Origin of the sequence: Janthinobacterium sp. SUN026 (assembly GCF_030397625.1) — a bacterium.
GTDB lineage: Bacteria > Pseudomonadota > Gammaproteobacteria > Burkholderiales > Burkholderiaceae_D > Janthinobacterium > Janthinobacterium kumbetense.
In genome coordinates this window covers 970978-1083705 of the sequence record NZ_JAPQNU010000002.1, presented here as the reverse complement: position 1 = coordinate 1083705, position 112728 = coordinate 970978, and the positions used below count along the sequence as shown (strand labels likewise).

The following is a 112728-nucleotide window of genomic DNA, read 5'->3' as shown; positions in this document are numbered from 1 at the left end:
GTGGCCGAAACCTATGCGGCCGCCATGCGCGCGGCCGACCTGGTGCAAGTGAAGTGGCGGGCCGGCGCGGCCGCCCACGTGGCGGAGCAGGATATCCTCAACTACGCAACCAAGCAGCTGGCCGATGCCAGCCTGGGCGCCCGCGTGGTCGATGATGATGGCGTGGAGCAAGCGTTCAAGGATGCCAGCCTGCAATTGGAGCGCCGCTACACGACCAGCACCGTGCTGCATTTCCAGCTGGAACCCGTGAATGCCCTGGCGCAGGAAATCGACGGCGTCTGGCACATTCATGCGGGCAACCAGTGGCAATCGTTGATCCTGCCCGTGCTGGCGCAAGCGCTGAAGGTGCCGGAGAGCAAGGTCATGCTGCACACCTATCTGCTGGGCGGCGGTTTCGGGCGGCGTCTGAATGGCGACTATTGCGTGCCGGCCGCCTTGGCGGCGCAAGCCGTGGGGCGCCCCGTCAAGATGATCTGCACGCGGGCCGACGATGCGCGCTTCGATTCGCCCCGTTCGCCGTCCGTGCAGCATGTGCGCATGGCGTTCGACGACGCGGGCAAGGTGTCGGCGATGGTGCACGAGGCCAGCGCGGGCTGGCCCACGCAAGCCATGATTCCCGCCTTCCTGGCCAAGGATAAGCAGGGCCATCCGTATGACCCGTTCGCCATCGCCGGCGCCGACCACTGGTATGCGGTGGGCGCGCAGCGCGTGCGGGCCGTGTCGAACGACCTGGCCAACAGCAGTTTCCGCCCCGGCTGGCTGCGCTCCGTGGGTCCCGGCTGGACGAATTGGGCTGTGGAAAGTTTCATGGACGAGGCGGCGCAGGCGGCCAAGGTCGATCCGCTGGCGTTCCGCCTGTCCTTGCTGCAGGCGTCGGGCCGCAATGCGGGCAGCGCGCCGAACGCCGTCGGCGGCGCCGCGCGCCTGGCCCACGTGCTGCAGCGCGTGGCGGACAAGGCGGGCTGGGGCAAGGCCATGCCGCCCGACACGGGCCTGGGCATCGCCGCCACGTTCGGCCAGGAACGCGACATGCCCACCTGGACGGCGTGCGTCGCCCGGGTCAAGGTGGACCGCAGCACTTGCATGGTGAAAGTCGAAAAATTGTTCATGGTGATCGATGCGGGCAGCATCGTCGACCCCGATGGCGCGCTGGCGCAGGCGGAAGGGGGCGCCCTGTGGGGCGTGAGCATGGCCTTGCATGAAGGCACGGCTTTCCTGAACGGCGAAGTGAAGGATACCAACCTGAATACCTACACGCCCCTGCGCATGGCCGACGTGCCCGAGCTCGACATCGAATTCGTTGCCAGCACGCATACGGCGACGGGCATGGGCGAACCGCCCACGACGGCCGTGGCGCCGGCCATCGGCAACGCCATCTTCGCCGCCGTGGCGTCGCGCGTGCGGCATTTGCCGATCCGTCCGGAAGCCGTGCTGAAAGGGCTGGACCGGCACGGCGCCGTATAGTCCTGCCTTGCCGGTGACGATGCGCGAACGGCTGCGCAGGAATGGCCGCGGGCTGCTACACTGAAGTTGGCCGCCCGGGGCACGCAGGCTGTCCCCGGCCCGGCAAGATCAGCGTAAAATCAGCGTACAGCTTGACTTCAGCTTTAGCTTGATCCCAGCTCGATTGCGGAGGCAACCATGCAAGAACAATTTGTCAGCATTACGGCCGATGAACTTCAAATGGATGGCGTGCTTGAAATGCCCGAACGGCCGGTGGGCATCGTCCTGTTTGCCCACGGCGCAGGCGCCGACAGCGACTATCTGGGCGCTTCCAGCCACGCCACTTCCCAGGATTTTTTGCGAGCGGGCATCGCCACCCTGCGCTTCGACCAGGGCGGTGTCGAGCCTGGCGGCGGCAGCAATGGCCACGCGTATTTCGTGCGCAGCGATATCGTGCTGCTGGCGCGCCAGCTGGAAAAAGCCCTGGGCTGGCTGCAGCTCGACCCGTCCACGCGGCGCTTGCCCTGCGGCCTGTATGGCTATGGCACCAGCGCGGCCGTCGTGATGCAGCTGGCGGCCTGGCGCAGCGCGGAAATCGCCGCGCTGGCCGTGTGCGATGGCCAGGTGGAAATGGCCGGCAAGGCGGCGCTGGAAAATGTGCGCGTGCCGTCCCTGCTGATCGTGGGCGGGCGCGACCCCGACGTGGCTGGCCTGAACCGCATGGCGTTCGCCACCTTGCGCTGCGACAAACAACTGGAACAGATCGCCGCCCCTGGCGGCCCCGACACGCGCCACCAGGCCGCCTTGCTGGCCACGGACTGGTACACGCGCCATTTCAACGGGCATACCAGCACGGCGCAGTAGCGCAGCAGCTCAGGCGGCGCGCAAGTTCTTCGCATGGAAGCGCACGTGCTCTTCCATGAAGCTGGCGATGAAGTAATAGCCGTGGTCGTAGCCGACATGGCGGCGCAGCTGCAGGGGCTGGCCAGCGTCGCGGCATGCCGCTTCGAAGACGTCGGGGAACAGTTGCTCGGGCAGGAACTTGTCGGCCAGGCCCTGGTCGATCAAGATGCCTTCGGGGAACAGCGGCGGCTGGCCCTGCAGGCCGCGCATCAGCGCGCTGGCGTCGTATTGCTGCCAGCTGGCCTCGTCGCTGCCCAGGTAGCCCGTGAACGCTTTCTTGCCCCACGGACATTGGCTCGGTGCGGCGATGGGGGCGAAGGCGGAAACGGAGCGGAACAGTGCCGGGTTGCGCAAGGCCAGCACCAGCGCGCCGTGGCCGCCCATCGAGTGGCCGAAAATGCCCGTGCGCTGCGCGTCGATCGCCAGTTCCTGCTCCAGCAGGGCACGCAATTCCAGGATGTAGCTGTACATGCGGTAGTGGCTGCTCCATGGCGCCTCGGTGGCGTCCACGTAAAAGCCGGCGCCCACGCCGAAATCCCAGGAGTCGCTCTCGCCCGCGATGTTCGCACCACGGGGGCTGGTGTCGGGGGCGATCAGGATCAAGCCTTCTTCCGCGGCCACGCGCTGCGCGCCGCCCTTGATCATGAACGTTTCTTCCGTGCAAGTCAGACCAGCCAGGTAAAACAGGGCGGGGCGTTTGGTAGCGGCCACGCTGCCTGGCGCCGTATCGGGAATGAAGGCCGAGAAACGCATGGGCAAGCCGATGGCTTGCGCGTCGTGGCGATAAAAGCGTTGTACTCCGCCAAAACAGGCGTGTTCACTCAACAGTTCCAGCATGAATTCTCCTCGTTAATCTCACAGTATAGCGAGAGTAACGCACCGCAGAGGCGGGATCAGTCCAGCATGGCCGTTAATGCAGGCAAGATGTCCTGTGCCGGCGCTTCCGTCTTGAAGGTCAGCAAATGGTCGGCGCGCGTCTTGCCCAGGTTGATGGCGGCCACGGGCTTGCCCGTTTCGGCCGCCATGCGGCACAGGCGAAAGCTGGAATACACCATGACGGACGAGCCCACCACCAGCAGGGCGCCAGCTTCCATCATTTTGCGCTCGGCTTCGGCCGCGCAGGCGGCGGGTACGCCATCGCCGAAAAACACCACGTCCGGCTGCAGGGTGCCGCCGCAGCGGGGGCAGACGGGCAGGTGGAAGGTGGCCAGCTGCGACGGCTCCAGCAAGGCGTCTCCATCGGGCGCCGGCGTGGCCGTGGCACCCAGCAGCTGCGGATTATCGTGTTCGAGCTGATCCTGGATCAGGCGGCGCGTGTGGCGGGCCCGGCAATCGAGACAGACCACTCCATGTATGCTGCCGTGCAACTCCGTGACAGCGGTACTGCCCGCTTGCTGATGCAGGCCATCCACGTTTTGCGTGACCAAGCCGCCTATTCTCCTGCGCCGGGCCAGTTGCGCGATGGCCAGGTGACCGGGATTCGGCACGGCCCGCGCCAGGGTTGGCCAGCCCACCATGCTGCGCGCCCAGTAGCGGCGGCGCACGGCTTCCTGGCGGCGAAAATCGGGGCCTTGCACGGGCGCATTGCCGCGCCGTACACCTTGCGTGTCGCGGTAATCGGGTATGCCGGACGCCGTGCTGATGCCGGCGCCCGTCAGCAGCAGCACGTCGGGATGGCGCCGCAGGAACTGCGCCAGTTGATCGAGGACAAGATCGTCGCTGGCGGACCGCTGGCTGGCTGAGGGAAAATTTTGCATGATGCGCCATGCTAACCGAAAAGCATGGCGCCGTTGCAGGAGGGAGGTTTATTCCAGCTTCATGCCGAAGCGCTGCAGCCGCGGCTGCCAATGCTCCTGGATATTGGCTGACACGAGGATGCGCTCGGCCTTGCCGATCAGCAACGCGCGCGGCACGAAGCCGAAGTAGCGCGAGTCGGCGCTGTTGTCGCGGTTATCGCCCAGCATGAGGAAATGGTCGGCCGGCACCGTCACGAGGGCAAAGCTGCGCGCCGCGCCGGCCATTTGCGGCAAGACCTGGATGCGGTGCTGCTCGGTCTGGTTGCGTTCGCGGATGCGCTGCGCCGTGAGCTGGCCCACGTGGGCGATGGTTTCAGGGGCCGTGTCGAGCGCCGTGTACTGGGCGGGCTGGCCATTGATGACCAGCTGCTCATTGCGCATTTCCACCGTGTCGCCGGGCAGGGCGACGATGCGCTTGATCAGGCGCGTACCGTCTTTCGGCGAGGAAAAGGTGACGATGTCGCCCCGCTGCGGTTCGCCCAGGCGCTGCAGCACGATATCGGTGAGCGGCACTTTCAGGTTGAAGGCGAGGCGGTTGACGAAGACCACGTCGCCTTCGAGCAGGTTGGGGCGCATCGACGCCGACGGGATGGGATTCCAGTCCGCCACGGCCGTGCGGAACACGCCGAACAGCAGGAGGAACATCAAAAAACCTTTGTTGGCGCGCATCCATGTGCTCATGTCGGCTCTTTCGCTGGGCAGTGCCCGTGAGGGTGAAGGGAAGCGCCATTGCTGCTGGCGCCATATCACGATGCACGGCGAGGCTGAAGCCAGTCTTAAATCAACGCAGGCGCGGCCGATGGCGTGACCATTGTTGCGTGCACGCATCACTACGCCGGTTTCAGGGATGCCGGCACGGCGCATGCGCGTCGTCGTCGCCGTTGCGTCGGCGCTTGCCGTGCATCTCGTCCCACAGCTCGCCGAGCGCCACCAGCAAGCCGCCGGCCACGAAGGGGATCGCCACCAGCCAGGGAATACTGTCGAGCCAGGGACCCAGCAGGATGGCCGAGGCCACGGCGATGACGATGGCGCTGCACCAGAAGCGGCGCGGATGCCGGAGCGTGAACAGGTAGTGAAGGTCGTTCATAAATCCTCCTTGGTGAGCAGGCGGAACAGCCGGGCGGCCAGAATGCTGCTGACGGCGATGACGATGCAGCCGTCCAGGAAAAACAGCACCTTGCCCACCAGATGCATGCCCTGCACGAGGTAGACTGGCAATTCCTGCGCTTCCGCCCACTGCGTCATGCGTGCCAGCACGATGGCGGCGGCAAAGATGACGACGGCCAATGCCAGCACCAGCAGCACATGTTCGAACAGGCGTAGCCGCACTTTCATGTTGGACTTTGCAAGATAGATAAGATTCCCGAACCTTGACGTTATCAGTCCATTATCACGGTGCCTTGCGCTGCCACAAAGTCGCGGACGATAGGAGGAAAACGGCATTGACGTCCGGGAATGCGGCTACTTGAAGGCCTTGATGACGGCGTCCAGCTTGACCTTCAGCGACTTGTCGTGCGCGTGGATGGCCGGCACTTCGCGCTGCACGCCCAGCAGCTGGTAGACGGCCGTTTGCGCCGCGCGCACCGAGTATTCCACGGTGAAGACGACGTCGTCGGCGATTTCCACGAACTGGCTGACGAAGGCCAGGTTGACGGAGTTGGCCGGCACGGGCAGGGGGCGGTCGCTCTTCGCGCGGGGCATGAACATGCTGGTGATGTAGGGCATGCGGCAGGGAATGCAGTTCGCCGTGGCCATGATGTCGAGGTCGAAGTTCAGGTGGCCGCACAGCTCGCGCAGGATGTCCTCTCCGCTGCAGTCGGACATGGGCTTGGCGACGAAGTTGCCGATGCGGTCAGGGTGCAGCGCGTAGCCCCAGAATACTTGCACCCCCGCGGGCTGGCCGGCGAAATGGGGCTGGTGCGCCAGCACGATGGACATGAGCCAGTTGCTGTCCTTGAAGGTGACGAGGCCGCCCGTGCCCGCGCTGTTGCCCGTGAAGCGCTCCATCCTGTCAAAGAAGGCGCCGTCCTTCAAGGTGACCGTGTACGAGGCCCAGTAGGATTCGGGGATGCTGCTGTTGAAGGCGGCGGGACGGCCCAGTTGCGGGCGTCCCTCTGCCAGCTTTTCCCACAGGCGCCAGCCATGGCTGTCGTGCTTCGTGCGCCTGGCGGGCGCGCGGTGCATGCTGCCATAGCTGGACGCATCCGTCATCGAGGCATTCTGGAAAAACACCAGGTCGCCCGCGGCGACGGGGACCACGTCGGCCAGGCCGCGGCGCTGGCAGGCAATGGCAGTGGCGCTCAGGCGGCCATCGGATTCTTGCACCTCGATATCGGTCACCGTGCAATCCATGATGAGGTTCACGCCTTGCGCCTGCAGCCAGGCGACCAGCGGGCGCACCAGCGAATCGTACTGGTTGTAGACGGTGCGCTTGACGCCGGCCAGGGTTTCGATGCGCGAAAACTCCAGCATGAAGCGGTGCAGGTAGCGCTTGAACTCGACGGCGCTGTGCCAGGGCTGGAAGGCGAACGTGGTGGCCCACATATACCAGAATCGGGTGTCGAAGAATGCGGGCGAGAGCCAGTCCGTGATGGCGCTGCTGCCCAGCGTGTCTTCGTCCGCTTCCGTCAGCTTCAGCAGTTCCAGCCTGTCCTGCATGGAAAAGCCCATGCTGCTGACGTCGACCTTGAAACGGTTGCGGTCGACCAGCCGCGCGCGCGAGTGGGGAAGGTGCAGTTCGTTGAAAGCGATGGTTTCGTCGTAGACGCTCTGGCCCGCATGCTCGAGCGAGGGGATGCTCTTGAACAAGTCCCAGGTGCACTCGTAATTGTCGGTGGTCAGCATGCGCCCGCCGCGCAGGGTATAGCCATCGTCGGCATTGCCGCCGCCGTCGAGGCTGCCCCCGGTCACGGGCGACGCTTCGAAAATGGTGATGTTGCTGCCTTGCATGCCGCCGTCGCGTAGCATGAAGGCGGCCGCGGCCAGCGAGCCGATGCCGCCGCCGACGAGGTAGGCTTTTTTGTCTGTATTGCGCATGTTGTTCCCTGAGTGTGAGTGCATCCGCGTGCGCGAAAGGCTGGCAGGCGACATGGCCGACGCCGCGCCATATTTGCCTATTTTACAACATCAGGTAAGGGCTGCCTGCTTTATGGAGCAGTTGCTCGGTTTTTCAGGCGCCCGCGTATTCCTTGCGCCGTTCAAAGTACAGCAAGTCCGACCAGGCATCCTGGAAGCGCATGGCTTTTTCCGAACGGCCATACTGGTGAAAGCCGTTGCGCTGCATGACGGCGACCGAGCCCAGGTTTTGCGGCCGCGCCGTCGCTTCCAGGCGCCACAGTTCCAGTGTGCCGAAGGCCTCTTCCAGCAGCAGGGCCACCACGCGCGTGGCGTAGCCGCGTCCGCCGAACCGTTCGCCGATGCGGTAACCGAGCGTCGCCTTGTTGAAATAGGGGCGCGTGACGGCCGTCAGGTTGACCCTGCCGATGATTTGCCCGTCCAGCTTGGCCAGATACTGGTAAGCGAGGTCCTGCTGGCGTTCGCGCTGCGCCTGCTCGATGGCGGCGGCGATGGTTTCCTGGTGGTAATAGGACGGCGCGCGCGCCGTGACCCAGCTTTCAAAATACGCGCGGTTTTCCAGTTCGAAGGCCAGCAAAGCGGGAAGGTCGGCGCTGGAGGGCGCGAACAACTGAAGGCGGTCGAGGTCTGGCATGGGATCGTGTGGGAGCATGAGCGAGGAAGGCGTCAACGCAGTCCCCAGACGTCGTCTTCCGTCCAGCCCAGTTCCGCAAAATCCTGCGCCCGCTCGCCCGCTTCGCCGGCGCAATAGAATTCGTCGAGCTGGGGCGGCGCGATGCGCGTGCCGGCCAGCATGGCGTGCACTTGCCCCCGGTGGTGGATCTGGTGCTGGAACAAATGCGCGAGCATGCGCTGGCGCGTATCCACTTGCGGCGTGTCGCGCAGGATCGTCACGGGCCGCGCCAGGTCGGCGTCGCACAGGCTGCGGCAGTGGGCGATCAGGCGCGCGTCAGACGCATGCTGGGCCGCCTGCAGCGTGGCGCAGTCGGTAAATGGCTCGTCCTGTTCAAAGAAGGCATAGCAGTCGGCATGCGGCGCCTCGCCGCGCAGCTCGCGCTCCAGCGCGTCGAGATAAAACCAGTCGCATGTGAGGATGTGGTTCAGGGTGAACTGGATGGTGGGGAAAAAACTGACGCGCGTCGCCTGGAATTCGGCCAGATTTAGCTCGCCGCAGGCTTTCAGCAGGCGGTGGTTGCTCCAGGCGTTGTTGTACGCCTGGGTGGTGACGTAGCGGGCCAGCATATTGCTCATGATTTACCTTGCAAGGAAGGAGAACTGCGAGAGCGCCACTGTATCACTTTTCGGCAGGTGGACCAAGGCGACCACGCCCGCCGCACCGGCACGGCTGTCATCAAGTAAAATCGCGCAGCGGATGTCGCGATAGTGATGCATATAGGGCTGGAAAAGCAAAATGGGTTGGATAGGAAAATTACTGAACGGCGGCGAAAAAAGCAAGCTTGCGCCAGTCACGGCAGCGGCGGCGCCCGAGATGACACGGCAGCCAGCGACCATCACTGAAATCGATGCCATCTACTACCGCTGGCTGGCGGCCGCTGGTTCGGCGCAGGCGACAGCGCAGGCCGAACAGCAGATTCTGGACGAATTGACGCGCCTGGCCAGTGAACCGATCGCCGGTGCCGCGCTGGTGCCGCGCATTCCGGCCATCATTCCGCAGTTGATGCGTACCTTGCAAAACGAAAACATGAGCGCGGCCGAGCTGTCGCGCCAGTTGGCGCAGGACGTGCCGCTGGTCGCCGAGGTCTACCGCGAAGCGAACCGGCCCCGCTACCATTCGCGCTACAACGCCAGTCCGTCGATCAACAATATGGAAGGCGCCATCATGCTGCTCGGGCAAAACGGCATGCGCATGCTGCTCGCCCGCGTCGCCTTCCGCCCCATCGTCAGCATGCAAAGCGGCGGGTTGACCATACGCACGGCGCCGCTGATCTGGCGCCAGTCCGAGAAATGCGCGCTGGCGGCCAACCTGGTCGCGCCCGCAATGCAGGCCAACGCCTTCGACGCCTATCTGGCGGGGCTGATGGCCAATGTGGGCCTGGTGGTGGCGTTCCGCCTGATCGACCAGATGCACGCGCCCGATGCCTTTCCGCAATCGGACGCCTTCATTGCCCAGGTGTTTGCGCAAGCGCGCATCTTGTCGGTACGGATCGCCGAGTTATGGGAGTTTCCCGAGTCCGTGACCCGCGCGATCGGGCAGGCCGATGCCGATGCCGATCCGCAGGCGCAAGCGCTGGCGCTGGGCGACCGCTTGAGCAAGCTGCGCATGCTGGTCGATACTGGCCGTTTTCCTGCCGATGATCCCTTCGTGATGACGGGACTGAGCAAGGCCGAGCTGCAGGTGTTTGACAAGCTGGCCGACGATGAGGACGACGAGGACGAGGACGACGAGTGATGGCCGCAGGCCGGTCGAACGGCACCCCGGCCCGGTAGCAGATTCTTGCGGCCAGGGCCGCGATTGCGTGGTAATCTGGCAATTAAATGAGCGGCCCGTCTGCCATTCCATCCTGTCGTATCCCCATGCTGCCGAGGAGGTTCCTTGCTTCCATTTCGCCGTTCCATGCTTGCCGCCGCGTGTTTGGTAACAGCGGCGCAGCCCTGCGCCGCCGCGCCGGACACACTGCCCGTCAAACCGGCCTTCGTACCGTCCGCCTGCGCAGTGCCGGTGCTGCCCGGCGAAAAGATAGAGTGCGGCATGCTGACCGTCCCCGAACATCGGGGCAAGGCCGATAGCCGCGCCATCGCCTTGCCGGTCATGATTTTCCGTAGCGGCGCGGCTACGCCCGCCGCCGATCCCGTCGTGTATCTCCCCGGCGGACCTGGCTTGAGCAGTATCGACGGGCGCAGCAGCGGCAAAGGCAATCCCTTCCTGCTGGAACGCGACCAGATATTGTTGGAAGGACGCGGCAACAAGCATGCGCAGCCTTCGCTCGCCTGTCCTGAGCTCAATGCGCTGCGGGCGGCTGACGCCTCGCCGGCCGCGCAGACCGAGGCCGTTGCGCGCTGCCGCGCCGGGCTGGTGGCGGCCGGCATCGACCTCGATGGCTACACCTCGGCGGAATCGGCGGACGACCTCGACGACCTGCGCCGCCTGCTCGGCATCGCGCAGTGGAACCTGATCGGCTACTCCTACGGCACCCGCCTGGCGCAGACGGTGCTGGCGCGGCATCCCGAGGGCGTGCGCAGCGTGGTGCTCGATTCCGTGCTGCCGGTTGATATCAACTATGACGAAATGGCCGCCGCGCCGCTGCGGCGCGCCATCGACCTGGTCCTCGACGGCTGCGCGACGGAGCCTGCGTGCGACGTGCGCTACCCGGACCTGCGCGGGCGCTTGGACGCGCTGCTTGCGCGCGCGGACCGCGACGGTATCGCGACGCCCGGGCGCGTGCTGCGCCGGCGCGACATCGTCAATGCCCTGGCCGAGGGCTTGCAGCAGCCCGCGCTGATCCCCGCCTTGCCTCGCCTGATCAGCGAAGCGGGGCAGGGCCGTCCGCAAGGCTTGCTGCCATTGCTGCGCAGCGCTCCTTCCAGCTTCAACTGGGGACTGCGCCTGTCGATCTGGTGCGGCGAGGAGATGCCGTTCGAGCAGCGCGACCGCATGGCCGCGCAAGTGGCGCCGGCCCTGGGGCTGGGCGGCGTGGATAACCGCACGGCGACGCCCGGGATGTGCGGCGCCTGGCGCGTTGCAGCGGCTGCGGCGCAGGCAAACGATGCCGTGAAAAGCGACGTGCCGGTGCTGATCCTGGCCGGCGAATTCGATCCCGTCACGCCGCCAGCCTGGGGCCGGCGCCTGCTGCGCAGCATGCCCAACGCGCGCTTCGTGCAGATACCGGGCCAGGCGCATGGCGCCATGTTCAACCGCTGCGGTGGACAGCTGACACTGGCATTCTTACGCGACCCGCGCGCGCCCTTGAACCTCGATTGCGTGGCAAAGATGCCGGGGCTGGTGTTTGCCGCCGATTAGCGCGCAAAGTAGAGCGCATGCAGGTGCTCGAGGTCGACCTCTGAGGCCGCCTGCGACAGCGCCACCTTGCCGCTTTGCATCAAGTAGACGTGATCGGCCACGCCGACGGCGCGCGCCGTGTTCTGCTCGACGAGGATGATGGTGCGCTTGCCGTCGTTCAGGCGCGCGAGGATCTCGAACAGTTCGTTGACCACCAGCGGCGCCAGGCCCAGCGACGGCTCGTCGATGATCAGCAGCGACGGATCCGACATCAAGCCCCGCGCCATGGCCAGCATCTGCGCCTCGCCGCCGGACAGGGACCCTGCCAGCTGCCTGCGGCGCTCGTGCAGGCGCGGGAACATGGCGTAGGCTTCCGCCAGGCGGGAGGGCATGTGGCTACGGTGCTCCTTCGGAAAGGCGCCCATGATCAGGTTTTCTTCCACGCTCATGTCGCGGAACGTCATGCGCCCCTCGGGTATCATCGTGACCCTCGCGTCGCTCATTTTCCATGTCGGCGTGCCGTTGATGGGCGTGCCATCGAGCGCGATGCTGCCCGCGCCCACGGGCAGCAAGCCCATGATGGCGCGCAGCAGGGTCGTCTTGCCGGCGCCGTTCGGGCCGATGATGGTGGTCAGCTTGCCCTTCTGGATGGACAGCGACACATCCCACAGCACATTGATGGCGCCATAGCCGGCGCGCAGATTCTCTATGTTAAGCATGCGCGGCTCCCGTGTAGCTTTCGATGACGGCTGGGTCGCGGAAGACGCAATCGGGCGTGCCGTCGGCGATCAGCTGGCCGAAATTGAGCACGGCCACGCGCTGGCACAGATTGCTGATGGTTTCGATATCGTGCTCGATCATGACGATGCCCACGCCAAAGGCGGCATGCAAGTCCTTCAGCATGCCCATGAAACGGCGCTTGCCATTCGTTTCCAGTCCCGCCAGCACTTCGTCGAGCAGCAGCAGTTTCGGGTTCGTCGCCAGCGCCTTGGCCACTTCCAGCGCCTTCAATTCCGTCAGCGCTAGTTCGCTGGCCGCGTCGCGCTGCGCCTTGTCCGCCAGGCTCGTGAAATCGAGGATTTCATCGATCTTGCGCATGTCCACTTTGCCGGTGCCGAAACGCTGCGCCACGACGAGGTTTTCGCGCACCGTCAATTCATGCATGGGCTGCGGGATCTGGAAGGTGCGGCCCAGCCCCAGGCGCGCGCGCTGGTACATGGGCGTGGCCATGATGTCGCGCCCCTCGAAGCAGATGCCGCCGCTGGTGGGGCGCACCAGGCCGGAAATGGCGTTGAACAGGGTGGTCTTGCCGGCGCCGTTCGCGCCCACCAGGCCGATCACGTCGTGGCTGCCCACCTTTAACGTGACGCTGTCGACGGCTGTCAGGCCGCCGAAGCGCACGGACACATTATCGAGTTCAAGCATGTGCTTTTTCCTTCGCATTGACGAGTTTGCGCAGCAGCGGCAGCAAGCCGTTCGGACTGAAGACGATCATCGCCACCAGCAGCACGCCCAGCACCAGCTGGTGGCCCGTGGGGATCAGCGACTTGAAAATCAGCTGGTCGACCAGGTAGACCACCACGGCGCCCAGCACGGGGCCGAGTATCGTGCGGTAGCCGCCGAAGATGGCCGCCACGATGGGCAAGGTCACCCACAGGCTGTTGAAGGCGTAATCCGGTTCCAGGAAATTGATGTAGTGGGCGTTGAAGGCGCCGAACAGGCCCGCCATGAAGGCCGACACGAGCAGCATGGCGCCTTTCAGCAGGGTGCTGTTGACGCCGACGACGCGCGTGGCGTCTTCGCTGTCGTGCATGGCGCGCAGGGCGATGCCGTAGTGACTGGCGCGGATGCGGCTGTAGGCAAACGCGCAGCATACCACCAAGGTCAGCACCACCAGGTAGGCGCCCGTCTTGCTGGCCAGGTCGAAGCCGAAGACGGTGGGCAGGGCCGGGATATTGTTGATGCCGCCGGCGCCGCCCGTGACGGAACTCCATTCCGTGGCCAGGATGCGGAAGATGTGGGCGTAGGCGAGGATGGCCAGCGCAAAATACGGACCGCGCAGGCGCAGTACGGGCAGCATGATGACGGCGGCGATGGCCGCGCCCGCGCCGCCCAGCAGCATGGCGGCAAACACGGGCAAGCCCAGTTTCACGGTGGCCAGCGCGGAGACATACGCGCCTACGCCGAAGAAGGCAGCGTGACCGAAGCTGACCATGCCGCCCAGGTTGCCCAGCAGGGCCCAGGACATGGCCACGCCGCCGATGATCAGGGCCGCCACCACCATGCTCATCACATACTGGTTGGCGCCCAAGGCCAGCGGCACGACGATATACGCGGCCAGCAGCAGGCCCGCCGTGGAAATCAGTGTCGAGCGCTTCATCCGCGCCTCCGTTGTGCGCCGAACAAGCCGTTCGGCATGATGAACAGCACCAGCAGGAACAGCACCATGCCCGATAATTCCTGCAGTGCGGAGCTGGCGAGGGTGACGGTCAGCGCCTCGGCCACGCCCAGCAGCACAGCGGCCAGCAGCACGCCGGGGATGGAACCGATGCCGGCCAATACCGTGATGATGAAGGCTTTCACCGTCAGCGCGCCGCCGTAGGCCGGCTGGATCACGCCATAGCTGAACAGGGCGACGCCCGCGAAGGCGGCCAGGATGCCGGCGACCAGGAAGGACACCAGTTCCGTGCGGCCCGGGTCGATGCCCATCAGCTTGGCCGCGTCGCGGTTGCTGGAGACGGCGCGCACGGCGCGGCCATACCAGCTGGTGGACAGCCAGCGCCACAGCGCCGCCATCAGCACCAGGCTGACGCCAAAGAAAATCACTTCGCTGCGCATGCTGAAAAACGGGCCGATTTCAAACCCTTCCTGCAGCCAGCTGGACGACGTCGAGCGGATGTCGGCCTTCCACACGAGCAGGATGAAATTGGTGAGGATGACGCCGATGCCGTAGGTGAGGATCAGCGAATTGATTTCGCGGTCCTTTTTGATGCGGCTGACGATCAGATACACGCCCACGGACGTCAGGCTGACGATCACCAGCGCGATGGGAATGGCGAACATGGGACCGAGTCCCAGGCCGGATTCGACGCTGTAGGCGATGTAGGCGGCCAGCAGCACCAGTTCGCCGTGCGCCAGGTTGATCACTTTCATGGTGCCGAAGACCAGCGCCAGTCCCAGTGCGATCAGGGCGTAGGAGCCGCCCTGCAGCAAGCCCGAATACAGGGCTTGCAAGATTAATTCTGTCATGTCGTCATCCCGTCAGGCAGCCGAAGAGCATCGCGAAGATGCGCCAGGGCTGCCGTTCATCGGTGCGCGCCCGGGCGGACGCGCGCGTGCGCAGCGGGAGGCTGCCTACCAGGGCAGGGCTGGATAGGCCAGCTTGCCCGTCGCGTGTTCCTTCGGCCAGACGATCACCACTTTCTTGTCCTGGTGCTGCGCCATGCGGTGCACGAAGTTCTGGTTGTCGCCGTTGGCGGCGAACTGCACCCGGCCGATCAGGGTTTCGCGGTCCGTCTTGCGCATTTCCTCGGCCACGCCGCCTTTCTTGATGGTGCCCTTGTCGGCCGCGCGCGCGATCGCTTCGAACAGCAGCATCGACTGCACATAGCCGAACTGGCCCAGGTAGTCCGGTTCCTTCTTGTACAGCTGCTTGTAGGCGTCGCTGAAGGCCTTGCCGTCGGCCGTCTTGAATTCGGTAGGGAAGGGCAGCAGGGCCGTGCCGAAGACGTTCGGCATCAGGTCGGGGAAGTCGGCCGCCATTTTTGGCGTGGCCAGCGACCACACGCCCACCATGGCCTTGATTTTTGGCTTCAGGACGCGGGCGGCGCGGATGATGCCCACATAGTCGTTTTCATAGCCGACCATGGCCACCACTTCCGATTTGTCCTGCAGCTTGATCTTGTTGATGATGGGTTTGAAGTCCGTAATCGCCGGGTCGAACGAGTGCGTCGTCACTTTCACGCCCTTGGCTGCCAGGGCTTTTTCCACGTCCTTCGCCAGGCCCGTGGTGGCATCCTTGGTCGAGTACACGATGGAGACGGACTTGGCGCCCACGTCCTGCAGCAGTCCCAGCATGGCTTTTTCGTAGCCGGCCGTGTTATTGATGCGGAAAAAATTCTTGCGCCCGCTGGATACCAGGCTATCGTCCACGCCGCCCGAGGTGATGTAGACGAGGCCCAGTTTATTCGCCGTGTCCGAGGCGGGCGAGATATTGTTCGAGCCATAGCCGCCCGTGATGGCCACCACGCCCTGGCTGGCCAGCTTTTCCACGGCGGCGATGGCCTTGGCGGGTGCCGATTCGTCGTCGACGGTGATGATCTTGATGGTGTGCTTGCCGTTGGTCTTGTTGAAGACTTCGGCCGCGACCATGATGCCTTCCTGCATGCCGGCGCCGACACGCGCCAGGTTGCCCGTCAGCGGGATTTCCGCGCCGACCAGGAATTCGTCGGCGCTGGCCTGCGTCATCCAGGCGCTGGCAACCAGTGCTGTCATGGCGATGCGTGTGTAGGTGCGTTTCATCGTGTCTCCTCCGGTGATGTGGCTTGGTTTTATTGTCGGTTCTGGTAATACATGGTCAACTTATCGTGCATTCTGCGCCATTTGCCGCAGCTGCCCCTTTAAAATCTTGCCCGTGGCGGCGGCCGGCAGCGCGTCCATGACGATGATGGCGGACGGGCATTTGTACGGCGACAGGGTCTGCGCCAGCCAGGCCTGTAATTGTGCCACGCTGGCGGGCTGGCGCGGGTCCAGCTCCACGTAGGCGATGACGTCCTCGTTGCCATCGGCCATAGTGCGTCCCACCACGGCCGACTGCACCACGGACGGGTGGGCGTTCAGCGCCGTTTCCACTTCCAGCGGATATACATTGAAGCCGGAGCGGATGATCAATTCTTTGGTGCGGCCGACGATGAAGAGGGCGCCGTCGGGATCCTGGCGCGCCATGTCGCCCGTATTGAGCCAGCCGCCATCGCGCATGGTGGCCGCCGTCATGGCCGGTTCGCGGTAATAGCCGGCCATGACGTTCGGCCCGCGTATCCACAGTTCGCCCGGCTCGCCCGGCGCCACATCAAGGCCGTCAACGCTCACCACGCGCACTTCCACGCCCGGTATCGGCGTGCCGACGGAGTCGTCGCGGCGCGGCGCTTCCAGGCGCGTCTGGCTGATGGTGGGCGCGCTTTCCGTCATGCCGTAGCCATTGTGCAGCGCGGTGCCCAGCAGCTTTTCCACCTCGTGCTTGAGCGACGGCGCCAGCGGCGAGCCGCCTGCATACGCGAAGCGCAGCTTCGTCGGCAGCGGGGTATCGGCGCCGCCCAGGGTTTGCAACAGTTTCGCGTACATGGCGGGCACTCCCTGCACGATGGTCAAGCCGTCGTCCTTCAGGGCCGAGAGCAGGCCATCGACGGAAAAGCGCGGCACCAGGTACAGCGCGGCGCCCGCATACAGGGTGCCCAGCGCCACCGAGGCCAGGCCGTACACATGCGAAATCGGCAGCACGCCGTAGGCGCGGTCGGTGTTGGTCAGGCCCCGCAATGTGCTGGACACGGCGGCGATGAAGAGCAGGTTGCGGTGCGTGAGCATCACGCCTTTCGACTGGCCCGTCGTGCCTGTCGTGTAGATCAGCGCGGCCACCTGTTCATTGCCGGGGACCGTATCTTCGACGATAGTTGTCTCGTTCAAGTCGCCGACCAGCAGCTCGCCCATGCCGTCGACCGTGGCGCTGGCCGCGCCCAGACGTACCGCATGCGCGGCCGCTTCCGGCGAGGCGCCAGCCAGGAACAGCACGCGCCGCGCGGAACTGTGCGTGGCGATGGTATCGATTTCGCGCGCCGACAGCCGCGCGTTGACGTTGACGATCCACGCATCGATGCTGGCGCAAGCGAAGATCAGCGCCACCTGCAGCGCGCCGTTCTCGCCCACCACCATCAGGCGGTCGCCGGCGCGCACGTCCAGCTGGCGCAGCAGCCGAGCGGCATCTTCCACACTGTGCTGCAGCTGCGCATAGGTCCAGCTGCGGCCAGCTTCATGCAGCGCGGGTGCGTCCGGCGCGCGCGTCGCCCAGTGGGCGGGGATGGCCGACAGGCGCGCCGGCAAGCCGGCCAGCAGGGCGGGAATATCCATGGCGGCCTCCTTCACTTTTGCGCTGCCTTGATCATGTTGCGGGCGATGACGATTTGCTGGATCTGCGTCGTGCCTTCATAGATGCGGAACAGGCGAACGTCGCGGTAGAAGCGCTCGGCCGCGTATTCGCTGATATAGCCGGCGCCGCCGTGGATCTGCACGGAGCGGTCGGCCACGCGGCCGCACATTTCGGAGGCGAACAGCTTGCAGCACGATGCTTCCGTCGAAATGTCTTCCTTGTTGTCGCGCCGGCGCGCCGCGTCGAGCACCATGCTGCGCGCCGCGTAGATTTCGGCCTTGCTGTCGGCCAGCATGGCCTGGATCAGCTGGAATTCGGCGATGGGCTGGCCGAACTGCTGGCGTTCCATCGCATACGCCAGGGCGTCGGCCAGCATGCGTTCGGCCGCGCCCACGCAGACGGCGGCGATATGCAGCCGGCCCTTGTCGAGCACTTTCATGGCCGTCTTGAAGCCCACGCCTTCCTTGCCGCCGATGAGGTTTGTCGCCGGGACGCGGCAGTTCTCGAAGATGACGTCGCAGGTATGCGCGCCTTGCTGGCCCATCTTTTTATCGATCTTGCCCAGCGAGAGGCCGGGCGTGTCCTTTTCCACGATGAAGGCGGAAATGGCCGATGCGCCCCGCTTGACGGGATCCGTGCGCGCCATGACGGTAAAAATGCTGGCCTCGGGCGCGTTGGTGATATAGCGCTTGCTGCCGTTGAGGATATAAAAGTCGCCGTCGCGCACGGCCGTCGTGCGCAGGGATGCGGCGTCCGAACCCGATCCTGCTTCCGTCAAAGCGAACGAGCCGATGATGTCGCCGGCCGCCAGTTTGGGCAGATAGTATTGTTTTTGCGCTTCCGTGCCGTCGATAACGATGCCTTGCGAGCCGATGCCGTTGTTCGTGCCGATCAGCGAGCGGAAGGCGGGCGAGGTGCGGGCGATTTCAAACGCGACCCGGACTTCCTCTTCCATGCTCAGTTCCAGGCCGCCGTAGGCTTCCGGGATCGACAGACCGAACAGGCCCAGTTCGCGCATCTGGGCCACGATGGCGGGCGGGATGGTGTCCGTTTCGGCCACCAGCGCCTCGTTCGGCACCAGCACTTCGCGCACGAAACGGGCGATGCTGTCGAGCAGGATGTTCAAGGTTTCTTCGTCGCGTATCATCGGGTTCCTCGGTACTGTAATTAAGAGGGGGCGCGCAGTCTAACCGCGGCCCAGGTTTTTTTCCACTGTCTTGACCAGGGCGACCAGGCGCGGTCCCAGGTCGGACTCGAGTTTTTCGCGCGACAGCAGGAAGGCGGGGCCGCCGCAATTGAAGGCCATCACCTGTTCGCCGTCGGCACCCAGCATGGGCACGCCCACCGCATGCACGTCGTTCTGCCACTCGCCGGCCGAGATGCAAAAGCCCCGGTCCTGGTAATCCTTGAAGCCTTGTTCGATGCCGGCCTTGATGCGCGGCCAGCGTTCCGTCTCGTGCACTCTGGCGTGATCCATCAGGTAGTCGCGTTCGGCCTGCGGCAGGATGCACAGCAGGGCCTTGCCCATGGCGGTCGTCATCAGGGGGATGCGCGAACCGACGTCGAGGCGCAGGGTGACGTTAGCGCTGCTGCGGCACGTTTCCACGTACACCATGCTGAGGCGGTCGCGCGTGCCCAGCGAAACGGATGCTTGCGCATGTTCGGCCAGTTCTTCCATCAGCGGACGCGCCATCTTGCGCACGTCCAGATTCGACAGCATGCGGTAACCGAGGGCCAGCACGCCGGCGCCCAGCTGGTACTTGCCCAGGCTGTCCGAGTAATTCAGGTAGCCCAGTTTGGTGAGGGTATAGGTGAGGCGTGAAATCGTCGGTTTCGGGATGCCCGTGCGCTTGGCCATGTCCGCATTCGACAGGAACACTTCGCCGGGACGGAAGCAGCGCAGCACTTCCAGCCCGCGCGCCAGCGCGTTGACGAACTGGCGGTCCTTGCCTTCCTCGTCATCGCTGAAGACGATGAGTTCCGGATCTGCTGCGGTCTGAATATTTGTCATATTTGCATTCATTTTCAGGCTCCCTGGAAATCAGTTTGCCTAGCCGAATCTGGCATGTCAACCGTTTTGTGAAACATTCGTTCGCACAGCGAAATGCTGCAGTGCATAAAATTTGCCTCGAAAATTGACTTGCGCAGGGGTTTCCCGCCTTGTCGCTTGAGCATCGCTATATACGTCTGTATATTGCGCTGTTGGGTGACGGCCACCGCATGCGTGGCCGCTTTTTTGAGTATCGCTATATAAGACGATATATAACGAGAGTGGAAAGATCTAGACGATGTTGAAACAGGTAATGGCAGGCGCCGTGATGCTGGCGCTGGCGCAAATGGCACAGACGGCGCAGGCGCAGCAAACGGCGGGAAACGATGGCGTGGATGCGGCGGCGCCGTTCGTACTGGGCACGGTGACGGTGATCGGCCAGCGCGAGCAGGCAGGCAAAATGGAACAACAGGTGGGCGCGCAGGTGAGCCGCGCCGAGATGCGCCGCTTTAACCGCGACAATGTGGGCGACGCATTGAATCTGCTGTCCGGCGTGTCGCTGTCGACCAATTCGCGCAATGAAAGAACCGTCGCCATCCGCGGCTTCGATGCGCGCCAGGTGCCGCTGTACATCGACGGCATTCCCGTCTACGTGCCGTACGACGGCTATGTCGATTTCAACCGCTTCACGACCAGCGACCTGGCCGCCATCCAGGTGGCCAAGGGCTACAGCTCCGTGGCGTATGGCGCCAATACCCTGGGCGGCGCCATCAACCTGGTATCGCGCAAGCCGTCCGCGCGGATGGAAGGCGATACGTCCATCGGTTTCGGCTCGGGCAGCGAGCGCCAGGTGTCGGCCAACGTGGGCACCAACCAGGGCCTGTGGTATCTGCAGGCGGGCGTGTCGTATATCGACAGCGACGGTTTTCCCCTGTCGTCGGACTTCCGCCCCACGGCCACGGAAGACGGCGGCATGCGCAACAATTCCTACCGCAAGGATCATAAACTGTCGTTCAAGGTGGGCTACACGCCCGATGGCGCGCAGGCGGGCGACGAGTATGCACTGAGCTACTACAAGCAGCATGGCGAAAAGGGTCAGCCGCCATCGACCAATCCCGTCGGCGCGCGCTACTGGCAATGGCCGTACTGGAACAAGGAAAGCGTGTACTTCGTCTCGCAGACGCGCCTGGGCGACGCCGAGCGCCTGAAACTGCGCTTGTACCACGACAGCTACGATAATGAAATCACCTCCTACACGAACGGCAGCTACGCGACCCTGAAAACCAGCGGCCAGGGCAGCGTCAGCGGCGGGCGCAGCATCTATAACGACCGTACGAATGGCGGCGCGGTGGAACTCGAATCGTTCCGCCTGGCCGCGCACAGCCTGCGTTTTGTGGCCAGCTACAAGGCCGACGAACACCAGGAACTCGACGCAAAAGGCGTGCGCACCACTTGGTACAAGGATGCCTTGTGGACCCTGGGCGCGGAAGACAGCATCGCCCTCGATGCGGCGACGGAACTGTCGCTGGGCGTCTCGCGCAATGAACTGCGCCCGGACACTGTCTACAGCGCCGGCAATGCCTACACCTTGCCAGCCAATCAATCGGCCACGGACCTGCAGGCGGGACTGTTCCGCAAGGTCGGTCTTGATGCGCGCATGTACGCCACCGTGGCGCGCAAGTCGCGCCTGCCGACTCTGAAGGACCGCTACTCGCAGCGCCTGGGCACGTATATCGAAAACCCGGCCCTGCGCGCGGAAGAGGCGATGAATTATGAGCTGGGGTATCAAGGAAACGTGCAGGGCGCCAAGGTGGAAGCGGCGCTGTTCTACAGCGACGTGAAGGACAAGATCCAGAGCGTGGCGAATGTCTCGGGCGTGCGCTCGCAGATGCGCAACGCGGGCAGGGCGCACATCAGCGGCGTGGAACTTGGCTTGCGCGGCAGCGCCGGCGCCTGGCTGGACTTCGGCGGCAATTACACCTACACGGACATGAAGAACGTCAGCGACCGTGCCACGCGCCTGACGGACGTGCCGCGCCACAAGCTGACGGCGCATGCCGTGCTGCACGCGGCGCGCCAGGTCGACGTGGTGGCCATCGCCGAATCGAACAGCGGGCGCTGGGTCTCGAACACCCTGGAACTCGGCGGCTTTACGACCGTGAACCTGAAGGCTGTGTACCGTCCCTTGCCGGCCTTGACCCTGGAAGCGGGCGTGGCGAACCTGGGCGACCGCAATTACGCGCTGGCCGACGGTTTTCCCAGCGCGGGACGCACCTGGCTGGCCAATGCGCAGTACCAGTTCTGATTTTTTGAATGTTTCATGAAAGGACACAGCATGTTGAAGACAATACTGACAAGCCTCGTTTCGGCGGCGCTGCTGGCGGCGGCGCCCGCGTGGGCAGACCCGGCGCCGGCACGCGACAATATGAGCCACGCGCTGACCGTGACGGGCGTGGTGGAAACGCCCTTGACCCTGAAGGTGGCCGACCTGCGCCAGCTGCCGCCGGCCAACGGTGAGAAAATCGCCGTCACGCGCCATAACGGAGACAAGGCCGAAACCATCACCAGTTACAAGGGCGTGCTCCTGCGCGATATCCTGGACAAGGCGGTGCTCGATGCGCCGGGCCATAACGACGTCAAGAAGCTCGCCATCATCGCCACGGCAACCGACGGCTATGCGGTGGTGTTTTCCTGGGGCGAGCTGTATAACTCGCCGGCCGGCGAGGGCGTGATCGTCTACTACGAAAAGAACGGCAAGGCGCTCGACGACAACGATGGCGAAATCGCCCTCATTTCGGCGAAGGACATCCGCACGGGACCGCGCCACGTGAAGTGGTTGAACGGCATCGAGGTGCGCAAGCTGGTGGAGTGACGATAATCTGATGGAAAAAACGCGCCGTGGAGCCATCCCCGGCGCGTTTTTTTTTATGCCGCCAGCGCTTGCCGCATGGCCTGGCCCGCCACGTCGAACAGGCCGCGCGCCGCTGGCGTCAAGCCCAGCATGTGGATCGACGCATGGATCATGCCGTCGAGCTGGACGCATTGCGCCGCCACGCCGTCGTCGCGCAAATACCGCGCATAGGCCTCGCCTTCGTCATGCAGCGGGTCGTACTCGCACACCAGCACGGTCGCCGGCGGCAAGTCCTTCAGCGACGTTGCCCGCAGGGGCGCCGCATAGGACTGCACACCTTCAGCCGGCTCGTTCAGGTAGGCCGACCAGCAAAAGCGCATGGCTTCCCGCGTCAGCGAATGGCCTTCCGCATAGCGCTGGTAGGACGGCGTGTCGAAGGCGAAATCGAGCGCCGGGTACAGCAGCAGCTGGTGCGCCAGCGCGGGACCGGCCTGGTCGCGCGCCATCAGGGCCGCGGCCGCCGCCAGGTTGCCGCCCGCGCTGTCGCCGCCCACGGCCAGCCGCTTCGCATCAATGCCCAGTGCTTCGGCATGGTCCGCCACCCAGCAGACTGCCCGGTAAAAGTCGTCCAGCGGCACGGGGAATTTGTGCTCGGGCGCCAGCCGGTAGTCGACGGAAAAGATCACGCAGCCGGTGGCGTTGGCCAGTGCGCGGCACGGATTGTCGTACAGGTCCAGCGAGCACAGGCACCAGCCGCCCCCATGCGCAAAGACGATGGCCGGCAGGGGCTTGCTTGTGTCCGCGCCGGCGGGCACGTAGGCGCGCACGGTCAGCGCGTGCTCGCCAGGCAGCACGTAGTCCTTGATCGAGGCGGCGTCTTCCAGCGGCCCGTGCAGCTGGCGCAGCCCCGTTTCTGTGGCGGCCCGCAAGTCCGCCAGCGAGGCGGGCGGCGGCGCATTCCTTGTCTGTTCCAGCCAGGCGGCGATCAGCGGATCGAGGCTCATGCGGCTTCTCCCGCCAGGAACGGCAACAGGTGGGCGATGAACGCTTCCGGCTGTTCTTCCATGATGAAGTGGCCGCATTCGGCGACGATGGCGCCTTTCAAGATGTCCGCCTTGCCCTGCATGGTCAGCAATGGCGCGTCGTTCGTCGCATGGTCGGCGCCGATGGCCAGCACGGGCATGGCCAGGCTCTTTTTCGCCCGCTCCAGGTTTTGCCGGATGGTTTCCGGAATGGCGCGGTAGTAGGCGAAACCGGCGCGCAAGGCGCCCGGCGTGGCGTAGGCGTCCGCATATACGTCGACGGCCACCTTGTCGCGGCGGTACGACCAGCGGTCCAGGATGAAGCGGATGTATTCGCGCTCCTTGCCGGCCGTGAGCATCTCCGGCAAGTCCAGCACCTGGTTGAACATGAAGTGCCACAGGAAGATATTGTCGGACGGCGCGACAAAAATCGGCGGCGCGGGCGCCAGACCTGGAATGACGGCTTCCGTCAGCGCCAGTTTCGTCACGGCTTGCGGGAAGTCGCTGGCCAGCGCATAGCCGACCCACATGCCGATGTCGTGGCCGACGACATCGTACTGCGCATGGCCCAGGGCCAGCATGGCGCGGTGCAGGGTGGCTGCAACGGCGCCCGTGTCGTAGCCGCCGGCCGGACGTTCCGAGTGGCCGCTGCCGGGCGGATCGATGGCGATCGCCTGGTAGCCCTGGGCGGCAAGGGCCGCCATCACGTAGCGCCAGGCGTACCAGGTTTGCGGCCAGCCGGGAATCAGCAGCACGGGTTTGCCTTCGCCGGCGATGACGCAATGCAGGCGCTGGCCGTCGATGCGCACATAGTCGTGGGTGTAGCTGTCTTCATTCTGATGCATGGCAAGTCCTTGTATTGATTCAGTTAATTAGTTGATTAGTTGTGCGTGATGCCGAGCAGGGTATTGATCTGCTGCGCGCTGACGGGGGCGCCGGCGAAGTCGTCGAAGATCTTGTCGGTCACGGGAATGATGTGGGCGTTGATGAAGGCCACGCCTTCACGCGCACCCACTTCCTGGTCCTTCAGGCAGCATTCCCATTCCAGCGTGGCCCAGCCCGCGTAGTCGTTTTGCGCCATCTTCGAGAAGATCGCCTTGAAATCGACCTGGCCGTCGCCCAGCGAGCGGAAACGTCCGGCGCGGCTTTCCCACGACTGGTAGCCGCCGTAGATGCCTTGTCGTCCCGTCGGATTGAATTCCGCATCCTTCACATGGAACATGCGGATATGGTCCTTGTAGATGTCGATGAATTCCAGGTAGTTCAATTGCTGCAGCACGAAGTGGCTCGGATCGAACAGCATCTTGCAGCGCGGGTGACGGCCCACGCGCTCGTAGAACATCTCGAAGCTGATGCCGTCATGCAGGTCTTCGCTCGGGTGGATCTCGTAGCACAGGTTGATGCCCTGTTCTTCGCACACGTCGAGGATGGGCAGCCAGCGGCGCGCCAGTTCGTCGAAGGCCGCCTCGATCAGGCCGGGCGGGCGCTGCGGGAACGGGAACAGGTAGGGCCAGGCGAACGAGCCGGAAAACGTGCCCATGTCGGTCAGGCCCAGGCGCTTCGAGGCCATGGCCGCCAGTTTCACTTGCTCGATGGCCCACTCGGTGCGCGCCGCCGGCTGGCCGTGCAGGTGCGCCGGCGCAAAGCTGTCGCACAGCGCGTCGTAGGCCGGGTGCACGGCGACCAGCTGGCCGAGGATGTGCGTCGTCAGTTCGCTGATGACCAGGCCATGGCTGGCCAGCATGGCGACAAGGTCGTCGCAGTATTGCTGGCTGTGGGCCGCTTGCGCCACGTCGAACAGGCGTGCATCCCAGGCGGGAATCTGCAGGGCCTTGAAGCCCATGCCGGCCGCCCACTCGGCGATGGCGGGCAGGGTGTTGAAGGGCGCCGTATCGGCGGCGAATTGTGCCAGGTGCAGGCTTGGTCCTTGGATGGTTTTCATATCGGCTCCTATTGTTTGTCGATCGACAAAGAATAGGCGAAATTTTCTGCGCGGTCAAGGCCGTGATGCAAAATAAATGCGGAATCGGTGTGGCTTGCAAGCGTTATACTGGCCGCCAGTTTGCAAGCAGAGGATGAAAATGGCAGGAAGACCGAGGGAATTTGACCGCGCGCTGGCGCTGGCAAAAGCGCGCGACGCGTTCTGGACGCGCGGCTATGAAGGCGTATCGATGGCCGACCTGGTGGCGGCGCTGGGCATTGCCTCGGCGCGCATCTATGCGGCGTTCGGCTCGAAGGAGCAGCTGTTCCGCGAAGCCGTGGAACTGTATGAAACGGGCGAGGGCGCATTTGCCGTGCATGCGCTGGCGGCCAGCCTGAATGTGCGCGACGCCGTGGCGCGCATGCTGGAAGAAGCCGTGCTGCTATATACGCGCAGCGGCCAGCCGCAAGGCTGCATGGTGGTCACGGCCGCCACGAATACGAGCGCGGACAACGCGGGCATCGCCGACTGGCTGGCGCAGCACCGCCGCGCGCGCACGCAGGCTGTCATCGAGCGCCTGCGCGTGGCGCAGCTGGCGGGAGAATTGAAAGAGGAGGCGGACGTGCAGGCGCTGGGCGACTATTATGCGGCGCTGCTGCATGGCCTGTCGGTGCAGGCGCGCGACGGCATTCCCGCCGAACGGCTGCTGGCGCTGATCACGCCGGCGATGGCGCCCTTGGCGCTGGAAATGAAAAATTAGACTATCTTGCCGATAGTCGCCGTGGATGTCTGCTGCTTCAGGTCTTGACGTCGATCAGGCTGCCCAGGGCCTGGTCGGCCGCCTTGACGACATTCGCCGACAAATTAAAACCGGCCTTGTAGACGAGGTTATCCGTCAGTTCTGACGCCAGGCCCACGCCGTTCGGCCGGCTTTCGGCCGCCTTGGCCGCATTCGCACTGGCGCCGCTGACGCTTTCGCCGGCGGCCAGCTTGCGTCCTTCGACGGAGAGGGTGACGCCCGTGCCGGCCGGGCTGGACTCCTGGAACTCGGCTTGTTGCGGCTGGAAGCCCGGCGTATTCGCATTGGCGATGTTATTGGCGGCCACATCCAGCGCGCGCTGGTTGGCGGTCAGCCCCGAGGTACCGGTGGTGAGGGCGGATATGGACATGGCGGCTCCTTCAGAATGCCTCTAGTTTACTCCCATGCGGGCGCTATGTGGTTGGTGCAAGGCAACATTTTTCCGCGTCGTCGATGACCGCAAAAAAAGTTACCCATCCATAATGTTTTAATATTGTCCTGCGCCCTTTCACTGCCTAGACTGGCTGGGAAATCTCGCATGGAGCCTGCCATTTTCCCCCTCGTACGCCGCCTTTGCCAGGCTTTGCTGCTCAGCTGGCCTTGCCTGACCCTGCAAGCCCAGCCTGCTTCTGCCTCACTGCCGCTCGATGCGCGCTTGAACGAGCAGGTCATCATGGTGCCGGCCGGCGACGGCTTGCGCGACGTGCTGGAAACCACCGTGTTCCGCCCCGCCGGCCCCGGCCCGTTTCCCCTGTTGCTGATGAATCACGGCAAGCAGGCCGGGCCGGCGAAACTGCAGGCGCGCGAGCGCTTCATCTATATGGCCGCCGAATTCGTGCGCCGCGGCTATGCGGTGATGCTGCCCATGCGCGCCGGTTTTGCGCGCTCCACGGGCGCCTACCGCGATGCCGGCTGCGACATGCTGGGCAACGCCCAGGGCCAGGCGCGCGACGTGCTGGCCGCGCTCGCGTATGCGCGGCGCCAGAGCTGGGTCGACCCGGAACGCATCGTCGTCGCGGGCCAGTCGTACGGCGGCATGGCGGCGCTGGCGCTGGCCACCCGGGTGCTGCCCGGCGTGCGGGGCGTGCTCAATTTTTCCGGCGGCCTGCGCGTCGACATGCCCGGCTGCGACTGGCAAGGGGCGCTGGCCAAGTCCTTCGCCACCCTGGGCGCCTACAACCACATCCCCAGCCTGTGGCTGTATGGCGCGAATGACTCGTATTTTTCGCCGGCGCTGGCGCGGCGGCTGTTCAATTCCTTTACCGGTTCCGGCGGCCGGGCGCAATTGCTCGCCTATGGCCCGTTCAAGCGCGACGCGCACCTGACCCTGGGCAGCCGCGATGGCGTGGCCGTGTGGCTGCCCGCCACCGAGCGCTTCCTGCAGAAAATCGGCATGCCGGTGCGACAGGTCTACCGCGTGGCCGATGCGCCGTCGCCGCCCGCCACGCATTTCGCGCCGCAGGACGATATCGCTGCCGTGCCCTACCTGGAAGAGCAGGGGCGCGCCGCCTACCGCGTCTTCCTGGAGAAAACCGCGCCGCGCGCCTTTGCCCTGTCGGCCAGCGGCGCCTGGGGCTGGGCCGAGGAGGGCGAAAGTCCCGATGTGCGCGCGCTGGCCTCGTGCCAGCGGCGCAGCAGCCTGCCCTGCCAGCTGTATTCGGTCGATGAAAGCGTCGTTTGGCCGCTTGCCGGCACCAGCGCAAGCGCCGCCGGCGGCGCGCAATAGGCCGCCGCGCACGATAGTTGTCGCCGAAACGGGGGATGGGCGAATATACTAGGGGAAAAGGGAGGCGTTGCGCTTCCCGTCCGCCCTTATCATCAGCGAGAATTCACCCTTATGGCGTCATCCCCAGAAAACCTCAGCATGGCCGTGTTTTGCGACTTCGAGAACGTCGCGCTCGGCGTGCGAGATGCAAATTACGAAAAATTCGATATCAAGCCCATCCTGGAACGCTTGCTGCTCAAGGGCAGTATTGTTGTCAAGAAGGCATATTGCGATTGGGACCGTTATAAAAGTTTTAAGGGCACCATGCATGAAGCGAACTTCGAACTGATCGAAATTCCCCACGTGCGCCAGTCCGGCAAGAATTCGGCCGACATCCGCCTGGTGGTCGATGCGCTGGACCTGTGCTACACCAAAGCCCATGTGAACACCTTCGTCATCATCAGCGGTGATTCCGATTTTTCGCCGCTCGTGTCGAAACTGCGCGAAAACGCCAAGCAGGTGATCGGCGTGGGCGTCAAGCAGTCGACCTCCGACCTGCTGGTGGCCAACTGCGACGAATTCATTTTCTACGATGACCTGGTGCGCGAAAGCCGCCGCACGGCCGCCAAGCGCGACGCGCGCGATACGCCGGCGGCCAAGCGCTCGCCGGACGAGGAAGTGCGCCGCAAGGAAAAATACGAGTCGCGCAAGACGGAAGCGATCGAAATGGCTGTCGAAACGTTCGACGCGCTGGTGTCCGAGCGCGGCGACAGCGGCAAGATCTGGGCTTCGATGCTGAAGGAAGCGATCAAGCGCCGCAAGCCGGACTTCAGCGAGTCCTATTACGGTTTCCGCACCTTCGGCAACCTGCTGGAAGAGGCGCAGACGCGCGGCTTGCTGGAATTTGGCCGCGATGAAAAATCGGGCGCCTATGTCTACCGCAGCAGCGGTCTGGTGGCCGTGCCGGCCGCCGCGAACGCGGATACAGCCAGCGAGGCCAGCGGCGAGACCGGCGTGACGGCGGAAGAGGGGAATCACCGCGAAGGCGGCAGCCGCCGCGATTCGCGCCGCAATGGCCGTGGCGGCCGCAAGCAGAACGAGCAACGCCGCGGCGAGTCCGCGCCACAGGCCTTCGTGCCGGTGGCCGACGCCGAAGCCGTCGTCATCGAGCAGTATGCGCCGGCGCCGCAGCCGGAAGTGCAGCACGAAGTGGCCGAAGCCGCCGCCGAAGCGGTGGCCGAGGTGGTTGCAGAAGAGGGCAACGCCAAGCGCGGTTCGCGCCGCAATGGCCGCGGTGGCCGCAAGAATGGCGATGGCGCCCGCGAAGCGCGCGCCGAAGTCGTCGCCGTCGAGGTGGCGCCGGTGGTGGAAGCCGTGCCTGCGCCTGAGCCGGTAGCCGAAGTGCCGGTGGAAGCCGCCGCCGAAGCCAAGCCTAAGGCCAAGCCGCGTACGCCGGCTCGCAAGGCGGCTGCGGCGAAGAAACCGGCCAAGAAGGCGGCAGAAGCTGTGGTGGAAGCTGCGCCTGTCGTTGAAGCGGCGCCGGTGGAGGTGGCTGCCGTGGCGGAAGACAAGCCGGCCAAGGCGCCGCGCAAGACGCCGGCGCGCCGTCCCGCGCGCAAGAAGGCCGAAGTTGATTGATTGACGCCCCAAAGCAAGAACTGGGGTCAGACCCGTCGGGTCTGACCCCTGAACGTTGCTGCGTATCAATACGTTCGGTGCATGCGCACCACCGCCATTCCCCCAAGCGTGTACGATGAGCCTGTTTTTAACGCGGCGGGCGGTCAAGCATGTACCACGGTGAACGGTTCAACAGCATTTCCCATACGGTGGGCGCCGCGCTGGCGGCCATCGGCGGCGTCATCCTGATCGTCGCGGCGGCCCGCACGGGCGATCCCTGGAAAATCGTCAGCTGCAGCGTGTATGCGGCCATGCTGCTCACGCTCTACCTCACTTCCACCCTGTACCACAGCGTACGCGGCAAGGCCAAGGCCGTGCTGCAGCGGCTCGACCACTGCGCCATCTACCTGCTCATCGCGGGCACTTACACGCCCTTCATGCTGGTGACCCTGCGCGGGCCGTGGGGCTGGTCGCTGTTCGGCGTCGTCTGGGGCCTGGCCTTGCTGGGCATCGTGCAGGAATACGTGTACGCGAAAGGCGCGCGCATCCTGTCGCTGGTGATTTACGTGGCCATGGGCTGGCTGATCGTCATCGGCATCAAGCCGCTGCTGGCGGCGCTCGAGTGGAACGGCTTCCTGTGGCTGGTGGCAGGCGGGCTGTGCTACACGGGCGGCATCGCTTTCTATGCCACCGACCACAAGCTGCGCCATGGCCACGGCATCTGGCACCTGTTCGTGCTGGGCGGCAGTAGCTGTCATTTTATCGCCATTTTGTTCTACGTTGCCTGACGTTATCCCTTGCCATCACTGTTGCCATGATTCCATTATAATGGCGCGATATGTGAAAATAGCGCAACAATGCGGCAATAATAAGGCAACAATGGATATCAATTCGGACGATCTGAAAATCTTCGTCACCGTCATCGACAGCGGCACCCTGAGCGCGGCCGCCGTGCACCTGGGACAAACCACATCGGGCGTCAGCCGCGCCCTGTCGCGCCTGGAAGACAAGCTGGCCACCTCGCTGCTGACGCGTACCACGCGCCGCATGGAGTTGACGGAAGAGGGACAGCTGTTCCTGGACAAGGCGCGCGCCATCCTCGCGTCGATGGAAGACGTGGAAGAGTCGATCCGCATCCGCCGCCAGAAGCCGGCCGGGCGGCTGTCCGTCGATGCCGCCTCGCCCTTCATGCTCCATTGCGTGGTGCCCCACGTGGCGGAATTTCGCGCCATGTACCCGGACATCCGCCTGGAGCTGACCAGCAACGATCAGATTGCCGACCTGCTCGAACACCGCACCGATATCGCCATCCGCATCGGCGCCCTGGTCGATTCGACCCTGCATGCGCGCCCGCTCAGTGCCAGCCCGCTGCACGTGCTGGCCACGCCCGCCTACCTGGCGCGTCACGGCGAACCCGCCACGCCGGAAGCGCTGTCCGGCCATGCGCTGCTGGGTTTTGCGCAATATGAGCTGGGGAATAACTGGCCGCTGCGCCACGAAGCGGGCAACAGCCTGCAGATCGTGCCGGCGCTGGCCGCGTCCAGCGGCGAAACCCTGCGCCAGCTGGCGTTGCACGATCAGGGCATCGTCTGCCTGTCCGACTTCATGACGAAGGACGACATCGCGGCCGGCCGGCTGGTGCGGGTGCTGCAGCCGTTTTACACGGGCTACCGCCAGCAGATCCACGCTGTCTACTACCGCAACACGCAGCTGGCGCAGCGCATCAGCTGCTTCCTCGAATTCCTGCAACAGAAACTGTAAGGCCCGGACATGAGCGCACATGGCATGCAATGCCCCACCTGCGACGAATATGGCGACCTGGTGCACGCCACGGTCCGCAAGACGGGCCAGCAAGTGATCGTCTGCACGGAATGCGATTTCGTGTGGCCGCATCCGGAGCAGGACATTGATCCCGCGCATGCCACGGATGTTGCTTCCCTGCTGGCGCAATCCGGCCTGGACGACGACTGGGACGAGCTCGAACTCGGGGCAAGGGTGCCTGCCCGATAGCCCGTGATGGCTGCCCAGCGCAGCATCAGCGGTATCTGGCATTCCCGCAGCAATATCTGCAGTGGTCACGTGAGAATGTACGTATTTCTTATCAGATCAGACATGTTAGCATGTTGCAATTCAATACATTGCAAAAAAAGCATGAAAAAACCTCTTTTCCTGATTGTCTTGCTGTGTGCGTCCAGTTCCGGTGCAGCCGAGATCACTTACGCTGGCAAGGCGGATTGCCGCGTTGCAGAGCATGCGCGGGTTGCCGGGCACGTGGCGTACTGGAGTGGTGCCTGCAAGGACGGCTATGCCAGCGGACCTGGTGCATTGCAGTGGAGCAAGGACGGCAAGGCGACGGAACGCTATGAAGGTGTGTTGAGTGAGGGGAGGCCGGAGGGCGAAGGCATCGCGCAGTGGGCGGATGGTAGCTTGCATAAAGGCAACTATCAGAGTGGCATGCTGGAAGGCCCTGGCCTGATCGTATTTGCGGACAAGGCAAAGATGACCGCCACATTCGAGCGCGATACGCCAGCCGGTCCCGTGACGGTGACAGCGCGAAATGGCAACCGCTATGAGGGGGGCTGGCAGAATGGTCCGGAAGGCAGCGGCAGCATGACATTTGCGTTGGGCGGCATCTACCGGGGCGCTTGGCACGAAGGGCATCCTATGGGGGACGGCGAAATACTATACCCGAACGGACAAGTGCTGAAGGGACGCTTCCATGGCAGCTTTCAGCTGATGCAACAGCCTGGGGAGCTTGCGACACCGAGGCTGTATGACATCAAGCAGAAAGACGGATACATCGGCTCGAATATTCCGCCGGTTGTCAGCAGCGGTCATGTCGTACCGCCGGAAAAATCCTATGCCGAGTTGACGGGGGAGCAGCAAATGCTCATCAAGCGCCATTACCCCGTGTTGCAGGATGATGATGTGCCGCCCTATCCGGAAAAGGGCCAGCTGCCCGTGTTTCGCGCCATGCGCCATCTGATTTCGTATGGGGGCATTACCGGTGTTTTGCGTGCCAATGTCAGTATCAACGAAAATGGCGTGCCACAGAGCGTCGCCATGCTGGAAAGTCCCGACAGCGAGGCTACCAGGCTGGCAGCGTCTGTCTTCATGCTCACCAAATATACGCCAGGCCGATGCGCGGGCCAACCCTGCGCGATGGTGGTGCCGTTCAGTTTCTCGCTCAGTTTCATGCAGTAGCGTCGCTGGCGGGCCACAACTGCTGCATGCCTGTCATTTTGCATGAGTGAGATGCATACATTGCATATATTGCTGAAATAGTTTTCATTGTTCACTGCTGCAGGGCTGCCGATAAGCCGGACGCATGATGCTGAAGGGCCTGATTCAGGCGACCACGCTGATGTCGCTGCGCAGCAGCTGTTCCACTTCATGCGCGGGCAGCGGCCGGCTGAAATAATAGCCCTGCGCCTCGTCGCAGCCATGGCGGCGCAGGTAATCGAGCTGCTCCGCCGTTTCCACGCCTTCGGCCACCACGCGCAGCTTCAAATTGTGCGCCAGGGCGATGATGGAGACGACGATGGCCGCGTCGTCCGCGTCGCGCGCCACGTCGCCGACGAAACTGCGGTCGATCTTCAGCACGTCGATGGGGAAGGTGCGCAGGTAGGCGAAGCTGGAATAGCCGGTGCCGAAGTCGTCGATCGACAGCTGCACCCCGAGCGCCTTCATGTCGTGCAGCTGGCTGACGGCCAGCGCCACGTCGTGCATGAACAGGCTTTCCGTCAGTTCCAGTTCCAGGCAGGCGGGCGGCAAGCCCGTTTCCAGCAATACGTCGGCGATCGACGCGACCAGGTTCGGCTCGTTGAACTGGCGCGCCGACAGGTTCACGGCCAGGCGCAAGGTGTCCAGTCCCGCCGCATGCCAGCGCTTCACCTGCGCGCACGCTTCGCGCATGACCCAGGCGCCGATCGGCACGATCAGGCCCGTATCCTCGGCCAGCGCGATGAAGCGCTGCGGCGCCACCATGCCCAGGTCCGGATGCTGCCAGCGCAGCAGCGCTTCCACGCCGACGATGCGCCCGCTGGCAAGGTCCACCTGCGGCTGGTAATGCAGCACGAACTGCTCGCGTTCCAGGGCGTTGCGCAGCGCCGTCTCGATGCGCAGACGCTCCAGGGTGGCCTGGTTCATGGCCGTCGTGTAGAACTTGATGTTGTTGCGGCCCTGTTTCTTGGCGCAGTACATGGCGATGTCGGCCTGCTCGATCAGGTTCTGCGTCTCGCCATTCAGGGTCACGTCGCCGGGCGCGTCGTAGCGCGACATGTCGTAGACGGCCACGCCGATGCTGCAGGTGACGAAAAATTCCTTGCCATCCAATAGCACCGGCTGCGCCACGGCATCCATCACGCGCTGCACGATGGCGCCGCTGAGCACTTCGTCGGCCTGCTCGCACAGGATGGCGACGAATTCATCGCCGGACAGGCGCGCCACCGTGTCGCTTTCGCGCAGGCTGGACTGCAAGCGCGTGGCGATGGTTTTCAGCAGCAGGTCGCCGGCCTTGTGACCGAGGCTGTCGTTGACGAACTTGAACCGGTCCAGGTCGATCAACAGCACCCATAATGCGCGGTTCTTGCGGCGCGACAGGGCCATCGCTTGCGCCAGGCGGTCGCGCAGCAGGGCGCGGTTGGGCAAGCCTGTCAGCACGTCGTGGTGGGCGATGTGCTGGATTTGTTGCTCGGCCAGCTTGCGTTCCGTGATTTCGGACCCCGTGCCCCGGTAGCCGCGAAAGTCGCCCAGCTCGTTGAACAGCGGCTCGCCATTGATGCTGAACCAGCGCAGCTGGCCATCGCGGTCATGCATCGCATATTCGAGGTTGGAAAAGGGCAGGTGGGCTTCCAGGTTGGCGATGTGCTGCTTGCCCCAGCGCGAATTGCGCATTTCCGGGTTGTTGTCCCAGCGCGTCATGCCGATGAAGCGTTCCAGCGGCATGTTCGATTTGTCCGTGAAACCGCTGGTGATGTGGGTGAAGCAGAAGTTGGCGTCCTGTTCCCAGTACCAGTCCGAGGACAGGGCCAGCAGGCGGCGGAAGCGCTTTTCGCTTTCCTGCAAGGCGCGCTCCGTGCGCTGGCGCGCCCGCACGTCGGCGCTGAGCAGTTCATTGCTGCGTTTCAGGTCGGCCGTGCGCTGCTCCACCAGCAATTGCACGCGGCGCGAGCGCTGCGTCAGCGATTGCACGAAGGCGGCCGTCAGTACGCTGAACAGCAAACCCGTGATCAGGGTGAACAGGGAGCCCAGATGGTCGGCCAGGAAGGGGCGCGGATGGGCCACCACGCGCACATGCCAGGGCCGGCCGGCGGAAACGAAGGCCCGGTCGTAATGGCTGTGGTAGGCAAAGTGCAGCCAGCGGGGCAGCGATTCCCAGGCGCCGCCCGGTTCGTCGGCAGGCGCCTGGCCATGCCGGAAGATCAATTGGCGCGGATCGGCGCCGGCGTCCGCGTAGACGCTGAGTTCAAGCTGCGAGTCGCCCAGCAGGTCGGCGCCGGCGAGGATTTTCTGCACCAGTTCTCCCGCGCGCACGATGACCGCCGTATCGCCGATCAGCGCCGCGCGCCGCTGCTGTATCGTTTGCAGGGGCACGCCGTGGCGGTACACGGGGCGCACGATGACGAAGCCCCGTTGCGGCCCTTGCGCCAGGGCCAACAGGCCGGTGGCGGTGGTCTGGCCGCTGACGATCGCCTGTTCCAGCGCGCGCGCCAGCACGCCGTTCGGACTGACGTTCAGGCCGAAGGCGGGGCGGTTGCCCTGCAGGGGTTCGAGGTAGTCGACCACCAGGTAGCTGGCGCGCGTCGTCGCTGGCACGACGACGCCGTCGCGCATTTCCGTCATGGCGTAGTCGGGTACGATGCGCCGCAGCTCCGTCTCGAAGGCGGCGCGCTGCGCATGCGGCACGATGCGGTGGAAATTGAAGGCCTGGATGAACGGATGGCGCTGCAGCAGCGGCGTGGTGAAGTCGTGGAACTGTTCCCGGGTGACGGGCACGACGGCGGCAAACAGCTGGTTCGTTGTCGTCAGCACCTCGACCGCGTCGTCGAGCCCCTGCTCGATGGCGGCCACCCTGGCGCCGGCGCGCTGCTGCAGGCTCAGGCCCATCTTGTCGTATTCGAGCTGGCTGATGGCGGCAAACAGCACGGCCGTCACGCTGACGCCGCAGGCAAAGGTCAGCGCGGCCGCGGCGGAAATCGACAATGGCAGGCGGCCACGCAGCATGGTTTTTCCTATCTCACTTCATGGACACTTGGGTTCGGCGGCGCCTGCCGGCCCCACGCAGGCGGTAGTTTGTCATAAACCACATCCATCATGCGGATTTTGCACCAAATTACTGCCAATAAGCAACAATATCTATGACCGGGGAAGACGACTTTCAGTCGCTGCCCGCGCCTGACCGGCGGCGCAGGCGCCACAACTGCCATGCCGGCAGCCAGCGGTTCAGGAAAGCCAGGCCGCATACCCGGCGCCAGCGTACCAGGCGCACCACGCGCACGGCGCGGCCGTCGGCGCCTTGCCCGGGCCTGGCGGCGAAGACGATGCGGTTATTGCCGGCGATGCCGTCGAAGTGGCACACGGCGCCGCGGAAGGTGAGCATCAGGCGCGCCAGCATGGCGGGGTAGTGCTCGTCATAACTGAACAGGTTGGCCACCAGCACGCCGCCGGGCAGCAGGGCGCGCAGGCAGTCAGCATAGAAGCGCGCGCTGCCGAGGGCCGGCGGCAAGCCCGTTTCGTCATAGCCGTCGAGCAGCAGCACGTCGGCGCAGCCCGGATGCTGGCGGATATAGCTGACGGCGTCCGTCTCGATGATGCGCAGGCGCGCGTCGTCGGGCGGCAGCATGAATTGCTCGCGCAGGGCGATCACGTCGGCGCGCAGTTCCAGCACCGTGATGCGGGTGTCGGGCAGGTGGCGGTGGCAGAATTTCAGCAGCGAACCGCCGCCCAGTCCCACCATCAGGATGTGACGGGGACGGGGCACGAACAGGGTAAAGCACATCATGGCGCGCGCATAGCGCAGCAGCAGATGGTCGGGGCGCGACAGCAGCATTTCGCTTTGGATCATGCCGGGCTGGAATTCCAGGCGGCGCCGGTCGCCACAGGTATGCACCTGCGGGGCAAGCGGGGTGGTGCTTCTGTTTTCCGGCATGTGACGACTTCGCTGAGTGGACTGGGGGGAGATGCTTTGTTGCATTCAGAGAAATCTGATAAGCTCCCGTGAGCATACCCGATTAATCCGCGCCGAGCATGCGTATATCAGCGCGCGGCGGCACGGCCGCGCAGTCGGGCACCATGGAGACAAGCATGTTTTTGGATCACCCCATCATTACGGCGACGAACAGTTTTACGGAGCCCGACCGCATCGAGCGCTTGACGCGCGTGTACGGCTACGCGGCGGCGCTGGCCGACCAGGCCGCCAACGTCGGCTTCATTGAAAAAGTGGCGCAAATCCACGACCACAAGGGCACCCTCATCGTCTTCTGGCACGAGGCGCCCAGCGAGGTGGAAAAGCAGTATTTCGTGCAGGCGTGGGCCAGCAAGATCGGCGACGGCAGCACCAATGTCGAACACGAAATCTGACCTGGCCTGCCGCGCCTGCGCGGCGACGGCGTAACCCATGGATATCAAGACCCTGGTACTGGCCCTGGCGCTCGGCAACCTGAGCCTGTGTGCGGCCCTGTTCTTCTTCGAGTATGAGCGCAAGAAGTCGCTCAGCATGTCCACCTGGGCGGTGGCCAAGCAATGCCAGGCCGTGGCCTGGTGTCTGCTGTATTTCCGCGGCGTGCTGCCCGATTTTCTCTCCATCTTGCTGGGCAACAGCCTGCTGTTTGCCGGCATGGCGCTCGATGCGGGCGCACTGTGGCAGGCGGCCGGGCGCAGTGGCTGGCGCCGCACCGTGCTGCCGGCGCTGGGGCTGTCGGTGGCGTTGTTCGCCGCCTGCTATCTGTTCGACGTGGCGCCGCTGCTGCGCAGCGCCGGCGGTTCGCTGATCGTGGCCGGCTTTTTCCTCGCCGGCGTGGCGGCCTTGTGCCTGAAATGGCGCGAGGCGAGCATGCTGCGCCGCTTCCTCGTCGTCAGCATGGGTATTTTGTCGCTGCTGATCGCCGCGCGCGGCGTGCTGGCCGCCGCCGTGCCCGGCTTCGATGCGGAATTGATGCAGCTGGCCGGCTTCGGCGCCCTGTACCTGATGATGCTGACGAACGCTTTCGGCTATCTGCTGCTGTCGCGTGAAAAGCTGGGAGGCGAACTGGCGCGCCTGGAAGTGCTCGACGCGGCCACGGGCGTGCCGAACCGGCGCGGCTTTTACCAGGCGCTGGCGCCGTGGATGGCGCTGGCGCGCCGGCCCGGCTTGCCGACGGCGCTGGTGGTGCTCAATATCGACCACTTTAAAAGAGTCAACGACAGCTACGGTCATCCGGTGGGCGACGCGGTGCTGAAAACCATCGTCGACACTTGCCGCCAGCAGCTGCGCGACAGCGACCTGATGGGCCGCCTGGGCGGCGCCGAATTCGCCATCCAGCTGCCGCGCACGACCCTGGCCGATGCGCTGATGGTGGCCGAGCGCATCCGCGCCGCCGTCGAATTGCTGCCCGTCAAGACGGAGCGCGCCGTGCTGCAACTGACGGCCAGCCTGGGCGTGACCACCATCCGTGCCGAAGACAGCACCGTCAGCCTGTTCAAGCGAGCCGACGAGGCGCTGCAGGCGGCCAAGCAGGCGGGCCGCAACAGGGTCGTCGAGGCGCCAGGCGCCAGTACGCTGGACGTGTAAGCCCGCTTACTTCTTGCGCGAGCCGAGCCAGCTGGGTTCCTTGCCGCATTCCTTGGGCAAGAACAAGGCATCGAGGCCGGGATCGCAGCGATGGTCAGGCGCCTTCATCTGTTCGACGGTCAGCCATTCGCTCTTGGGCAGGATCTTTTCTTCGCGTGGTTCCACGGGCGGCGCGGGCGGCAGGCTGTCTTGCCACCTTGGCTCTGCGGCAGGCGCGGGCGCGGTGGCCCAGTTCGCGTCGACCTGCGCTGGCGGTGTGTCCGCGTGTGCGGCGGCGCTCAGCAAGCTGCCCGCGAGGATGAATGCACGCATGGCGGCGCTGTTTACGGAAATCATGGTCTGTCCTTGGTCGGTGCCGCGAGGGCGGGCCTTGCATTATGATGCCAGCCGGAAGCAAAAACACAAGAAAATTGCAACGGCATGTTACCAAAGGGACTATAGTTACTGGTAGCAAGCAGGTGCATCACAGCAAGGCGCTCGAACGGTGAGCAAGGCGCGGGGCGCCGCTGCCCGAACGTGTGCATTCCCTAACTTTCATTTAAGCTAAGCAAGTTATGCTATCGAGCGCACGCCAGGCTGCCCTGTGCCGTCCGCACCGCAGTTCCTCTTTCTTACTCTTGCCAGGCCCATAATGAAAATGCTCAAATCCCTGCCTGTATGGCCGCTTGCCGCCCCCGTTGCCGGCTGGCTGTTCCTGTTCGGTTCCACCTTCAATGTCGGCGGCGCCTACCAGATCCTGCTGGTGGCTGGCCTGATCGGCAGCGTGCTGGCCGCCGTGTACCACGCGGAAGTGGTGGCGCACCGCATCGGCGAACCGTATGGCACCCTGGTGCTGGCGCTGGCCGTGACCCTGATCGAGGTGGCGCTGATCGTCTCGCTGATGCTGGCCGGCGGACCGGAAACGACGGGGCTGGCGCGCGATACCGTGTTTGCCGCCATCATGATCATCCTGAACGGCATCGTCGGCATCTGCTTGTTGCTGGGCGCCGGGCGCCACCGCGAGCAGAGCTTCGGCCTGCTGGGCGTGAGCGCTTCGCTGGCCACCCTGGCGGCCATCGCCGTTCTGACCCTGGTGCTGCCGAACTACACCTCGAGCGCCGCCGGCCCCTTCTACAATTCCAGCCAGCTGATCTTCATCGCCGTCATTTCCCTGGTCCTGTACGGCACCTTCGTGCTGGTGCAGACGGTGCGCCACCGCGATTACTTCCTGCCCAAGGAAGCCGTCGGCGATGAAGAGGTGCATGCGGCGCCGCCCACGCCCACCGTCGCCTGGGTCAGCGCCGGCGCGCTGCTGGTGTGCCTGGGCGCCGTGGTGCTGCTGGCCAAGTCGCTGGCGCCCGCGCTGGAGACGGCGATTGCCGCCATGGGCGCGCCGAAAACCCTGGTCGGCATCGTCATCGCCGCCATCGTGCTGCTGCCCGAAGGCCTGGCCGCCGTGCGCGCCGCGCGCGCGAATCGCCTGCAAACGAGCTTGAACCTGGCGCTCGGCTCCGCGCTGGCCAGCATCGGCCTGACTATTCCGGCTGTGGTGGTGGTGTCGTTGGCCACGGGCCTGACGATTACCCTGGGTCTCGATATCAAGTCGACGGTGCTGCTGCTGCTGTCGCTGATGGTGGCCACCCTGTCGCTGGGCACGGGCCGTACCACGGTCATGCAGGGCACGGTGCACCTGGTGATTTTCGCCGTTTATTTATTTACCACCATCGTGCCGTAAGCGCCACGGCTGGCCGCCGTTTTGTCACAATCCTGTCACGCCGCTGTCATACGATGAGGGTAGTGTGGTAGGATTTTTAAATCGTTTAAATGATTTATATAGTTTAGTAACTGATTTTGCCAACTTTTTCAGTCGGCACAGTAATGACAAGACAAGAGGCCAGTATGTATGCAGCGGTGGACCTGGGGTCCAACAGTTTTCGTTTACACGTCGGCAAGCATGATGGCGACACGATCCGCGTGGTCAAGAGCGTGCGGGACCCGATACGCCTGGCCGCCGGCCTGGATGCCAATGGCGACCTGACCGAGGCGGCCATGCAGGGCGCGCTGGCCTGCCTGCAGCGCTTTCGCGCCATCCTCGCCGGCTTCGAACTCGATGCCGTGCGCGTGGTGGCCACGTCGGCCATGCGCGTGGCGCGCAACGGCGCCGTCTTCCTGCCGCTGGCCGAGCAAGCCATCGGCCATCCGATCGAGATCATCTCGGGCGAGGAAGAGGGACGCTTGATCTACATGGGCGTGGCCAATGCGCTGGCCATTCCCGGCGAACGCCGGCTGGTGATGGATATCGGCGGCGGCTCGACCGAACTGATACTGGGGCGCGGCAACGATATCGAGCGCGTCGAGTCCTTCAGCCTGGGCACCGTCAAGCAAAGCCTGTCGTTCTTCATCGGCGGGCGCATCGACGCGCCGTCGTTCGAGGCGGCCATCCTGTCGGCGCGCAGCCATTTCGAGGATGCCGCGCCGCCGTACCGCCCGCAGCACTGGAAGACGGCCTACGGCTCTTCCGGCACCATCCGCACCATCGCCGACATCATCGCCCGCAACAAGCTGGGCGACGGCTTGCTCACGAGCGCCAGCCTCGACGCACTGGCGCGCCGCTTCATCGAGCTCGGTCACACCAGCCGCATCGACATGCCCGGCTTGCGCCCCGACCGCGCCAGCACCATCGTCGGCGGCCTGGCCATCTTGATCGGCCTGTTCCGCGAACTGGCCATTCCCGTCATGACGCCGATCGAGGCGGGTCTGCGCATGGGCGTGATGTGGGATTTGTACCTGCGCTCGACCAAGCGCGACCGCCGCGAACAGTCGGTGCAGGGCTGCATGGAGAAATTCCATATCGACCAGCAGCGCGCCGGCCGGGTGGCCGAGCAGGCGCTGGCCATGTATGCGCAGCTCAAGCCCACGTCCGACGCCCTGGTGAAGTCCCTGCGCTGGAGCAGCCTGCTGCACGAAGTGGGCCTGGCCGTGTCGCAGACGGGCTACCACAAGCACGCTTCCTACATCGTGGAAAACGCGGACTTGCCCGGTTTTACCACGCGCGAACAGAAGATCATGAGCCGGCTGATCCTGGCGCAGAAGGGCAACTTGCGCAAGATCGGCGAAGTGCTGTCCGACCCCGATTTTGCCAAGGCCGTGCTGGCGCTGCGCCTGTCGATCCTGCTCATGCATGCGCGCATCGAAGCCGATTTCAGCGAACTGCGCCTGCGCATGAAGAGCCGCATCGAACTCGATATCAAGCGCGGCTGGGTGGCGCATCATCCCACCGTGTCGTTCTGGATCGAGAAGGAGCAGGAATTCTGGGATGAGGTCGGGGTCGATTTCACCATCCGCGCCAGCGCCTAGGAGGTCATGTCGTGCACATGACTTGATGTGCAGCAAGCAAGATTTCAAAAAACAGTATATATTGTTTATATTAATTACTAGATTGGAAAATCCATGACTAAAACCGTCCCAGCGAAAAAAGCCGACAGCGCGCCCGTATCGATGTTCCCTACCAGCGCTTCGATCAATGCGGCAGCGGCCAAGGCCGCCCCGGCTGCCAAGCCCGCCGCTAAACCAGCTGCGAAACCAGCCGCCAAGCCTGTGGCAAAAGCCGCCGTCAAGCCGGCAGTCGCCAAGCCAGCGGCAGCCAAGCCAGCGGCAGCCAAACCAGCGGCGGCCAAGCCAGCCGCGGCGAAGGCGCCAGCCGCCAAGCCGGTAGCGAAGGCCGCCGTTGCCAAGCCTGCAGCCAAAGCCGTCGTCAAAGCCGCCGTCAAGCCGGCAGCCAAGCCAGCCGTGAAAGCTGTCGCCAAGCCTGCGGCCAAGCCTGCAGTGAAAACCGTCGCCAAGCCGGCCGCGAAAGCCGCCGCCAAACCGGTAGCCAAGGCGGCCGCCAAGCCTGCGCCAGCGAAAAAGGCGCCGGTTGCCAAGGTCGCCGCCGTCAAGGAAAAAGCCCGCAAGCCGAAACTGGTGCGCGACAGCTTCACCATGCCGGAAGCGGAATACGAAGTCCTGGGCCAGGTCAAGAAAGCCTGCTTGAAGGCCGGTTTCGAGATCAAGAAAAGCGAATTGCTGCGCATCGGCGTGGCGCTGATCAGCCAGATCGACCTGGCGACCCTGCAAAACGTGCTGGCTGGCCTGCCGCAGCTGAAAACGGGCCGCCCGAAGAAGGATTGATGGCGCGGGCAGGGGCCGCCCCTGCCTGTCCATTCTGGTTTACCATGGGGCCTGTGATAGTTCCCCCATGGTTGCCATGTCAGAAGATACAGATATCGAACGCGCCGGCTTCGTCGAGCGCGCCATCGTCCGCCACCAGGCGGGCGTCTCTACCCCAGCCATCGACCGCGTCGCCGAGGAAGTCCCCGTCGCGCTGGTCTTCAATGGCATTTCCCACGTCGTCATGATGGCCACCCCGCGCGACCTGGAAGCGTTTGCCTATGGCTTCGCGCTGACGGAAGGCGTGGTCGCTTCCGCCGGCGCCATCTTCGATTGCGAAGTGTTCCTGCGTCCCGACTCCGCCGAAGTGGCTTTGAGCATCGCCCAGGAGGATTTCGTGCGCCTGAAGGACCGGCGCCGCCAGCTGACGGGCCGCACGGGCTGCGGTGTGTGCGGCATCGACAGCATCGAGATGCTGGACTTGCAGCCGCAGGCGCTGCCGCCGGCCCTGATCCATGTCGACCTGCCGGCCGCCCTGGCGCGTGCCTCCGCCGGCTTGCGCGCGCACCAGGCGTTGATGCGCGAAACGGGCGGCGTGCATGCGGCTGCGTGGTGCACACCCGACGGCGATATCGTGCACGTCTTCGAGGATGTCGGCCGCCACAATGGCCTGGATAAACTGATCGGCCATTTGGCACTGAGCGGGGCGGACATGCGGCGCGGCTTCGTCTTCCTGTCCAGCCGCGGCAGCTACGAGCTGGCGCGCAAGGCGGCGCGCATGCAGATTCCGCTGCTGGCGACGATTTCCGCCCCCAGTTCGCTGGCCATTTCCATCGCCACGCAGGCGGGCATGAAGCTGGTGGGTTTCTGTCGCCAGGATGCGTACGTCGATTACACGCCCGGCATCACCTTGTAGCTTCCGCTTCGTTCCAGTAAAACTGGCACGGACTTTGACGTCGGCGTGCCGGCGCCGTCCGCCGTGCTGGCCAGCGGCACCAGCGCATTCGTTTCCGGATAATACGCGCCCAGGCAGCCGCGCGGGATGTCGTAGGCGACGAGACGGAAGCCGTCGGCGCGGCGCGCCACGCCATCGTCCCAGGCGCCGATCAGGTCCACCAGCTCGCCATCGGCAAAGCCCAGCATGGCGATATCTTCCTCGTTGGCGAAGACCACCTTGCGCGTGCCGTACACGCCGCGGTAGCGGTCATCCATGCCGTAGATGGTGGTGTTGTACTGGTCGTGCGAGCGGGTGCTCATCAGGACCATCAGGCGCTCGCCATGGCGCTGTTTCGCGCGGTGCAGCGGCGTATCGAGGTCCAGCGGGGTGACGAGGAAGCTGGCCTTGCCGCTGGCCGTCTTCCACACGCGCTCGCGCGACGCCACCGTCAGGTGAAAGCCGCCCGGCAGCGCCACCCTGGCGTTGTAGTCGTAAAAATCGTCGAACACCTTTTCGATGTCGTCGCGGATGCGCGCATAGTCGGCCGCATAGGCGCGCCAGTCCACCAGGGCGCAGCCCAGCGTCGCTTCGGCCATGCCGGCCACGATGGCCACTTCCGAGCGCAGCTGCGGCGAAGCGGGCGCATTGCGGCCGTACGAGATATGCACCATGCTCATCGAGTCTTCCACCGTCACGCCCTGCGCCACGCCGTGCTGCAAGTCGATTTCCGTGCGCCCCAGGGTGGGCAGCAGCAAGGCTTCCTTGCCGATGACGAGATGGCTGCGATTGAGCTTGGTGGCCACCTGCACCGTCAGCGCGCACTGGCGCAGGGCGGCAAAGGTCAGCGGCGTGTCCGGTGTGGCGGCGGCGAAATTGCCGCCCAGCGCGATGAATACCTTGACGTCGCCGCGCTGCATGGCTTCGATGGTGGCCACCACGTCGTGGCCATGCGCGCGCGGCGGCTCGAATCCATACACCTGGCCCAGGCGGTCGAGGAAGGCCTTGGTCGGCTTTTCCTCGATGCCCACCGTGCGGTCGCCCTGCACGTTCGAGTGGCCGCGCACGGGGCACAGGCCGGCGCCCGGCTTGCCGATCTGCCCGCGTAGCATCATCAGGTTCGACAGCATGCGGATGGCCGCGACACTGTGCTTGTGCTGCGTCAAGCCCATGCCCCAGGTGGCGATGATGCGCTGGCCCTTGACAAAGATGTCCGTCAATGCCTCGATCTGCGCGCGCGCCACGCCCGACTCCCGCAGCAGCAGTTCCCAGCTTTCCATGCGCAAGTCGTCGCGGAAGGCGTCGAAGCCGCTGCAGTGTTCAGCGATGAAGGCGTGGTCGATGACGGCAGGGATGCCTGCCGCCAGCGCCGCATCGTCATGTTCGACGACGCGCTTGGCGACGGCCTTGATCAGGGCGAAGTCGCCGCCCAGGGTCGGCTGGACGAACAGGCCGGCCAGGCGCGTGCTGCCCAGGGTCGCCATTTCCAGCGCGCTTTGCGGGTCCATGAAGCGCTGCAAACCCCGCTCGCGCAGGGGATTGATGGAAACGATGCTGCCGCCGCGGCGCGCGCAGTCGCGTAATTCACCCAGCATGCGCGGGTGGTTGGTGGCGGGATTCTGGCCGAAGATGAGGATGGTGTCGGCCAGCTCGAAGTCGGCCAGGGTCACCGTGCCCTTGCCGATGCCCACGGTGGCCGGCAAGCCGCGGCTGGTCGCCTCGTGGCACATGTTGGAGCAGTCGGGGAAGTTGTTGGTGCCGTACAGGCGCGCCATCAGCTGGTACAGGAAGGCCGCCTCGTTGCTGGCGCGGCCCGACGTATAGAACGCGGCCTGGTTCGGGTCGGGCAGGGCGCGCAGGTGGCGCCCCACGAGGGCGCAGGCGTCATCCCAGGAGATCGGCACGTAGCGGTCGCTGGCCGCGTCGTACACCATCGGCTCCGTCAGACGGCCGTACTGTTCGAGCGCGTAGTCCGACTGTGCCAGCAACTGCGTGACGGTATGGCTGGCGAACAGTTCCGGGCCGGCGCGGCGGCTGGTCGCTTCGGCGGCGACGGCCTTGGCGCCGTTTTCGCAAAAGGCAAACGTGGACGCGTGGTCGCGGTCGGGCCAGGCGCAGCCGGGGCAATCGAAGCCGTCCGGCTGGTTTTGCGCCAGCAGCGCCTTCAGGTTGCCGGGCGCGACGCGCTCCTGGCGCAGGCTGATGGCCACGTGTTTCAAGGCGTCCCAGCCGGCGGCCGGCCTGGTGTAGGGCGTGATGTGCGGTGCGTCCTGGTCTTTCATGGGCTCTTTCGGCTGGGCGAGTGTGGTAATTATGCACGATCCCCGGATGACATTGACTTGCGTCATGGAAATGACATTCGGCTGTCATTTTCCTGACATATTAGACAAGTACGCTGGAGTCGTCTTGATCACAGGGGATGAAACCATGCAGAACATAGTCGCATCAAACGAAGCCAAGGCCCGGCCGGTCCAACTGGTGCTGAGCCAGGCCACGACCGCTGCAGAGTTGCGCGAAGTCCAGCGTTTGCGTTACAAGGTGTTTATCGAGACCATGGGTTTGACGTCGCTGGCCAACGCCGATGGTCTCGACAGCGACGAATTCGACGCGCACTGCGATCATCTGATCGTGCGCGACGCCGATACCCTGAAAGTGGTGGGCACCTACCGCGTGCTGAGCGCGGCAAAGGCAGCCAAGATCGGCCGCCTGTATTCGGAAAACGAGTTCGACCTGAGCCGCCTGAAGAACCTACGCGGACGCATGGTCGAAGCGGGCCGCGCCTGCATTCACCCTAAATACCGGGGCGGCAGCGTGATCATGCTGCTGTGGTCCGGCCTGGCCGAGTACATGCGCCGCGAGCGCTGCGACTACCTGGTCGGCTGCGCCAGCATCAGCCTGGCCGATGGCGGTCATAACGCCGTCGCCGTGTACCAGGCGCTGGCCGAAAAGCACATGGCTCCAAGCGAGTACCGCGTCACGCCGCACCTGCCTTTCCCCATCCACCAGGTGGAAGCGGCGCACAAGCCGCAGGTGCCGCCGCTGATCAAGGGCTATCTGCGTTCGGGCGCCTGGATTTGCGGCGAACCGGCCTGGGACCCTGATTTCGAAAGCGCCGACATGTTCATGATGATGCCGCTGGCGAATCTGGACGAGCGCTATGCGCGCCATTATGGCGTGGTGCCTGGCTAAGAGCGGGAAGTGAGGACTGCAGCTGGCTGGCCAGCGCCTGCACGGCGCTGCGCAAGCCGGTCTCCGCGCCGTCGGGCGGCAGCAGTTCGAGCAGGAAGCGCAGCGGCGCCGTGATCGCCTCGGGTTCGCCGATGCTGCCGTGGCGCCGCACGGCGTCGTGGTACAGGGCCAGGAAAGCGGCGCGCGCGGACGCGTCGAAAGGCTGGCCGTCCGGCGCCTGCCACAGGGCCGCCAGCAGGGCGGCGCGCACGGGGGCGCCGGCGTCGATGGCGCGGTGTTCATCCGCGTGGCGCTGGCGCGCATAGGCGATGGCGTCGTGCAGCAGGTCGCCCAGCTGCGGATCGAGCGCGCGCCAGGCGCCGCTGTCGCCATGGGCTTTCAACAGCAGGGCGCCCGCCAGCACCTGGAAAATCAGGTCGCAGTCGGCCACGCCGCTGCGCCGCCGCGCTTCTTCCAGCGCGGCCAGGCAGGCGTCCGTCATGGCGCGCAGGGCGGGCGCGCCGGAGCTTCCTGCGCGGCAGGCCAGGCGCGCCTGCAAGGCCCAGTAGCGGCCCAGCAGGGCCAGGCGCTGCGCCGTGGGCGCCAGCGCCACCAGCAGGTCGATATGCTGTTTTCCATCCTGCAGCAACTGCCGTCCCTGTGGCATATCCGGCACGGCCGGCACCTCGATGCCGGCGCCCGCATCGAGGCCGCACAGGGCCGCGCCCTGGCGTATTTCCAGTTCCGCCCAGTGCGCCAGCGCGCGCAAGCCCACCTTGCCGTCGGCCGCGCTGTGCGCCGCCCGGTAGTGTTCGATGGCGCGCAGGGTGTTTTCCAGGCCGCCGAGGCCGGCCCGCGTGGCGGCCATGTTTTCGCGGATGTCGGCGCAGCCGAAGAAGCGGGCGCGCACGGCTTCCTCGATGCTGCCCAGCTTTTCCTCGATGGCCGCGCGGCGCGCCGCATCGGCGCCCGCCAGGCGCGCGTGCAGGGTTTCCAGGTCGGCCAGCAGGTGGCCGTGGTAGTGGTAGTCGGGCGCTTGCCAGGGCCGGCTCTGCGTGTTCGGAAAGCGGTAGCGGTCGTCGCCATACGCCTGGTAGGCGCCCCAGGTGTTCGATGCCGGGAACTGCAGGTATGCCGCCTCGCGCGCCAGGCGCACGGCGTCGCCGAAATATTCGCCGCTCAGCATGGCGTGATAAAAGCTGTGCGCGAAGATGCTGGCCGCCTGGTCGTCGATGCGCCAGCCGGCCGCGATCACCGCCTGCGAGCCCATTTCGATGAAGGCCGTGGCCAGGCTGGCGGCCAGTTTCGACCACGGCGCGATGGCGTCCGGGCGCATGTCGCCCAGGTGGCAGCAATTGATGAAGACGAATTGCGGCACGCGCTTCAATTTGCCCACCTGCGCCGCCGTCAGCCGCGTCTTCGGTCCCAGTACCAGGCCCGTATGGGCGATGCCGGGGCCGGCCACTTCGCCGTGGCCGGCCAGGTGGATGGCGAAATAGCGCTCGTCGAACAGGTGCACCAGCACCCGCTGCGCCTGCGGGTGCAGCAGCTCGCGCACCTGGTAGCCGTACGCGCCGAACATGCGCGCCACGTCCTGCGCCTCGGCCTGCGCGGCGGGCAGCTCGGGCAGGCCGGAATCGGTGTCGCCGATCACCAGCACGCTGTTGCTGGGCGGGCTGACGGCCGATGGCTGCTCGCGCAGGCTGGCCAGCTGGCGCACCATGCCGATGCGCGTCGACAGCGGGCTTTCCTCGCTGCCCGCCTCGTCGCGCATCAGCTCCCACGGATAGATGGCGGCGCTCTGGTCGACGGCCAGGATCAGGCCGCGCATCTCGGGGATGGCCGCCTTCAGGCCATTGGGCAGCATCAGTTCATACAGCGCGCGCGACAGGCCCGGCTGGTCGGTGGTGTTGTCGGTGGCATCCATGATCAGGCCATCGACGGCTTGCCGTTGGTTCGGCTCTTCGTCGACGCTGTTGTGGGCGCGGTCCGTCAGCACGGTGAAGCGCAGGGCGCCGGACAGGTCGGCGGCGACGATCTGCACGCGGCGCCAGCCATTGTCGCCGCTCAGGCTGGGCAAGATGCGCCGGTAGCCGCCGGGGCTGTGGCGGATGCGCTGCTCGAACGTGAAGCTGCCCTGGTAGCGCGCCTCGGCCATGATCTGCTCGATGGCCATGGCGGCGGCGATGGCGCGCGCCTCGGACTGTTCGTAGATGGCGATATGGCCGATGCGGCAAGCCATGCCCGCGTCTTCCAGGCGCCGGTTGGCGCTGCGCGCGCCGTCGAGCAGGGCCCGCGCGCACAGGGCGATGCTCAAGCCGCCATAGCCGGAGCCGGACAGCAGGCTGGCCACGCGCAAGCCGTGTTCGCCCATCGGCGGCGCGGCCGCATGGCCGGCGGCGCGTACCTGCAGGCAGACGCACGCGTATTCGAGCAAGCCGCCGGCAAAGGCGCGCGCCAGTTCGCCCGGCGTCAGCTCGCCCAGCGCGCCCAGTCCGATGACGATGGCGCCGCCGGGCCGGCGCGCCGCATCGGGCTGCAGCACCACCAGGGCGGAGTCGGGGCGCTGCGGAAAGCGTCCCAGCGCGTGGATTTCCTGCAGCTTGCCCGCCAGCAGGCGGTCGAGAAAACTCATGCTGCCGCGCAGCGATTCGGCGGCGTAGCAGCCGCTCATGACGGGTGCGTCGGCCGAGGCCATGCTGCCGTGGATGATGGATAGGCGCAGCTGCGGCGCGCGGCTCTCCGGCGCGATGGCGGGACCGGCGGCGCCGAGGGCGGCGTCGAGCAATTCCTGCGGCTGCGGGTACAGCGGCGTGGCGTCGGGGGCATACGGATGGAAGCGGGGCGGGGCGCCGCCAGGCGCGTGCGGCGGGTGCCGTGGCAGGGCTGCGGCCTGGCCGCTGTCGAGCAGCTGCGCGATGGCCGGGTAGTATTCCTTTTGCAGCAGCAGGTCGCCGTGCGGCACCGGCAGGTAGCAGGCCGCCACGCCGTCCGGTACCGCGCCTTGCCAGGCCGTGCGGCCATCGCCGTCCGGCGACCAGGCTGTCTCGATGCCGCCGTCGCGCAGGCGCAGCGCCACCGGCGTATCGGCGCAGCCGGCCAGGTAGCTGCAATGGCGGACGTCGGGCGGGGCCGCTTCCAGCAGGGCCACGGTGGCGCGCGCCGCGGCCAGCGCCTGGGCCTCGGGCGCCTGCCAGCCGCCGGGCAGGCCCGCCTGCGCGTCGCCTGCGGCCAGCTGCGCCCAGGCGCCGGCGTCGAAGTAATCGATGCCGCCCGGCTGCGGCCACGGCAGCATGTCCAGCACGCCGGGAAAGGCGCGCACGAAGCCGAGAAACTGGCGCCGCGTGTGCTTCCAGCCTATCCAGCACGCCAGCATCTGCACCAGCCGGTCGCGTCCCAGCAGCACTTGCACCATCGCCTGCGTGCCGCGGTTGGCCGTGCCCACCTGCAGCAGGCGGCTGCCGGGCAGGGCGCCGAAGCGCTGCCAGCGGTCTTTCAGGGCCAGGCGCGCCACCAGCCCGCCCATGCCGTGGGCAACGATGCGCAGCGGCTGGCCGCGCTGTTCGGCGTCGCGCATGGCCTCGTCGAGCACGGGCAGGAAGGCGTTGCCGGAGTGCTGCAGCGACAAGCGCCAGTCATAGGCAAAGGGCCGCACTTCCTGGCTTTGCGCGAGAAAGCGGGCAAACGGTTCATAGCAGGATTCGACCCAGCCGGCGCTGACGATGTGCGGCTGGCCCACGGCCAGGCGTTCGATGCGCCCTTCGACCAGGTTGACGGGGTCGAACCAGATGCGGTTGCTGCCCACTTGCAGGTGGCTGCCCATGATGTCGGGCAGCAGCAGCACGATGGGCGCGTGCGCGCGCCGCTTCGGCACTTCGCCGCCGCGCGCCAGGGGGCCGTGCTCGATGCCGGGCAGCGGCAGGTAGGCGGTCTCGTCGCCGGTGAGCGCCTGCACGGCGGCCAGGCCGGACGGCACGCGCTCGAAATAGTTGAGGTGGTGCGCCTGCGGCCCGCGCAGCAGCAGTTGTCGCACGGGCGTGCTGCGCGTGGCGCCGCCGGCCATCGAGGCGCAATTGACCACCAGGTCGTTCTGTCCGCCATACAGCTGGTCGTCGAGGCAGTCGCCCAGCCAGCCCAGCAGGCCATCGCCGCTGCACGCGCCGGCCAGCACATGCAGCGGGCTGGCCACGCGCACGTCGGGCGCATTGAGCAGCGCCACCAGCGGCGAGTCGGGCATCATCGCTTCCAGGCCCGGCAGGATGCGCGCGTCGCAGCGCTGCTGCACCACGGCCAGCAGGAAGGCCATGGCGCCATCGGGCAGGCCGCCGTGGAGCAGCAGGTTGAACATCGCGCTGGCCCAGCGGTCGAGGCGGCCCGACATCAAGGTGGTGCCGCGCGCCGGGCAAGCCACGCGCACGAAGCGGGCGATGCGGATGGCGCGCGTCTTCAGCTCCATGCTCAGGTCGCGCAGGCGCGCCGCATCCCCGTCGTAGCCGCCGCGTCCGCCCAGCCGCGCTTGCGCCGTGAAGTGGTCGATATCGTGGCTGTTGAACGCTTCGCCGCCCACCGTGTTTTCGCTCAGCCGCTCCAGGCCGTCGCCTGCCAGGTCGACGGCGCCGCGGCTGTCGATGCGCTGCGCCCGCGCCAGCAATTCGCCCACCAGGCCGCCGCGCGAATGGCTCAGCAAGTGCAGCACGGCGCCGTGCGGCAACTGGCGCACGAGGGCCAGCGCGTTCTCGATGGGGCTGTCGCTGAGGCTGCGGTGCTCATAGCCATAGATGCGGTTGCCGTACTGCGCCGCCAGTTGCGGCGCCAGGCCGTTGCGCCACAGGCCGGCAAAGCTGCGCTGGGTCGACGAAGCCGTGCCGTGCAACAGCAGCAGCAGCGGTTCCGGTCCGGCGGGCAGGCTGGCGACGGCCGTCATGCTGCCCGCCTCGATGCCGCAGCGGTACAGGCCCAGGCGTTGTTCCAGCTGTCGGTCCTGGAAGGCGCCCGCCGCCGCCAGCGCCGTCATGGCGGCGCCGCCGCAGCGGTACACGCGCACGGCGCGCAGCATCCAGGCGCCCAGGCCGTCGCGGCTGGCGCCGGGCGGCGGGCGCGCCGCCTGCGGGCGCAAGGCCAGTCCCACTTCGATGCTGGCGGGCGCGCCGTCGCGCGCCAGCGTGGCCGGCCCCAGGTAGCGTGGCAGATCCAGGCTGCCGGCGAGCAGCGAACTGCCGTCGCACAGCAGCAGTTGCACGACGTCGTCCGGGCCGATATCGAGGGCGATGCGGCAACTGCCGATGCCGCGCGCGCCGGACAGCACATGGGTCTGGCTATGCCAGCCGGGCGCGGCGGGGCAGTCGCCGGCGCTGGCGAGGGGATCGCGCGTGAGCGTCAGGCGCAGCACGGGCGGCGCAAGGGGATCGCTGGACATGCGGTTGGGATCGCTGGTTAAAAGCTGACCTTGATGCCTGCGCGGACCATGCGTGTTGTGTCAGATCAAGTTTGAGTGGAAATGCAGGGGAGAAGCTGGGAGGGCGCTGGAAGGCAGAGAAACGGTCAGCATGGTTTGGGCTGGGTCTCTTCGCTATCGTGTCCGGATGCGGTGCGGTGAACGAACTACGCGAATTGTATGGCAAAAGTTCATGGCGCCGGGAACCTGGGTGCCTGGCATGGCATTACAACAGCGGGTAACTCAATGGACTGGCGTGGCGGACAGTTCCTTCAGTTCGCGGATGGTGATGTCCGATTTTTCATGCATGCGCAATAAAATCGTTGCACCGACCGACAGTTTGCCGTGACGAATCTTGCTGATGATGGGAGGCTGCACTTCCAGTACACGGCACAGTTCCGCATCATTTTTCAGGTTCATCTTCTCGATCAGGGTGTCGAGCAGCTTGTTGGGCACAAAACTCGATGGTTCGAGCGCACGCGCCCGGTTCATCGCTTCAATCATTTCCAGCTTCTTTTGCCGAACGTTCATTTACTCCTCCTTCAGGTTATGCAAGGGACGAGACCACTTTGGGTGGTCCCGGCTATAGTTCGTCATCGCAGTACGGCTGTCTGGGTGACGTAGTACAACATTCGCGTTAAAACATTGATAACCAGGCAAGTGTTTTCAATAATACTACGATAACAAAACTTGTGACAGATGGTCAGTTAAATTAACTGATTGTTTGATCAATTTGGTTGACGATTGTTGTATTTTGTAGTCCGCTTTTGGTCAATATCATGGTTCTGTCCGCCATTTCGGCGGCGGCCAGCGAATGCGTGACCATGATCGCGCAACTGCCGTTGGCCTTGATTTCGGCGCGCAGCAATTGCAGGATGCCGTGTGCCGTGTCCGGGTCGAGGTTGCCGGTAGGCTCGTCGGCCAGCACCAGCGCCGGCTTGTGCACGAGCGCGCGGGCAATGGCCACGCGCTGCATTTCACCGCCGGACAATTGCTGCGGAAAGTCGCCGCCGCGTCCGCCCAGGCCGACCGCCTCGAGCATGCTGGCGGCACGCTCCTGGGGCAGTCCGTTGAGCAGCAGCGGCAGGGCCACGTTTTGCAGCAGGGTCAGGTGCGGCAAGACGTGGAAAGCCTGGAAAATAAAGCCCATGCGGGCGCGACGCAGCCGGGTGGCGGCGGCGTCATCGAGGCTGGACATGGCAATGCCGTCCACCAGGATAGGGTGCGCTTCGGCACCCGCGTCGGGCGTATCGAGGCCGGCGATCAGGTTCAGCAAGGTCGACTTGCCCACGCCCGAGTCGCCCATGATGGCGATGAATTCCCCCGCCTTGAAACGGCAGGAAATATTGGCCAGCACGGGACGGGCATTGGCATAGGACTTCGACAGATGGCGCAATTCGAGCATGGTGTTAACGGCTATCGTAAAGGGAGGCACGCGGGGGAGAGGGGGGCCTGGGAACTGCAAAGGGGCGCGGATTGTTTGGCCGGCAATGTGTAGTATACGACAGGCTTATGCTTTTTGCTTGGCAATACCACTTTTGCGTGCACGCCGCCGATATGGACCCTAAGTTACCTGCCGCACGGCTGGCTTGCGCGGATTCCGCTATGATGGAAAAAAGTCATCGGCAAGGCGCCCGCCAAGCACTACGGCAGGGGCGGCGCGCCCGGTGGCCGACCGTGCAAGCCTTTCGTGAAACTAGTGAACCTAACATTGACGACGCCAGCCCATGACCATGCCACTTGCGCAACAGCAGTCCGATTTCCGCCCCGCCAGCCACGCCGCGGCGGCCAGCGCCACTCCTGCCACGATAGCCGAGATCAGCAGCGGCCTGCTCGCGCGTCAGGCCTGGACCTCGCCCAAGTACCTGTACGATGCGCTCGGTTCGAAACTGTTCGAAGCCATCTGCGCCTTGCCCGAGTACTATCCGACGCGCACGGAAGCGGCCATCTTCGCCCGCCACGGCGCCGAGATAGCGCATGCCGTGGGGCCGGGCAGCACCCTGATCGACCTGGGCGCGGGCAATTGCGCCAAGGCCGCCAGCCTGTTCCCGCTGCTGCACCCGGCCCAGTACGTGGCCGTGGATATTTCCTACGATTTCCTCAGCGAATCGCTGAGCCGGCTGCAGCAGCGCTTTCCGCACATCGAGATGACGGGCCTGGGCCTGGATTTTTCCAGCCGCCTGGACTTGCCCGACAGCGTGCGCGAGGCGAGGCGCCTGTTCTTCTATCCCGGCTCGTCGATCGGCAATTTTGCTCCAGAGCAAGCGACCGCCTTCCTGCGCCGCCTGCGCGCGAATGCGGATGGCGATGGCGGCCTGCTGATCGGCGTCGACCTGGTCAAGGACGACGCCATCCTCGACGCCGCCTATGACGACGCGCTGGGCGTCACGGCCGCCTTCAACCTGAACATGCTGCGCCACGTGAACGGGCTGATCGGCGCCGATTTTGACGTGCGCGCGTGGCAGCACCACGGCTTTTTCAATGCCGACGAGCGCCGCGTCGAAATGCACCTGGAAGCGCGCAGCGAACAGTTTGTCCATTGGAAAGGTGGCCAGCGGCGCTTCGCGAAAGGCGAGCGCATCCATACGGAAGACAGCTACAAGTACACGCGCGCCACTTTCGTCGGCTTGCTGGAGCAGGCAGGATTTTCCACCGTGCAAGTCTGGACGGACCCGCAGCAGTGGTTTGCCGTTATTTACGCACGCGTGATTCGAGACTAAAAGGCGACGATGCTGATCGATCATTACCATCAAGTGCGCCAGCATTCTCTGCTGCTGGCCGAACCCCTGTCCGACGAGGACTGCGGCGCGCAATCGATGCCGGACGCCAGTCCCGTGAAATGGCACCTCGCGCATACCACCTGGTTTTTTGAAACGTTTATCCTGGAAAGCATGGAAGCGGCGTTCGCGCCTTTCCACCCGGCCTTCCGCGTGCTGTTCAATTCGTATTACAACGGCGTGGGCGAGAAGCACCCGCGCGCCCAGCGGGGCTTGCTGACGCGCCCCGGCATGGAGGTCGTGCGCGCCTACCGTGCCAACGTCGATGCGCGCATCGCGCGCCTGCTAGCGGGCGAACTGGCGCGCGACGAGCGCGAACGGCTGACCATGCTGCTGGCGCTGGGGCTGGAGCACGAGCAGCAGCATCAGGAGTTGCTGTTGACGGATGTCAAGCACCTGCTGGCGCAAAGCGCGCTGTTTCCCGCCTACCTGGAGCGCGGGGACAGCGGGCTTGCGCCAGCGCAAGAACACGCGCAGCCCACGGCCTGGCTCGCCTTCGACGGCGGCCTGGCGCAGATCGGCCATGCGGGAGACGGCTTTTGCTTCGACAATGAATTGCCGCGCCATCCGCAATACGTGGCGCCGTTCGAACTGGCCAGCGCGCTGGTGACGAATGGCGACTATCTCGCCTTCATCGAGGCGGGCGGCTACCGCACGGCGCACCTGTGGCTGGCTGAAGGGTGGGACTGGGTGCGCAGCCAGCAACTGGCGTGTCCGCTGTACTGGCAGCGCGATGACGCCGGCCGCTGGCAGGAATTCACCTTGTTCGGCTTGCGGCCGCTCGATCTCCAGGCGCCGGTCACGCATGTATCGTTGTTCGAGGCGGACGCCTATGCGCACTGGGCCGGCGCGCGCCTGCCGACGGAAGCGGAGTGGGAAGTGGCGGCGCAAGGTGTCGCCGTGGAAACGGGCCAGCTGCATCCGGCCGCCGGTGCGCCGGGCGCAGGCTTGCGGCAAATGTTCGGCCACTGCTGGCAGTGGACCAGCAGCAGCTACGCGCCGTATCCGGGCTACCGCACGGCGCCCGGGGCGCTCGGCGAATACAACGGCAAGTTCATGCTGAATCAATACGTGTTGCGCGGCTCGTCGTGCGCCACGCCGGCCGGCCATGCGCGCGCCAGCTACCGCAATTTCTTCCCGGCCGGTGCGCGCTGGCAATTTTCCGGCATCCGCCTGGCGCGCCAGGTGGAATAAGCGGCTTAGTGCAGGCGCGGAACGGACGGGGCAGGGCGGCTTGGCGCCTGGCCTCCAGCGCTCTGTTCCAGCTTGAACTGGCTGACGAGGGTTTCCAGGTCGCCCGCCTGTTCATGCATGGCCGCCGCCGCCGCGGCCGCTTCCTCGACGAGGGCCGCGTTTTGCTGCGTCGTCTGATCCATCTGCATGATGGCGGCATTGATTTGCTCGATGCCTTCGCTTTGCTCGTGGTTGGCGACGCTGATTTCACCGACGATGGCGCTGACCCGGCCCACGCTGGCCACCACTTCATCCATCGTCGCGCCCGCCTGGCTGACCAGCTGCGCGCCCTGGTCGACCCGGTTGACGGAGTCGGCAATGAGTTCCTTGATTTCCTTGGCGGCCGCCGCCGAGCGCTGCGCCAGGTTGCGCACTTCGGAAGCCACGACGGCGAAGCCCCGTCCCTGTTCGCCGGCCCGTGCCGCCTCGACGGCCGCGTTCAGGGCCAGGATATTCGTCTGGAACGCGATGCCGTCGATCACGGCGATGATGTCGACGATCTTGCGCGACGAGGCATTGATGGCGTCCATGGTGCCGATCACTTCCGCCATGGCCGAGCCGCCGCGCTGCGCGATGGCCGATGCCGAGCGGGCCAGGCTGTCGGCCTGGCGCGCATTGTCGCTGTTGCTGCGCACGGTACCCGTCATCTCGATCATCGAGGAGGCCGTCTCTTCCAGCGCGCTCGCTTGCGCTTCCGTGCGGGCCGACAGGTCGGCATTGCCGCTGGCAATCTGGCTCGACGCCACGGCGATCGTGCCCGTACCGCCGCGCACCTGGCCCACCAGGGTGGCCAGGTTGGTGTTCATGTCGCGCAGCGCCTGCAGCAGCTGGCCCGCTTCATCCTTGCCGTCGGCCACGATTTTACTGCTCAGATCGCCTCCGGCCACGGCTTGCGCCACGCGCAAGGCATACGCGATCGGCGTGGTGATCGAGCGCGTGACCCACCAGGCAAAGAGCACGCCCAGCAGCAGGGCGGCCGTGCCCAGGCTGGCCATCAGCACATTGGCGGCGGAAATATTCTGCTTGATTTGCTGGCCGCCATGCACGACCACGCCGCGCTGGATTTCATTCAGGTGGTTGACCGTCTTTTGCAACTGGTTCAGGGCGGGCAGGGTGTCGTCGCGCACGTGCACGGCCGCTTCCGCCCGCTGTCCCGCCACCAGCAGCTTGTCGGCCTGGCTGAACGACACGACATAGGCCTTGCGCTGTTGCTTCAGGGTGGCCAGCAGTTCCTTGCCTTCAGGCAGCACGATCAGGCGGTCGAGCACGACCAGCGCATCGGTGATGGTGGCCTTGTTGGCGTCGATTTCGCCGTGGATGGCGTTGGCGCGGGCGGGATCTTCATGGATGAACAGTTCCAGCACCAGTGCCGCGTTCGAACGCGTGGTACTGCGGATGGTGGCGATGGCGTCGGCCTTGGCCCAGTCTTTTTCGATGATGGCTTCGCTGAGCGCACCGATCTTATCCAGGCGCAGCAGGCCCGTGCCCACCAGCACAGTCATCAGCAGCAGCACCACGCCGAAACCGGCACCCAGGCGCACGCCTATCTTCATATCCGTTAATTTCATACTGATTCCCTCGGTAGCTAATGATCTGTCTCCGGTGGTCTTGTTATGAAACAATTATACGGCTGGTGATACCTGATTTGCACTACTAATTGCCCTATAGAAATGAAAAAGCGGCACGGCGATCAAGCCGTACCGCTTTTTCTCCCTCTGGAGCGCGCCGAAATTGCTTAGGCGGCGCTGGCAGCCACGTCGGCCGCTGTTGTTTTTTCGGCTTCCGTTTGCCCGATGCGGCGGTTCACGGCGGACAGCACGGCCTTGAACGAGGCGGTGACGATATTGCTGTCGATGGCGGCGCCGAACAGGGTCGGGCCGTTGTCGAGGCGCAATTCCACGTAGCAAGCCGCTTGCGCATTGGCGCCGGAGCCGATCGAATGCTCATGGTAATCCATCAGCTTGATGTCGAGACCGAGCGCATTGACGAAGGCATCGATGGGACCGTTGCCGCCGCCTTGCAGGGCCAGCGGCGTCTGGCGGTGCGACAGGCTGATGTCGATCTGCACGGATTCGTCGCTGCTCGTGTCTTCCACCATGCGGTGCGAAGCGTAGGCGTACGGCGCCGTCTGCTCCAGGTATTCGCGCTGGAAGATGTCGTGGATATCCTGCGCGGCGATTTCGCGGCCCGTGGCGTCGGCCACGGCTTGCACGGCGCGCGAGAATTCGATCTGCAGGCGGCGCGGCAAGACCAGGCCGTATTCCTGTTCCAGCAAGTACGCCATGCCGCCCTTGCCGGACTGGCTGTTGACGCGGATCACGGCGTCGTAGCTGCGGCCCAGGTCGGCCGGGTCGATCGGCAGGTACGGTACTTCCCAGATGGCGCCGGCTTCTTGCTTGGCGAAACCTTTCTTGATCGCATCCTGGTGCGAACCGGAGAAAGCCGTGAACACGAGGTCGCCCGCATACGGGTGGCGCGGGTGGACGGGCAACTGGTTGCATTCTTCCACGCACTTGCGCACGGTATCGATGTCGGAGAAATCCAGGCCCGGATGCACGCCTTGCGTGTACAGATTCATCGCCAGGGTGACGAGGTCGACGTTGCCGGTGCGCTCGCCATTGCCGAACAAACAGCCTTCCACGCGGTCGGCGCCCGCCATCACGGCCAGCTCGGCCGACGCGACGGCCGTGCCGCGGTCGTTATGCGGGTGCACGCTGATGATGATGGAATCGCGGCGCGCCAGCTTGCGCGACATCCATTCGATCTGGTCCGCATACACGTTGGGCGTGCTGCATTCCACGGTCGATGGCAGGTTGATGATCATCTTGTTGGCCGGGGTCGGCTTCCAGATGGCGCTGACGGCGTCGCAGATATGCTTGGAGAAATCGAGTTCCGTGGTGGAGAACGATTCCGGCGTGTATTCGAAACCCCATTCCGTTTCCGGATGCTGCGCCACCAATTGCTTCACGAGGGTGGTGCCGGTGGTGGCGATATTCGTGATTTCTTCGCGCGACATGCCGAACACGACCTTGCGGAATACGGGCGCCACGGAGTTGTACAGGTGGACGATGGCGCGCTTGGCGCCGACGACGGACTCCACCGTGCGGCGGATCAGCTCTTCGCGCGACTGGGTCAGCACGATGATGGTGACGTCGTCCGGGATGCGGCCTTCATCGACGAGCTTGCGGACGAAATCGAAATCCGTCTGCGATGCCGATGGGAAACCCACTTCGATTTCTTTCAGGCCGATGGCGATCAGCATGTCGAAGAACCGCAGCTTCTTTTCCGCGCTCATCGGCTCGATCAGCGACTGATTGCCGTCGCGCAAGTCGGTGCTCATCCAGATAGGCGGTTTGCTGATGATCTGGTTCGGCCATTGACGGTCGGTCAATTTGACGGGAGGAAAGGCGCGGTATTTGGAAGCTGGGTTTTGCAACATCATGATCGGGTACTCCTGAAGATAGGGGAAATCAATGGTTGTGGCGCAAGCTTGCCGGGCGGCCACGCAACACTAGGCCAGGCAAGCGATCGGTAGCGATAGCAGTGCAGCGACGATGCCAGCGGGGGCGGTCGCAGTGGGGATTACGTGTACGAATGGGGATGGTGCAAACATCATCAAACCTTCCAGGGTTTTTGAAACACGCCGGCGTGTGGCCAGGCGAAGCAATGCGGCAAACTTATGCGCGTGCTAGTAGTAGTCGCGATAGCGACAGCAGGGAAGGGGAGGAATGTTTGAAGGAGGACATGCACTTAATGTACGGGAAATTGGGCGGGGCTGTCAAGCGTTTCCGTTCTACACGTAATGCACGTGCGCTGCCTCGTCCGGCACATCTTGCGCCATGCGCGCCAGGATGCGCTGCAGGATGGCCGCTTCGTCGGGCAGGCGCGCGGCGAAGGCTGGCCAGCCGCGCAGCTCCAGTTGTTGCGGCATGTCCACCAGGCCCGTGATGGCATCGTGGAAAGCATCCCAGTTCATGCCATAGAAGGAAGGAAAACCCAGCGCGGCGGCCAGTGCCGCGTGCAGCTGGCGCGGCGAGTTGATATCGCTCAAGTCGATCGACACAAAGGTTGGTCTCTTCACACTATTCCCTTGAGCAAGTTCTGCAGGTTTGCACGCATGCCGGCGACCACCGTTTCGTGCCGTTCCAGGATAGCGGGCGCATCCTGGAATGGCGCCGGGTCCAGATACAGGCGCGGCAAGTCGGCCACGGCCACGCCGCGCGGGCCGCCGCGCAGGATGTCGTCCGCATGCTGCTGGATCGAGTTGACGGCCGCCTGGATGCGCGGCGTCGCCGACGCGGCCAGGCAGGCGGCCAGCGCGGCGTCGAGGTCGGCGCGCGCAGGCGCCTGCGGCAGCACGGGGGCGGCGATCTGTTCCAGCGGCGACATATTGACGGCCGGCTTGCGGTAGGCGAGCAAGGTGTCGAGCGCCATCAGCCGGTGCGGGCCGCCGCGCTGCAGCCAGTCCAGGATGCGTGGCCACGGCGTGTCCAGCAGCGCCGCCGCCACGCCCCATTGTCCCGCCACGGGCGAGCCCACATTGGCGTCGATCCAGGCGAGGGCGGCCGGATTGCCCGTGTAGGCCAGCAAGGTGGCGTTCGACGAGCGCAGCGCGGGCGCCTGCGTGGCGAGGATGGCGGTCAGCCAGGCGAGGGCGCCGTCGGGCGGCTGCTGCGATAGCTGTTGGGTAAACGGGTCGCTCAGGGCGCGGCTGTCGGAAAATTGATATGCGTCGGACATGTTCTGTGATTCGGCGAGTGAGAAGAGTTTATAGGTTGACTGCCTGCCAGACCAGGGGCAGGGTTGAGCAAGCAGGGTTGAGCAATACATCGGACGCTGCGACGCCGGAGGGTTGGCGGCTACTGCGCCGATTTTTGGCAGCGTGCGGAAAAGTGCATGGTGGCGCTGTTTTCAAACGGGGAATTGATCTCGCCCTTTACCTCCTTCAATTTGCCGCTAAAGCGCATGGTCAGCGGGCCGCTGGCCGGTCCCGCGTCATACGTGCACGCCAGGTTGTCGCCGCTTTGCCGGCAGTCGTAGAAGTTGCTCGCCTTGCCGCGCTCGTCAACCATGAGGGTGCCTTGCGCCCCGTGCTGGTCGGGGGCGTCAAAGCTGAGCGCTATCGTGTGCTCCCCCGGATCCATGGGCATCTGCAAGTTCCCCGTACAGGTAAAGCCCGCCATTTTCTCCGCGATGTTATTCGGGCCCTGCGTCGCCGCGACGGCGTTGGCGCCGGCCGCACCCAGCAGGGCGGCAGCGAGCAGGCATGGATGGGCGATGAGGCGTAACAGGTCTGTTTTCATAAGCCGATCAATATAGTTTGGCTTGCGGCGCCAGGCTGGTGCGCGCAATTGATTGCATTAAAAACAACATTAATGATGCGGTAAGCCAGGCGCCAGTCTAGCAGCCGCAGTGGCGCGCACGATTCGGAATCTTGTCATTTATAAACATTTAAGGCGGCCTTCAGTGCGGGCGGCCCCGCTTGCGCTACAATCGGCTCTCCTTTGTTGCCACTGCCGCGCGCGGTTCTCATTTTCCACCATGTTCCCTAAACGCCTGACCCTGCTTGCCCTGGCCGCCTTTGCGCTGGCCGGCTGCGAAACCACCGCCCCGAAACCCGTCCAGGTATTGACGCCACCCGAGCCCATCGTCGTCACGCCGCGCAAGATCAAGATCGGCCTGGCCCTGGGCGGCGGCGCGGCGCGCGGTTTCGCGCACATCGGCGTGATCAAGGCGCTCGAATCGCAGGGCATCAACGCGGACATCGTCACGGGCACCAGCGCCGGCAGCGTGGTGGGCGCCATGTATGCGGCGGGCAATTCCGGCTTCGCCCTGCAAAAGATGGCGTTCGACATGGATGAAGCGGCCATTTCCGACTGGGCCTTGCCCCTGTTCGGCAAGTCGTCCGGCGTGCTGAAAGGCGAAGCGCTGCAAAGCTATGTCAACAAGGCCGTGGGCGGCGTACCGCTGGAAAAACTGAAAATTCCGTTTGGCGTGGTGGCGACCGACCTGAAAAATGGCCAGCCGATCCTGTTCCAGCGCGGCAACACCGGCATGGCCGTGCGCGCCTCGTCGGCCGTGCCCGGCGTGTTCCAGCCCGTGACGATCGCGGGCCACACCTATGTCGATGGCGGCCTCGTCGCTCCCGTGCCCGTGCGCTTCGCGCGCGACATGGGCGCCGATTTCATCATCGCCGTGAATATTTCGTCGCAAACGGATACGCAAAAGGCCATCAGCTCGATGGAAGTGCTGATGCAGACCTTCGCCATCATGGGCCAGCGCATCAACCAGTTCGAGCTCAAGGATGCGGACGTGGTGATCCAGCCCAGCCTGGGCACCATGAAGGGCAACGATTTCAACAGCCGCAACCAGGCGATCCTGGCGGGCGAGCAGGCGACCTTTGCCGTCATGGCGCAGCTCAAGCAAAAGCTGAAAGCCAAGCGCGAGCAGTAGGAGATAGCGCTGCTGCGCATTTCGTATACAATTTTGATTCAACATAACAAGGATGCACCATGCAATCGAAACCGATTTTGACCCTGGACGACGTAAAGAAAATCGCTGCTGCCGCCGAAGCGGAAGCGGTCAAGAATAACTGGGCGGTCACGATCGCCATCGTCGACGACGGCGGCCACCTGCTGTGGCTGCAGCGCATGGATGGCGTGGCGCCGATCTCGTCGCACATCGCTCCATCGAAAGCCAAGACGGCCGCGCTGGGCCGCCGCGAATCGCGCATCTATGAAGAGATGATCAACGGCGGCCGCGTCTCGTTCCTGAGCGCGCCGGAAATCGACGGCTTGCTGGAAGGCGGCGTGCCCATCGTGTTCGACGGCCACTACGTGGGCGCCGTCGGCGTCTCGGGCGTCAAGTCCGCCGAGGACGCGCAAATCGCGAAAGCGGGCATTGCCGCCCTGACGGCCTAAGTAGTAGCCGCAATTGCAGAATGAGCCGCCCCGCGCAAGCCGGGCGGCTTTTTTCATGAGGCGGGGGATTTATGCTGCTGCGCAAAAAAATGCCGCCGATTCCGAGTTTTCTTCCTTGTGGAAAAGCTTCCTTTTGGTTATAATTCAAAGGTTTAGCCAATCACACATATACCGTAGCGACTACCCATCCCCTCATTCAAAATGACCGTTGAAACACCCTGAGTGCATCTGGCTCGGGTATCTAGGCGGTCGGTCTGACGTGGCGCAGCTACGGTAACTTTATCAGGAGTTGCCCTTGCCGCCATTTTTTTCTGGCCCTGCCGTTCCAGCCATATTAGCGCTTGCTGATGGAACGATCTTTAAAGGTTTTTCGATCGGTGCCGCCGGTCATACCACGGGCGAGGTTGTTTTCAACACCTCGATGACCGGGTATCAGGAAATCCTTACCGACCCAAGCTATTGCCGCCAGATGGTCACCCTGACCTATCCGCATATCGGCAATACGGGCGTCAATCCGGAAGACGTCGAATCTTCCAAGGTTCACGCCGCTGGCCTCATCATCCGCGATCTGCCATTGCTGGCATCCAGTTTCCGTTCCACCCTCTCCCTGTCCGATTACCTGAAAGCTGAAAATATCGTCGCCATCGCCGGCATCGATACACGCAAGCTCACGCGCATCCTGCGTGAAAAAGGTGCGCAGGGCGGCGCCATCCTCGTCGGTACGCAAGGCAACGAGCCATCCGCCGCGCAAGCGCTGGAACTGGCCCGCTCCTTCCCCGGCCTGTCCGGCATGGACCTGGCCAAGGTCGTGTCCAGCAAGGACGCCTACGAGTACCGCGAAACGGAATGGACGCTGGGCGAAGGCTATGGCCAGCTGGCCGACGCGGACGCGAAATACCACGTGGTCGCCTTCGACTACGGCGTCAAGCGCAATATCCTGCGCATGCTGACGGCGCGCGGCTGCAAAGTCACCGTACTGCCTGCGCAAGCGACGGCTGCCGACGCCCTGGCGCTCAATCCGGACGGCATCTTCCTGTCGAACGGCCCCGGCGACCCGGAACCGTGCGACTACGCCATCGCGGCGACCAAGGAATTGATTGAGAAGGGCATCCCGACCTTCGGCATCTGCCTCGGCCACCAGATCATGGCGATCGCTTCCGGCGCGAAAACGCTGAAGATGAAGTTCGGCCACCACGGCGCCAACCACCCGGTGCAAGACCTGGAAACGAAACAGGTCTTGATTACCTCGCAAAACCACGGTTTCGCAGTCGACGCGGCAACCTTGCCCGCGAACTGCCGCGTGACCCATGAATCGCTGTTCGACGGTTCCCTGCAGGGCTTTGCCCGCACGGACAAGCCGGCTTTCTGCTTCCAGGGCCACCCTGAAGCGTCGCCGGGCCCGATGGATGTTGCTTACCTGTTTGACCGCTTCATCAACTTGATGGCTGCGGAGGAGAAAAAGAAAAATGCCTAAACGTTTAGATATCAAAAGTATTCTGATTATTGGCGCTGGCCCGATCGTGATCGGCCAGGCCTGCGAATTCGATTATTCCGGCGCGCAAGCGTGCAAGGCCCTGCGCGAAGAGGGCTACAAAGTCATCCTGGTCAACAGCAATCCTGCGACCATCATGACAGATCCGGAAATGGCTGACGTGACCTATATCGAACCGATCACCTGGTCGGTCGTTGAACGCATCATCGCCAAGGAGCGTCCTGACGCCATCCTGCCGACGATGGGCGGCCAGACGGCGCTGAACTGCGCGCTGGACCTGTTCAACAATGGCGTGCTGGCAAAATACAACGTCGAGCTGATCGGCGCGTCGCCGGAAGCCATCGACAAGGCGGAAGACCGTTCCAAATTCAAGGACGCGATGACCAAGATCGGCCTCGGTTCGGCCCGTTCCGGCGTGGCGCACTCGATGGAAGAATCGTGGGCCGTGCAGCGCACCCTGGGCTTCCCGACCATCATCCGTCCATCGTTCACCATGGGCGGCTCCGGCGGCGGCATCGCCTACAACGAAGAAGAATTCGAAACCATCTGCAAGCGCGGCCTGGAAGCTTCGCCGACGAAAGAGTTGCTGATCGAAGAATCGTTGCTGGGCTGGAAAGAGTACGAGATGGAAGTGGTGCGCGACAAGGCGGACAACTGCATCATCATTTGCTCGATCGAAAACCTCGACCCGATGGGCGTGCATACGGGCGACTCCATCACGGTTGCGCCAGCGCAAACCCTGACGGACAAGGAATACCAGATCATGCGCAATGCCAGTCTGGCAGTGCTGCGCGAGATCGGCGTCGACACCGGTGGCTCGAACGTGCAATTCTCGATCAACCCCGTCGATGGCCGCATGATCGTCATCGAGATGAACCCGCGCGTATCGCGTTCGTCGGCCCTGGCATCGAAAGCGACGGGTTTCCCGATCGCTAAGATCGCCGCCAAGCTGGCCGTCGGTTTCACCCTGGACGAGCTGCGCAATGAAATCACGGGCGGCGCCACGCCGGCATCGTTCGAACCGTCGATCGATTACGTCGTCACCAAGATTCCCCGTTTCACGTTCGAGAAATTCCCGACCGCCGACCACCACCTGACGACGCAGATGAAATCCGTCGGCGAAGTGATGGCCATCGGCCGTACCTTCCAGGAATCGTTCCAGAAAGCCTTGCGCGGCCTGGAAGTGGGCGTGGACGGCATGAATGAAAAGACCAAGGACCGCGAAAAGATCGAAGAAGAACTGGGCGAGCCTGGTCCTGAACGCATCTGGTACGTGGGCGATGCGTTTGCCCAGGGTTTCACTTTGGAAGAAGTGCACAACCTGACGAAGATCGACCCATGGTTCTTGATCCAGATCAAGGAAATCGTCGATCTGGAACTGTGGCTCGACACGCAGAAGCTGGAAAACCTGGACAAGAACACCCTGTACAAGTTGAAACAGAAGGGCTTCTCGGACCGCCGCCTGGGCTTCCTGCTGCAGACGACCGACACGGCCGTGCGCCAGCAGCGCCATGCGCTCAACATCCGTCCCGTCTACAAGCGCGTCGACACGTGCGCGGCCGAGTTCTCGACCGACACGGCGTACATGTATTCCACGTACGACGAAGAGTGCGAATCGAATCCGACCGACAAGAAAAAGATCATGGTGCTGGGCGGTGGCCCGAACCGTATCGGCCAGGGTATCGAGTTTGACTATTGCTGCGTCCACGCGGCCCTCGCCATGCGCGAAGACGGCTACGAAACCATCATGGTCAATTGCAACCCAGAAACGGTTTCGACCGACTACGATACCTCGGACCGCCTGTACTTCGAATCCTTGACGCTGGAAGACGTGCTGGAAATCGTCGCCATTGAAAAACCGGTGGGCGTGATCGTGCAGTACGGCGGCCAGACGCCTTTGAAGCTGGCGCTGGACCTGGAAGCCAATGGCGTGCCTATCATCGGCACCTCGCCCGACATGATCGATGCGGCCGAAGACCGCGAACGTTTCCAGCAGATGCTGCACAAGCTGGAACTGCGCCAGCCGCCTAACCGCACCGCGCGCACGGAAGCCGACGCTTTGGCGCTGGCGCAGGAAATCGGCTACCCGCTGGTCGTGCGTCCATCGTACGTGCTGGGCGGCCGCGCCATGGAAATCGTCCACGAGCAGCGCGACCTCGAGCGTTACATGCGCGAAGCCGTCAAGGTTTCGCACGATTCGCCGGTGCTGCTGGACCGCTTCCTGAACGACGCCATCGAGTGCGACGTCGATTGCATCTCCGACGGCGAAACGACGTTCATCGGCGGCGTGATGGAACACATCGAACAGGCTGGCGTCCACTCGGGCGACTCGGCTTGCTCCTTGCCGCCGTATTCGTTGGCACCGGAAACCATTGAAGAACTGAAACGCCAGACGGCGCTGATGGCCAAGGGCTTGAACGTGGTCGGCCTGATGAACGTGCAGTTCGCGATCCAGAAGCAAGAGATCGATGGCCAGCTGAAAGACGTCGTCTTCGTGCTGGAAGTCAATCCACGCGCGTCGCGCACCGTGCCATTCGTCTCGAAAGCCACCGGTCTGCAACTGGCGAAGATCGCCGCGCGCTGCATGGTGGGCCAGTCGCTGGCGTCGCAAGGCATCACGCAGGAAGTCGTGCCGCCATACTTCAGCGTCAAGGAAGCCGTGTTCCCGTTCGTCAAGTTCCCTGGCGTGGACACCATCCTGGGCCCTGAAATGAAATCGACGGGCGAAGTCATGGGCGTGGGCCTGACGTTCGGCGAAGCGTTTGTGAAATCGCAACTGGGCGCCGGCGTGAACCTGCCAAAATCGGGCAAGGTCTTCATCAGCGTGAAAGCGTCGGACAAGCCGCGCGCCGTGCAAGTGGCGCGTGACCTGGTCGAGTCCGGCTTCACCGTGGTCGCCACCAAGGGTACCGCCGCCGTGATCGCTGCTGCCGGCATCGCCGTCACGCCAGTGAACAAGGTGATCGAAGGCCGTCCGCACGTGGTCGACATGATCAAGAACCATGAAATCGTGCTGGTGATCAACACCGTGGAAGAAAAGCGCAGCGCCATCGTCGATTCGCGGGCCATCCGCACGTCGGCCCTGGCATCGCGCGTGACGACCTACACCACCATCGCGGGCGCGGAAGCGGCCGTCGAAGGCATCCGCCACCTGGATGAGCTGCGTGTGTATGATTTGCAAGGTCTGCACAAGACCTTGAACTAAGTGCGTTTGCAGTGGCCGCCGTTAGGCGGTACACTGCATGCTTATCAACCACAGAGTTCCGTGCAGAGCAGCGCGCGGCCTCTGTGGTTTTCACTTGGTAAGTCCGTTAACCGTGGCAAAACACGGACAGCGGCGCCGATAACTAGCAGATAGTAGAGATAACATGACCTCAGTCCCATTGACCAAATACGGCGCAGAACTCTTGAAGGAAGAGCTGCATCATTTGAAGACCAAGGAACGCCGCATCGTCATCGATGCGATCGCCGAAGCGCGTTCGCACGGAGATTTGTCGGAAAACGCCGAGTACGATGCCGCCAAGGAACGCCAGGCCTTCGTCGAAGGCCGCATCGCCGAGCTCGAAGGCAAGCTGGGCGCAGCGCAAATCATCGACCCGACCGCGCTCGACGCGGAAGGCCGCGTGGTGTTCGCCTCGACCGTGAACCTGGAAGACCTGGAATCGGGCCAGAAAGTCACGTACCAGATCGTCGGCCTCGATGAAGCTGACTTGAAAATGAACAAGGTTTCCGTGACGTCCCCGATCGCCCGCGCGCTGATCGGCAAGTACGCCGGCGACGTGGTGGAAGTGCAGGCGCCGTCCGGCCCGCGCGAGTACGAAATCCTGGAAGTGCTGTACATCTGATGCTGACGCGCGTGCGCCTCCTCGTTGCCACCCTGTGGGCCGGCAGCCTGTGGACCATCGGCTTCATCGTGGCGCCCACCCTGTTCGGCACCCTCAGTGACCGCGTGCTGGCGGGCAATATCGCCGGCAGCATGTTCCGCGCCGAGGCCTGGCTGTCTATCGCCTGTGCGCTGGTGCTGCTGGCCCTGTTGCAATGGGGCGCGGGCGCGCTGGAGTTGAAGCGCCGCCGTTTGCTGGCCGCATTGGTACTATCGATGCTGGTGTGCGCGCTGCTCAGCCATTTCGGCATTTCGCCCCTGATGGCCGAACTCAAGGCGCAAGCGCCGTCGGGCATCATGGACGAGGTCATGCGCAGCCGCTTCGGCATGCTGCATGGCGTGTCGACCCTGATCTTTGCCGTGCAGAGCTTGCTGGCGGGCGTGCTGATCTGGAAACAGCAGTAATCTTGAATCAGCAGCAATAAAAAAGCGGAGCAGGGAATATCCCGTGCTCCGCTTCTTGTTTCAAGCCCGGCCGCCTTGCGGTTGCCGGGTGAACAGGCTTACTTGCTGCCCAGTGCGCTTTTCTTGGCGCTTTTCTGACGCGGCTTGGCACGCTTGATGGAACCGCCTTCGGTAACGCGCTCATTGCCCTTGATCATGACTTTCGTCACGCTCGGGCGCTTGGTGCCGCTGGCGCTGGCCTTGACGATGGTCACTTCGCGCATGCCTTTGCCGGCGCTGACCTTCTCCTTAACCACTTCTTTTTTCGGACGGTAGATTACCAGCAGTTTGCCAATATGTTGTACCGGGGCGGCGCCGAGATTGCCGCAAATCGTATCGTACATTCCAACGCGGGCTTCGCGGTCGTCGCCGAACACGCGGACTTTAATCAGACCGTGCGAATCCAGGCCAAGGTCGATCTCTTTGAGGACAGCAGGTGTCAAGCCCGCTTCGCCAATAATGACGATAGGCTTCAGCGCGTGTGCTTCGGCGCGCAGTGCGCTGCGCTCTACGGGTGTAAGTTTTAGCATAATAATATTTAGTAATTCCCTTAAAAGCAGTATTCTACGCGAATGGCAAAGAAGAAATTAAACAAAAACTGGTTGCACGACCACATAAATGATCCATATGTGAAGTTGGCGCAAAAAGAGGGCTACCGCGCCCGGGCAGCATACAAGCTGAAAGAAATCGATGAAGACGAGAAACTGATCAAACCTGGCCAGGTGATCGTCGACCTGGGTTGCACTCCTGGCAGCTGGGCCCAGTACACGCGGCGCAAGCTGGCCGGCAAGGACGGCGGCGGGGTCAATGGTACCCTGATTGGCCTGGACATGCTGGAAATGGAGCCGATTGCCGATTTCCACTTCATCCAGGGCGACTTCCGCGAAGCGCGCGTGCTGCGCCAGCTGGAGGTGGTGTTGCAGGGCCGCAAGGTCGACCTGGTCCTGTCGGACATGGCGCCCAACCTGTCGGGCATCGCCACGGCGGATGCCGCGCGCATGGAACACTTGATCGATCTGGCCATCGAATTCTCGCAATTGCACCTGAAGCCGTCTGGCGTGCTGCTGGTGAAATGCTTCAAGGACATGGGTTTCAGCCAGATCGTGGAGAAATTCCGCGCCGAATTCAAGGTCGTCGTGCAGAAAAAGCCCAAGGCCAGCCGCGATAAATCGTCGGAAATCTTCCTGATGGGCCGTGGAATCAAGAATCCGCTGAAAAATGCCGTGGAAGAAGATGATTCCGCCCTTGATATTTAAGAGGGAATCCGCACATGGGAACGAGAAGTGCAGTAGCGTCTGATGGCATAAAAGCCTAAATTGTTTATACTGCATTTTTTTGCGTGAACGCGATTTTTTCGCGCGCACGGATCGGCGGGCTTTGGCACGGCCCGCTTATTGCGAGTAAAATCGTGTTTCTAGCTATAGGTAAAGAGATGCGCACTGCATCCAAGGAGTCTTCGTGAATAACATGTTTTCCAAATCTGCCATCTGGGTAGTCGTATTGCTGCTGTTGTTCATGCTGTTCAAGCAATTCGACAGTCATGGCGCCACAGGCGGCAGCAAGGCCATCGCTTATTCCGATTTGCTGGATGAAGTCAAAGCCAAGCGCGTCAAGGATGTCGTGATCGAAGGTTCGTCGATCACCGCCAAGCTGATGGACGACACCAAGGTGCGTACCACCGCCACCAGCCTCGACAAGGGCCTGATCGGCGACTTGCGCGACAATGGCGTGCATTTCGATGTGCGTCCGCCCGAGGAAGCGTCTTTCCTGCAAACTATTTTTGTTTCCTGGTTCCCCATGCTGCTGTTGATCGGCGTCTGGGTGTTCTTCATGCGTCAGATGCAAGGCGGCGGCAAGGGCGGGGCATTCTCGTTCGGCAAGTCGAAGGCGCGCATGATGGATGAAGCCAGCAACACCGTCACCTTCGCCGATGTCGCCGGTTGCGACGAAGCGAAAGAAGAAGTCAACGAAGTGGTCGACTTCCTCAAGGATCCGAGCAAATTCCAGAAACTGGGCGGCCGCATTCCCCGCGGCGTGCTGATGGTCGGTCCTCCGGGCACGGGTAAAACCCTGCTGGCGCGCGCCATCGCCGGCGAAGCCAAGGTGCCGTTCTTCTCGATTTCCGGTTCCGATTTCGTGGAAATGTTCGTCGGCGTGGGCGCCAGCCGCGTGCGCGACATGTTTGAAAACGCGAAAAAGCATTCGCCATGCATCATCTTCATCGACGAGATCGACGCTGTCGGCCGTCACCGCGGCGCCGGCATGGGTGGCGGCAATGACGAACGCGAACAGACCCTGAACCAGTTGCTGGTCGAGATGGACGGTTTTGAAGCGAACTCCGGCGTGATCGTCGTGGCTGCCACCAACCGCGCCGACGTGCTCGACAAAGCGCTGCTGCGTCCGGGCCGTTTCGACCGCCAGGTGTCCGTCGGCTTGCCCGATATCCGCGGCCGCGAGCAGATCTTGAACGTGCACATGCGCAAAGTGCCTATCGGTACCGACGTGAAAGCCGATATCCTGGCCCGCGGCACCCCCGGTTTCTCGGGCGCGGACCTGGCCAACCTGGTCAACGAGGCAGCCCTGTTCGCCGCGCGCCGCAGCAAGCGCCTGGTGGAAATGGCGGACTTCGAAGATGCGAAAGACAAGATCTACATGGGTCCCGAGCGTAAATCGATGATCATCCGCGAGGAAGAGCGTCGCAATACGGCTTACCATGAGTCCGGTCACGCCGTCGTCGCCAAGTTGCTGCCGAAGGCCGATCCCGTGCACAAGGTAACGATCATGCCGCGCGGCTGGGCCCTGGGCCTGACGTGGCAGTTGCCGGAACACGACAATCTGTCCGCCTACAAGGACAAGATGCTGGAAGAAATTTCCATCCTGTTCGGTGGCCGTATCGCCGAAGAGATTTTCGTGGGACAAATGTCCACGGGCGCGTCGAACGACTTTTCGCGCGCCACCAAGCTGGCCCGTTCCATGGTGACCCGCTTCGGCATGTCCGACAGCATGGGCGTGATGGTCTACGAAGACAGCGAAAACGAAGGTTTCTTCGGCGGCGCCACGAAGACGATCTCGGAAGCGACGCAGCAAAAGGTCGATGCTGAAATCCGCAACATTCTCGACAAGCAATATGCTTTGGCGCGCACCTTGCTGGAAGGCAACCGCGACAAGGTCGAAATGATGACCAAAGCCTTGCTGGAATGGGAAACCATTGATGCAGAGCAAATCAATGACATCATGGCCGGCCTGGAGCCGCGTCCACCGAAAGTCATCCCGCCACGCCGCAATGCGGGCGACAGCGGCACGGGCGGCATCTCGCCTAACGTGACGGCGCCAGCCTGATAGCGACCACTGCCTGATTAGCGGCATGCAAGAGAAGGGTAAGGAGCAATCCTTGCCCTTTTTCGTTGCCGCCGCAGTTTTTTCCTGACGACTACAAAGAATCACATGCGACACTATTTGCAATTCGGCCGTTTCGGCTTCAACCTGCAGGGCACGCAGGCGCTGGTGATGGGTATCCTGAACATCACGCCCGACTCGTTTTCCGATGCGGGCCAGTACCAGCACCTGGAATTTGCCATTTCCCGCGCCGAGCAGATGATCATGGACGGTGTCGACATCATCGACATCGGCGGCGAATCGAGCCGCCCCGGCGCGCCGCCGCTGCCGCTGCAAGACGAGCTGCAGCGCGTCATGCCGGTGCTGTACGCATTGCGCGACTGCGGCAAGCCCCTGTCCGTCGACACCTACAAGCCGGAAGTGATGCGCGAAGCCATCCTGGCGGGCGCCGACATGATCAACGATATTAACGGTTTCCGCGCGCCGGGCGCCATCGACGCCGTGCGGGACAGCGATTGCGCGCTGTGCATCATGCACATGCAAAATGTACCGGAAACCATGCAAGCCCAGCCGCAGTACGAAGACGTGGTGCGCGAAGTCATCGACTTCCTGCGCGAGCGCATCGACACGATGACGGCGGCCGGCATCGCCCGCGAGCGCCTGTGCGTCGATCCCGGCTTTGGCTTCGGCAAGACGGTGGAGCAGAACTACGCCCTATTGCGCGCCACGCGCCAGTTGCGCAGCGAACTGGGCCTGCCTGTGCTGGCCGGGCTGTCGCGCAAGTCGATGATCGGCGCCGTCACGGGACGTCCCGTCGAGCAGCGCCTGGCCGGCAGTGTTGCCGGTGCGCTTGCTGCGGTAGCGCAAGGTGCGGAAATTATCCGTGTGCATGATGTAGCTGAAACCGTCGATGCACTGAAGGTCTGGCGCATGGCACACTGAGCCTGTAAGATTTATCATAAACAACAAAAAGAGAAATACTATGACGCGTAAATATTTTGGCACGGATGGCATCCGCGGCCTGGTGGGCACGGCTCCGATCACCCCCGACTTCGTCATGCGCCTCGGCTATGCTGCCGGCAAGGTGCTGGCCAAGTCGCAAGGCGGCAAGACGCGACCGACGGTGCTGATCGGCAAGGACACGCGCATTTCCGGCTACATGCTGGAAGCGGCGCTGGAGGCGGGCCTGTCGGCCGCCGGCGTGGATGTGATGCTGGCCGGCCCCATGCCGACCCCGGCGATCGCCTACCTGACGCGGGCGCTGCGGCTGTCGGCCGGCGTGGTCATTTCCGCTTCGCACAACCCGTACCACGACAATGGCATCAAGTTCTTTTCCGGCCAGGGCACCAAGCTGCCCGACAGCGTGGAACTGGAAATCGAAGCGGCGCTCGACGAGCCCATGGCTTGCGTGCCGTCGGACAAGCTGGGCCGCGCCAAGCGCCTGGACGATGCCCAGGGCCGCTACATCGAATTTTGCAAGGGCACCTTCCCGAACGAACTGGACTTGCGCGGCCTGAAGATCGTCGTCGATTGCGCGCATGGCGCCGCCTACCATATCGCGCCGCACGTGTTCCATGAGCTGGGCGCGGAAGTCATCGCCATCGGCAACAAGCCGGACGGTTTCAACATCAATGCTGGCTTCGGCGCCACGGCAACCAAGGCCATGGCCGAAGCCGTCGTCGAGCACGGCGCCGACCTGGGCATCGCCCTCGACGGCGACGCCGACCGCCTGATCATGTGCGATGCCACGGGCCGCCTGTATAACGGCGACGAGTTGTTATACGTCATGGTCAAGGACCGCCTGGCGACAGGCCCCGTGGCCGGCGCCGTCGGCACCCTGATGACGAATATGGCGCTGGAAGTGCTGTTCAAGCAGCAGGGCATCGGCTTTGCGCGCGCCAAGGTGGGCGACCGCTACGTGCTGGAAGTCATGAAGGAAAAGGGCTGGATACTGGGCGGCGAAGGTTCCGGCCATCTGCTGTGCCTGGACAAGCACACGACGGGCGACGGCATCGTTTCCGCGCTGCAAGTATTGTCCGCCCTCAAGCGCAGCGGCCAGAGCCTGCAGCAATGCCTGGCCGAACTGGTGCTGTTCCCGCAAACCCTGATCAACCTGCGCGTGGCGCCCGGTTTCGACTGGCAAAAAAATGCCGCCATGGTGGCCGAGAAAGAACTGGTCGAGGCCGAGCTGGGCGACACGGGCCGCGTGCTGATCCGCGCTTCCGGCACCGAACCGCTGATCCGCGTGATGGTCGAGGCGAAAGATAAGGAAAAGGCCGAGTCGATGGCGCGCCGCATTGCGGATAAAGTGGCTGTGTAAAGGCAGGCGCTGATAGTTATTTCCATCTAATTCGTCTATGGCAATTGACGAAATTGGGTGGGGGCGTTATTATCTTGTCTTCGGAGTGTGGCGCAGCCCGGTAGCGCACCTGGTTTGGGACCAGGGGGTCCAAGGTTCGAATCCTTGTACTCCGACCAAAGTCATAAGCGGGCTGTCAGAAATGACAGCCCGTTTTCTATTCCGCGCTGGCATTTCATTGCTGGCGCGCATGGATTAAAATACTGCACCTCTCCGCCCATCGTTCAACGGATAGGACAACGGTCTTCTAAACCGTGAATGGGGGTTCGATTCCCTCTGGGCGGACCAGTTTCATACTGGCCACGATCATGCGGCGCCAAGCTGCCGCAACGCAACGCATCCCATCTTTCCCCCACATCCGGTTTTCGCGCAGCTGTTCAGGGCTGCGCGCCCAGCACCAAGCTCAGCAAATACAGCAGCGGCGCCGCGCACAGCAGCGCGGAACACAGCGACAGCACTTTCTTGCTGGCCAGGCGTGCCAGGCGCAGCCGTTCGCGCACGGGCAAGTGCTGGCGCAGCGCATGGCGCGCGCGCGGCTGGAATGGGGATTCATGCATGTGGGCTCCCTCGCAACGGTGACTGAAGATGCCGGTCAGCATAGCGGGAGAGGCATAAAGGCGGTGTAAAGAGTGGGCGGCGCGGCGCAAGCGCGCTGTAAACATGGGTGCGCCGGCGCCGTGTTGCGGGTCTTGCCCGATGCTCTTATTTTGCCTGGCGGCGGCGCGCCAGGACGCCGAGCAGGCCCAGGCCGGCGAGCAGCATGGCATAGGTTTCCGGTTCAGGGACGGCGGAAACGTAGGCGCGGTAATTGCTCAGGTCCTTAGGCAAGCCTGCCACCGTGAAGGTCGTGCCGGCTGCGACGGGCGCTGCCCATTGGAAGACCAGTTCGCCCTGGCCGAAATGGATGGCCAGGTAATCATAGGCCGCCGCACTCGTGAAGGAATTTACCCCGCCGCTGGCGCCTGCCGTGGTGCCGGCGGTGCAGCCTGAGGTGGCATTGTCGCAAAACGAGACAGCCGCACCCAGGCTGGTGCCGAAAACGCCGTTGATGTAGCCCTGGATGTCGGTGGGGCTCTGCGGCACGAGATTGTCGTTATAGTATTTCACCATGAGGGCAGGTGACGGCGAGTAAGTGACGGTGCTGCCTTCGATGCTGAAACCGCTGGCCGGTCCCACATCGACCCATGTAGCAGCCTGTGCCACGCCCATGCAGGCCGTCAGGGCGGCCAGCATGGATGCCCGTATGGCAATGCTTGTTATGCTTTTCATGAAAATCCCCTTTTATTTTATTGCAGACATTTCACTGCTTCAGGGTGCGCGCCGTCCGGTCAGGGAGGTCGACTTGTCGCCCGGTCGCCTTTGCGTGAGTACGCATATGCAAGCTTAGTCTTGATGTAAATTAATACAATTTAAATAATGCTATTGGCATGCTTGACAACATCGCATACGGCTATGTATGGCTGTGCTGGCGAAAGCCTGTACGGCGAGCGGAAATGGCGTGACAAGGCACGCTAGCTTGTGCTAGCAATGCATTGAGTAGGGAGAGGGGCGGCGGGTTTCAGTCGCTGTTATTGCTGACGCCGAACAAGCGATCCTTGGCATTGAGCAGCTTTTGCACCTTGGCGCCCATTTTCATCAGCTGCGCCATCGATTCGGGCGACAGGCGCTGCAAGTCGTCGAACCAGGTGTTGGCCAGGTCGACCAGTTCATACATTTCGCGCATGCGCTCCTGCGCATACTGGTCGACGGGTTCCGTGGCCGGCGCCAGCAGCGATTCGCGCAGCACCGTCAGGGTGGGCGCCACTTCGCGGCGGCGGCGCTCGGCGGCCACCACGCGGAAGATTTGCCACACATCGCCCAGCGAGGAAAAATACTCGCGCCGGTCGCCGGGGATGCGCGACTGGCGGATCAAGCCCCAGCCCTGCAATTCCTTCAAGCCGATGCTCACGTTCGAGCGTGAAAAACTCAGGTGTTCCGCGATTTCATCCGCGTGTAAAGGATGCTCTGCGACAAACAACAAGGCGTACACTTGCCCCACTGTCCGGTTAAAGCCCCAGCGGCTGCCCATCTCGCCGAAATGGCTGACGAAGGTCAGGATCAGCGGCGTCATTTGGATATGTTGAGTTTTCATAATTATCTGAATTTTTTCACGCCACACCCGCAGGGTCAATTGATATATGTCATGTTTCGCAGTATTATACAAAATATCGAATTTACAGAAAATTCTGAAAACTCAAAAAAGTATAGAGATGCCTACCACGCGACTGTCCTTGCCCCGCTTTATCCTTCCCCGTGCCGCCAGCCTGGCGCAGGGCGGCGCCGCCTTGCTGTGGCTGCCGCAAGCGGCCCTGCTGGCCTGGGCCGTGCAAGCCATGCTGGCCGGTGCACCCTGGCGCGCGGCCCTGTTGCCGGCCGCCGGCGTGCTGCTGCTGGGCGTGCTGCTGCTGGGCGTGCTGCGCGCCGGTTGCGAAGCGTGGGGCGCGCGGCGCATGTATGCGGCGGCGCGCGACCACCTGTCCACCTTGCGCGCGCAAGTGGCGCAAGCGCTGGCGCAGCGTTCGCCGCTGGACCGCCAGCGCGCCCAGTCGGGGCAGGCGGCCAGCGTCATCGCCGAACAGGCCGAAGCCATCGTGCCCTACCTGGTGCGCTACAAGCCCGCGCGCTGGAAAGTCATGCTCGTGCCGCTCGTGATCCTCGCCGTGGTGACGCCCCTGTCGTGGATCGCCGCGCTGATCCTGCTCATCGCCGCGCCCCTGATTCCCGTCTTCATGGCCCTCGTGGGCATGGGCGCGCAAGCGGCCAGCCGCGCGCAGATGGTGGAAATGGGCGGCATGAACGCGTTTCTGCTGGACCGCCTGCGCGGCCTGGCCACCCTGCGCGCGCTCGACGCCGTCGACGCCACGGCCGCACGCCTGGACGCCTCGTCGCAATCCGTGCGCCGGCGTACGATGGTGGTGCTGCGCATCGCCTTCCTGTCGTCCGCCGTGCTGGAACTGTTTTCCGCGCTCGGTGTCGCCATGGTGGCCGCGTTTATCGGTTTTTCCTTGCTGGGCAGCATCAATTTCGGCACCTGGGGCCGCGAACTGAGCCTGGGGCAGGGCTTGTTCATCCTGCTGCTGGCGCCCGCGTTTTTCGAACCCTTACGCGAACTGGCCGCCGTCTGGCACGACAAGGCGGCCGGCGAAGCGGGCCTGGCCGGCCTGCACGACCTGGCGGCCGAAGGCGTGCCCCTGCCCGGCGCCGGCGTGGCAGCCGCTGCCGTCTCCGCCGCCGCCATGGCCGTGGCGCCGCCGCCCGCTATCGAAATCCATCAACTGCGCTTTGCCCATCCCGGCGAGGCGCGCGTCTTCGACGGCTTCGACCTGACCGTGCGCGCCGGCGAACACGTCGCCCTGCTGGGCGCCAGCGGCGCCGGCAAGACCACCTTGCTGTCCTTGCTGGCCGGCCTGCTGCCCGCCAGCGGCGGCGAGATCCGCATCGGCGGCGTGCGCCTGACCGACGGCACCGTGAATACCTTGCGCCAGCGCATGGCGTGGATGGGCCAGCGTCCCCACGTGTTTGCCGCCTCCGTCAGCCAGAACGTGACCCTGGGCCGCGTCGGCGCGCATGCCGCGCAAGTGACGCAGGCGCTGCACCTGGCCGACCTGGCTGCCGTGGCGCAGGCGCAGCCGGCCGTCATGCTCAGCGATGGCGGGCAGGGCTTGTCCGGCGGCGAAGCCGTGCGCCTGGCCCTGGCCCGCGTGGCCCTGCATCCGCACGCGGACTTGCTGCTGGTCGATGAACCGACGGCCCACCTGGACAGCGAAACGGCGGCGCGCGTGACGGACGCCTTGCTGGAATTGGCGAAAGGCAAGACGATGATCGTCGCCACGCACGACCCCGTGCTGGCCGGCCGCCTGCAGCGCACGGTGCAGGTCGATGCCTTGGCGCAGGCACAGGAGTTGCGCGCATGAACACCACACTGATCTCGCATCCCGTCCTGCGGCAATTGCTGCTGGCCCAACCCGGCAAGCTGATCGGGGGCGCCTTGCTGGCGGCCCTGACGGCGGTGTCCGGCATGGCCTTATTGGGCTTGTCCGGCTGGTTCATCACGGCCACCTCGATTGCCGGCCTGCATGCCTCGACGGCCATCCTGTTCGACGTGTTCGGCCCGTCGGCCGGCATCCGCCTGCTGGCCATCGGCCGCACGGGCTCGCGCTATGCGGAACGCCTCGTCACGCACGACGCCACGTTCGCCGCGCTGGCCAGCATCCGCGTGCAACTGTTTCGCGGCTGGTCGCGCCCGGAAGCGGCCAGCCGGCTGCTGCGCCAGCCCGCCAAGCTGCTGTTCCGCCTGACGGCCGATATCGATGCGCTCGAATCGCTGTACCTGCGCCTGCTGGTGCCCGCCTTCACGGCCCTGTGCGCGGCCTTGCTGGCGGGCGTGGCGCTGGGCGTGATGCAGTGGCAGCTGGGCCTGGGACTGGCCGCGTGGCTGCTGGCCGCCGGGGGCGGCATCAGCTGGAGCGTGGCGCGCCGCGCCCGCCGCCCGGCCATCCTGCGCTCGCGCGCCATCGAAAAACTGCGTTCCGGCGCCATCGACCTGGTGGCCGGCCAGACGGACCTGGTGATGGCGGGCCGCATCGACGCCCAGTGCGCGGCGCTGGGGCGGATCGACCGCTCGCTGGCGCAAGCCGATTTCGCCCTGCTGCGCCTGGAAACGGCGGCGGGCGCCGCGTATGGCGTGGCCGGCAGCGCGACGCTGGCCGGCGTGCTGCTGGCCGTCGCCGTGCTGGTGCAGCAGCAGGCGCTGAGCGTGCCGGCCGCGGCGCTGGCCCTGCTGATCGCCCTGACGGCCGTGGAACCGTTTGCGGGATTGCGCCGCGGCGCGCTGGAGGCGGGGCGCATGCTGCTGGCGATGCGCCGCCTGGCGCCGCGCCTGGAGCAGCAGGAGGTCGCCACGCTGCCCATGGATGCCGCGCCGGGCTTGCGCCTGGAACACGTCAGCGCCGCGCATGCGGGCAGCCACGTGGCCATCCTGCATGACGTATCGCTGCACATCGCCGCCGGCGAGCGCGTGGCCTTGATCGGCCCCAGCGGCGCGGGCAAGTCCACCTTGCTGGCCCTGGCCGCGCGCGAGCTGGCGCCATTGTCGGGCAAGGTGAGCGCGCCGCGCGCCTGTCTGTTCACGCAGAAGACGGAATTGTTCCAGGACAGCTTGCGCGACAACCTGCGCCTGGCCGATCCCGCCGCCAGCGATGCGCAGCTGTGGGCGGCGCTGCAGGCGGCCGGCCTGGACGACGAGGTGCGCGCCCTGGCAGGCGGCCTCGACACCATGCTGGGCGAGGGCGGCCTGGGCTTGTCGGGCGGGCAGGCGCGCCGTTTGGCGCTGGCGCGGCTGTTCCTGCACGAATCGACCTTGTGGCTGCTCGACGAAGCGACGGAAGCGCTGAATGCGGGGACGGCAAGCGACGTTTTGCAGCGCTTGCGCGCGCGCTGTGAAGGGCGCAGCTTGCTGATCGCAACCCACTTGCGGCGCGAAGCGGCGCTGGCGGATCGGCTGCTGCGCATCCGCGACGGCCGCATCGTCGAAGAGCTGCGGCGCGGCACGGATGGCTTCGAAGCGGCCCTGGCGGGCTTGCGGGGGGATTGACAAGAACGGAGACAGGCGGTGCCGCACGCCGGCCCGAAGGCGGCGGAACCAATCGAATCGCATCAGATAGATACCAAGTTTACAATTACAGTAGGGAAACACCAAGGAAATCATATGGACTTCGATATTGTCGCTTTATCCAGACTGCAGTTTGCGCTGACAGCCCTGTACCACTTTATATTCGTTCCGCTGACGATAGGCCTGTCAGTGATCCTCGCCATCATGGAGACGGTTTACGTGATGACGAACCGCCCCATCTGGCGCGACATGACCAAGTTCTGGGGTGTCTTGTTCGGCATCAACTTCGCCATGGGCGTGGCGACGGGCATCGTCATGGAATTCCAGTTCGGCATGAACTGGAGCTACTACAGCCATTATGTGGGCGACATTTTCGGCGCGCCGCTGGCCATCGAGGGCTTGATGGCCTTCTTCCTGGAAGCGACCTTCGTCGGCCTGTTCTTCTTCGGCTGGGACAAGCTGTCGAAGCGGGGCCACCTGGTCACGACCTGGCTGGTGGCCATCGGTTCGAACTTCTCGGCCCTGTGGATCCTGATCGCCAACGGCTGGATGCAAAATCCCGTCGGCGCGGCCTTCAATCCGCAGACCATGCGCATGGAAGTGACGGATTTCGGCGCCGTGCTGACGAATCCTGTTGCTCAGGCGAAATTCGTGCACACGGTGTCGGCCGGCTATACGGCCGCAGCCGTGTTCGTGCTGGGTATTTCCGCCTGGTACCTGCTGAAGGGCCGCCACGTGCAGCTGGCCAAGCGCTCGATGACGGTCGCCGCCTCGTTCGGCCTGGCCGCCTCGCTGTCGGTGGTGGTACTGGGCGACGAAAGCGGCTACCTGTCGTCGGAACACCAAAAGATGAAGCTGGCAGCGATCGAGGCCATGTGGACCACGGAGCCGGCCCCGGCCGCCTTCACGGCCTTCGGCTTCCCCGACGCGAAAGCGCGCGAGACGCATTACGCCGTGCACATCCCGATGGTGATGGGCTTGATCGGCACGCGTTCGCTGACGACGGAAATCCCCGGCATCGAGCAATTGGTCGACCGCGGCGAACTGCTGATCAAGGATGGCATCAAGGCGTATGACGCGCTGCAAACCATCCGCAGCGTGGCGCCGGGCAGCCCCGTGCCGCAGGATGCGAAGGACATGTTCGAGTCGAAAGGCCAGTCCATGGGCTATGCCTTGCTGCTGAAACGCTATGTCGACGACCCGCGCCAGGCCACGCCCGAGCAGATTCGCAAGGCCGCGCTCGATACCGTGCCGCCCGTGGCGCCCCTGTTCTGGTCCTTCCGCGTGATGGTGGGCCTGGGCATGTTCTTTATCTTGTTGACCGGCACGTTCTTCCTGCTGTCGACGCGCCGCACCCTGGACAAGCACCGCTGGCTGCTGAAGCTGGCCGTATTCGCCATCCCGCTGCCGTGGGTGGCCATTGAAGCGGGCTGGATCGTGGCCGAAGTGGGCCGCCAGCCATGGGTGATCGAAGGCGTGCTGCCGACGGCCGTGGCCGTCTCGAACCTGGGCGCTTCGACCCTCCTGATCACGATTGCCGGCTTTGCCGCCATCTACACGGTGCTGTTGATTATTGAAATGAAGCTCATGCTCAAGGCCATCCGCAAGGGGCCGGAAGAGAAGGCGCCGGCCCCCGTGCCAGCCCCCGCAGCCATTCATACTCAACGCGCCTAAGGAGGGCCAGACCATGATTTTGCATGAAATGATTTCTTACGAAACACTGCGCCTGATCTGGTGGCTGCTGATCGGCATCTTGCTGGTGGGCTTTGCCATCACGGACGGCTTCGACCTGGGCACGGGCATCCTGCTGCCCTTCGTCGGCAAGACGGACCTCGAGCGCAGGGTCGTCATCAACAGTATCGGTCCCGTGTGGGAAGGCAACCAGGTGTGGCTGATCCTTGGCGGCGGCGCCATCTTTGCCGCCTGGCCGCAGCTGTACGCCGTGTCGTTTTCGGGCTTTTACCTGGCCATGTTCGTCATCCTCGTGGCGCTGATCGTGCGCCCCGTGGCCTTCAAGTTCCGCAGCAAGCGCGAAGACTCCCGCTGGCGCGCCCGCTGGGATGCGGCCCTGTTCGTGGGCGGCTTCGTGCCAGCCCTGATTTGCGGCGTGGCCATCGGCAACGTGCTGCAAGGCGTGCCGTTCCGTTTCTCGCCAGACATGCACATCTTCTATGACGGCAGCTTCTTTGCGCTGCTCAACCCGTTCGCGCTGCTGTGCGGCCTCGTCTCGGTGGCCATGCTGGTGATGCACGGCGCCACCTGGCTGCAGCTGAAAACGGACGGCCCGGTTGCCGAACGGGCACGCCGCTACGGCAGCGTGGCGGCGCTTGCCACCGTCGTGCTGTATGCGCTGGCCGGCGTGGCCCTGTGGCTGTGGGTCGATGGCTACCGCATCAGCAGCACGGTGGTGGTCGACGGTCCGTCGAACCCGATGCTGAAAACGGCGGAAGTGCACCTGGGCGCCTGGTTCCTCAACTTTGCCGCCCATCCCTGGACCTGGATCGCCCCCGCGCTGGGCCTGCTTTGCCCGCTGCTGGCCTTCGCCTTCCAGCGCGCGCGCCGCGAAGTGCCCGCCTTGCTGGCCAGCGCAGCCGGCATCGCCGGCATCATCCTCGGCGTGGGCGCGGCCATGTTCCCGTTCATCCTGCCATCGTCGATCGACCCGCGCGCCAGCCTGACGGTGTGGGATTCCTCGTCCAGCCACATGACCCTGTTCATCATGCTGGTCGTCACGGCCGTCTTCATTCCCCTCATCGTGGCGTACACGACGTGGGTGTATAAAGTGCTGTGGGGCAAGGTTGATGCAAAAGCAATCAAGGACGACAGCGGTCACGCCTACTAAGAATCAACGAAAGGATATAACTATGTGGTATTTCGCCTGGATACTGGGTCTTCCGCTGGCGGCGACCTTCGCCGTGCTCAATGCGATGTGGTATGAAGTCGCCGATGGCGACACGACGCCCGAGCAGTACCGCGACACGTCCGATTAGGATGCTGTCGGTTTGACTGGCCCCGCCCCGTGCGCATGCACCGGGCGGGGCTTTTGTTTTGGATCAAAGCAGGATGAATTCGCCGCGGATGCGCAGCTTCATGCCGCGCGGCGCGTCGGCGCCCGCCGCCACGGCCCAGGCCGTGATCCATTGCGCGCAGCGTTCGCGCTCGGCCGCATCGTGCAAGCGTTGCAGGCGCGCATCGGCCCGGTCGATGCGCTGGGCCAGGTACATGCGCTGGTCCAGGGGATCCGTCTTTTTGCTGTAGTGCTGCATGGCGTTTCCTTTCCGCGTAGTAACTTCGTTCGGTCGTGGCATAGCCATCTACGCGGGGGCGGGGCGTCCGGATTCAGTTCAGGCAAAAAAAAGCCACCGCAACGGTGGCTGGCAAGGCGTGCCTTCAGGACGGCGTCTTGCCGGCTGGTTTTGGCGTGGCAATGGCGATCGGGTCGCTGGCCGGAAAGCTTTCCTTCAGCGCTTCATCGAGCGCTTCCTCGGCATGGCTTTCGCTGGCCGGCGTGGGCGAATCGCGTTCCGGTGGCGGGGCAGGTGCGGTGGCGGCGTTGGTGCTCGAATGCATGGTGATCCCCTCGCGGTAGTGCGCCAGGCGGCCGGAATGGGCATGGCGCGTGCTGATGCTTCCAGCCTAGCACATCGCGCAGCGTCCCGCTGCGCCTGCCGAAGGGGATGAGGACGAGGTCTGCTACACTGCGCTCCACTTTTATCGATGGAACCGCCATGACTGCCATATCCCTGCCATACCGCGCCACCGCCCTTGACGCCTGTGCCTGGCTGGCTGAACAGACGGGCACGCCGTGGACCCTGGCGCGCTTGCTGGAGCAGGGCGGTTTGCCCTACGTCTGGCTCGATTACAGCGAGGCATGGGCCGAGCTGTTCCATGACGGCGTGACGCGCTATGCGGCGCCCGTCGTGTTTATCGGGGACAAGCAGCACCTGGCCTCGGGCGCGGACGACGTGTGGCTGCGCTTTACGCGCGACTCGGGCAATATCGCCATCGAACTGAAGGCGCCGGGCTTGCGCGCGCCGCTGGACGGCTTGCACTTCCAGGAGCGCGATTTGTTGCGTTTGCTCAAGGAGTTGCAGCATCCGCAGCCGGATGTCGCAGAGGCGGACAAGGGCCCCGTGGTCTTGCCCAGCGCCGTGAAGGGCCTGGGGCGCGAGCAGATTCTGCTGGCCTTTGCCGGCGTGGGTAAGGTCGACCTGGACAAGGGGCTGGCCAGCGGCGTGGGCATCTTCGGCGACGATGGCGCGCGCGTGCGCAAGAATTCGCGCGGCGGCAAGAACAGCCATCTGTGGCATCCGGTGACGTTGGCGTTCGGCTTGCACGACGTGCATCGCGTGCCGATGGCGCACCTGAAGAAGGCGTTCGCCACGCAGCCCTTGCTGCGCGAGTGGAAGGCGGACTGGCTGGAATCGCTGCGCCTGCTGGGCGAGTAAGCAGATGCATCAAGCCTGCCGCGCGTCGTTCATCGCGCCTTGCGCTCGCCACGCGGCGTCCTGTTCGACGGCATCAGGCTGTCAGCGTTTATTCGCTTTCCTCGATCCTGCCGCCGCATTGCGTATAGCAGCTCCGGTAATCCGCCTCGCATTGCCACGTTGCAGAGTTATTTGATGAGCAATATTGGCGTTTCTTCGAGCACAGTTCCCGATCCGCATCTGTTTTCGCCACGGCCAGGCAGAGGGAAACGGTACTGACGTTGCGCATCTCGCAAGCTTGCGCCTGGGCCGCGGCAACTTGTTCCTTGCCGGCTATGCATATTTGCCGATTGGTCCCGCAACTCGTCACGCATTGACGCCCCGCATCGGAGTCCGGGGGAATAAAGCGATAGCTTGTGCAGCCCGCCAAGGTGATAGCGAAACAAATCGCGGCGGCAAGGCGGAACAGGAAGGAATTGTGGAATTGCAAGGTACGCATGGTCGAAAAGGGCTTTCCCGTGTAAATGAATTGGCTTGAATATCGTGAATATTGATATTCTGACAGGCGATCATTTCAAGAACAACGGGCTGCAATAATTGTTACATCTTGGCTTGCAGCGGTTTTACAGTTCGATGGGTGCCACCTCGGTGCCGATATCGGGCGCCGCGTAATGCGTGCTGAAATACACGAAGGCGCCGATATTGAGGGCAACCGTGATCCAGAACAGGATGCGGAACGAGCGCTTGCTGGACTTGTGGCGCAGCCATTGCTGGGCCAGCACGGCGCCCGGCCAGCCGCACAGCAGCCCCAGCAGCAGCAGGGTGCGTTCCGAGGTGCGCCAGCGGCCCCCTTTGGCGGCCGATTTGTCGATCGCATAGGCAACGAAACAGCTCAGGCTCAGCACGCCATACACGAGGGCAACCAGGGCGGGGATGTGAAAAAAGAACGTGGCCAGCAAATACAGGACGACAAAGAACAGGATGACAAGGTAGGGCATAGGGTGTGTTTGCTTGAACGGAGGGCGTGAGTATCCCACAAGGGGAGCGATGCCGCGTCTAAAACAAGCAGCCTTGCGCCGTATCGACGGGCACGGCGCGGCGGCGGGCGTGACCCGTTTTCAGCGCTTCGCGGTCGCTGGACAGGGCGATGCCTTCCAGCGCCAGCAGGGTTTCCTTGGCATGCAGGCCGCCCGCAAAGCCCGTCAACTCGCCCGTGGCGCCGATGACCCTGTGGCAGGGGGCGATGATGGAAATGGGATTCTTGCCGTTGGCGGCGCCCACGGCGCGCACGGCGGCGGGACGGCCGATCTGGCGTGCGATCTCGCCATAGCTGCGCGTCTGGCCATACGGTATCGTCAGCAGTGCGCGCCACACTTCCTGCTGGAAAGGCGTGCCGGCGAAATCGAGCGGCACGTCAAAACGCTGGCGCGTGCCGGCGAAATATTCCGCCAGCTGGCGCGCCGTTTCCTGCAGCACGGCGCAACCGTCATCGACGCGCATCGCGCCCAGGCGCACGCGGTTGGGCTTGTCATTTTCCCACAGGATGGCGGCCAGGGCCGTCCCGCGCGCCACCAGCGTCAGCTCGCCCACGGGCGAGGGCACCACGATGCAGTCGTATTCCATGTTGGTTCCTTGATCAGAGAGCGCCAGTGTAGCAGGATGGCGGCAGGCCGCGTATCGCGTGTAGGATAGTGCTTTTCGGCAAGGAGCACTGGCTGTGACAGACATTTCAACCTATGACGCTATCCGCGCGATCGCCGTGCGGCTGGTGCGTGAACGCTATCCCACGGCCGTGGCGGCCATCATCGGCGGTTCGTTCGCCACGGGCCGGCAGACGCCCACTTCCGACATCGACTTGCTGCTGCTGTTCGACCACGTCGATTGCGCCTGGCGCGACACCCTCGTGGCCGAAGGGCGCACGGTGGAACTGTTCGCGCACGACATGGCCACGTTCACGTATTTTTGCAAGGAAATCGATGCGCCGGGCGGCAAGGTGCCGCTGGTGATGATGGTGGTGGAAGGAGAAAACATCCTTGCACCCGGAGCGCAGCACGCGCAGCTGCTGGCGTTGGCGCAAGCCATCGTCGCAGCCGGGCCGCCCTTGCTCGACGTGGAAAACCTGCAGCGGCGCCGCTACGCTATCACCACGGCGCTGGAAGACCTGGTCGACAGCGCGCACCCGGGCGAGGCGCTAGCCGTGGCTTGCCAGCTGTACGAAGCGCTGGCCGACCTGCATTTGCGCGCGGCGGGCGTATGGAGCGGCGGCGGCAAGCATCTGTTCCGCCGCCTGCAGGCGTTCGACGCCGCCGTCGCCGGGCAGCTGGACGGCGCGCTGCGCCTGGTCGCCAGCGACTTGCCGGCCGGCCAGCATGCGTTCGGGCAGGTGGCCGCCGCCGTGCTGGCGCCCGTGGGCGGTCCTTTGCTCGAAGGCTTCACTTTGCCCGCGCCCGCGCACTGGCGCAGCGCGCCGGCAGCCTGATGCACTGCGTCCCGCTTAAAATGCCGTGCGCACGGCCAGGCTGATGTTGCGCGGTTCGCCCCAGAACACGCCGTCGAAGAAGCCCACGTTGCGGTAGTACTTTTTGTCGAGCAAGTTATTCACGTTCAGCTGCACGCTGGCATGGCGGTTGATGGCATAGCTGGCCATGGCGTTGACCAGCGCATAACCGGCTTGCGGGATGTTCGTCATCTCGCTTGACGGCGGACGGCCGTACCACGATTCGCTGTAGGTGGCGCTTTGCGCCGTCATGCTGGCGCCCGCTTTCAGCCCTGCCAGGCGGCCGTCGAAACGGTAGCTGGTGGCCAGGCGCAACAAATGGCGCGGCTGCGTGGTGGCGGCGCGGCGGCCATCGGCCTCGGCCGCGTGCAGATAGGTATAGCCGCCGCTCGCTTCCCAGGCGGGCGTTAACTGGCCGGAAACGTCGAATTCGACGCCCTTGGCCGTCACGCCGGCGCCGTTGGCCACCATGGCCTGGCCGCCGTCGGGCAGCAAAAAGCCGGGCGGCACGGAACGGTCGAGTTCCGCCAGGTTCTTTTTCTTCGTGTGGAACAGGGCGGCCGACGCATTCAGCTTGCCTTCATAGAATTCCCCCTTGACGCCCAGCTCGGCATTGTCGCCCGTTTCCGGCGCCAGGAACTGGTTGTTGCGGTCCTTGCTCGTTTGCGGGTTGAACAGCTGCGTGAAGCTGGCGTAGGCCGAATATTGCTTGTTGATATCGAACACGGCGCCCACGTACGGCGTGACTTCATTGCGCGTTTCCACAAAGTCGCTGCTGCCCGTGTACACGCCTTGCGTGTTGTAGCTGCGCGTGTCCGTGCGATAGGTGCTGCTGCGCGCGCCGATGATCACGTGCAGCGGGTCGGCCAGGCTCAAACGCGTGGCCACATAGCCGCCCGCCAGGCGCGTCACGCTTTCCGTGTGCGAGCCATCCGGGGTGAACACGGGGCGGGGGATGTTGCCCGTCCAGCTGCGGTAATCGGGGACCAAAGGTTCATAGTCGATTTTCGCCTTGCCGCCTATCGAATTGTCCTGGCCGTTATTGCCATTCCAGCCGACGATGGCCGTGTGCTTGCGTCCCAGCAAGGTAAACGGCCCGCTGGCGTAGACGTCGAAATTGTCGCTGTACTTTTTGCCCGCGCCCCAGGCGCCCGTCCACAGTTCCATGCCTTTGCCCGTGGCGGGATCGGGATAGCCTCTGCCCGCATAGAGCACGGTGGTGCGGTTCGTGCTTTCCGTGCGCGCATAGCCGAGGTGCATATTCCAGTTGCCCGGCAGGCGCTGGTCCACCGACGCGAATACCGTGTGCTGCTTGTTGGCCCAGGTGCTCCATGGCGCCGTCCAGCTGGTGTTGCGCGGCAAATTGGCCAGGCTGCCGTCCGCGTTCCAGTAGGGCACGGCGCCCCAGGTGGCGCCCGTGGGCTCGTTGTCCTGGAAGTCGACGCCGGCCGTCAGCAGGGTGCCGGGACGCAGGTCCGCCTCGACGATGAGCATGCCGACCGTCTTGCGTTCGTGATACATGTCCAGGTAGGAATCGCGTTTTTGCCACGCCAGGGCCGTGCGCGCACGCACGCTGCCTTGCGGGTTCAGCGGCGTGGACAGGTCGGCCTCGACGCGCTGGTCATCCCAGCGGCCCATGATGAGGCCGGCGCTGGCCTGGAATTCCTTCGTCGGCCGCTTGCGTATCATGTTGATGGTGGCCGACGGGTCGCCCTTGCCGCCCATCAGGCCGGTGGCGCCGCGCACGACCTCGATGCGGTCGTACAAAATCGTGTCTTGCAGCGGCGCATTGCCGCCGCGCGCCATGCCGTCGATCTGGATATTGTTGATGCCGAAGCCGCGCGCACTAAACGTCGTGCGTTCCGTGTCGTTCTGGTTCACCTGGATGCCCGTCGTCTGCGCCAGCGCCTGGTCCAGGCGCACGGCGCCCAGGTCGTCGAGCAACTGGCGCGTGATGACGCTGACCGATTGCGGCGTTTCGCGCAGGGACAGGTCCATGCGCGTGGCGCTGCGCGCTTCGCCTGTCGTGTACGACTGCGTGCCTTCCGTGCTGGCCATCGACTGGCCCAGCACGGTGACGGCCGGCATGGTGACGTCGGCCGCAGCGGCGTCGGCGGCCTGGGCCGGCAAGACGGTGCCGGCGGCTAGGCTCAGCAGGGCGACGTGTAACAGGCGGGGGAGGGGGCGCAAGGCGGGCTGGCGCGAAGGAGGGAAGACTGTCGTTGATTGCATCATTTTCCTGGCATATTGTAGTTGTGTATTTTCCTATCTCGTCTGGCGAGGTGCGCAGTAGCTGGGGGATGGCGTGACGCTGGCCCGTGGTCTGGCTTGGATAGCAGTTCCACCGCAAGGCCCGGCGCGTGCGGGCAGTGGAAAAGAAGGGCGCGCGATTCCCTCCACTTATGTGAATAAGAATCATTATCAATATAAGTTGTATTTGTTAAATAATCAAGCGTGAGCACCAAAAGAGTGCGACCAGGCCAAGGGCGGCGCATGGGCTGGCCTTCTGCGATAATGCAGGCGCTGATAAAATATTTTCCTCATTGAAAGAAATGCATGCGTACATGGATCGCTTGTGCCGGATGGTTGTGTGTCGTGTCGCTGGGCCAGGCCCAGGAGCACGCGCCGCCGGCTATCCCCGCGCCGCTGCAGAGCGCCAGCGTGCCGCCCGCCGCCGTCGCGCCGCCACCGCTTGTGCCGCCACCGCTCGTGCCGTCACTCCCTGCGCCAGCCACGCCCGTGGCGTCAGCGGCACCGGCGGGCGCGGAGGAAACCTTGCCATCGCAAACGGTGACGGTCACCGCCAGCAGCGACGCCAAGGCGCCGCGCGTGCGCTTCACGGCTTACCGCGACAGTTATCTGACGGCCCGGAAAGTGTGGCAAGTGTCGAGCGGCAGCGTGGTCATGGCCCTGCGCCTGATTCCTGCCAAGCTGAGCGCCACCATCGACGACGTGCGCGTGGCCTTGCAAGGCAATGGCGCTCCCATGCCGATCAAGGTGTCCGACGGCGGCGTGTTCGTCGTGCCGCTCAACGAAGACATCGCCGCGCAGGACGGTACTTTCCTGGTGAATAAGAGCAGGGGCGAGCTGACGGCGAATATCGTGCTCCAGCCGTCCGTGGCGCGCGATGCCTGGAACGTCAAGCGCGTGGGGCAGGTCTTGCAGGACGCCCGGCGCGCCGTGCGGGCCATCACGCCGTGGTACAAGCGGCCGTTCGCCAGCGACGTGCAATCGCTGGCGTTTTGCGCTGCCGAGCGGGGCAGCGCGCTGCAACTGGTCGAAGGCGAGCAGCTGATCGCCACCTTGCCCATGAACGAGGCAGCCGTCAACGACATCAACCAGCCCGTGTTTTGCAAGATTTTCGATGGCGAAGACAAATACCCGGGACACTACCGCGTCGTCTTGCCCGAGCAAGCCACGGTGCTGCTGCTGTAGAAGCTAGCTAGGCTGGCGCTGCACCAGCTCCAGCGCCGCCGCCAGGGCCAAGTCCATCGTGGCCTGGTGAAAGATCAGCCATTGCGGCAACAGCGACAGTGCATGGCGCCCCTGTTCCAGGTCGCCTTCATCGACGGCGGCCCAGGCATGGTGCAGGCCGCTGAGCACGCGCGCATGCTGTTCGCGGTGGTTGGCCAGCGAGGGAAAGGCGATTTGCTCCATCAAATCCTCTTCTTCGCGGAAATCGCGTTCGACGGCCGCGATCAGCTCGCGAAACGCCATGCTGAAATGCTGGTCGCCCAACTGCTGCAGCCGCGCCAGTTCCTGAAACAGCGCCTCATGCGCCTCGTCGATGACGGGAACGCCCAGCGCCATCTCATCCTTCCAATCCGATTTACCCATGCTGATGCTCCAGGTTAAGTCCGTCACGGTGCGAAGCGGACTGTTCCAGTTTGGGCGCAGCAAAGGTGGAAATCCATGATCTGGATCAAAAGTACTGCGAAGAGGGGGAGCAAATCAAGGCAAAAATAAATGGGAGGAGAGAACAAATCCCCATCCGCAAAACAAAGCGGTTTTAACGATGCAATCCACTACCGAGCGCCGCTGAAAAACGCCGCTGGCAAGGCGTCTTTGACGCAGACAGTACGCGAGTACGGCAAGTCAAAGCAACGCAGTCAGCGGTGTTTTCTCAGCCGCGCGTATTGCTATTGCTTGGGCCAGTGGGCCCACATGCCTTGCGCATCGACATTCGGCACCTGCAACTGCTGCCCGGCGGACGTCTGCATCGCGTCGCGCAGCACGAGGGGTACGAGCAGCAAGGCCGACAGGGCAAGGCAAGCCAGCACTTTGAGCGTCAACATGGTCGTCTCCCGGTGTCCCGGCGGCGGCGCGGGGATGCGGCGCCTGCCGGTCACTTCCTTATGTACTACCATGCTTGCAGTTTAGTTCATCTGATTGAAACTTCAATTTATTGCTGTGATGCACCGCACCAGTTCGCCCATTGCCAGGAGCTTATTTCGCCTTGCGGCTGCGCCGCGGCTTGCCTGTTGGCGGCAGGAAGGAATCGAACCACACTTGCGTCAATTGCCGCGTATTTTTCGCCGCTTCGCGCTTGACGGCGGCCGTCGCATGGCCGCGCGCCGTGTTGGCGATGCGGTTGGCGGCGCTCAGGTACATGCTCATCCAGGGGGTTTTCATGGGAAGCCTCGCAGACAGTGGGTGGGGCGGCGCGGGTTTATCGCCCGGCCGCCATGCCCTCACTGTAGTCCGATGGCAGGCGCCGACCGTGCGCCGGCCCACATAGCCGGGCGGCGCCGGTGATGGCTTGAGCCAGGTCAATACACGTCGCGGCGGTAGCGTCCGGCCGCCAGCAGGGCGTCGAGACCTTCTTGGCCCAGCATTTCTTGCAGTACAGCATCGATTCCTGCCGCCATGCCTTGCAGGCTGCCGCACACGTAGACGATAGCTCCCTGCGCCAGCCAGTCGCGCAGCGTCGCGGCGTTGGCGCGCAGGCGGTCTTGCACGTATTCACCCTTGCCGGCATCGGCGCCATCGCGCGAAAAGACGCGGTCCAGGCGCGCCAGGTGGCCAGCGTCCAGCCAGCCTTGCAACTCTGCGCCGCAGACGCTGTCAAAAGCTTGCTGGCGCTCGCCGAACAGCAGCCAGTTGCGGGCCAGTCCCGCCCGCTGGCGCGCGCGCAAGTGCGAGCGCAGGCCGGCCAGGCCGGAACCGTTGCCGATATAAATGCAGGGCACGTCGACCAGGGCGGGGGCGAAGGCCGGATTGGCTTGCAGGCGCAGGCGGATGGCGGCGTCCAGCGGGGCGAAGCGCGTCAGCCAGCCGGAGCCGAGGCCATGGCCTTGATTTTCCTCGCCCGCATGGCGTTCCTGGCGCACCAGCAACTGCAGTTCGCCATCGGACGGCAGCGAGGCGATCGAGTAGCTGCGCGGCGCGTGATGGACATTGCTGGCATCGCCATCGCTGCCGTCTGCATTGCAGGGAATGATTTCCGCCAGCGCGCCCGCTTCCCAGCTGGCGCCGGCCGGGCCCGTCAAGGTGATTTCATGCAGTTCGCCGCCCTGGCTGCCCGGGTTGAGCAGCACGCGGCGCGCCAGGCGCCACTCGGCATATGACGCTTCTTCCTGTACGCCGATGGCGTCGATGGCGCTGCCGCTGCAGCGGGCCAGCGCTGTGGACCAGTCGGCCAGGGCGGCGGGGTCGTGCTTGTCCACTTCGATCAGGGGGAACAGGGGCGTGGCGCCCAGCGTTTGCAATTGTTGCGCCAGCGCATGGCCAAAGCCGCAGAAGGCGCTGTAATGGCGGTCGCCCAGGGCCAGCATGCCGAATTCCAGGCCCGCCAGCGGCGTGCCGGAGGTGGCTTGCAGCAGGCGCGCGAAGCGGCGCGTGCCGTCCGGCGCCTCGCCTTCGCCAAAGGTGCTGGCGACGATCAGGGCCCGTTCGTACTGGCGCAATTGTGCGGGATCGAACTGGTCCAGCGACTGCACGTCGACGGCCACGCCCGCCTGCTGCAGGGCGCGCGCGCTTTCCAGGGCCAGGCGCTCGGCCTGCCCTGACTGGCTGGCGTAGGCTACCAGGGTGGGCAAGCCCGTGTCCGTCTTACCCGGCGCGCCGGCGCCCAGCATGGCGCGCTGCGCCTGCACGGCGCGTTTCGCCTTGCGGCGGCCCAGGTACAGCATCCAGCCCGTGATGGCGAACAGGGGCAGGCCCAGGCTGGCCAGGGTGACGATGATGCGGCCCGGCAAGCCAAAATACGTGCCCATGTGCAGCGGATAAATGATGTTGACGAGTCGCGCACCCAGCGCTTGCTGGCTGTACGGTTCGTTTTCCGTCACTGCGCCGTCGGCCGCTGCAATGCTCATGCGGCTGCGCGCCCGCTCGTGCGGCGCGTCGCTGGCCAGCCACGTGAATTGCACGGCTTCGCCGGCGCGTGTCGGCAGGCGCACGCTGGCCAGGGTCCAGCCGGCCGCGTGCTGCTGGAAGCTGCTCCAGGCCGGACCGAGGTCGACGGCCGGCGCTTCTTTCTTTTCCCTGGGCTGGCCTTGCTTGCCCGGCGCTTGCGCCACGCGGGGCGGCTTGCCGGCCCAGGCGTCGATATTGTCGCGCACCACGTCATAGCTCCAGTAAATGCCCGTCAGGGTCAGCGCCACGTAGACCACCAGGCACCACGTGCCGGCCACGGCGTGCAGATTCCACAGGAAGGAGCGGCCTTTTAATGCAGGGTCGAAGGTCAGCCAGGTGCGCCAGTCCAGCGGACGGCGGGGCCAGCGCAGATACAGGCCGGACAGGGCCAGTCCCAGCAGGCACAGGGCCAGCGCGCCCGCCACTTGCCGGCCCGGATCGCGCGGCAGCAGCAGCCAGCGGTGCAGCGATTCCGTCCACTCGAAAAAGCCCGCGCCCGTCAGCGCCGGCTGGGTCGCGCCCGTGTAGGGGTGGACATAAATGGACTCGCCGCGCCGCTGGCCATTCTTCGGCGCGAAGAATAAACGTGGCGCCGCGCCCGCCTCGGCGTACATGGTGATGGAGGCGACGCGCTGGCCGTGTTCGGCAGCGGCAATGTTGCTCAACTGGCCAGGCGTCAGCGGTGCGCGCGTCTCCACGGCCACATGGCGCACGCCGGGATTCATGACATCGAGCAATTCATCCTTGAACGCCAGGGTGGCGCCGCTCAGGCCGATGATCACCAGCACCGTGCCGGCCGTGATGCCGATGAACCAGTGCAATTGAAACCACACCTGCTTCCAGCTCCAGTGCCAACGCCGTTGCGGCGGGTTGGCGGCAGGCGTGCGTTGCTGTTTGCGGGTCTCCGGCGCCTCGTCGGCGCTGGCGCGCAACTGGGGTTGTGGAAGGGAGGAGGTCGTCATGGCGGCTTTCGATGGCGCCGCCATGCGGGCGCGTCAGGCATGGCGGGGAAGAAGGAAGGCTGACATTTTAACGCAAACGAGAATCATTCGCAAATGATGGAGCATTGGCACTGTTGCGCAAAATGCCCGTGCCAGGCCGGGATGATGCTTTTGATAATTTACATCGTCGTGAAATTGTGTGAAAATGAAAATCATTCTCATTCGTGATGCAGTGCTGACCCACTTGACCGGCAAGTATGGCAGCCCCTTTGTTTGTTTGCCCGTGTCCACCATTTCTCCCTCCCTCGATACCTTTAGCGACCTGTACGCCAGCCACCATGGCTGGCTGTATAACTGGCTGTGGCGCAAGCTCGGTTGCCGCGACGGTGCGGCCGACCTGGCGCAGGACACCTTCGTGCGCATGCTGGCGACGCAATCGGCGGACAGCCTGCGCGAGCCGCGCGCCTACCTGAGCACGGTGGCCAATGGCTTGCTGGTCAACCACTGGCGCCGCCTGACCCTGGAACGCACGTTCCTGGCGGCCCTGGCTAGCCATCCCGAAATGACGGCGCCGTCGCCGGAAGAGCGGGCCCTCGTGGTCGAAGCCCTGTGCCGCATCGACGCCATGCTCGATACCCTGTCGCCGCGCGCGCGCCAAGCATTTTTACTGGCGCAGCTCGACGGCCTGACGTATGCGCAGATCGCCGGCCAGCTGGACGTATCCGAACGCATGGTGAAAAAATACATGGCGCAAGCCATGCTGCAATGCATGCTGTGCATGGATGATGCCGCCTAAGCCAGGCGCCGCCATGCCGCCGGCCGACTACGCCATCCTGCAGGAAGCGGCCGAATGGTTCGCCGTGCTGCGCGGGGACGATGCCGGTCCTGCCGACCAGCAAGCCTGGGAGCGCTGGCATGCCAGCTCGCCCGCCCACCGCGCCGCCTGGCGCAGGGTGGAAGCCGTCAGCGCCGAATTTCGCCAGGTGCCGGCGGAACCGGCGCGCCAGGCGCTCGACGCCGCGGGCCCGCGCCAGAGCGATGCCGCGCGCCGCAGCCTGGTCAAGGGCTTGCTGGCGCTGTGCCTGACGGCCGGCACGGGTGGCGCCGCGCTGCTGCGGCGCGATACGCGCAGCTGGGTTGCCAGCCTGCATGCGGGCGAAAAAACGCCGGTCGGCACCATCCGCCAGCTGGCGCTGGCCGACGGTTCGCAACTGTGGCTGAACACGGCAACGTCCCTCGACATCGATTACAGCGACGCGCTGCGCCGCATCGCCCTGCATGGCGGCGAAATCTATCTCGCCTCCGCGCGCGACAGCCGCCAGCCGGCGCGCCCGCTCGTGGTCGACACCGTGCACGGCCGCCTGCGCGCGCTGGGCACGCGTTTCAGCGTGCAGCCGCAGGGCGATGCCACCTTTCTGGCTGTCTACGAGGGCAGCGTCGAGGTGGCGCCCCGCGATGGCGGCGTGCCGCGCATCGTGCCGGCCGGCCAGCAAGTACGCTTCGGCGACGGTCTCATCGGCGAGCCATACGCCGCCGACCCGAACGGGGCCGCGTGGATCGAGTACCGCCTGCAGCCGGAGCAGATGCGGCTCGATGATTTCCTCGCGCAACTGTCGCGCTACCGGCGCGGCCACCTGGGCTGCGCGCCCGAAGTGGCCCACCTGCGCCTGGTGGGCAGCTACCCGCTGGCCGATACGGACCGCATCCTGGCGGCGCTGGAAGCGACCTTGCCCGTGAGAATACATCGCCTGCATGACTGGTGGGTGACGGTGGAAGCCCAGCTGCCGCAGTCAAAATAGTAAATGAGAATATTTCTCAAAAAGTGGTTCCCTTTTTGAAAAGTTGTTTGGCAAGGTAGAAGTAAGCTGCTCAACATCAATAAGGAATGCCGTGCCGCCGTACCCTGTCTCCCTGCCGTTTGCCCGTCGTCTGCTGCCGCTGTCCCTGGCCGCGGCGCTGCTGGCCGTGCCTGTCATGCATGCGATGGCAGCAGCGGCGGAAGAGACCGTGCACAGCTTCCGCATCGCCGCCGCGCCCCTGGGCCAGGCCCTGCGCCAGTTCGCGGGCCAGGCGGGAATCTTGCTGTCGGCCGAAGGCGGCTTGACGCAGGGCAAACGCAGCGCCGGCTTGAACGCCACCGTGGCCACGGGCCAGGGCTTGCAGCAATTGCTGGCAGGAACGGGCCTCGTGGCCGTGCAGTTGCCGGACGGAAGTTACATCGTGCGCCTGGCCCCGACGCCCCTGCGCGCCGACCTGGACGGGGAGGGCGCCGGCTTGCAAGTGCTGGCGCCCGTCACCGTGCAGGGCAGCGGCGACGATGGCTACCGCCGTACCAGTTCTTCCTCCGCCAGCCGCAACGACACGGCCCTGCATGACACGCCGCAGGCCGTCAGCGTGGTGAGCCGTGAATTGATACGCGACCAGGACATGCGCACCCTGGCCGATGCCATGCGCTACATGCCGGGCGTGGGCACGGCCGCAGGCGAGGGCAACCGCGATACGGCCGTGATGCGCGGCAACAGCTCGACCTCGGATTTCTATCTGGACGGCATGCGCGACGACGTGCAGTACTACCGCGATTTCTACAATATCGAAGCGGTCGAGGCCATCAAGGGGCCGAACGCCCTGGTCTTCGGCCATGGCGGCGGCGGTGGCGTGATCAACCGGGCCACCAAGCAGCCGCAGTGGGTCAATGGCGGCGAAGCAACGCTGAGCCTGGGCGCCTGGCGCAACGGGCGCGCCGCCATCGATCTGCAACAGGTCGTGAAAGGCGACGTGGCCGTGCGCGTCAACGCCATGGCGGAAAACAGCGGCTCGTTTCGCCAGGGCGTCAAGGTGCGCCGCAGCGCCGTCAACCCCGTCGTGGCCTGGCGCCTGTCGCCGCGCACCACCGTGCAAGCCAGCTATGAACATTTTCGCGACGACCGCGTGACGGACCGGGGCGTGCCGTCGTACCGGGGCCGGCCGTTCGACACGGACCCGTCCACGTTTTTCGGCATCGCCGGCAGCAGCCCGTCGTGGGCCTACATCGACGCGCTGGGCGTGACCATCGAGCATGCGTTCGCCGGCGGCGCGGTCTTGCGCAACCGCACGCGCCTGGCCGATTACGACAAGCTGTACCAGAATGCCTTTCCCGGCCCAGTCAGCGCGGATGGGGCCAGCGTGACGGTGCTGGCGTACAACAGCGCCACCTTGCGGCGCAACCTGTTCAACCAGACTGACGTGGAGTGGACGGTCAGCAGCGGCGCCGTGCGGCACCGCCTGACGGCGGGCGGGGAACTGGGCCGCCAGACGACGGACAATCTGCGCAACACCGGCTATTTCACGACCCTGGGCGAGGGCGTCACGCACATCAGCCTGCCCACTTCGCACCCCGTGACGGACTTGCCCGTGACCTTCCGTCCCAGCGCCACGGATGCCGACAACCACGGCGTGGCCAACACGGCCGCCCTGTACCTGCAGGACCAGGTCCGCTTCAGCCCGCAATGGCAGGCGATTGCCGGCCTGCGCTACGAGCGCTTCGCCGTCGATTTCGTCAATCGCCGCAATGGCGCGCGCATCGTCCGCACGGATACGCCGTGGTCGCCGCGCGCGGCCCTGATCTATCAGCCCGTGCCGGCCCTGTCGCTGTATGCCAGCGTCAGCCAATCGTTCTTGCCGCGCGCGGGCGAACAGCTGGCGTCATTGACGCCCAGCAACGCCGTGTTTGAACCTGAACGTTTTCGCAATGTGGAAGCGGGCGTGAAATGGGAAGCCACCGCGGACCTGTCGGCCAGCGCGGCCCTGTATCGTTTGACGCGCAGCAAGGTCGCCGTCACCGACCCGAATGACGCCACGCGGGCCATGCTGGTCGATGGCCAGCGCAGCGAGGGGCTGGAACTGGAAGTGAAAGGCAAGGTCCAACCCGGGTGGAGCATCGCGGGCGGCTATGCCTGGCAGCGGGCCGTGCTGACGGCCACGCAATCGGCCACGGCATTCGAGGGGGCCACGGTGGCCCATGTGCCCCGGCACAGCCTGTCGCTGTGGAACCGCTACGATTTTTCGCCGGCCTGGGGTGCGGCGCTGGGCATCATTGCCCGCAGCGCCGTGTATGCGTCCGTGTCGAATACGGTGGCGCTGCCGGGATTTGCCCGCGTCGACGGCGCCGTCTACTTCAAGCCGCAAGGAAATTTTCAGCTGCAGCTGAATGTGGAAAACCTGTTCAACAGAAAATATTTTGCCTCCGCCCACAGCAACGACAACATCGCGCCCGGCTCGCCCCGGGCGTTGCGCATGACGGCGCTGTGGCGGTTCTAGTTTTGTCGTACCCAAGCAATCAACGAGCCAGCCAGGCGCCACGGCGCAGTAGCCAGCCATAATTTAATCCATCCGATAGAGTGAAAGATAGCGATGACATTGAAAGACCAAGCGGGCGCCGCCAAGCCGGCAGCCCTCATCCGCAGCCGCAAGCACCACAGCACTTCCGCGCCACGCATGCATGGCACGGCCCTGGCCGCGTTTGCCACCCTGGCCATGCCGCTGGCGCTGCACGCGCAAACGGTGGACAAGCCGCAGCAGTTGCAGGAAGTCAAGGTCGTGGGCACGGCTGACCGCCTGATCCAGGCGCCCGTCAAATCGGCCAACGACAAGCTGACGGCGCCGCTGCTGGACACGCCGAAATCCGTCACCGTGATTCCTGCCGAAATCATTTCGCAAACGGGCGCCGTCTCGCTGACGGATGCGCTGCGCACCGTGCCGGGCATCACCATCGGCGCCGGCGAAGGCGGCAACCCTGTGGGCGACAACCTGTTCATCCGCGGCTACAACGCGCAAACGGATACGTATATCGACGGCATCCGCGACACGGGTTCCCAATCGCGTGAAATCTTTGCGCTGGAACAAATCGAAGTCGTCAAGGGCCCGAACTCGGCCTACGGTGGACGTTCGTCCGCCGGCGGCGGCGTCAACCTGATCAGCAAGACGCCGAAAGTCGACAATTTCACCAACGCCACCGTGGGCCTGGGCAGCGCCAAGTACCGCCGCGCCACGGCGGACGTGAACCGCGTCATCAGCGACGACGTGGCCGTGCGCCTGAACGTGATGGCGCATGACGCCCACGTGGCCGGCCGCGACTACATCAATGGCGACCGCTGGGGCATCGCGCCATCGATCACCTTCGGCCTGAAATCGGCCACGCAGGCGACCCTCAGCTACTACCACATGCAGTCGAGCGAATTGCCGGACACCGGCTTGCCGTTCAACAACCCGTTCTCGTCGGGTGCGAATGTATCGAAAAACGGCAACGGCACCCCCGTCAACGTGCCGCGCGACACCTTCTATGGCCTGGTCAACCGCGATTTCCGCGACACGCAAAGCGATATCGGCACCATCGACGTGCGCCACGACTTCGGCAACAAGTTGATTTTGCGCAACGTGACCCGTTACGGCAAGACCAGCAATGACTACGTGTGGACCCAGCCCGACGATTCCAAGGGCAACACCATGTTGTACGGCACCGTCTGGCGCCGCGCCAACACGCGCACGACCGATACGGACGCGCTGGCCAATGCGACCAGCCTGGGTGGCGAATTCCTGGCCGGCGGCGTGAAACACACCTACACGGTGGGCCTGGAAATCGGCCGCGAGGAAACGGATCGCAGCTCCTATATGTTCAGCCCGGGGACGAACAACCCGCTGGAAAAAGTCGGTTCCAACTGCCCGACCTATGGCGCAGCCACCCTGTACAACTGCGCACCGTTGCTCAACCCGAACGCCAACGACCCATGGGTCTACACGCGCACGGTGTCGCCGGCACGCACGAATATCGTCACCAACACGCGTTCCGTGTACGGCTTCGACACCATCGAGTTCACGCCGCAATGGCTGCTCAACGTGGGCATCCGCTGGGATGACTACAAGAGTTCGCTGAACACGCCGCAATACACGCTCGACGGCAAGACCACCGCCGCCACCAGCGCCAAGGTGCACGCCACCTTCGCCAGCTACCAGGCCGGTCTGGTGTACAAGCCATCGACCAACAGCAGCGTGTATGTTTCCTACGGCACCTCGTCCACGCCACCGGGCAATGACGGCGGCGATGGCATCGACGGCTTGACGGTCGCCATCCAGAACCTGAAGCCGCAGGAGAGCAAGAGCTTCGAGCTGGGCACGAAATGGGAAGTGCTGCCGGGTGGCCGCCTGTCCGTGAGCGGCGCCTATTTCCAGAGCGACATGAGCAATGCGCGCGTGACGGCGCCGGACGGCAGCACGCAAAACGTGGGCGACAAGCAAGTCAAGGGTATCGAGCTGGGCGTGAGCGGCAATATCACCAAGGAATGGTCGGTCTTCGGCGGCTACACGCACCTGAACGCCATCGTGGAAAACAATGGCTACGTCAATACGGGCACGACGGCGGTACCCGTGTATGCACCGTCGCCATACAACGGCAACCAGTTTCCGACGACGCCGAAAAACAGCGCCTCGTTGTGGACGTCCTACCTGGTCACGCCCGCCATCACGGTGGGCGGCGGCGTGAACTACGTCGACAAGGTCTATGCGAACGTGGCCAACAACAAGTTTGCCCCGGCCTACACGCGCTTCGACGCCATGGCCAGCTATGTGGTCAACCGCAACGTGACCCTGCAGCTGAACATCCAGAACCTGACGAACAAGCTGTACTTCGACAAGGTTTCCTCGCCGCATTACGCTGGCGTGGCACCGGGCCGCTCGGCAACCCTGACGGCCAACATGAAGTTCTGATGGTTGCCGGTTTGAGGTAGCGCAAGGCGCCGTTCCAGTAGTCGGGAACGGCGCTTTTTTTCATTTTCCGGTTCCCTTTTGCGCTTCTCGCTTGGCAATGTCAGTAGAGCAGAACGCACAAGCGGAGAATCCCATGCAAGACATTCAATACCAGGGCGATGGCCGCGTGTTCGAGCGCTTGCGCGCCGTGCGCCTGCGCCCGACCAGCGCGCGCATCTGCATCTTGCAAGTGCTGGCCGGCACGCAACGGCAAGCGATGAATGCGGAAAGCATTTATCAGCAACTGCTGCATATCGGCATTGCCGTCAGCCTGGGCACGATTTACCGCGTGCTTAAGGAAATGGAACTGGCTGGCTTGCTGCTGCGCGAGCGCGAGGCTAGCGCCAGCGGCAACAAGGCGCGCTACTTGATCAAGCCCGACCAGGTGGAAACGGACAGTTGCTACCTCGTGTGCCGCGTGTGCGAACGTAGCGTGCTGGTGCAGGATGCGCCGCTGGTGGAGCAGCTGCGCCAGGCGGCGCTGGCGCACGGCATGGACATCGGCGCCAACGTGATTTCCGTGCAGATGCGCTGCAGCCAGTGCGCCGGGGAAGCGCAAGCAGGGCGGGGCAAGCCCTTGCGGGCCGCCTGACGGCGCCGCCTTTTGATGCGGCGCAACATTGCGGCAAGGCTATCCGCCGCCTCGCCGCGCGCATTAGGCGCTACAATAGGGAATCTCTTTATTCTCCCTGACTCGTCTTCTGCTGCCATGACCACTTCCACACCGAACCTCGTCGTCACCCCATCCGCCCACCCCCTGTCCGACGCCGAACGCGCCGCGCGCATGGTCAATCCCGCCTTCGGCCGCATCTTCACCGACCACATGGTGGTGATTCCTTACCGCGACGGCAAATGGCAGCAGGGCGAACTGAAGGCTTACGGCCCTTTGATGCTGGACCCGTCCGCGTCGTCGCTGCACTACGGCCAGGCCATCTTCGAAGGCTATAAGGCGTTCGCGCAGCCCGATGGCAGCATCAAGACTTTCCGTCCGGAACAAAACGCGGAACGCTTCAACCGCAGCGCCGCGCGCCTGGCCATGCCGGCCATTCCTGTCGAGCTGTTCCTGGAAGCGGGCGACGCGCTGATTGCGCAAGACCGCAACTGGGTGCCGAAGAACACGGGCGAGAGCCTGTACATGCGTCCGCTGATGATCGCCACCGACCCTTACCTGGGCGTGCGTCCATCGGAAGAATACCTGTTCGTGCTGTTCGCCTCGCCGGCCGGCGCCTATTTCCCGAAAGGCGTGAAACCCGTCACCGTGTGGATCAGCGAAGACTTCGTGCGCGCCGCGCCGGGCGGCACGGGTGAAGCCAAGTGCGCGGGCAACTACGCGGCCAGCCTGATGGCCCAGTCGCAAGCGCAAGAGAAGGGCTGCGACCAGGTCGTCTGGCTGGACGCCGTGCACCGCGAATTCATCGAAGAAATGGGCGGCATGAACCTCTTCTTCGTGTACCAGGATGGCGAGAAAGTCACCGTCGTGACGCCGGAATTGACGGGCACCTTGCTGCCAGGCATCACCCGCCGCAGCCTGCTGGAAATGGCGAAAGACCTTGGCTATGCAACGGAAGAGCGTAAATTGTCTGTCCAGCAATGGCGCGACGATATCGCCTCGGGCCGCATGACCGAAGTGTTCGCCTGCGGCACGGCCGCCGTCATCACCCCGGTGGGCGTGGCCAAGGCCAATGGCTTTGAAATGACCATCAACAACAATGAAAACGGCGCCGTTACGTTGGCCCTGCGCGAAGCGCTGCTGGGCTTGCAGCATGGCACGGCACCGGACACGCATGGCTGGATGCACAAGGTTTGCTGATCAACTTGTTTGATTGATACCGCGCCGGCACTCAGTTGCCGGCGTTTTTATATCTTGAAGGAAACTCGATGAAAATCCGCCCTGTCTTGCCCGCGCTGGCCGCCGTGTTCCTCAGCCTGTCTGCCGGCGCCGTCCACGCGGCCGACGCCAGCTGCGCCATTCCCCGCAACGTCAGCTACTACGATTACGACGTCAAGCCGTCGGACGAGAAAAACACGTGCTACAAGCAAAGCACGAACGTGCCCACCGATTACTTCATGCTGGCGCTGTCGTGGTCGCCAGGCTTTTGCGACAGCCAGCGCCGCCGTGGCGCCGTGTCGAAGAAGGCCGCCTTCCAGTGCGCCGATAGCAACCACTTCGGCTGGATCGTGCATGGCCTGTGGGCCCAGTCGAACAACCCGGCCAGCTGCGACGACATTTCCGTGACGCCGCCGCGCAAGACGGAGATGCATCCGCGCTATTGCAAGGGCAATTTGCCGAAGCTGGCGCCGTCCGAGATCCTGCCCTATATGTGCATGCAGCCGGGCGAAGCCTTGCTGCAGGGCGAATGGGAAAAGCATGGCGCCTGCGATTTCGATACGGCCAAGCAGTATTTCGAGAAGGAACGCGAGCTGTTCCAGGCCTTGAAGTTGCCGGACTCCAGCATGCCCAAGAATGAGTTGTTCCAGTGGATGAAGCAGCATAATCCGCAATTGAAGGGCCGCTGGCTCGGCTATGAAAAGCACTCGGGCGAGTTGCGCATCTGCTATTCGAAAGATTTCAAGGTCATCGATTGCCAGAAGTAAGCTGGCCTGTCCTGCAGGTTTCTTACATACATGCCAAGTAACCCCCAATAAATTATTGTGATTTCTGACTTCCATAACCGGCGCTCTGCGGCGTTGCCCGCTGCTAGCAGTGCTCGCACTGCGTCGCAGCGTGCGCCTTGCATAGCATCCAGTTCTGTTCGTCATAAATTCACAATAATTTCCTGAGGATTACTTAGTGTATTACCCGGATCAACAAGATGAACAGGTAGTGTATTTATGCAGCATTCTATGCAGCAGCAAACGCAAGCCGTGATGGTGGGCGAGGACGGCTTGCCGCCCGGCGCCCGTGTATGGGCCATGCTGGCGCTGGCCATCGGCGTGGGCATGGCTTCGCTCGATACGGCGATTGCCAACACGGCCTTGCCGGCCATCGCCGGCGAGCTGCACACGACGCCCGCCGCTTCCGTCTGGATCGTCAACGTGTATCAGCTGGCCATGGTGGCGACCCTGCTGCCGTTTTCCGCGCTGGGCGAAATCGCCGGCTACCGGCGCGTGTTTATCTCCGGCATGTTCCTGTTTACGTTGGCCTCGCTCGCGTGCGCGCTGGCCTGGTCCTTGCCGTCGCTGGTGGTGGCGCGTTTGTTCCAGGGCGTCGGCGCCAGCGCCATGATGAGCGTCAATACGGCGCTGCTGCGCGCCCTGTACCCTAAACACTTGCTGGGCCGCGCGTTCGGCAACAATGCGCTGGTGGTGGCCGTCGCGTTCGCCATCGGCCCCACGGCCGCCTCCTTGATCCTGGCGACGGCCTCGTGGCCGTGGCTGTTCGCCATCAACGTGCCGCTGGGCGTGGCCGGCTTCTTCCTCGCCAGCCGCATGCTGCCGGCCACCAGACTTTCCGGGCATACCCTCGATGCGCGCACGGCGCTGTACAACGTGGGCGCCTTCGGCTTGCTGATCCTGTTGTTTGGCGACGCGGCCCACCACGCGGCGCTGTCGACCCTGCTGCCGGAGCTGGTGGCCGTGGTGGTGTTCTTTATTTTGCTGCTGCGCCGCCAGGCGGGGCATGCGGCGCCCATGCTGCCGATCGACCTGTTCCGCCGTCCCCTGTTCTTGCTGTCGTCGCTGACGGCCATCTGCACGTTTGCCGCGCAAGGGCTGGCCTTCGTCTCGCTGCCATTCTATTTTGAAGTCACGCTGGGCCGTTCGCCCGTCGAGACGGGTTTTTTGATGACGCCGTGGGCCGTGCTGGTGGCCGTGATGGCGCCCGTCGCCGGGCGCCTGAGCGACCGCTATTCGCCGGGCGTGCTGGGCGGCATCGGCCTGGCGGCGCTGGCCGGCGGCTTGCTGACCCTCGTGTGGATACCGGCCCACCCCAGCGTGTTCGATATCGGCTGGCGCATGGCCCTGTGCGGCATCGGTTTCGGTTTCTTCCAGGCGCCCAATTTAAAGGCCATCATGGGCAGCGCGCCGCCCGAGCGGGCCGGCGGCGCCAGCGGCGTGGTGGCCACGTCGCGCCTGATCGGGCAAGCGACGGGCGCGGCGCTGGTCGCGTATTGCTTCACCGTTTCCGCCAGCCGGGGCACGACGTATGCGCTGTGCCTGGCGGCAGGCTTCGCCGCCGTGGCCAGCATCGCCAGCTTCTCGCGCCTAGTGGTGGCGCAACCGGCGTGGCTGACAGGCAAGGGCAGCTAAGCTAGACGTCGATGGCCTTGTCCGACTGCATGCGCTTGCGCAATTCGAACTTCTGGATCTTGCCCGTCGACGTGCGGGGCAGGGGACCGAAATAAATGGCTTTCGGCACCTTGAAACCGGCCAGGTTGTTCTTGCAGAAGGCGATCAATTCCGCTTCCGTCACGGTGCCGCCTTCGCGCAACTCGACGAAGGCGCAAGGCGTCTCGCCCCATTTTTCGTCCGGCTGGGCGATGACGGCGGCGGCCAGCACTTGCGGGTGGTGGTACAGGGCGTCTTCCACTTCCACGCTGGAAATATTCTCTCCGCCGGAAATGATGATGTCCTTGCTGCGGTCCTTCAGTTTGATATAGCCGTCCGGATACATGACGCCCAGATCGCCCGTGTGGAACCAGCCGCCCGCAAACGCTTCCTGCGTCGCCTTTTCATTCTTTAAATAACCCTTCATGCAGATGTTGCCGCGGAACATGATCTCGCCGATCTGTTCGCCGTCGGCCGCCACGTGCTGCATGGTTTCCGGGTCGATCACGGCCACGGCGCTTTGCAAGTGGTAGCGCACGCCCTGGCGCGATTTGAGTACGGCGCGTTCTTCCTGCGACAGGGCCGCCCACTCGTCCTGCTCGGCGCAGATGGCGGCCGGGCCGTACACTTCCGTCAAGCCATACGAGTGGATCAGGTCGAAACCCATGGCTTCGATCTTTGCCACCATGGCCGCCGGCGGCGGCGCGCCGGCCACCATGCCGCGCACGGTCCAGGCTATGCCGTCGCGCCAGTTGGCGGGCGCGTTGGCCAGCGCCGCGTGCACGATGGGTGCGGCGCAATAGTGGGTGATGCGCAATTCGCGCATCAGGTCGAACACGAGCTTCGGTTCGAACTTGCGCAGGCACACGTTGACGCCGGCGCGCGCGGCCACCGTCCACGGGAAGCACCAGCCGTTGCAGTGGAACATCGGTAATGTCCATAAATACACGGCATGCTTGGGCATGTCCCACTCTAATATGTTCGACAGGGCGTTCAGGGCCGCGCCGCGGTGGTGGTAGACGACGCCTTTCGGGTCGCCCGTGGTGCCGGACGTGTAGTTCAGGGCGATGGCGTCCCACTCGTCGGCGGGCGGCTGCCAGTCGTAGTCGGGGTCGCCGCTGGCCAGCAAGCTTTCGTAGTCGAGGTCGGAAAAGGCGTCCACTTCCGGTCCCAGCACGTCGTTGACCTGGATCACGCGCAAGCCGGGAATCTGCGCCGCCATCTGGCGCGCCAGTTCGGCGAATTCCGTGTCGGCCAGCAAGACTTTCGCCTGGCCATGGCGCAGCATGAAGGTCAGCGAGGCCAGGTCGAGGCGGATGTTCAGGGCGTTGAGGACGGCGCCGGCCATCGGGACGCCGAAGCTCGCTTCCACCATGGCGGGCGTGTTCGGCAACATCACGGCGACGGTATCGCCCGTGCTCACGCCCAGTTTGATGAGGCCTGATGCCAGGCGGCGCGTGCGCGCATACGTTTCGCGCCACGTCTGGCGCACGGCGCCATGTGCAATTGCCAGGCGATTGCCATATACTGCCGCTGCCCTGGCGATATAGTCGAGCGGGGTGAGGGCGGCGTAGTTGGCGCTGTTTTTGCCGAGGCCGGTATTGAAATCAGGTGTCATGCTTGTCTCCTGTTAAATAAAATTCTATAGCTCCCTGTTTCGGGATTGATACCGGTTAGCATAGCACCGGTGCTGGAAAATCACTGTCATCTTAGTGACAACTGAAGGGTGGAATGGATAGCAACGATAGTGTAGGCCTTGCCGTGCCAGAACTCGACAGCCATGACTGGTTCACGGCCCTCGACGCGCGGCATCAGGCCCTGTTGCGCGCCGACAGCGTGCTGCGGCATTACGAGGCGGGCGCCTTCATCACGCGGCGCGGCGAACCGTCGGCGCACTGGATCGGCGTGCACACGGGCTTGATCAAGCTGGCCGTCTACAACGCCGATGGGCGCGGCGCCACGTTTTCCGGCGTGCCGGCCGGCGGCTGGTGCGGCGAGGGCAGCGTGCTCAAGCGCGAACTGCGCCGCTACGACGTGGTGGCCGTGCGCGCATCGAGCATCCTCCTCGTGCCGGTGGACCTGTTTCACCTGTTGCTGGCCGAGAGCCTGTCCTTCAATGCCTTCGTCATCCGCCAGTTGAACGAGCGCATGGGCCAATTCATCGCCACCATCCAGAACCAGCGCCTGCTGGCCGTCGACGCGCAAGTGGCGCAAGCGATCGCGCAATTGTTCCACCCCATGTTATATCCGCGCACGTCCAGCGTGCTTGAGCTGTCGCAGGAAGAAATCGGCTTGTTGACGGGCATTTCGCGCCAGCGCGTGAACCAGGCGCTGGGCCATCTGGCCGAGCTGAACCTGATCAGCATCGCCTACCAGGCCATCCGCGTCGTCGACCTCGACGGCTTGCGCCGCTACGGCGTGGCGTCGCTGTGATGACAGACCCGGCGCGCGATGTGTGGCATGCTGGCGGCTCGTTCACCACCTTGACCTGACGCATGGCCCTCGTTTCCGATCATCCCTTGCACTTGCTGGGCTTGCGCTTTCCGCTCCGGCTGCGCGTTACCGTGCGCCAGGGTTTTGTGACTTTGCACAATGAAATCGCCACCAAGAAACTGGCCAGCGGCGACAGTTTCGTCGTGCCCGCCTTCTTGCGCTTCGCCTGCGACGTGATGCCGGGGCGGGGCAAGCCGGCCGTGTTCACTCTGGCGCTGGAAGGCGACGAGGCAGAGGGCGGCCACGGCGGCGGCAAGCGCTGGAGCCAGGCGCTGGCGCAGCACATCTTTGATACGCCGCAAGGCAAGTGGACGGCGGCCCGACTGGCGGCCCTGTGGCAAGTGACGCCGCACAAGGCCAGGGCGCGCCTGTTTGCCGAGGGCGAGGCACTGCTCAGTCTGGTGCGCGAACAGCGCCTGGCGCACGCGCTGCACACGGCGGCGCAGGCGGATGCCGACGACGAAGACGGCGAACGCGACCTGGCGCAAGTGGCGGCCGGTTCCGGCTTTGCCTCGATCCCCGCGTTTTGCGACGCCTGCGTGGACGTGGCGGGCGTGCGTCCCAGCCTGTTCCTGCGCGGCCAGGCGCCCGGATAGCCAGACTCCGTTATAATCGGGGCCATGGGATCATTATTGAAGCGCAAACAGTGGCATATGTGGTTCGCCTGCCTGGCGATACTGCTCAATGCGCTGTCGCCATCCCTGTCGTATGCGTTTGCCTCGCTGCACGCCAACGCGAACAATGCCGCCGTCGAGATCTGCTCGGCCAGCGGCGCCGTCTACACGCAAGCGGACCTGGCCCCGGCCGCCAAGTCCACCACCGATTCCGTGCTGCACCACATCGAACATTGCCCGTTCTGCATGAGCCATGCGGGCAGCGTGGGCTTGCCGCCGCCGTCGTCATCGACGCTGCCCGTCATCACGGGCCACGACCTGTATCCGCCCCTGTTTTACCAGGCGCCGCGGGCCCCGTTCGCGTGGCTGGCCGCCAGCCCGCGCGGCCCCCCTGCGGCTGCCTGAACGCAGCCGTCACGCTTTCCACGTCTTAACTGTATCCACTACGCCCATCGGGCCAGAATGCCATGAAACGTCGTCTTTTCCTTCTCGCCGGCACGGCGGGATTGCTCACGCTTGCCGCTTGCGAACAAGCGCCCAAACCCCATTACAACGGTCTCGACTTGACGGGAGGCGATTACAAGCCCGACTTCAAATTGAGCGGCCCCGACGGCAAGGTCTACACCCTGGCCGACTTCAAGGGCAAGTATGTGATGGTCTTCTTTGGCTTTACGCAATGCCCGGACGTGTGTCCGACGGCCCTGTCGCGCGCGCTGGAAATCCGCCAGAAGCTGGGCGCCGATGCCGACAAGCTGCAAGTGATCTTCATCAGCATCGATCCCGAGCGCGATACGCCCGAGTTGCTGGGCGAATACATGCGCGCCTTCGACCCCAGCTTCCTGGGCTTGCGCACGGACCCGCAGGCGACGGCGCAGACGGCCTTCAATTACAAGGTCTTCTACCGCCGCGTGCCCAGCGGCAGCTCGTACACGATGGATCACACGGCCATCAGCTATGTGCTCGATAACGAGGGGCGCATGCGCCTGGGCTTGAAGCACCAGTTGACGGGCGACGAGTGCGTGCAAGACATCAAGACCTTGATGAAATCGAAATACACCTTGTAACTATCACGAAAGGAATAATCATGACCCATGTCAAAACCCTGCTGGCCGCGGCCCTGACCGTGCTGTCCTTCTCCGCCGTTGCCCAGACTTCCGTGCAAATCACCGACCCGTGGGTGCGCGCCACCGTGCCGCAGCAAAAAGCCACGGGCGCCTTCATGCAGATCACGGCGCCGAAAGCCATGCGCCTGCTGGAAGTGCGCTCGCCCGTGGCGGGCGTGGCGGAAATCCACGAAATGAGCATGACGGACAATATGATGCGCATGCGCCAGGTCAAGGAAATCGCCTTGCCAGCCGGCAAAGCCGTCGAATTGAAGCCGGGCGGCTACCACGTCATGCTGCTGGAACTCAAAGGACAGGTGAAGGCGGGCGACAAGATTCCGCTGACCCTCGTCGTCGAAGGCGAGGACAAGCGCCGCGAAACCATCGAAGTCAATGCCGTGGCACGTCCGCTGGGCGCCGCCTCGGCCCCGATGCCTGCCATGAAGCATTAAGCTGCCGATACGCCCTTGAAAAGCCCGGTTCGCCGGGCTTTTTTGTGTTCGCCTGAAAGTTAAACGGCTGTTTGATATAATTCCATCCAATATTAAACAGCTGTTTAAACGATGGGAATGGCATGACGGAAGAAAAGAGAAGCGAGCAGGAAACGGAACCGGCCCGCGCGCGCATCCTGCAAGTGGCGGTCCAGCTGTTTGCCGACGAAGGCTACCGGCTCGCGTCCGTGCGCCGGATATGCGAAGCGGCCCACGTGAACGTGGCGATGGTCAATTATTACTTTCATGGCAAGGAAGAGCTGTACCTGGCCGCCTTCGACCATGCGCGCGCGCTGGCGCGTGCCTCGGCCGCTGCCGCGCCGGACGCCGGCCCTGCAGCAGCCGTGGCGCCCGTGGAACAGTTGCGCCTGGCGATACAATCGATGGTATTCGACATGCTGCGTCCGGGACCGGCTTCGCTGTTCAGCCGCCTGGTGGCGCGCGAACTGATCGAGCCGACGGCCGCCATCCACATGCTGGCAGACCGCGATGTGCGCGCGCACCATGCGCTGTTCACGGGCTTGATCCGTGGCGTGGTGGGGCAGGCCATGCCGGCGGACGTGGTGCAGAAATGCGTGTTCAGCGTGATCGGCCAGGCCGTGTTCTACGCCCGTTCGCGCATCGTGCATGAACTGGTGGCGCCGGAAATCACCTATGACGAGGCGGGCACCGCCAGCATCGCGCAGCATGTCGCCGCGTTTTCGCTGGCCGCCCTCGATGGCTTGCGCCGTCAGCATGCCGCGCAGGCGGCCGCATGAAGGCGCGCAAGCTGACCCTGGTGCTGGCGGGGCTGGCCATGCTGGGCCCGTTCGCCACCGATACCTTCCTGCCGTCGTTTCCCGCGATCGGCACGCATTTCGACGTCAGCAGCGTGCTGGTGCAGCAGACCCTGAGCGTCTACCTGGCCGCGTATGCCTTCATGACCTTGTTCTACGGCACCTTGTCCGATTCCTTCGGCCGCCGTCCCGTGATCCTCGCTTCGCTGCTGATCTTTGCCGTCGGCTCCATCGGCGCCGCCTTCGCGCCCAGTTTTGGCTGGCTGTTGTTCTTCCGCGGCATGCAGGGCGCCTCGGCGGGGGCGGGCAGGGTGATCGGCCAAGCCATCGTGCGCGACAGCTTGTCGGGCGCTGCCGCGCAAAAGATGCTGGCCAATATCATGATGGTGTTCGGCATCGCGCCCGCCATCGCCCCCATCATCGGCGGCTGGCTGCACGTGGCCTACGGCTGGCAATCGACGTTCGTGTTCACGTTTTCCGTCACCGTGCTGCTGGCGCTCGCCTGCCTGAAAGGCTTGCCGGAAAGTTTAGCCGTCGAGCAACGCCAATCCTTCCACCCAGGCAACATCGCGCGCAATTACTGGCTGGCCTTGCGCCACCGGGCTTTCCTGCTGCGTTCGCTGGCCGTGGCCTTCGCGTTTGGCGGCTTTGCCCTGTACATCGCGTCCGCGCCGCATTTCATCCTGGAACTGCTGCGCTTGCCGGAAACGGCGTTCGGCTGGATGTTCATCCCCATGGTGGCGGGCCTGGTGGGCGGCTCGGCGCTGTCGGGCAAACTGGCCCATGCGGTGAAAAGCACCGTGCTGGTGCGCTGGGGCTTGCTGGCCATGGCGGCCACGGGCGCGCTCAACATAGCCTACAACCACTGGTTCGCGGCCAGCATCCCGTTCGCCGTCGCGCCCGTGATGCTGTACGCGTTCGGCATGTCGCTGGCCTTGCCGGGCATGACCATGTCGACGCTCGACATCTTCCCGCAGATGCGGGGCCTGGCGGCTTCCCTGCAAAACTTCGTGCAAATGCTGGTGTTTGCACTGGTGTCCGGTTTTGTCGCACCGTTGCTGTTCGACAGCGCATTGAAATTGGCGCTGGGACAGGCTTCGGCCGTGGCGCTGGCCGCGTTTTTCTGGTGGCTGGGCACGCGCCAGGACGCGGCGCAGGGCGCGATGGGAGTTGCTAAAACGGCATGAGCGGAGTTTGAAAAGGATGGCATGCTTTCTGCTTTGTTACACTGTGACAATCAGACCCGCGCGGGTCTAAGCAGTTTTGCAACTTTACCTTTGGCTATCATGCACTTGATTAACTCCAGTTTGAACCACGCCTTGCGCGTGCCGCTGGCCGCGGAAATCCACTCGCGGCCATTCTTGCAGCTCGACGCCCCCGAGCTGATCACCCATCTGGCCGTGTACAAGGATGACAGCGCGGCGCCGGGCGCGTCGAATATGGCTGCCCAGCACGCCACCCTGGCGGCCCTGTGCACGCATTTCGGCGTCACGCCGCCAAGCACCGAAGCCAAGTATTTTTACTACGACTTCGGCCGTTTCCGCCTGAAATGGGAATGCCATACGGAATTTGCCACGTTCACCTTCGCCGAACATCCCGGTACCGCCTTGCCTTTGGCGCAGGCGTTCGAGCGCATGCCGCTGGCGCAATTGCCGCAGCAATGGCTGGCGGGCTTGAAGGGCAAGCTGATGGTGGCGGCGCACGTGGTGCTGGAGCAAGCGACCGAGCCGGCCGAGATCTTCATGCAAGGCTTGTCGCGCGTGTTCGAAGGCAATACCCTGGCCGGCAGCAAGGTGCTGCAGGGCGGCGAATTGTGGACGGATTTCACCATCCAGTCCGACGGTTTCAGCCGTTTCGTCATCCGCGACGCAGGCATGCGCTCGCAGCAGTCGGGCCGCTTGGTGCAGCGCGTGCTGGAAATCGAAACCTACCGCATGATGGCCTTGTTGGGCTTGCCCTACGCCATGCAGGCGGCGCCATCCTTGAATGCCATCGAGAATGAACTGGCGACCCTGGCGGCCGCCATGGTCGATACGGACGATGCGCCGGGCCTGGTCAAGGCCGACGAGGGCGTGGCCGAACAAACCTTGCTCGACCGCATCACGCGTTTGGCGGCCCGCATTGAAAAGCTGTCGCTCGACAATAGCTACCGTTTTTCTGCCTCGAAAGCCTACATGGGCCTCGTCAAGGCGCGCATCGACGAGTTGCGCGAAGTACGCATCGAAGGCATCCCCACGGTCGA

At 64.3% G+C, this 112728-nt stretch carries 104 protein-coding genes and 2 tRNA genes (2 of these 106 cut by a window edge); 58 read left to right on the top strand and 48 right to left on the bottom strand.

What is annotated here, in order from left to right; all coding sequences use genetic code 11:
• A protein-coding gene (locus OX459_RS14420) for a molybdopterin cofactor-binding domain-containing protein (RefSeq protein ID WP_289905537.1) crosses the window boundary here: on the top strand, window positions 1-1464 show its 3' portion. The gene continues 855 nt to the left of window position 1, outside the view; only the last 1464 of its 2319 coding nucleotides appear in the window; its start codon lies off the left edge, out of view; it ends in the stop codon at window positions 1462-1464.
• Window positions 1465-1641: 177 nt separating this feature from the next.
• A complete protein-coding gene (locus tag OX459_RS14415) occupies window positions 1642-2307 on the top strand; it encodes a hypothetical protein (protein ID WP_077402643.1) in 666 nt (221 codons plus the stop codon).
• Between the two features lie 9 nt (window positions 2308-2316).
• Here the strand turns inward: OX459_RS14415 and fghA are convergent, their stop codons facing one another.
• The 9 genes from fghA to OX459_RS14370 form a co-directional block, all read right to left on the bottom strand.
• Window positions 2317-3183, bottom strand: coding sequence for an S-formylglutathione hydrolase (gene fghA, locus OX459_RS14410; protein ID WP_289905536.1), 867 nt, complete (start codon window positions 3181-3183; stop codon window positions 2317-2319).
• Between the two features lie 56 nt (window positions 3184-3239).
• The gene (locus OX459_RS14405; protein WP_289905535.1) at window positions 3240-4103 is read right to left on the bottom strand and encodes an NAD-dependent protein deacetylase; all 864 of its coding nucleotides are present in this window, start codon (window positions 4101-4103) and stop codon (window positions 3240-3242) included.
• A 48-nt stretch (window positions 4104-4151) separates the two neighbouring features.
• Window positions 4152-4823: a signal peptidase I gene (lepB, locus tag OX459_RS14400; protein WP_289905534.1), complete on the bottom strand. Its 672-nt coding sequence runs from the start codon at window positions 4821-4823 to the stop codon at window positions 4152-4154.
• A gap of 160 nt (window positions 4824-4983) precedes the next feature.
• Complete coding sequence (locus tag OX459_RS14395; RefSeq protein WP_251351185.1) at window positions 4984-5229, bottom strand: hypothetical protein; 246 nt, start codon at window positions 5227-5229, stop codon at window positions 4984-4986.
• Complete coding sequence (locus OX459_RS14390; protein ID WP_289905532.1) at window positions 5226-5477, bottom strand: hypothetical protein; 252 nt, start codon at window positions 5475-5477, stop codon at window positions 5226-5228. The genes OX459_RS14395 and OX459_RS14390 overlap by 4 nt, the downstream gene beginning before the upstream one ends.
• 126 nt (window positions 5478-5603) lie before the next feature.
• Window positions 5604-7202 carry an oleate hydratase gene (locus OX459_RS14385; RefSeq protein ID WP_289905531.1) on the bottom strand — a complete coding sequence of 533 codons (1599 nt, stop codon included), beginning with the start codon at window positions 7200-7202 and terminating at the stop codon, window positions 5604-5606.
• A 109-nt stretch (window positions 7203-7311) separates the two neighbouring features.
• Complete coding sequence (locus tag OX459_RS14380; RefSeq protein WP_289905529.1) at window positions 7312-7851, bottom strand: GNAT family protein; 540 nt, start codon at window positions 7849-7851, stop codon at window positions 7312-7314.
• A gap of 32 nt (window positions 7852-7883) precedes the next feature.
• Entirely contained in the window at window positions 7884-8468 is a 585-nt protein-coding gene (locus OX459_RS14375) for a DinB family protein (RefSeq protein WP_289905528.1), read from the bottom strand.
• Window positions 8469-8471: 3 nt separating this feature from the next.
• Window positions 8472-8672: a hypothetical protein gene (locus OX459_RS14370; protein WP_289905527.1), complete on the bottom strand. Its 201-nt coding sequence runs from the start codon at window positions 8670-8672 to the stop codon at window positions 8472-8474.
• A 34-nt stretch (window positions 8673-8706) separates the two neighbouring features.
• On the opposite strand from OX459_RS14370, the gene OX459_RS14365 reads away from it, so the two are divergent.
• Entirely contained in the window at window positions 8707-9627 is a 921-nt protein-coding gene (locus OX459_RS14365; protein ID WP_289905526.1) for an HDOD domain-containing protein, read from the top strand.
• Between the two features lie 300 nt (window positions 9628-9927).
• Window positions 9928-11196, top strand: coding sequence for an alpha/beta hydrolase (locus OX459_RS14360; protein WP_289905524.1), 1269 nt, complete (start codon window positions 9928-9930; stop codon window positions 11194-11196).
• Here OX459_RS14360 and OX459_RS14355 read toward each other — a convergent pair.
• The 8 genes from OX459_RS14355 to OX459_RS14320 all read right to left on the bottom strand — a co-directional run bounded on the left by OX459_RS14355 (window position 11193) and on the right by OX459_RS14320 (window position 19325).
• Window positions 11193-11894: an ABC transporter ATP-binding protein gene (locus tag OX459_RS14355; RefSeq protein WP_289905523.1), complete on the bottom strand. Its 702-nt coding sequence runs from the start codon at window positions 11892-11894 to the stop codon at window positions 11193-11195. The genes OX459_RS14360 and OX459_RS14355 overlap by 4 nt on opposite strands.
• A complete protein-coding gene (locus OX459_RS14350; RefSeq protein WP_289905522.1) occupies window positions 11887-12600 on the bottom strand; it encodes an ABC transporter ATP-binding protein in 714 nt (237 codons plus the stop codon). The genes OX459_RS14355 and OX459_RS14350 overlap by 8 nt, the downstream gene beginning before the upstream one ends.
• Window positions 12593-13555 (bottom strand): branched-chain amino acid ABC transporter permease, encoded by a 963-nt coding sequence (locus OX459_RS14345; protein ID WP_289905521.1) that lies wholly within the window; start codon window positions 13553-13555, stop codon window positions 12593-12595. The genes OX459_RS14350 and OX459_RS14345 overlap by 8 nt, the downstream gene beginning before the upstream one ends.
• Window positions 13552-14424, bottom strand: a complete 873-nt coding sequence (locus tag OX459_RS14340; protein ID WP_035817692.1) for a branched-chain amino acid ABC transporter permease — start codon at window positions 14422-14424, stop codon at window positions 13552-13554. Before OX459_RS14340 ends, OX459_RS14345 begins: the two co-directional genes overlap by 4 nt.
• Window positions 14425-14529: 105 nt before the next feature.
• Entirely contained in the window at window positions 14530-15696 is a 1167-nt protein-coding gene (locus tag OX459_RS14335; protein WP_289905520.1) for an ABC transporter substrate-binding protein, read from the bottom strand.
• A gap of 60 nt (window positions 15697-15756) precedes the next feature.
• Window positions 15757-17295 carry an AMP-binding protein gene (locus tag OX459_RS14330; RefSeq protein ID WP_289905519.1) on the bottom strand — a complete coding sequence of 513 codons (1539 nt, stop codon included), beginning with the start codon at window positions 17293-17295 and terminating at the stop codon, window positions 15757-15759.
• A gap of 11 nt (window positions 17296-17306) precedes the next feature.
• A complete protein-coding gene (locus OX459_RS14325; RefSeq protein WP_289905518.1) occupies window positions 17307-18461 on the bottom strand; it encodes an acyl-CoA dehydrogenase family protein in 1155 nt (384 codons plus the stop codon).
• Window positions 18462-18500: 39 nt separating this feature from the next.
• On the bottom strand, window positions 18501-19325 hold the full coding sequence (locus OX459_RS14320) for an IclR family transcriptional regulator (RefSeq protein WP_099664531.1): 825 nt from the start codon (window positions 19323-19325) through the stop codon (window positions 18501-18503).
• Window positions 19326-19602: 277 nt separating this feature from the next.
• Between OX459_RS14320 and OX459_RS14315 the strand changes: the two genes are divergently transcribed.
• Both OX459_RS14315 and OX459_RS14310 read left to right on the top strand, forming a co-directional pair.
• Window positions 19603-21609, top strand: coding sequence for a TonB-dependent receptor (locus tag OX459_RS14315; protein WP_289905517.1), 2007 nt, complete (start codon window positions 19603-19605; stop codon window positions 21607-21609).
• Between the two features lie 30 nt (window positions 21610-21639).
• Window positions 21640-22176, top strand: a complete 537-nt coding sequence (locus OX459_RS14310) for a molybdopterin-dependent oxidoreductase (RefSeq protein WP_289905516.1) — start codon at window positions 21640-21642, stop codon at window positions 22174-22176.
• A gap of 53 nt (window positions 22177-22229) precedes the next feature.
• Here the strand turns inward: OX459_RS14310 and OX459_RS14305 are convergent, their stop codons facing one another.
• The 3 genes from OX459_RS14305 to OX459_RS14295 are packed head-to-tail and all read right to left on the bottom strand — an operon-like array spanning window position 22230 to window position 25119.
• Window positions 22230-23159 carry an alpha/beta hydrolase gene (locus tag OX459_RS14305; RefSeq protein WP_289905515.1) on the bottom strand — a complete coding sequence of 310 codons (930 nt, stop codon included), beginning with the start codon at window positions 23157-23159 and terminating at the stop codon, window positions 22230-22232.
• Complete coding sequence (locus tag OX459_RS14300) at window positions 23156-24022, bottom strand: alpha/beta hydrolase (protein ID WP_289905513.1); 867 nt, start codon at window positions 24020-24022, stop codon at window positions 23156-23158. Before OX459_RS14300 ends, OX459_RS14305 begins: the two co-directional genes overlap by 4 nt.
• 35 nt (window positions 24023-24057) lie before the next feature.
• Entirely contained in the window at window positions 24058-25119 is a 1062-nt protein-coding gene (locus OX459_RS14295; protein ID WP_289905512.1) for a sugar phosphate isomerase/epimerase, read from the bottom strand.
• A 139-nt stretch (window positions 25120-25258) separates the two neighbouring features.
• Here OX459_RS14295 and OX459_RS14290 point away from each other — a divergent pair, with 139 nt between their 5' ends.
• On the top strand, window positions 25259-25858 hold the full coding sequence (locus OX459_RS14290; protein ID WP_289905511.1) for a TetR/AcrR family transcriptional regulator: 600 nt from the start codon (window positions 25259-25261) through the stop codon (window positions 25856-25858).
• A gap of 37 nt (window positions 25859-25895) precedes the next feature.
• Here the strand turns inward: OX459_RS14290 and OX459_RS14285 are convergent, their stop codons facing one another.
• Entirely contained in the window at window positions 25896-26267 is a 372-nt protein-coding gene (locus OX459_RS14285) for a flagellar basal body protein (protein ID WP_289905510.1), read from the bottom strand.
• Window positions 26268-26435: 168 nt separating this feature from the next.
• On the opposite strand from OX459_RS14285, the gene OX459_RS14280 reads away from it, so the two are divergent.
• The 6 genes from OX459_RS14280 (at window position 26436) to OX459_RS14255 (ending at window position 32423) form a co-directional block, all read left to right on the top strand.
• Complete coding sequence (locus OX459_RS14280; RefSeq protein ID WP_289905509.1) at window positions 26436-27623, top strand: CocE/NonD family hydrolase; 1188 nt, start codon at window positions 26436-26438, stop codon at window positions 27621-27623.
• 111 nt (window positions 27624-27734) lie between these two features.
• Window positions 27735-29240 carry an NYN domain-containing protein gene (locus tag OX459_RS14275; protein WP_289905508.1) on the top strand — a complete coding sequence of 502 codons (1506 nt, stop codon included), beginning with the start codon at window positions 27735-27737 and terminating at the stop codon, window positions 29238-29240.
• Between the two features lie 149 nt (window positions 29241-29389).
• On the top strand, window positions 29390-30007 hold the full coding sequence (locus OX459_RS14270) for a hemolysin III family protein (protein ID WP_289905507.1): 618 nt from the start codon (window positions 29390-29392) through the stop codon (window positions 30005-30007).
• A gap of 91 nt (window positions 30008-30098) precedes the next feature.
• Window positions 30099-30980 carry a LysR family transcriptional regulator gene (locus OX459_RS14265; RefSeq protein WP_099664521.1) on the top strand — a complete coding sequence of 294 codons (882 nt, stop codon included), beginning with the start codon at window positions 30099-30101 and terminating at the stop codon, window positions 30978-30980.
• Between the two features lie 9 nt (window positions 30981-30989).
• Entirely contained in the window at window positions 30990-31229 is a 240-nt protein-coding gene (locus OX459_RS14260) for a hypothetical protein (protein WP_289905506.1), read from the top strand.
• A gap of 141 nt (window positions 31230-31370) precedes the next feature.
• Window positions 31371-32423 (top strand): hypothetical protein, encoded by a 1053-nt coding sequence (locus OX459_RS14255; RefSeq protein WP_289905505.1) that lies wholly within the window; start codon window positions 31371-31373, stop codon window positions 32421-32423.
• Window positions 32424-32567: 144 nt separating this feature from the next.
• Here OX459_RS14255 and OX459_RS14250 read toward each other — a convergent pair whose 3' ends face one another.
• Together OX459_RS14250 and OX459_RS14245 are read right to left on the bottom strand one after the other, a co-directional pair.
• Window positions 32568-35444 (bottom strand): EAL domain-containing protein, encoded by a 2877-nt coding sequence (locus OX459_RS14250; RefSeq protein WP_289905504.1) that lies wholly within the window; start codon window positions 35442-35444, stop codon window positions 32568-32570.
• A 154-nt stretch (window positions 35445-35598) separates the two neighbouring features.
• Window positions 35599-36369, bottom strand: coding sequence for a transferase spermidine synthase (locus tag OX459_RS14245; RefSeq protein ID WP_289905503.1), 771 nt, complete (start codon window positions 36367-36369; stop codon window positions 35599-35601).
• 155 nt (window positions 36370-36524) lie between these two features.
• On the opposite strand from OX459_RS14245, the gene OX459_RS14240 reads away from it, so the two are divergent.
• Window positions 36525-36800 carry a hypothetical protein gene (locus tag OX459_RS14240; RefSeq protein WP_034757372.1) on the top strand — a complete coding sequence of 92 codons (276 nt, stop codon included), beginning with the start codon at window positions 36525-36527 and terminating at the stop codon, window positions 36798-36800.
• Window positions 36801-36837: 37 nt separating this feature from the next.
• Window positions 36838-37989, top strand: a complete 1152-nt coding sequence (locus OX459_RS14235) for a GGDEF domain-containing protein (RefSeq protein WP_289905502.1) — start codon at window positions 36838-36840, stop codon at window positions 37987-37989.
• Window positions 37990-37995: 6 nt separating this feature from the next.
• Here the strand turns inward: OX459_RS14235 and OX459_RS14230 are convergent, their stop codons facing one another.
• Complete coding sequence (locus tag OX459_RS14230) at window positions 37996-38325, bottom strand: hypothetical protein (RefSeq protein WP_289905501.1); 330 nt, start codon at window positions 38323-38325, stop codon at window positions 37996-37998.
• A gap of 295 nt (window positions 38326-38620) precedes the next feature.
• Here OX459_RS14230 and OX459_RS14225 point away from each other — a divergent pair, with 295 nt between their 5' ends.
• From OX459_RS14225 to fdhD, 4 genes are all read left to right on the top strand, one after another.
• Window positions 38621-39703, top strand: a complete 1083-nt coding sequence (locus OX459_RS14225) for an ionic transporter y4hA (protein WP_099664517.1) — start codon at window positions 38621-38623, stop codon at window positions 39701-39703.
• Between the two features lie 164 nt (window positions 39704-39867).
• Window positions 39868-41325: a Ppx/GppA phosphatase family protein gene (locus OX459_RS14220; RefSeq protein ID WP_289905500.1), complete on the top strand. Its 1458-nt coding sequence runs from the start codon at window positions 39868-39870 to the stop codon at window positions 41323-41325.
• 93 nt (window positions 41326-41418) lie between these two features.
• Complete coding sequence (locus tag OX459_RS14215; protein ID WP_289905499.1) at window positions 41419-42138, top strand: hypothetical protein; 720 nt, start codon at window positions 41419-41421, stop codon at window positions 42136-42138.
• Between the two features lie 67 nt (window positions 42139-42205).
• Window positions 42206-43033: a formate dehydrogenase accessory sulfurtransferase FdhD gene (gene fdhD, locus OX459_RS14210; protein ID WP_289905498.1), complete on the top strand. Its 828-nt coding sequence runs from the start codon at window positions 42206-42208 to the stop codon at window positions 43031-43033.
• On the opposite strand, the gene OX459_RS14205 is transcribed toward fdhD, so the two are convergent.
• The gene (locus OX459_RS14205; RefSeq protein ID WP_289905497.1) at window positions 43009-45333 is read right to left on the bottom strand and encodes an FdhF/YdeP family oxidoreductase; all 2325 of its coding nucleotides are present in this window, start codon (window positions 45331-45333) and stop codon (window positions 43009-43011) included. The genes fdhD and OX459_RS14205 overlap by 25 nt on opposite strands.
• 145 nt (window positions 45334-45478) lie before the next feature.
• Between OX459_RS14205 and OX459_RS14200 the strand changes: the two genes are divergently transcribed.
• The gene (locus OX459_RS14200; RefSeq protein ID WP_099664512.1) at window positions 45479-46240 is read left to right on the top strand and encodes a GNAT family N-acyltransferase; all 762 of its coding nucleotides are present in this window, start codon (window positions 45479-45481) and stop codon (window positions 46238-46240) included.
• On the opposite strand, the gene OX459_RS14195 is transcribed toward OX459_RS14200, so the two are convergent.
• The 3 genes from OX459_RS14195 to OX459_RS14185 form a co-directional block, all read right to left on the bottom strand.
• The gene (locus OX459_RS14195) at window positions 46173-51635 is read right to left on the bottom strand and encodes a CHAT domain-containing protein (protein ID WP_289905496.1); all 5463 of its coding nucleotides are present in this window, start codon (window positions 51633-51635) and stop codon (window positions 46173-46175) included. The genes OX459_RS14200 and OX459_RS14195 overlap by 68 nt on opposite strands.
• Before the next feature lie 261 nt (window positions 51636-51896).
• Window positions 51897-52184: a hypothetical protein gene (locus tag OX459_RS14190; protein WP_034786045.1), complete on the bottom strand. Its 288-nt coding sequence runs from the start codon at window positions 52182-52184 to the stop codon at window positions 51897-51899.
• A 181-nt stretch (window positions 52185-52365) separates the two neighbouring features.
• Window positions 52366-53058 carry an ABC transporter ATP-binding protein gene (locus tag OX459_RS14185; protein WP_289905495.1) on the bottom strand — a complete coding sequence of 231 codons (693 nt, stop codon included), beginning with the start codon at window positions 53056-53058 and terminating at the stop codon, window positions 52366-52368.
• Window positions 53059-53380: 322 nt separating this feature from the next.
• On the opposite strand from OX459_RS14185, the gene egtD reads away from it, so the two are divergent.
• Window positions 53381-54373, top strand: a complete 993-nt coding sequence (gene egtD / locus OX459_RS14180; protein WP_289905494.1) for an L-histidine N(alpha)-methyltransferase — start codon at window positions 53381-53383, stop codon at window positions 54371-54373.
• A gap of 9 nt (window positions 54374-54382) precedes the next feature.
• Window positions 54383-55624: an ergothioneine biosynthesis protein EgtB gene (gene egtB / locus OX459_RS14175; protein ID WP_289905492.1), complete on the top strand. Its 1242-nt coding sequence runs from the start codon at window positions 54383-54385 to the stop codon at window positions 55622-55624.
• A gap of 5 nt (window positions 55625-55629) precedes the next feature.
• Here the strand turns inward: egtB and OX459_RS14170 are convergent, their stop codons facing one another.
• From OX459_RS14170 to OX459_RS14150, 5 genes are all read right to left on the bottom strand, one after another.
• Window positions 55630-57231 (bottom strand): methyl-accepting chemotaxis protein, encoded by a 1602-nt coding sequence (locus OX459_RS14170; protein ID WP_289905491.1) that lies wholly within the window; start codon window positions 57229-57231, stop codon window positions 55630-55632.
• A 167-nt stretch (window positions 57232-57398) separates the two neighbouring features.
• On the bottom strand, window positions 57399-59105 hold the full coding sequence (gene leuA, locus OX459_RS14165; protein ID WP_099664506.1) for a 2-isopropylmalate synthase: 1707 nt from the start codon (window positions 59103-59105) through the stop codon (window positions 57399-57401).
• A gap of 351 nt (window positions 59106-59456) precedes the next feature.
• Window positions 59457-59744: a barstar family protein gene (locus OX459_RS14160; RefSeq protein ID WP_289905490.1), complete on the bottom strand. Its 288-nt coding sequence runs from the start codon at window positions 59742-59744 to the stop codon at window positions 59457-59459.
• Complete coding sequence (locus OX459_RS14155) at window positions 59741-60403, bottom strand: hypothetical protein (RefSeq protein ID WP_289905489.1); 663 nt, start codon at window positions 60401-60403, stop codon at window positions 59741-59743. Before OX459_RS14155 ends, OX459_RS14160 begins: the two co-directional genes overlap by 4 nt.
• A gap of 119 nt (window positions 60404-60522) precedes the next feature.
• Window positions 60523-60966, bottom strand: coding sequence for a hypothetical protein (locus OX459_RS14150; protein ID WP_289905488.1), 444 nt, complete (start codon window positions 60964-60966; stop codon window positions 60523-60525).
• 238 nt (window positions 60967-61204) lie between these two features.
• Between OX459_RS14150 and OX459_RS14145 the strand changes: the two genes are divergently transcribed.
• The 6 genes from OX459_RS14145 (at window position 61205) to OX459_RS14120 (ending at window position 68363) form a co-directional block, all read left to right on the top strand.
• Window positions 61205-62116 (top strand): patatin-like phospholipase family protein, encoded by a 912-nt coding sequence (locus OX459_RS14145; protein ID WP_251351223.1) that lies wholly within the window; start codon window positions 61205-61207, stop codon window positions 62114-62116.
• Window positions 62117-62175: 59 nt separating this feature from the next.
• Window positions 62176-62583 (top strand): heme-binding protein, encoded by a 408-nt coding sequence (locus tag OX459_RS14140; RefSeq protein WP_034786036.1) that lies wholly within the window; start codon window positions 62176-62178, stop codon window positions 62581-62583.
• Window positions 62584-62878: 295 nt separating this feature from the next.
• Window positions 62879-64057, top strand: coding sequence for a glutamine-hydrolyzing carbamoyl-phosphate synthase small subunit (carA, locus tag OX459_RS14135; protein ID WP_289905487.1), 1179 nt, complete (start codon window positions 62879-62881; stop codon window positions 64055-64057).
• Complete coding sequence (gene carB, locus OX459_RS14130) at window positions 64050-67280, top strand: carbamoyl-phosphate synthase large subunit (RefSeq protein WP_099664494.1); 3231 nt, start codon at window positions 64050-64052, stop codon at window positions 67278-67280. Before carA ends, carB begins: the two co-directional genes overlap by 8 nt.
• A gap of 163 nt (window positions 67281-67443) precedes the next feature.
• Window positions 67444-67920 (top strand): transcription elongation factor GreA, encoded by a 477-nt coding sequence (gene greA / locus OX459_RS14125; RefSeq protein ID WP_034757428.1) that lies wholly within the window; start codon window positions 67444-67446, stop codon window positions 67918-67920.
• The gene (locus OX459_RS14120) at window positions 67920-68363 is read left to right on the top strand and encodes a DUF4149 domain-containing protein (protein WP_289905486.1); all 444 of its coding nucleotides are present in this window, start codon (window positions 67920-67922) and stop codon (window positions 68361-68363) included. Before greA ends, OX459_RS14120 begins: the two co-directional genes overlap by 1 nt.
• Window positions 68364-68461: 98 nt before the next feature.
• Here the strand turns inward: OX459_RS14120 and OX459_RS14115 are convergent, their stop codons facing one another.
• Window positions 68462-68932 carry a YhbY family RNA-binding protein gene (locus tag OX459_RS14115; RefSeq protein WP_010397237.1) on the bottom strand — a complete coding sequence of 157 codons (471 nt, stop codon included), beginning with the start codon at window positions 68930-68932 and terminating at the stop codon, window positions 68462-68464.
• A gap of 42 nt (window positions 68933-68974) precedes the next feature.
• On the opposite strand from OX459_RS14115, the gene OX459_RS14110 reads away from it, so the two are divergent.
• From OX459_RS14110 to OX459_RS14085, 6 genes are all read left to right on the top strand, one after another.
• Window positions 68975-69658, top strand: a complete 684-nt coding sequence (locus OX459_RS14110) for an RlmE family RNA methyltransferase (RefSeq protein WP_034757436.1) — start codon at window positions 68975-68977, stop codon at window positions 69656-69658.
• Window positions 69659-69860: 202 nt separating this feature from the next.
• Window positions 69861-71741 carry an ATP-dependent zinc metalloprotease FtsH gene (gene ftsH / locus OX459_RS14105; RefSeq protein WP_035817778.1) on the top strand — a complete coding sequence of 627 codons (1881 nt, stop codon included), beginning with the start codon at window positions 69861-69863 and terminating at the stop codon, window positions 71739-71741.
• Between the two features lie 105 nt (window positions 71742-71846).
• Window positions 71847-72680, top strand: coding sequence for a dihydropteroate synthase (gene folP / locus OX459_RS14100; protein ID WP_251351226.1), 834 nt, complete (start codon window positions 71847-71849; stop codon window positions 72678-72680).
• A gap of 40 nt (window positions 72681-72720) precedes the next feature.
• Window positions 72721-74058 (top strand): phosphoglucosamine mutase, encoded by a 1338-nt coding sequence (glmM, locus tag OX459_RS14095; protein WP_099664491.1) that lies wholly within the window; start codon window positions 72721-72723, stop codon window positions 74056-74058.
• An 81-nt stretch (window positions 74059-74139) separates the two neighbouring features.
• A tRNA-Pro gene (locus OX459_RS14090) sits at window positions 74140-74216 on the top strand.
• Between the two features lie 94 nt (window positions 74217-74310).
• Window positions 74311-74385 (top strand) — tRNA-Arg (locus tag OX459_RS14085).
• An 89-nt stretch (window positions 74386-74474) separates the two neighbouring features.
• On the opposite strand, the gene OX459_RS14080 is transcribed toward OX459_RS14085, so the two are convergent.
• The 3 genes from OX459_RS14080 to OX459_RS14070 form a co-directional block, all read right to left on the bottom strand.
• Entirely contained in the window at window positions 74475-74654 is a 180-nt protein-coding gene (locus OX459_RS14080) for a hypothetical protein (protein ID WP_251351227.1), read from the bottom strand.
• Between the two features lie 145 nt (window positions 74655-74799).
• The gene (locus OX459_RS14075; RefSeq protein ID WP_099664489.1) at window positions 74800-75366 is read right to left on the bottom strand and encodes a PEP-CTERM sorting domain-containing protein; all 567 of its coding nucleotides are present in this window, start codon (window positions 75364-75366) and stop codon (window positions 74800-74802) included.
• Window positions 75367-75655: 289 nt separating this feature from the next.
• Window positions 75656-76207, bottom strand: a complete 552-nt coding sequence (locus OX459_RS14070) for a GbsR/MarR family transcriptional regulator (protein ID WP_170909696.1) — start codon at window positions 76205-76207, stop codon at window positions 75656-75658.
• A gap of 139 nt (window positions 76208-76346) precedes the next feature.
• On the opposite strand from OX459_RS14070, the gene cydD reads away from it, so the two are divergent.
• From cydD to cydX, 5 genes are all read left to right on the top strand, one after another.
• Window positions 76347-78050 (top strand): thiol reductant ABC exporter subunit CydD, encoded by a 1704-nt coding sequence (cydD, locus tag OX459_RS14065; protein ID WP_289905485.1) that lies wholly within the window; start codon window positions 76347-76349, stop codon window positions 78048-78050.
• A complete protein-coding gene (locus OX459_RS14060; protein ID WP_289905484.1) occupies window positions 78047-79729 on the top strand; it encodes an ATP-binding cassette domain-containing protein in 1683 nt (560 codons plus the stop codon). Before cydD ends, OX459_RS14060 begins: the two co-directional genes overlap by 4 nt.
• Window positions 79730-79843: 114 nt before the next feature.
• Window positions 79844-81421, top strand: a complete 1578-nt coding sequence (locus tag OX459_RS14055; protein ID WP_289905483.1) for a cytochrome ubiquinol oxidase subunit I — start codon at window positions 79844-79846, stop codon at window positions 81419-81421.
• A 13-nt stretch (window positions 81422-81434) separates the two neighbouring features.
• On the top strand, window positions 81435-82589 hold the full coding sequence (gene cydB, locus OX459_RS14050; protein ID WP_289905481.1) for a cytochrome d ubiquinol oxidase subunit II: 1155 nt from the start codon (window positions 81435-81437) through the stop codon (window positions 82587-82589).
• Between the two features lie 22 nt (window positions 82590-82611).
• Window positions 82612-82737 carry a cytochrome bd-I oxidase subunit CydX gene (cydX, locus tag OX459_RS14045; RefSeq protein WP_077402854.1) on the top strand — a complete coding sequence of 42 codons (126 nt, stop codon included), beginning with the start codon at window positions 82612-82614 and terminating at the stop codon, window positions 82735-82737.
• Between the two features lie 63 nt (window positions 82738-82800).
• Here the strand turns inward: cydX and OX459_RS14040 are convergent, their stop codons facing one another.
• Together OX459_RS14040 and OX459_RS14035 are read right to left on the bottom strand one after the other, a co-directional pair.
• Window positions 82801-83013 carry a hypothetical protein gene (locus OX459_RS14040; RefSeq protein ID WP_289905480.1) on the bottom strand — a complete coding sequence of 71 codons (213 nt, stop codon included), beginning with the start codon at window positions 83011-83013 and terminating at the stop codon, window positions 82801-82803.
• 124 nt (window positions 83014-83137) lie between these two features.
• On the bottom strand, window positions 83138-83317 hold the full coding sequence (locus tag OX459_RS14035) for a hypothetical protein (RefSeq protein WP_251351231.1): 180 nt from the start codon (window positions 83315-83317) through the stop codon (window positions 83138-83140).
• Window positions 83318-83475: 158 nt separating this feature from the next.
• On the opposite strand from OX459_RS14035, the gene OX459_RS14030 reads away from it, so the two are divergent.
• A complete protein-coding gene (locus tag OX459_RS14030) occupies window positions 83476-84195 on the top strand; it encodes a hypothetical protein (RefSeq protein WP_289905479.1) in 720 nt (239 codons plus the stop codon).
• 88 nt (window positions 84196-84283) lie between these two features.
• On the opposite strand, the gene OX459_RS14025 is transcribed toward OX459_RS14030, so the two are convergent.
• The 3 genes from OX459_RS14025 to OX459_RS14015 form a co-directional block, all read right to left on the bottom strand.
• Window positions 84284-84673: a hypothetical protein gene (locus OX459_RS14025; RefSeq protein ID WP_289905478.1), complete on the bottom strand. Its 390-nt coding sequence runs from the start codon at window positions 84671-84673 to the stop codon at window positions 84284-84286.
• A gap of 124 nt (window positions 84674-84797) precedes the next feature.
• Window positions 84798-85172: a DUF1294 domain-containing protein gene (locus OX459_RS14020; RefSeq protein ID WP_289905477.1), complete on the bottom strand. Its 375-nt coding sequence runs from the start codon at window positions 85170-85172 to the stop codon at window positions 84798-84800.
• A gap of 58 nt (window positions 85173-85230) precedes the next feature.
• The gene (locus tag OX459_RS14015; protein WP_289905476.1) at window positions 85231-85797 is read right to left on the bottom strand and encodes a methylated-DNA--[protein]-cysteine S-methyltransferase; all 567 of its coding nucleotides are present in this window, start codon (window positions 85795-85797) and stop codon (window positions 85231-85233) included.
• A 94-nt stretch (window positions 85798-85891) separates the two neighbouring features.
• Between OX459_RS14015 and OX459_RS14010 the strand changes: the two genes are divergently transcribed.
• On the top strand, window positions 85892-86653 hold the full coding sequence (locus OX459_RS14010; protein ID WP_289905475.1) for a nucleotidyltransferase domain-containing protein: 762 nt from the start codon (window positions 85892-85894) through the stop codon (window positions 86651-86653).
• A 15-nt stretch (window positions 86654-86668) separates the two neighbouring features.
• Here the strand turns inward: OX459_RS14010 and OX459_RS14005 are convergent, their stop codons facing one another.
• Window positions 86669-88903 (bottom strand): TonB-dependent siderophore receptor, encoded by a 2235-nt coding sequence (locus OX459_RS14005; RefSeq protein WP_289905474.1) that lies wholly within the window; start codon window positions 88901-88903, stop codon window positions 86669-86671.
• A gap of 324 nt (window positions 88904-89227) precedes the next feature.
• Here OX459_RS14005 and OX459_RS14000 point away from each other — a divergent pair, with 324 nt between their 5' ends.
• Window positions 89228-90106 carry a hypothetical protein gene (locus OX459_RS14000; RefSeq protein ID WP_289905473.1) on the top strand — a complete coding sequence of 293 codons (879 nt, stop codon included), beginning with the start codon at window positions 89228-89230 and terminating at the stop codon, window positions 90104-90106.
• A gap of 3 nt (window positions 90107-90109) precedes the next feature.
• On the opposite strand, the gene OX459_RS13995 is transcribed toward OX459_RS14000, so the two are convergent.
• The 4 genes from OX459_RS13995 to OX459_RS13980 form a co-directional block, all read right to left on the bottom strand.
• Window positions 90110-90508, bottom strand: coding sequence for a hemerythrin family protein (locus tag OX459_RS13995; RefSeq protein ID WP_099664476.1), 399 nt, complete (start codon window positions 90506-90508; stop codon window positions 90110-90112).
• Between the two features lie 302 nt (window positions 90509-90810).
• A complete protein-coding gene (locus OX459_RS13990; RefSeq protein WP_180278567.1) occupies window positions 90811-90966 on the bottom strand; it encodes a hypothetical protein in 156 nt (51 codons plus the stop codon).
• Between the two features lie 151 nt (window positions 90967-91117).
• Window positions 91118-91303, bottom strand: a complete 186-nt coding sequence (locus tag OX459_RS13985) for a hypothetical protein (protein ID WP_289905472.1) — start codon at window positions 91301-91303, stop codon at window positions 91118-91120.
• A 137-nt stretch (window positions 91304-91440) separates the two neighbouring features.
• On the bottom strand, window positions 91441-93987 hold the full coding sequence (locus OX459_RS13980) for a sulfite reductase flavoprotein subunit alpha (RefSeq protein WP_289905471.1): 2547 nt from the start codon (window positions 93985-93987) through the stop codon (window positions 91441-91443).
• A 184-nt stretch (window positions 93988-94171) separates the two neighbouring features.
• Between OX459_RS13980 and OX459_RS13975 the strand changes: the two genes are divergently transcribed.
• The 8 genes from OX459_RS13975 to OX459_RS13940 all read left to right on the top strand — a co-directional run bounded on the left by OX459_RS13975 (window position 94172) and on the right by OX459_RS13940 (window position 104991).
• A complete protein-coding gene (locus OX459_RS13975) occupies window positions 94172-94762 on the top strand; it encodes a sigma-70 family RNA polymerase sigma factor (RefSeq protein ID WP_099664474.1) in 591 nt (196 codons plus the stop codon).
• Window positions 94752-95765, top strand: a complete 1014-nt coding sequence (locus OX459_RS13970) for a FecR domain-containing protein (RefSeq protein ID WP_289905470.1) — start codon at window positions 94752-94754, stop codon at window positions 95763-95765. The genes OX459_RS13975 and OX459_RS13970 overlap by 11 nt, the downstream gene beginning before the upstream one ends.
• 91 nt (window positions 95766-95856) lie before the next feature.
• Window positions 95857-98262 carry a TonB-dependent siderophore receptor gene (locus tag OX459_RS13965; protein WP_289905469.1) on the top strand — a complete coding sequence of 802 codons (2406 nt, stop codon included), beginning with the start codon at window positions 95857-95859 and terminating at the stop codon, window positions 98260-98262.
• A gap of 93 nt (window positions 98263-98355) precedes the next feature.
• A complete protein-coding gene (locus tag OX459_RS13960; RefSeq protein ID WP_289905468.1) occupies window positions 98356-100704 on the top strand; it encodes a TonB-dependent siderophore receptor in 2349 nt (782 codons plus the stop codon).
• Between the two features lie 133 nt (window positions 100705-100837).
• Window positions 100838-101335, top strand: a complete 498-nt coding sequence (locus OX459_RS13955) for a transcriptional repressor (RefSeq protein WP_180278566.1) — start codon at window positions 100838-100840, stop codon at window positions 101333-101335.
• A 117-nt stretch (window positions 101336-101452) separates the two neighbouring features.
• Window positions 101453-102553, top strand: coding sequence for a branched-chain amino acid aminotransferase (locus tag OX459_RS13950; RefSeq protein ID WP_289905467.1), 1101 nt, complete (start codon window positions 101453-101455; stop codon window positions 102551-102553).
• A gap of 68 nt (window positions 102554-102621) precedes the next feature.
• Complete coding sequence (locus tag OX459_RS13945; RefSeq protein ID WP_289905466.1) at window positions 102622-103338, top strand: hypothetical protein; 717 nt, start codon at window positions 102622-102624, stop codon at window positions 103336-103338.
• Window positions 103339-103575: 237 nt separating this feature from the next.
• A complete protein-coding gene (locus OX459_RS13940) occupies window positions 103576-104991 on the top strand; it encodes an MFS transporter (RefSeq protein WP_289905465.1) in 1416 nt (471 codons plus the stop codon).
• A 1-nt stretch (window position 104992) separates the two neighbouring features.
• Here OX459_RS13940 and OX459_RS13935 read toward each other — a convergent pair whose 3' ends face one another.
• Window positions 104993-106627 carry an acyl-CoA synthetase gene (locus OX459_RS13935; protein ID WP_289905464.1) on the bottom strand — a complete coding sequence of 545 codons (1635 nt, stop codon included), beginning with the start codon at window positions 106625-106627 and terminating at the stop codon, window positions 104993-104995.
• Between the two features lie 113 nt (window positions 106628-106740).
• On the opposite strand from OX459_RS13935, the gene OX459_RS13930 reads away from it, so the two are divergent.
• The 8 genes from OX459_RS13930 to OX459_RS13895 form a co-directional block, all read left to right on the top strand.
• A complete protein-coding gene (locus tag OX459_RS13930; protein WP_289905463.1) occupies window positions 106741-107442 on the top strand; it encodes a Crp/Fnr family transcriptional regulator in 702 nt (233 codons plus the stop codon).
• Between the two features lie 62 nt (window positions 107443-107504).
• Entirely contained in the window at window positions 107505-108098 is a 594-nt protein-coding gene (locus tag OX459_RS13925; RefSeq protein WP_257218654.1) for a hypothetical protein, read from the top strand.
• 36 nt (window positions 108099-108134) lie between these two features.
• On the top strand, window positions 108135-108521 hold the full coding sequence (locus tag OX459_RS13920; RefSeq protein ID WP_289905462.1) for a DUF2946 domain-containing protein: 387 nt from the start codon (window positions 108135-108137) through the stop codon (window positions 108519-108521).
• 62 nt (window positions 108522-108583) lie between these two features.
• Complete coding sequence (locus tag OX459_RS13915; protein WP_251351250.1) at window positions 108584-109180, top strand: SCO family protein; 597 nt, start codon at window positions 108584-108586, stop codon at window positions 109178-109180.
• Between the two features lie 20 nt (window positions 109181-109200).
• Entirely contained in the window at window positions 109201-109671 is a 471-nt protein-coding gene (locus OX459_RS13910; RefSeq protein WP_099664464.1) for a copper chaperone PCu(A)C, read from the top strand.
• Between the two features lie 122 nt (window positions 109672-109793).
• Window positions 109794-110468 carry a CerR family C-terminal domain-containing protein gene (locus OX459_RS13905; RefSeq protein WP_289905461.1) on the top strand — a complete coding sequence of 225 codons (675 nt, stop codon included), beginning with the start codon at window positions 109794-109796 and terminating at the stop codon, window positions 110466-110468.
• Window positions 110465-111673, top strand: coding sequence for a multidrug effflux MFS transporter (locus OX459_RS13900; RefSeq protein WP_099664462.1), 1209 nt, complete (start codon window positions 110465-110467; stop codon window positions 111671-111673). The genes OX459_RS13905 and OX459_RS13900 overlap by 4 nt, the downstream gene beginning before the upstream one ends.
• Before the next feature lie 99 nt (window positions 111674-111772).
• Window positions 111773-112728 carry the 5' portion of a DUF3422 domain-containing protein gene (locus OX459_RS13895; RefSeq protein WP_289905460.1) on the top strand. The gene runs 391 nt beyond the window's last position, so the window shows 956 of its 1347 coding nt (coding positions 1-956); the start codon lies at window positions 111773-111775; the stop codon falls past the right edge of the window.

What these genes read in the sequence shown, in the direction of transcription:
- OX459_RS14415 (WP_077402643.1), top strand. Translation starts at nt 1,642, where the DNA reads ATGCAAGAACAATTTGTCAGCATTACGGCCGATGAACTTCAAATGGAT.
- fghA (WP_289905536.1), bottom strand. Translation starts at nt 3,183, where the DNA reads ATGCTGGAACTGTTGAGTGAACACGCCTGTTTTGGCGGAGTACAACGC.
- OX459_RS14405 (WP_289905535.1), bottom strand. Translation starts at nt 4,103, where the DNA reads ATGCAAAATTTTCCCTCAGCCAGCCAGCGGTCCGCCAGCGACGATCTT.
- lepB (WP_289905534.1), bottom strand. Translation starts at nt 4,823, where the DNA reads ATGAGCACATGGATGCGCGCCAACAAAGGTTTTTTGATGTTCCTCCTG.
- OX459_RS14395 (WP_251351185.1), bottom strand. Translation starts at nt 5,229, where the DNA reads ATGAACGACCTTCACTACCTGTTCACGCTCCGGCATCCGCGCCGCTTC.
- OX459_RS14390 (WP_289905532.1), bottom strand. Translation starts at nt 5,477, where the DNA reads ATGAAAGTGCGGCTACGCCTGTTCGAACATGTGCTGCTGGTGCTGGCA.
- OX459_RS14385 (WP_289905531.1), bottom strand. Translation starts at nt 7,202, where the DNA reads ATGCACTCACACTCAGGGAACAACATGCGCAATACAGACAAAAAAGCC.
- OX459_RS14380 (WP_289905529.1), bottom strand. Translation starts at nt 7,851, where the DNA reads ATGCCAGACCTCGACCGCCTTCAGTTGTTCGCGCCCTCCAGCGCCGAC.
- OX459_RS14375 (WP_289905528.1), bottom strand. Translation starts at nt 8,468, where the DNA reads ATGAGCAATATGCTGGCCCGCTACGTCACCACCCAGGCGTACAACAAC.
- OX459_RS14365 (WP_289905526.1), top strand. Translation starts at nt 8,707, where the DNA reads ATGACACGGCAGCCAGCGACCATCACTGAAATCGATGCCATCTACTAC.
- OX459_RS14360 (WP_289905524.1), top strand. Translation starts at nt 9,928, where the DNA reads ATGCTGACCGTCCCCGAACATCGGGGCAAGGCCGATAGCCGCGCCATC.
- OX459_RS14355 (WP_289905523.1), bottom strand. Translation starts at nt 11,894, where the DNA reads ATGCTTAACATAGAGAATCTGCGCGCCGGCTATGGCGCCATCAATGTG.
- OX459_RS14350 (WP_289905522.1), bottom strand. Translation starts at nt 12,600, where the DNA reads ATGCTTGAACTCGATAATGTGTCCGTGCGCTTCGGCGGCCTGACAGCC.
- OX459_RS14345 (WP_289905521.1), bottom strand. Translation starts at nt 13,555, where the DNA reads ATGAAGCGCTCGACACTGATTTCCACGGCGGGCCTGCTGCTGGCCGCG.
- OX459_RS14340 (WP_035817692.1), bottom strand. Translation starts at nt 14,424, where the DNA reads ATGACAGAATTAATCTTGCAAGCCCTGTATTCGGGCTTGCTGCAGGGC.
- OX459_RS14335 (WP_289905520.1), bottom strand. Translation starts at nt 15,696, where the DNA reads ATGAAACGCACCTACACACGCATCGCCATGACAGCACTGGTTGCCAGC.
- OX459_RS14330 (WP_289905519.1), bottom strand. Translation starts at nt 17,295, where the DNA reads ATGGATATTCCCGCCCTGCTGGCCGGCTTGCCGGCGCGCCTGTCGGCC.
- OX459_RS14325 (WP_289905518.1), bottom strand. Translation starts at nt 18,461, where the DNA reads ATGATACGCGACGAAGAAACCTTGAACATCCTGCTCGACAGCATCGCC.
- OX459_RS14320 (WP_099664531.1), bottom strand. Translation starts at nt 19,325, where the DNA reads ATGACAAATATTCAGACCGCAGCAGATCCGGAACTCATCGTCTTCAGC.
- OX459_RS14315 (WP_289905517.1), top strand. Translation starts at nt 19,603, where the DNA reads ATGTTGAAACAGGTAATGGCAGGCGCCGTGATGCTGGCGCTGGCGCAA.
- OX459_RS14310 (WP_289905516.1), top strand. Translation starts at nt 21,640, where the DNA reads ATGTTGAAGACAATACTGACAAGCCTCGTTTCGGCGGCGCTGCTGGCG.
- OX459_RS14305 (WP_289905515.1), bottom strand. Translation starts at nt 23,159, where the DNA reads ATGAGCCTCGATCCGCTGATCGCCGCCTGGCTGGAACAGACAAGGAAT.
- OX459_RS14300 (WP_289905513.1), bottom strand. Translation starts at nt 24,022, where the DNA reads ATGCATCAGAATGAAGACAGCTACACCCACGACTATGTGCGCATCGAC.
- OX459_RS14295 (WP_289905512.1), bottom strand. Translation starts at nt 25,119, where the DNA reads ATGAAAACCATCCAAGGACCAAGCCTGCACCTGGCACAATTCGCCGCC.
- OX459_RS14290 (WP_289905511.1), top strand. Translation starts at nt 25,259, where the DNA reads ATGGCAGGAAGACCGAGGGAATTTGACCGCGCGCTGGCGCTGGCAAAA.
- OX459_RS14285 (WP_289905510.1), bottom strand. Translation starts at nt 26,267, where the DNA reads ATGTCCATATCCGCCCTCACCACCGGTACCTCGGGGCTGACCGCCAAC.
- OX459_RS14280 (WP_289905509.1), top strand. Translation starts at nt 26,436, where the DNA reads ATGGAGCCTGCCATTTTCCCCCTCGTACGCCGCCTTTGCCAGGCTTTG.
- OX459_RS14275 (WP_289905508.1), top strand. Translation starts at nt 27,735, where the DNA reads ATGGCGTCATCCCCAGAAAACCTCAGCATGGCCGTGTTTTGCGACTTC.
- OX459_RS14270 (WP_289905507.1), top strand. Translation starts at nt 29,390, where the DNA reads ATGTACCACGGTGAACGGTTCAACAGCATTTCCCATACGGTGGGCGCC.
- OX459_RS14265 (WP_099664521.1), top strand. Translation starts at nt 30,099, where the DNA reads ATGGATATCAATTCGGACGATCTGAAAATCTTCGTCACCGTCATCGAC.
- OX459_RS14260 (WP_289905506.1), top strand. Translation starts at nt 30,990, where the DNA reads ATGAGCGCACATGGCATGCAATGCCCCACCTGCGACGAATATGGCGAC.
- OX459_RS14255 (WP_289905505.1), top strand. Translation starts at nt 31,371, where the DNA reads ATGAAAAAACCTCTTTTCCTGATTGTCTTGCTGTGTGCGTCCAGTTCC.
- OX459_RS14250 (WP_289905504.1), bottom strand. Translation starts at nt 35,444, where the DNA reads ATGCTGCGTGGCCGCCTGCCATTGTCGATTTCCGCCGCGGCCGCGCTG.
- OX459_RS14245 (WP_289905503.1), bottom strand. Translation starts at nt 36,369, where the DNA reads ATGCCGGAAAACAGAAGCACCACCCCGCTTGCCCCGCAGGTGCATACC.
- OX459_RS14240 (WP_034757372.1), top strand. Translation starts at nt 36,525, where the DNA reads ATGTTTTTGGATCACCCCATCATTACGGCGACGAACAGTTTTACGGAG.
- OX459_RS14235 (WP_289905502.1), top strand. Translation starts at nt 36,838, where the DNA reads ATGGATATCAAGACCCTGGTACTGGCCCTGGCGCTCGGCAACCTGAGC.
- OX459_RS14230 (WP_289905501.1), bottom strand. Translation starts at nt 38,325, where the DNA reads ATGATTTCCGTAAACAGCGCCGCCATGCGTGCATTCATCCTCGCGGGC.
- OX459_RS14225 (WP_099664517.1), top strand. Translation starts at nt 38,621, where the DNA reads ATGAAAATGCTCAAATCCCTGCCTGTATGGCCGCTTGCCGCCCCCGTT.
- OX459_RS14220 (WP_289905500.1), top strand. Translation starts at nt 39,868, where the DNA reads ATGTATGCAGCGGTGGACCTGGGGTCCAACAGTTTTCGTTTACACGTC.
- OX459_RS14215 (WP_289905499.1), top strand. Translation starts at nt 41,419, where the DNA reads ATGACTAAAACCGTCCCAGCGAAAAAAGCCGACAGCGCGCCCGTATCG.
- fdhD (WP_289905498.1), top strand. Translation starts at nt 42,206, where the DNA reads ATGGTTGCCATGTCAGAAGATACAGATATCGAACGCGCCGGCTTCGTC.
- OX459_RS14205 (WP_289905497.1), bottom strand. Translation starts at nt 45,333, where the DNA reads ATGAAAGACCAGGACGCACCGCACATCACGCCCTACACCAGGCCGGCC.
- OX459_RS14200 (WP_099664512.1), top strand. Translation starts at nt 45,479, where the DNA reads ATGCAGAACATAGTCGCATCAAACGAAGCCAAGGCCCGGCCGGTCCAA.
- OX459_RS14195 (WP_289905496.1), bottom strand. Translation starts at nt 51,635, where the DNA reads ATGTCCAGCGATCCCCTTGCGCCGCCCGTGCTGCGCCTGACGCTCACG.
- OX459_RS14190 (WP_034786045.1), bottom strand. Translation starts at nt 52,184, where the DNA reads ATGAACGTTCGGCAAAAGAAGCTGGAAATGATTGAAGCGATGAACCGG.
- OX459_RS14185 (WP_289905495.1), bottom strand. Translation starts at nt 53,058, where the DNA reads ATGCTCGAATTGCGCCATCTGTCGAAGTCCTATGCCAATGCCCGTCCC.
- egtD (WP_289905494.1), top strand. Translation starts at nt 53,381, where the DNA reads ATGACCATGCCACTTGCGCAACAGCAGTCCGATTTCCGCCCCGCCAGC.
- egtB (WP_289905492.1), top strand. Translation starts at nt 54,383, where the DNA reads ATGCTGATCGATCATTACCATCAAGTGCGCCAGCATTCTCTGCTGCTG.
- OX459_RS14170 (WP_289905491.1), bottom strand. Translation starts at nt 57,231, where the DNA reads ATGAAATTAACGGATATGAAGATAGGCGTGCGCCTGGGTGCCGGTTTC.
- leuA (WP_099664506.1), bottom strand. Translation starts at nt 59,105, where the DNA reads ATGATGTTGCAAAACCCAGCTTCCAAATACCGCGCCTTTCCTCCCGTC.
- OX459_RS14155 (WP_289905489.1), bottom strand. Translation starts at nt 60,403, where the DNA reads ATGTCCGACGCATATCAATTTTCCGACAGCCGCGCCCTGAGCGACCCG.
- OX459_RS14150 (WP_289905488.1), bottom strand. Translation starts at nt 60,966, where the DNA reads ATGAAAACAGACCTGTTACGCCTCATCGCCCATCCATGCCTGCTCGCT.
- OX459_RS14145 (WP_251351223.1), top strand. Translation starts at nt 61,205, where the DNA reads ATGTTCCCTAAACGCCTGACCCTGCTTGCCCTGGCCGCCTTTGCGCTG.
- OX459_RS14140 (WP_034786036.1), top strand. Translation starts at nt 62,176, where the DNA reads ATGCAATCGAAACCGATTTTGACCCTGGACGACGTAAAGAAAATCGCT.
- carB (WP_099664494.1), top strand. Translation starts at nt 64,050, where the DNA reads ATGCCTAAACGTTTAGATATCAAAAGTATTCTGATTATTGGCGCTGGC.
- greA (WP_034757428.1), top strand. Translation starts at nt 67,444, where the DNA reads ATGACCTCAGTCCCATTGACCAAATACGGCGCAGAACTCTTGAAGGAA.
- OX459_RS14120 (WP_289905486.1), top strand. Translation starts at nt 67,920, where the DNA reads ATGCTGACGCGCGTGCGCCTCCTCGTTGCCACCCTGTGGGCCGGCAGC.
- OX459_RS14115 (WP_010397237.1), bottom strand. Translation starts at nt 68,932, where the DNA reads ATGCTAAAACTTACACCCGTAGAGCGCAGCGCACTGCGCGCCGAAGCA.
- OX459_RS14110 (WP_034757436.1), top strand. Translation starts at nt 68,975, where the DNA reads ATGGCAAAGAAGAAATTAAACAAAAACTGGTTGCACGACCACATAAAT.
- folP (WP_251351226.1), top strand. Translation starts at nt 71,847, where the DNA reads ATGCGACACTATTTGCAATTCGGCCGTTTCGGCTTCAACCTGCAGGGC.
- glmM (WP_099664491.1), top strand. Translation starts at nt 72,721, where the DNA reads ATGACGCGTAAATATTTTGGCACGGATGGCATCCGCGGCCTGGTGGGC.
- OX459_RS14080 (WP_251351227.1), bottom strand. Translation starts at nt 74,654, where the DNA reads ATGCATGAATCCCCATTCCAGCCGCGCGCGCGCCATGCGCTGCGCCAG.
- OX459_RS14075 (WP_099664489.1), bottom strand. Translation starts at nt 75,366, where the DNA reads ATGAAAAGCATAACAAGCATTGCCATACGGGCATCCATGCTGGCCGCC.
- OX459_RS14070 (WP_170909696.1), bottom strand. Translation starts at nt 76,207, where the DNA reads ATGACGCCGCTGATCCTGACCTTCGTCAGCCATTTCGGCGAGATGGGC.
- cydD (WP_289905485.1), top strand. Translation starts at nt 76,347, where the DNA reads ATGCCTACCACGCGACTGTCCTTGCCCCGCTTTATCCTTCCCCGTGCC.
- OX459_RS14060 (WP_289905484.1), top strand. Translation starts at nt 78,047, where the DNA reads ATGAACACCACACTGATCTCGCATCCCGTCCTGCGGCAATTGCTGCTG.
- OX459_RS14055 (WP_289905483.1), top strand. Translation starts at nt 79,844, where the DNA reads ATGGACTTCGATATTGTCGCTTTATCCAGACTGCAGTTTGCGCTGACA.
- cydB (WP_289905481.1), top strand. Translation starts at nt 81,435, where the DNA reads ATGATTTTGCATGAAATGATTTCTTACGAAACACTGCGCCTGATCTGG.
- cydX (WP_077402854.1), top strand. Translation starts at nt 82,612, where the DNA reads ATGTGGTATTTCGCCTGGATACTGGGTCTTCCGCTGGCGGCGACCTTC.
- OX459_RS14040 (WP_289905480.1), bottom strand. Translation starts at nt 83,013, where the DNA reads ATGCAGCACTACAGCAAAAAGACGGATCCCCTGGACCAGCGCATGTAC.
- OX459_RS14035 (WP_251351231.1), bottom strand. Translation starts at nt 83,317, where the DNA reads ATGCATTCGAGCACCAACGCCGCCACCGCACCTGCCCCGCCACCGGAA.
- OX459_RS14030 (WP_289905479.1), top strand. Translation starts at nt 83,476, where the DNA reads ATGACTGCCATATCCCTGCCATACCGCGCCACCGCCCTTGACGCCTGT.
- OX459_RS14025 (WP_289905478.1), bottom strand. Translation starts at nt 84,673, where the DNA reads ATGCGTACCTTGCAATTCCACAATTCCTTCCTGTTCCGCCTTGCCGCC.
- OX459_RS14020 (WP_289905477.1), bottom strand. Translation starts at nt 85,172, where the DNA reads ATGCCCTACCTTGTCATCCTGTTCTTTGTCGTCCTGTATTTGCTGGCC.
- OX459_RS14015 (WP_289905476.1), bottom strand. Translation starts at nt 85,797, where the DNA reads ATGGAATACGACTGCATCGTGGTGCCCTCGCCCGTGGGCGAGCTGACG.
- OX459_RS14005 (WP_289905474.1), bottom strand. Translation starts at nt 88,903, where the DNA reads ATGCAATCAACGACAGTCTTCCCTCCTTCGCGCCAGCCCGCCTTGCGC.
- OX459_RS14000 (WP_289905473.1), top strand. Translation starts at nt 89,228, where the DNA reads ATGCGTACATGGATCGCTTGTGCCGGATGGTTGTGTGTCGTGTCGCTG.
- OX459_RS13995 (WP_099664476.1), bottom strand. Translation starts at nt 90,508, where the DNA reads ATGGGTAAATCGGATTGGAAGGATGAGATGGCGCTGGGCGTTCCCGTC.
- OX459_RS13990 (WP_180278567.1), bottom strand. Translation starts at nt 90,966, where the DNA reads ATGTTGACGCTCAAAGTGCTGGCTTGCCTTGCCCTGTCGGCCTTGCTG.
- OX459_RS13985 (WP_289905472.1), bottom strand. Translation starts at nt 91,303, where the DNA reads ATGAAAACCCCCTGGATGAGCATGTACCTGAGCGCCGCCAACCGCATC.
- OX459_RS13980 (WP_289905471.1), bottom strand. Translation starts at nt 93,987, where the DNA reads ATGACGACCTCCTCCCTTCCACAACCCCAGTTGCGCGCCAGCGCCGAC.
- OX459_RS13975 (WP_099664474.1), top strand. Translation starts at nt 94,172, where the DNA reads ATGAAAATCATTCTCATTCGTGATGCAGTGCTGACCCACTTGACCGGC.
- OX459_RS13970 (WP_289905470.1), top strand. Translation starts at nt 94,752, where the DNA reads ATGCCGCCTAAGCCAGGCGCCGCCATGCCGCCGGCCGACTACGCCATC.
- OX459_RS13960 (WP_289905468.1), top strand. Translation starts at nt 98,356, where the DNA reads ATGACATTGAAAGACCAAGCGGGCGCCGCCAAGCCGGCAGCCCTCATC.
- OX459_RS13955 (WP_180278566.1), top strand. Translation starts at nt 100,838, where the DNA reads ATGCAAGACATTCAATACCAGGGCGATGGCCGCGTGTTCGAGCGCTTG.
- OX459_RS13950 (WP_289905467.1), top strand. Translation starts at nt 101,453, where the DNA reads ATGACCACTTCCACACCGAACCTCGTCGTCACCCCATCCGCCCACCCC.
- OX459_RS13945 (WP_289905466.1), top strand. Translation starts at nt 102,622, where the DNA reads ATGAAAATCCGCCCTGTCTTGCCCGCGCTGGCCGCCGTGTTCCTCAGC.
- OX459_RS13940 (WP_289905465.1), top strand. Translation starts at nt 103,576, where the DNA reads ATGCAGCATTCTATGCAGCAGCAAACGCAAGCCGTGATGGTGGGCGAG.
- OX459_RS13935 (WP_289905464.1), bottom strand. Translation starts at nt 106,627, where the DNA reads ATGACACCTGATTTCAATACCGGCCTCGGCAAAAACAGCGCCAACTAC.
- OX459_RS13930 (WP_289905463.1), top strand. Translation starts at nt 106,741, where the DNA reads ATGGATAGCAACGATAGTGTAGGCCTTGCCGTGCCAGAACTCGACAGC.
- OX459_RS13925 (WP_257218654.1), top strand. Translation starts at nt 107,505, where the DNA reads ATGGCCCTCGTTTCCGATCATCCCTTGCACTTGCTGGGCTTGCGCTTT.
- OX459_RS13915 (WP_251351250.1), top strand. Translation starts at nt 108,584, where the DNA reads ATGAAACGTCGTCTTTTCCTTCTCGCCGGCACGGCGGGATTGCTCACG.
- OX459_RS13910 (WP_099664464.1), top strand. Translation starts at nt 109,201, where the DNA reads ATGACCCATGTCAAAACCCTGCTGGCCGCGGCCCTGACCGTGCTGTCC.
- OX459_RS13905 (WP_289905461.1), top strand. Translation starts at nt 109,794, where the DNA reads ATGACGGAAGAAAAGAGAAGCGAGCAGGAAACGGAACCGGCCCGCGCG.
- OX459_RS13900 (WP_099664462.1), top strand. Translation starts at nt 110,465, where the DNA reads ATGAAGGCGCGCAAGCTGACCCTGGTGCTGGCGGGGCTGGCCATGCTG.